The sequence below is a fragment of the Phytopseudomonas daroniae genome, from assembly GCF_004327275.1.
Classification (GTDB): Bacteria; Pseudomonadota; Gammaproteobacteria; order Pseudomonadales; family Pseudomonadaceae; genus Aquipseudomonas; species Aquipseudomonas daroniae.
Genome location: NZ_QJUJ01000001.1, coordinates 1 through 109,612, shown reverse-complemented (window position 1 = coordinate 109,612; position 109,612 = coordinate 1). Strand labels below are relative to the sequence as shown.

The 109,612-nt window shown below is 61.8% G+C and carries 122 protein-coding genes, 1 tRNA gene and 1 pseudogene (1 of these 124 cut by a window edge); 64 read left to right on the top strand and 60 right to left on the bottom strand.

Annotated features, from left to right (window positions below):
• The 4 genes from DNK10_RS00620 to DNK10_RS00605 form a co-directional block, all read right to left on the bottom strand.
• On the bottom strand, positions 1–1,386 hold the 5' portion of the coding sequence (locus DNK10_RS00620; protein WP_425273842.1) for a penicillin acylase family protein. It extends 1,086 nt beyond the left edge of the window; 1,386 of the gene's 2,472 nt are visible here — the first part of the coding sequence; the start codon lies at positions 1,384–1,386; its stop codon lies beyond the left edge, outside the window.
• Positions 1,387–1,565: 179 nt separating this feature from the next.
• Positions 1,566–2,018 (bottom strand): DUF2489 domain-containing protein, encoded by a 453-nt coding sequence (locus DNK10_RS00615; RefSeq protein ID WP_131180782.1) that lies wholly within the window; start codon positions 2,016–2,018, stop codon positions 1,566–1,568.
• On the bottom strand, positions 2,008–2,214 hold the full coding sequence (locus DNK10_RS00610; RefSeq protein ID WP_131180781.1) for an SEC-C metal-binding domain-containing protein: 207 nt from the start codon (positions 2,212–2,214) through the stop codon (positions 2,008–2,010). The genes DNK10_RS00615 and DNK10_RS00610 overlap by 11 nt, the downstream gene beginning before the upstream one ends.
• A 6-nt stretch (positions 2,215–2,220) precedes the next feature.
• Positions 2,221–2,718 (bottom strand): LEA/WHy family protein, encoded by a 498-nt coding sequence (locus DNK10_RS00605; RefSeq protein WP_131180780.1) that lies wholly within the window; start codon positions 2,716–2,718, stop codon positions 2,221–2,223.
• 211 nt (positions 2,719–2,929) lie between these two features.
• On the opposite strand from DNK10_RS00605, the gene DNK10_RS00600 reads away from it, so the two are divergent.
• The gene (locus tag DNK10_RS00600; RefSeq protein ID WP_131190250.1) at positions 2,930–3,469 is read left to right on the top strand and encodes a hypothetical protein; all 540 of its coding nucleotides are present in this window, start codon (positions 2,930–2,932) and stop codon (positions 3,467–3,469) included.
• 14 nt (positions 3,470–3,483) lie between these two features.
• Here the strand turns inward: DNK10_RS00600 and DNK10_RS00595 are convergent, their stop codons facing one another.
• On the bottom strand, positions 3,484–3,966 hold the full coding sequence (locus DNK10_RS00595; protein ID WP_131180778.1) for a YchJ family protein: 483 nt from the start codon (positions 3,964–3,966) through the stop codon (positions 3,484–3,486).
• A gap of 2 nt (positions 3,967–3,968) precedes the next feature.
• Positions 3,969–4,466, bottom strand: a complete 498-nt coding sequence (locus DNK10_RS00590; RefSeq protein WP_131180777.1) for a DUF6231 family protein — start codon at positions 4,464–4,466, stop codon at positions 3,969–3,971.
• Positions 4,467–4,629: 163 nt separating this feature from the next.
• Here DNK10_RS00590 and DNK10_RS26365 point away from each other — a divergent pair, with 163 nt between their 5' ends.
• From DNK10_RS26365 to DNK10_RS00575, 3 genes are all read left to right on the top strand, one after another.
• A complete protein-coding gene (locus tag DNK10_RS26365; protein ID WP_131190249.1) occupies positions 4,630–5,265 on the top strand; it encodes an OmpA family protein in 636 nt (211 codons plus the stop codon).
• Positions 5,266–5,330: 65 nt separating this feature from the next.
• On the top strand, positions 5,331–5,717 hold the full coding sequence (locus DNK10_RS00580) for a DUF1145 domain-containing protein (protein WP_317621889.1): 387 nt from the start codon (positions 5,331–5,333) through the stop codon (positions 5,715–5,717).
• A complete protein-coding gene (locus DNK10_RS00575) occupies positions 5,710–6,474 on the top strand; it encodes a collagen-like protein (protein ID WP_131190248.1) in 765 nt (254 codons plus the stop codon). The genes DNK10_RS00580 and DNK10_RS00575 overlap by 8 nt, the downstream gene beginning before the upstream one ends.
• 2 nt (positions 6,475–6,476) lie before the next feature.
• Here the strand turns inward: DNK10_RS00575 and DNK10_RS00570 are convergent, their stop codons facing one another.
• Positions 6,477–6,941: a CopD family protein gene (locus DNK10_RS00570; protein WP_131180774.1), complete on the bottom strand. Its 465-nt coding sequence runs from the start codon at positions 6,939–6,941 to the stop codon at positions 6,477–6,479.
• Between the two features lie 267 nt (positions 6,942–7,208).
• Here DNK10_RS00570 and dinG point away from each other — a divergent pair, with 267 nt between their 5' ends.
• The 16 genes from dinG (at position 7,209) to DNK10_RS00490 (ending at position 26,057) form a co-directional block, all read left to right on the top strand.
• Positions 7,209–9,353, top strand: a complete 2,145-nt coding sequence (gene dinG, locus DNK10_RS00565) for an ATP-dependent DNA helicase DinG (protein ID WP_131180773.1) — start codon at positions 7,209–7,211, stop codon at positions 9,351–9,353.
• Positions 9,354–9,686: 333 nt separating this feature from the next.
• Positions 9,687–11,924 (top strand): beta-agarase, encoded by a 2,238-nt coding sequence (locus DNK10_RS00560; protein ID WP_131190780.1) that lies wholly within the window; start codon positions 9,687–9,689, stop codon positions 11,922–11,924.
• A gap of 47 nt (positions 11,925–11,971) precedes the next feature.
• The gene (locus DNK10_RS00555) at positions 11,972–13,117 is read left to right on the top strand and encodes a serine hydrolase domain-containing protein (RefSeq protein ID WP_131180772.1); all 1,146 of its coding nucleotides are present in this window, start codon (positions 11,972–11,974) and stop codon (positions 13,115–13,117) included.
• Positions 13,118–13,246: 129 nt separating this feature from the next.
• Entirely contained in the window at positions 13,247–13,948 is a 702-nt protein-coding gene (locus DNK10_RS00550; RefSeq protein ID WP_131180771.1) for an OmpA family protein, read from the top strand.
• A 48-nt stretch (positions 13,949–13,996) separates the two neighbouring features.
• Positions 13,997–14,644 carry a pyridoxamine 5'-phosphate oxidase gene (gene pdxH, locus DNK10_RS00545; RefSeq protein ID WP_131180770.1) on the top strand — a complete coding sequence of 216 codons (648 nt, stop codon included), beginning with the start codon at positions 13,997–13,999 and terminating at the stop codon, positions 14,642–14,644.
• A 95-nt stretch (positions 14,645–14,739) separates the two neighbouring features.
• Positions 14,740–15,849 (top strand): sugar diacid recognition domain-containing protein, encoded by a 1,110-nt coding sequence (locus DNK10_RS00540; RefSeq protein ID WP_131190247.1) that lies wholly within the window; start codon positions 14,740–14,742, stop codon positions 15,847–15,849.
• 140 nt (positions 15,850–15,989) lie between these two features.
• A complete protein-coding gene (locus DNK10_RS00535) occupies positions 15,990–17,348 on the top strand; it encodes a GntP family permease (RefSeq protein ID WP_131180768.1) in 1,359 nt (452 codons plus the stop codon).
• Positions 17,349–17,402: 54 nt separating this feature from the next.
• The gene (locus DNK10_RS00530) at positions 17,403–18,545 is read left to right on the top strand and encodes a glycerate kinase (protein ID WP_131190246.1); all 1,143 of its coding nucleotides are present in this window, start codon (positions 17,403–17,405) and stop codon (positions 18,543–18,545) included.
• A 241-nt stretch (positions 18,546–18,786) separates the two neighbouring features.
• Positions 18,787–19,251, top strand: coding sequence for an outer membrane lipoprotein (locus tag DNK10_RS00525; RefSeq protein WP_131180766.1), 465 nt, complete (start codon positions 18,787–18,789; stop codon positions 19,249–19,251).
• Between the two features lie 484 nt (positions 19,252–19,735).
• Complete coding sequence (locus tag DNK10_RS00520) at positions 19,736–22,528, top strand: monovalent cation/H+ antiporter subunit A (RefSeq protein ID WP_131190245.1); 2,793 nt, start codon at positions 19,736–19,738, stop codon at positions 22,526–22,528.
• On the top strand, positions 22,528–22,854 hold the full coding sequence (locus tag DNK10_RS00515) for a Na+/H+ antiporter subunit C (RefSeq protein WP_131180764.1): 327 nt from the start codon (positions 22,528–22,530) through the stop codon (positions 22,852–22,854). The genes DNK10_RS00520 and DNK10_RS00515 overlap by 1 nt, the downstream gene beginning before the upstream one ends.
• The gene (locus tag DNK10_RS00510; protein WP_131190244.1) at positions 22,854–24,356 is read left to right on the top strand and encodes a monovalent cation/H+ antiporter subunit D; all 1,503 of its coding nucleotides are present in this window, start codon (positions 22,854–22,856) and stop codon (positions 24,354–24,356) included. The genes DNK10_RS00515 and DNK10_RS00510 overlap by 1 nt, the downstream gene beginning before the upstream one ends.
• Positions 24,353–24,856, top strand: a complete 504-nt coding sequence (locus tag DNK10_RS00505) for a Na+/H+ antiporter subunit E (protein WP_131180762.1) — start codon at positions 24,353–24,355, stop codon at positions 24,854–24,856. The genes DNK10_RS00510 and DNK10_RS00505 overlap by 4 nt, the downstream gene beginning before the upstream one ends.
• The gene (locus DNK10_RS00500; RefSeq protein ID WP_131180761.1) at positions 24,841–25,110 is read left to right on the top strand and encodes a K+/H+ antiporter subunit F; all 270 of its coding nucleotides are present in this window, start codon (positions 24,841–24,843) and stop codon (positions 25,108–25,110) included. The genes DNK10_RS00505 and DNK10_RS00500 overlap by 16 nt, the downstream gene beginning before the upstream one ends.
• Before the next feature lie 13 nt (positions 25,111–25,123).
• Positions 25,124–25,456 (top strand): Na+/H+ antiporter subunit G, encoded by a 333-nt coding sequence (locus tag DNK10_RS00495; RefSeq protein ID WP_131190243.1) that lies wholly within the window; start codon positions 25,124–25,126, stop codon positions 25,454–25,456.
• A gap of 94 nt (positions 25,457–25,550) precedes the next feature.
• The gene (locus DNK10_RS00490) at positions 25,551–26,057 is read left to right on the top strand and encodes a GNAT family N-acetyltransferase (RefSeq protein WP_131180759.1); all 507 of its coding nucleotides are present in this window, start codon (positions 25,551–25,553) and stop codon (positions 26,055–26,057) included.
• Here DNK10_RS00490 and DNK10_RS00485 read toward each other — a convergent pair.
• On the bottom strand, positions 26,054–27,664 hold the full coding sequence (locus DNK10_RS00485) for an NAD(P)/FAD-dependent oxidoreductase (RefSeq protein ID WP_131190242.1): 1,611 nt from the start codon (positions 27,662–27,664) through the stop codon (positions 26,054–26,056). The two genes, DNK10_RS00490 and DNK10_RS00485, sit on opposite strands and share 4 nt — an antisense overlap.
• A 186-nt stretch (positions 27,665–27,850) precedes the next feature.
• Here DNK10_RS00485 and DNK10_RS00480 point away from each other — a divergent pair, with 186 nt between their 5' ends.
• Together DNK10_RS00480 and DNK10_RS00475 are read left to right on the top strand one after the other, a co-directional pair.
• Positions 27,851–28,480, top strand: a complete 630-nt coding sequence (locus tag DNK10_RS00480) for a DUF998 domain-containing protein (protein WP_131190241.1) — start codon at positions 27,851–27,853, stop codon at positions 28,478–28,480.
• Positions 28,481–28,572: 92 nt separating this feature from the next.
• Positions 28,573–29,463 carry a universal stress protein gene (locus DNK10_RS00475; protein WP_131190240.1) on the top strand — a complete coding sequence of 297 codons (891 nt, stop codon included), beginning with the start codon at positions 28,573–28,575 and terminating at the stop codon, positions 29,461–29,463.
• 5 nt (positions 29,464–29,468) lie between these two features.
• Here DNK10_RS00475 and rlmF read toward each other — a convergent pair whose 3' ends face one another.
• Entirely contained in the window at positions 29,469–30,446 is a 978-nt protein-coding gene (gene rlmF, locus DNK10_RS00470; protein ID WP_131190239.1) for a 23S rRNA (adenine(1618)-N(6))-methyltransferase RlmF, read from the bottom strand.
• A gap of 199 nt (positions 30,447–30,645) precedes the next feature.
• Here rlmF and DNK10_RS00465 point away from each other — a divergent pair, with 199 nt between their 5' ends.
• Complete coding sequence (locus DNK10_RS00465) at positions 30,646–31,113, top strand: bacteriohemerythrin (protein ID WP_131180754.1); 468 nt, start codon at positions 30,646–30,648, stop codon at positions 31,111–31,113.
• Between the two features lie 167 nt (positions 31,114–31,280).
• Here DNK10_RS00465 and DNK10_RS00460 read toward each other — a convergent pair whose 3' ends face one another.
• The 6 genes from DNK10_RS00460 to DNK10_RS00435 all read right to left on the bottom strand — a co-directional run bounded on the left by DNK10_RS00460 (position 31,281) and on the right by DNK10_RS00435 (position 39,015).
• On the bottom strand, positions 31,281–33,110 hold the full coding sequence (locus DNK10_RS00460; RefSeq protein ID WP_131190238.1) for an SLC13 family permease: 1,830 nt from the start codon (positions 33,108–33,110) through the stop codon (positions 31,281–31,283).
• Between the two features lie 24 nt (positions 33,111–33,134).
• Positions 33,135–33,431, bottom strand: a complete 297-nt coding sequence (locus DNK10_RS00455; protein WP_131190237.1) for a winged helix-turn-helix domain-containing protein — start codon at positions 33,429–33,431, stop codon at positions 33,135–33,137.
• Positions 33,432–33,570: 139 nt separating this feature from the next.
• Positions 33,571–36,471, bottom strand: coding sequence for a valine--tRNA ligase (locus DNK10_RS00450; RefSeq protein WP_131190236.1), 2,901 nt, complete (start codon positions 36,469–36,471; stop codon positions 33,571–33,573).
• 140 nt (positions 36,472–36,611) lie between these two features.
• Complete coding sequence (locus DNK10_RS00445; RefSeq protein WP_131180884.1) at positions 36,612–37,022, bottom strand: DNA polymerase III subunit chi; 411 nt, start codon at positions 37,020–37,022, stop codon at positions 36,612–36,614.
• 9 nt (positions 37,023–37,031) lie between these two features.
• Positions 37,032–37,451 (bottom strand): DNA polymerase III subunit chi, encoded by a 420-nt coding sequence (locus tag DNK10_RS00440; RefSeq protein WP_131180745.1) that lies wholly within the window; start codon positions 37,449–37,451, stop codon positions 37,032–37,034.
• 64 nt (positions 37,452–37,515) lie between these two features.
• A complete protein-coding gene (locus DNK10_RS00435) occupies positions 37,516–39,015 on the bottom strand; it encodes a leucyl aminopeptidase (protein WP_131180744.1) in 1,500 nt (499 codons plus the stop codon).
• A 206-nt stretch (positions 39,016–39,221) separates the two neighbouring features.
• Here DNK10_RS00435 and lptF point away from each other — a divergent pair, with 206 nt between their 5' ends.
• Together lptF and lptG are read left to right on the top strand one after the other, a co-directional pair.
• Entirely contained in the window at positions 39,222–40,343 is a 1,122-nt protein-coding gene (gene lptF / locus DNK10_RS00430; RefSeq protein WP_131180743.1) for an LPS export ABC transporter permease LptF, read from the top strand.
• The gene (gene lptG, locus DNK10_RS00425; protein WP_131190235.1) at positions 40,336–41,397 is read left to right on the top strand and encodes an LPS export ABC transporter permease LptG; all 1,062 of its coding nucleotides are present in this window, start codon (positions 40,336–40,338) and stop codon (positions 41,395–41,397) included. The genes lptF and lptG overlap by 8 nt, the downstream gene beginning before the upstream one ends.
• Positions 41,398–41,517: 120 nt before the next feature.
• Here the strand turns inward: lptG and DNK10_RS00420 are convergent, their stop codons facing one another.
• From DNK10_RS00420 to DNK10_RS00410, 3 genes are all read right to left on the bottom strand, one after another.
• On the bottom strand, positions 41,518–42,012 hold the full coding sequence (locus tag DNK10_RS00420) for an RDD family protein (protein ID WP_131190234.1): 495 nt from the start codon (positions 42,010–42,012) through the stop codon (positions 41,518–41,520).
• A gap of 94 nt (positions 42,013–42,106) precedes the next feature.
• Positions 42,107–42,319 carry a cold-shock protein gene (locus DNK10_RS00415; protein ID WP_131180740.1) on the bottom strand — a complete coding sequence of 71 codons (213 nt, stop codon included), beginning with the start codon at positions 42,317–42,319 and terminating at the stop codon, positions 42,107–42,109.
• A 346-nt stretch (positions 42,320–42,665) separates the two neighbouring features.
• Positions 42,666–42,750, bottom strand: a tRNA-Leu gene (locus DNK10_RS00410).
• A 112-nt stretch (positions 42,751–42,862) separates the two neighbouring features.
• Between DNK10_RS00410 and queA the strand changes: the two genes are divergently transcribed.
• The 6 genes from queA (at position 42,863) to DNK10_RS00380 (ending at position 48,946) form a co-directional block, all read left to right on the top strand.
• Positions 42,863–43,912, top strand: a complete 1,050-nt coding sequence (gene queA, locus DNK10_RS00405; RefSeq protein WP_131190233.1) for a tRNA preQ1(34) S-adenosylmethionine ribosyltransferase-isomerase QueA — start codon at positions 42,863–42,865, stop codon at positions 43,910–43,912.
• Between the two features lie 14 nt (positions 43,913–43,926).
• Complete coding sequence (tgt, locus tag DNK10_RS00400) at positions 43,927–45,042, top strand: tRNA guanosine(34) transglycosylase Tgt (RefSeq protein ID WP_208738782.1); 1,116 nt, start codon at positions 43,927–43,929, stop codon at positions 45,040–45,042.
• A gap of 39 nt (positions 45,043–45,081) precedes the next feature.
• On the top strand, positions 45,082–45,411 hold the full coding sequence (gene yajC, locus DNK10_RS00395; protein WP_131180737.1) for a preprotein translocase subunit YajC: 330 nt from the start codon (positions 45,082–45,084) through the stop codon (positions 45,409–45,411).
• Between the two features lie 72 nt (positions 45,412–45,483).
• Positions 45,484–47,352 carry a protein translocase subunit SecD gene (gene secD, locus DNK10_RS00390; RefSeq protein WP_131190231.1) on the top strand — a complete coding sequence of 623 codons (1,869 nt, stop codon included), beginning with the start codon at positions 45,484–45,486 and terminating at the stop codon, positions 47,350–47,352.
• 9 nt (positions 47,353–47,361) lie between these two features.
• Positions 47,362–48,282 (top strand): protein translocase subunit SecF, encoded by a 921-nt coding sequence (gene secF, locus DNK10_RS00385; protein ID WP_131180735.1) that lies wholly within the window; start codon positions 47,362–47,364, stop codon positions 48,280–48,282.
• Positions 48,283–48,406: 124 nt separating this feature from the next.
• Positions 48,407–48,946: a glycine zipper 2TM domain-containing protein gene (locus DNK10_RS00380; protein WP_131180734.1), complete on the top strand. Its 540-nt coding sequence runs from the start codon at positions 48,407–48,409 to the stop codon at positions 48,944–48,946.
• A 141-nt stretch (positions 48,947–49,087) separates the two neighbouring features.
• On the opposite strand, the gene suhB is transcribed toward DNK10_RS00380, so the two are convergent.
• Positions 49,088–49,903, bottom strand: a complete 816-nt coding sequence (suhB, locus tag DNK10_RS00375) for a type III secretion system regulator SuhB (protein ID WP_131180733.1) — start codon at positions 49,901–49,903, stop codon at positions 49,088–49,090.
• Positions 49,904–50,046: 143 nt separating this feature from the next.
• On the opposite strand from suhB, the gene trmJ reads away from it, so the two are divergent.
• The 19 genes from trmJ to der all read left to right on the top strand — a co-directional run bounded on the left by trmJ (position 50,047) and on the right by der (position 66,641).
• Positions 50,047–50,826, top strand: coding sequence for a tRNA (cytosine(32)/uridine(32)-2'-O)-methyltransferase TrmJ (gene trmJ, locus DNK10_RS00370; RefSeq protein ID WP_208738771.1), 780 nt, complete (start codon positions 50,047–50,049; stop codon positions 50,824–50,826).
• On the top strand, positions 50,819–51,598 hold the full coding sequence (gene cysE / locus DNK10_RS00365; protein WP_131190230.1) for a serine O-acetyltransferase: 780 nt from the start codon (positions 50,819–50,821) through the stop codon (positions 51,596–51,598). Before trmJ ends, cysE begins: the two co-directional genes overlap by 8 nt.
• Positions 51,599–51,746: 148 nt before the next feature.
• Positions 51,747–52,244 carry a Fe-S cluster assembly transcriptional regulator IscR gene (gene iscR, locus DNK10_RS00360; protein ID WP_042555291.1) on the top strand — a complete coding sequence of 166 codons (498 nt, stop codon included), beginning with the start codon at positions 51,747–51,749 and terminating at the stop codon, positions 52,242–52,244.
• A gap of 43 nt (positions 52,245–52,287) precedes the next feature.
• Positions 52,288–53,502, top strand: coding sequence for an IscS subfamily cysteine desulfurase (locus tag DNK10_RS00355; RefSeq protein ID WP_131180729.1), 1,215 nt, complete (start codon positions 52,288–52,290; stop codon positions 53,500–53,502).
• Positions 53,503–53,544: 42 nt separating this feature from the next.
• A complete protein-coding gene (gene iscU / locus DNK10_RS00350; protein ID WP_002552476.1) occupies positions 53,545–53,931 on the top strand; it encodes a Fe-S cluster assembly scaffold IscU in 387 nt (128 codons plus the stop codon).
• A 12-nt stretch (positions 53,932–53,943) separates the two neighbouring features.
• Positions 53,944–54,267: an iron-sulfur cluster assembly protein IscA gene (gene iscA / locus DNK10_RS00345; RefSeq protein WP_131180728.1), complete on the top strand. Its 324-nt coding sequence runs from the start codon at positions 53,944–53,946 to the stop codon at positions 54,265–54,267.
• A complete protein-coding gene (gene hscB / locus DNK10_RS00340) occupies positions 54,267–54,794 on the top strand; it encodes a co-chaperone HscB (protein WP_131180727.1) in 528 nt (175 codons plus the stop codon). Before iscA ends, hscB begins: the two co-directional genes overlap by 1 nt.
• Before the next feature lie 54 nt (positions 54,795–54,848).
• Positions 54,849–56,714, top strand: coding sequence for a Fe-S protein assembly chaperone HscA (gene hscA / locus DNK10_RS00335; protein ID WP_131190229.1), 1,866 nt, complete (start codon positions 54,849–54,851; stop codon positions 56,712–56,714).
• Between the two features lie 3 nt (positions 56,715–56,717).
• Entirely contained in the window at positions 56,718–57,059 is a 342-nt protein-coding gene (fdx, locus tag DNK10_RS00330) for an ISC system 2Fe-2S type ferredoxin (protein WP_131180725.1), read from the top strand.
• A gap of 15 nt (positions 57,060–57,074) precedes the next feature.
• Positions 57,075–57,275, top strand: coding sequence for a Fe-S cluster assembly protein IscX (gene iscX / locus DNK10_RS00325; protein ID WP_131190228.1), 201 nt, complete (start codon positions 57,075–57,077; stop codon positions 57,273–57,275).
• Positions 57,276–57,413: 138 nt separating this feature from the next.
• Complete coding sequence (ndk, locus tag DNK10_RS00320) at positions 57,414–57,845, top strand: nucleoside-diphosphate kinase (protein WP_042555298.1); 432 nt, start codon at positions 57,414–57,416, stop codon at positions 57,843–57,845.
• A 27-nt stretch (positions 57,846–57,872) separates the two neighbouring features.
• A complete protein-coding gene (gene rlmN, locus DNK10_RS00315; RefSeq protein WP_131180723.1) occupies positions 57,873–59,021 on the top strand; it encodes a dual-specificity RNA methyltransferase RlmN in 1,149 nt (382 codons plus the stop codon).
• Positions 59,022–59,031: 10 nt separating this feature from the next.
• Complete coding sequence (gene pilW / locus DNK10_RS00310) at positions 59,032–59,796, top strand: type IV pilus biogenesis/stability protein PilW (RefSeq protein WP_131190227.1); 765 nt, start codon at positions 59,032–59,034, stop codon at positions 59,794–59,796.
• Positions 59,793–60,812, top strand: coding sequence for a RodZ domain-containing protein (locus tag DNK10_RS00305; RefSeq protein ID WP_131190226.1), 1,020 nt, complete (start codon positions 59,793–59,795; stop codon positions 60,810–60,812). Before pilW ends, DNK10_RS00305 begins: the two co-directional genes overlap by 4 nt.
• Before the next feature lies 1 nt (position 60,813).
• Entirely contained in the window at positions 60,814–61,926 is a 1,113-nt protein-coding gene (gene ispG / locus DNK10_RS00300) for a flavodoxin-dependent (E)-4-hydroxy-3-methylbut-2-enyl-diphosphate synthase (RefSeq protein WP_131180721.1), read from the top strand.
• Positions 61,927–61,946: 20 nt separating this feature from the next.
• The gene (hisS, locus tag DNK10_RS00295) at positions 61,947–63,236 is read left to right on the top strand and encodes a histidine--tRNA ligase (protein ID WP_131190225.1); all 1,290 of its coding nucleotides are present in this window, start codon (positions 61,947–61,949) and stop codon (positions 63,234–63,236) included.
• Positions 63,237–63,269: 33 nt separating this feature from the next.
• Complete coding sequence (locus tag DNK10_RS00290) at positions 63,270–63,908, top strand: tetratricopeptide repeat protein (RefSeq protein ID WP_131180882.1); 639 nt, start codon at positions 63,270–63,272, stop codon at positions 63,906–63,908.
• Positions 63,901–65,052: an outer membrane protein assembly factor BamB gene (gene bamB / locus DNK10_RS00285; protein WP_131190224.1), complete on the top strand. Its 1,152-nt coding sequence runs from the start codon at positions 63,901–63,903 to the stop codon at positions 65,050–65,052. Before DNK10_RS00290 ends, bamB begins: the two co-directional genes overlap by 8 nt.
• Before the next feature lie 116 nt (positions 65,053–65,168).
• Positions 65,169–66,641, top strand: coding sequence for a ribosome biogenesis GTPase Der (gene der, locus DNK10_RS00280; protein ID WP_131180718.1), 1,473 nt, complete (start codon positions 65,169–65,171; stop codon positions 66,639–66,641).
• 48 nt (positions 66,642–66,689) lie between these two features.
• On the opposite strand, the gene DNK10_RS00275 is transcribed toward der, so the two are convergent.
• Positions 66,690–68,015 carry an IS4 family transposase gene (locus DNK10_RS00275; protein WP_131190223.1) on the bottom strand — a complete coding sequence of 442 codons (1,326 nt, stop codon included), beginning with the start codon at positions 68,013–68,015 and terminating at the stop codon, positions 66,690–66,692.
• A 343-nt stretch (positions 68,016–68,358) separates the two neighbouring features.
• Between DNK10_RS00275 and DNK10_RS00270 the strand changes: the two genes are divergently transcribed.
• Positions 68,359–69,036: a type 1 glutamine amidotransferase domain-containing protein gene (locus tag DNK10_RS00270; protein WP_131190222.1), complete on the top strand. Its 678-nt coding sequence runs from the start codon at positions 68,359–68,361 to the stop codon at positions 69,034–69,036.
• Positions 69,037–69,145: 109 nt separating this feature from the next.
• Here the strand turns inward: DNK10_RS00270 and DNK10_RS00265 are convergent, their stop codons facing one another.
• The 7 genes from DNK10_RS00265 to DNK10_RS00235 all read right to left on the bottom strand — a co-directional run bounded on the left by DNK10_RS00265 (position 69,146) and on the right by DNK10_RS00235 (position 75,144).
• Positions 69,146–70,447, bottom strand: coding sequence for an MSMEG_0569 family flavin-dependent oxidoreductase (locus DNK10_RS00265; RefSeq protein ID WP_131190221.1), 1,302 nt, complete (start codon positions 70,445–70,447; stop codon positions 69,146–69,148).
• Positions 70,448–70,557: 110 nt separating this feature from the next.
• Entirely contained in the window at positions 70,558–70,878 is a 321-nt protein-coding gene (locus tag DNK10_RS00260) for an MSMEG_0570 family nitrogen starvation response protein (RefSeq protein ID WP_131190220.1), read from the bottom strand.
• A gap of 1 nt (position 70,879) precedes the next feature.
• The gene (locus tag DNK10_RS00255; protein ID WP_131190219.1) at positions 70,880–71,926 is read right to left on the bottom strand and encodes a sll0787 family AIR synthase-like protein; all 1,047 of its coding nucleotides are present in this window, start codon (positions 71,924–71,926) and stop codon (positions 70,880–70,882) included.
• Positions 71,919–72,479 (bottom strand): MSMEG_0567/Sll0786 family nitrogen starvation N-acetyltransferase, encoded by a 561-nt coding sequence (locus DNK10_RS00250; protein WP_131190218.1) that lies wholly within the window; start codon positions 72,477–72,479, stop codon positions 71,919–71,921. Before DNK10_RS00250 ends, DNK10_RS00255 begins: the two co-directional genes overlap by 8 nt.
• 13 nt (positions 72,480–72,492) lie before the next feature.
• Positions 72,493–73,608 carry an MSMEG_0568 family radical SAM protein gene (locus tag DNK10_RS00245; protein WP_244216186.1) on the bottom strand — a complete coding sequence of 372 codons (1,116 nt, stop codon included), beginning with the start codon at positions 73,606–73,608 and terminating at the stop codon, positions 72,493–72,495.
• A complete protein-coding gene (locus DNK10_RS00240) occupies positions 73,595–74,572 on the bottom strand; it encodes a Nit6803 family nitrilase (RefSeq protein ID WP_131190217.1) in 978 nt (325 codons plus the stop codon). Before DNK10_RS00240 ends, DNK10_RS00245 begins: the two co-directional genes overlap by 14 nt.
• Positions 74,573–74,661: 89 nt before the next feature.
• A complete protein-coding gene (locus tag DNK10_RS00235; protein WP_131190216.1) occupies positions 74,662–75,144 on the bottom strand; it encodes an MSMEG_0572/Sll0783 family nitrogen starvation response protein in 483 nt (160 codons plus the stop codon).
• A 226-nt stretch (positions 75,145–75,370) separates the two neighbouring features.
• Here DNK10_RS00235 and DNK10_RS00230 point away from each other — a divergent pair, with 226 nt between their 5' ends.
• Complete coding sequence (locus DNK10_RS00230; protein ID WP_131190215.1) at positions 75,371–77,290, top strand: sigma 54-interacting transcriptional regulator; 1,920 nt, start codon at positions 75,371–75,373, stop codon at positions 77,288–77,290.
• Between the two features lie 285 nt (positions 77,291–77,575).
• Here DNK10_RS00230 and DNK10_RS00225 read toward each other — a convergent pair whose 3' ends face one another.
• The gene (locus DNK10_RS00225; RefSeq protein ID WP_131190214.1) at positions 77,576–78,484 is read right to left on the bottom strand and encodes a LysR family transcriptional regulator; all 909 of its coding nucleotides are present in this window, start codon (positions 78,482–78,484) and stop codon (positions 77,576–77,578) included.
• Positions 78,485–78,580: 96 nt separating this feature from the next.
• Between DNK10_RS00225 and DNK10_RS00220 the strand changes: the two genes are divergently transcribed.
• Positions 78,581–79,405, top strand: coding sequence for an SDR family oxidoreductase (locus DNK10_RS00220; RefSeq protein ID WP_131190213.1), 825 nt, complete (start codon positions 78,581–78,583; stop codon positions 79,403–79,405).
• Positions 79,402–79,956, top strand: coding sequence for a lipocalin-like domain-containing protein (locus DNK10_RS00215; RefSeq protein WP_131190212.1), 555 nt, complete (start codon positions 79,402–79,404; stop codon positions 79,954–79,956). Before DNK10_RS00220 ends, DNK10_RS00215 begins: the two co-directional genes overlap by 4 nt.
• An 80-nt stretch (positions 79,957–80,036) precedes the next feature.
• Here the strand turns inward: DNK10_RS00215 and DNK10_RS00210 are convergent, their stop codons facing one another.
• Positions 80,037–80,426: a DUF4260 domain-containing protein gene (locus tag DNK10_RS00210; RefSeq protein WP_131190211.1), complete on the bottom strand. Its 390-nt coding sequence runs from the start codon at positions 80,424–80,426 to the stop codon at positions 80,037–80,039.
• A 95-nt stretch (positions 80,427–80,521) separates the two neighbouring features.
• Entirely contained in the window at positions 80,522–81,133 is a 612-nt protein-coding gene (locus tag DNK10_RS00205) for a TetR/AcrR family transcriptional regulator (protein ID WP_131182325.1), read from the bottom strand.
• A 106-nt stretch (positions 81,134–81,239) separates the two neighbouring features.
• On the opposite strand from DNK10_RS00205, the gene DNK10_RS00200 reads away from it, so the two are divergent.
• The 5 genes and pseudogenes from DNK10_RS00200 (at position 81,240) to DNK10_RS00180 (ending at position 85,627) form a co-directional block, all read left to right on the top strand.
• Positions 81,240–82,196: an SDR family oxidoreductase gene (locus tag DNK10_RS00200; protein WP_131190210.1), complete on the top strand. Its 957-nt coding sequence runs from the start codon at positions 81,240–81,242 to the stop codon at positions 82,194–82,196.
• Between the two features lie 33 nt (positions 82,197–82,229).
• Positions 82,230–83,333 (top strand): alpha/beta hydrolase family protein, encoded by a 1,104-nt coding sequence (locus DNK10_RS00195; protein ID WP_208738770.1) that lies wholly within the window; start codon positions 82,230–82,232, stop codon positions 83,331–83,333.
• A 128-nt stretch (positions 83,334–83,461) separates the two neighbouring features.
• Positions 83,462–83,821 carry a hypothetical protein gene (locus DNK10_RS00190; protein ID WP_131190209.1) on the top strand — a complete coding sequence of 120 codons (360 nt, stop codon included), beginning with the start codon at positions 83,462–83,464 and terminating at the stop codon, positions 83,819–83,821.
• A gap of 58 nt (positions 83,822–83,879) precedes the next feature.
• Positions 83,880–84,137 (top strand): annotated as a pseudogene (locus DNK10_RS26070) (helix-turn-helix domain-containing protein).
• Positions 84,138–84,424: 287 nt separating this feature from the next.
• Positions 84,425–85,627, top strand: a complete 1,203-nt coding sequence (locus DNK10_RS00180; RefSeq protein ID WP_131190208.1) for a tyrosine-type recombinase/integrase — start codon at positions 84,425–84,427, stop codon at positions 85,625–85,627.
• Between the two features lie 7 nt (positions 85,628–85,634).
• Here DNK10_RS00180 and DNK10_RS00175 read toward each other — a convergent pair whose 3' ends face one another.
• The 19 genes from DNK10_RS00175 to DNK10_RS00085 all read right to left on the bottom strand — a co-directional run bounded on the left by DNK10_RS00175 (position 85,635) and on the right by DNK10_RS00085 (position 97,293).
• Positions 85,635–85,841: a helix-turn-helix transcriptional regulator gene (locus tag DNK10_RS00175; protein WP_131190207.1), complete on the bottom strand. Its 207-nt coding sequence runs from the start codon at positions 85,839–85,841 to the stop codon at positions 85,635–85,637.
• Positions 85,834–86,076, bottom strand: coding sequence for a hypothetical protein (locus DNK10_RS00170; RefSeq protein WP_131190206.1), 243 nt, complete (start codon positions 86,074–86,076; stop codon positions 85,834–85,836). Before DNK10_RS00170 ends, DNK10_RS00175 begins: the two co-directional genes overlap by 8 nt.
• On the bottom strand, positions 86,073–86,921 hold the full coding sequence (locus DNK10_RS00165) for a DNA adenine methylase (protein WP_131190205.1): 849 nt from the start codon (positions 86,919–86,921) through the stop codon (positions 86,073–86,075). Before DNK10_RS00165 ends, DNK10_RS00170 begins: the two co-directional genes overlap by 4 nt.
• On the bottom strand, positions 86,918–87,541 hold the full coding sequence (locus tag DNK10_RS00160; RefSeq protein ID WP_131190204.1) for a hypothetical protein: 624 nt from the start codon (positions 87,539–87,541) through the stop codon (positions 86,918–86,920). Before DNK10_RS00160 ends, DNK10_RS00165 begins: the two co-directional genes overlap by 4 nt.
• On the bottom strand, positions 87,534–87,770 hold the full coding sequence (locus DNK10_RS00155) for a hypothetical protein (RefSeq protein WP_131190203.1): 237 nt from the start codon (positions 87,768–87,770) through the stop codon (positions 87,534–87,536). Before DNK10_RS00155 ends, DNK10_RS00160 begins: the two co-directional genes overlap by 8 nt.
• Positions 87,770–89,500: a DNA cytosine methyltransferase gene (locus tag DNK10_RS00150; protein ID WP_131190202.1), complete on the bottom strand. Its 1,731-nt coding sequence runs from the start codon at positions 89,498–89,500 to the stop codon at positions 87,770–87,772. The genes DNK10_RS00155 and DNK10_RS00150 overlap by 1 nt, the downstream gene beginning before the upstream one ends.
• The gene (locus DNK10_RS00145; RefSeq protein WP_131190201.1) at positions 89,490–89,696 is read right to left on the bottom strand and encodes a hypothetical protein; all 207 of its coding nucleotides are present in this window, start codon (positions 89,694–89,696) and stop codon (positions 89,490–89,492) included. Before DNK10_RS00145 ends, DNK10_RS00150 begins: the two co-directional genes overlap by 11 nt.
• Complete coding sequence (locus DNK10_RS00140; RefSeq protein ID WP_131190200.1) at positions 89,693–89,923, bottom strand: hypothetical protein; 231 nt, start codon at positions 89,921–89,923, stop codon at positions 89,693–89,695. The genes DNK10_RS00145 and DNK10_RS00140 overlap by 4 nt, the downstream gene beginning before the upstream one ends.
• Complete coding sequence (locus DNK10_RS25815) at positions 89,920–90,615, bottom strand: DUF551 domain-containing protein (RefSeq protein ID WP_165495931.1); 696 nt, start codon at positions 90,613–90,615, stop codon at positions 89,920–89,922. Before DNK10_RS25815 ends, DNK10_RS00140 begins: the two co-directional genes overlap by 4 nt.
• A 74-nt stretch (positions 90,616–90,689) precedes the next feature.
• Positions 90,690–91,049 (bottom strand): hypothetical protein, encoded by a 360-nt coding sequence (locus DNK10_RS00130; RefSeq protein WP_131190199.1) that lies wholly within the window; start codon positions 91,047–91,049, stop codon positions 90,690–90,692.
• Positions 91,046–91,636, bottom strand: a complete 591-nt coding sequence (locus tag DNK10_RS00125; protein WP_131190198.1) for a hypothetical protein — start codon at positions 91,634–91,636, stop codon at positions 91,046–91,048. Before DNK10_RS00125 ends, DNK10_RS00130 begins: the two co-directional genes overlap by 4 nt.
• Before the next feature lie 175 nt (positions 91,637–91,811).
• Positions 91,812–92,624, bottom strand: coding sequence for a hypothetical protein (locus DNK10_RS00120; protein ID WP_131190197.1), 813 nt, complete (start codon positions 92,622–92,624; stop codon positions 91,812–91,814).
• Positions 92,625–92,676: 52 nt separating this feature from the next.
• Positions 92,677–95,406, bottom strand: a complete 2,730-nt coding sequence (locus DNK10_RS00115) for a toprim domain-containing protein (RefSeq protein WP_131190196.1) — start codon at positions 95,404–95,406, stop codon at positions 92,677–92,679.
• Between the two features lie 5 nt (positions 95,407–95,411).
• Positions 95,412–95,663: a hypothetical protein gene (locus DNK10_RS00110; RefSeq protein ID WP_131190195.1), complete on the bottom strand. Its 252-nt coding sequence runs from the start codon at positions 95,661–95,663 to the stop codon at positions 95,412–95,414.
• A gap of 11 nt (positions 95,664–95,674) precedes the next feature.
• Positions 95,675–95,908: a hypothetical protein gene (locus DNK10_RS00105; protein ID WP_131190194.1), complete on the bottom strand. Its 234-nt coding sequence runs from the start codon at positions 95,906–95,908 to the stop codon at positions 95,675–95,677.
• Positions 95,909–95,965: 57 nt separating this feature from the next.
• Positions 95,966–96,181 (bottom strand): hypothetical protein, encoded by a 216-nt coding sequence (locus DNK10_RS00100; protein ID WP_131190193.1) that lies wholly within the window; start codon positions 96,179–96,181, stop codon positions 95,966–95,968.
• Positions 96,178–96,471, bottom strand: a complete 294-nt coding sequence (locus DNK10_RS00095) for an ogr/Delta-like zinc finger family protein (RefSeq protein ID WP_131190192.1) — start codon at positions 96,469–96,471, stop codon at positions 96,178–96,180. Before DNK10_RS00095 ends, DNK10_RS00100 begins: the two co-directional genes overlap by 4 nt.
• A gap of 109 nt (positions 96,472–96,580) precedes the next feature.
• Positions 96,581–97,081 (bottom strand): YmfL family putative regulatory protein, encoded by a 501-nt coding sequence (locus tag DNK10_RS00090; protein WP_208738769.1) that lies wholly within the window; start codon positions 97,079–97,081, stop codon positions 96,581–96,583.
• Positions 97,081–97,293: a DNA-binding protein gene (locus DNK10_RS00085; RefSeq protein ID WP_131190191.1), complete on the bottom strand. Its 213-nt coding sequence runs from the start codon at positions 97,291–97,293 to the stop codon at positions 97,081–97,083. Before DNK10_RS00085 ends, DNK10_RS00090 begins: the two co-directional genes overlap by 1 nt.
• 86 nt (positions 97,294–97,379) lie before the next feature.
• Between DNK10_RS00085 and DNK10_RS00080 the strand changes: the two genes are divergently transcribed.
• From DNK10_RS00080 to DNK10_RS00060, 5 genes are all read left to right on the top strand, one after another.
• Positions 97,380–97,721, top strand: coding sequence for a helix-turn-helix domain-containing protein (locus DNK10_RS00080; protein ID WP_131190190.1), 342 nt, complete (start codon positions 97,380–97,382; stop codon positions 97,719–97,721).
• A gap of 22 nt (positions 97,722–97,743) precedes the next feature.
• Positions 97,744–98,208 (top strand): BRCT domain-containing protein, encoded by a 465-nt coding sequence (locus DNK10_RS00075; protein WP_131190189.1) that lies wholly within the window; start codon positions 97,744–97,746, stop codon positions 98,206–98,208.
• A 143-nt stretch (positions 98,209–98,351) separates the two neighbouring features.
• Positions 98,352–99,575: a hypothetical protein gene (locus tag DNK10_RS00070; RefSeq protein WP_131190188.1), complete on the top strand. Its 1,224-nt coding sequence runs from the start codon at positions 98,352–98,354 to the stop codon at positions 99,573–99,575.
• Between the two features lie 79 nt (positions 99,576–99,654).
• Complete coding sequence (locus DNK10_RS00065; RefSeq protein ID WP_131190187.1) at positions 99,655–100,146, top strand: hypothetical protein; 492 nt, start codon at positions 99,655–99,657, stop codon at positions 100,144–100,146.
• A gap of 74 nt (positions 100,147–100,220) precedes the next feature.
• A complete protein-coding gene (locus tag DNK10_RS00060) occupies positions 100,221–100,403 on the top strand; it encodes a hypothetical protein (RefSeq protein ID WP_131190186.1) in 183 nt (60 codons plus the stop codon).
• Between the two features lie 30 nt (positions 100,404–100,433).
• Here DNK10_RS00060 and DNK10_RS00055 read toward each other — a convergent pair whose 3' ends face one another.
• The 11 genes from DNK10_RS00055 to DNK10_RS25965 form a co-directional block, all read right to left on the bottom strand.
• Positions 100,434–100,760 (bottom strand): helix-turn-helix domain-containing protein, encoded by a 327-nt coding sequence (locus DNK10_RS00055; RefSeq protein WP_131190185.1) that lies wholly within the window; start codon positions 100,758–100,760, stop codon positions 100,434–100,436.
• Complete coding sequence (locus DNK10_RS00050) at positions 100,744–100,998, bottom strand: type II toxin-antitoxin system RelE family toxin (RefSeq protein ID WP_131190184.1); 255 nt, start codon at positions 100,996–100,998, stop codon at positions 100,744–100,746. The genes DNK10_RS00055 and DNK10_RS00050 overlap by 17 nt, the downstream gene beginning before the upstream one ends.
• 58 nt (positions 100,999–101,056) lie before the next feature.
• Positions 101,057–102,319, bottom strand: a complete 1,263-nt coding sequence (locus tag DNK10_RS00045; protein ID WP_131190183.1) for a phage late control D family protein — start codon at positions 102,317–102,319, stop codon at positions 101,057–101,059.
• Positions 102,316–102,756 (bottom strand): phage tail protein, encoded by a 441-nt coding sequence (locus DNK10_RS00040; RefSeq protein ID WP_131190182.1) that lies wholly within the window; start codon positions 102,754–102,756, stop codon positions 102,316–102,318. The genes DNK10_RS00045 and DNK10_RS00040 overlap by 4 nt, the downstream gene beginning before the upstream one ends.
• Positions 102,757–102,762: 6 nt before the next feature.
• A complete protein-coding gene (locus DNK10_RS00035; RefSeq protein WP_131190181.1) occupies positions 102,763–105,423 on the bottom strand; it encodes a phage tail tape measure protein in 2,661 nt (886 codons plus the stop codon).
• Positions 105,410–105,532: a GpE family phage tail protein gene (locus DNK10_RS00030; RefSeq protein ID WP_131190180.1), complete on the bottom strand. Its 123-nt coding sequence runs from the start codon at positions 105,530–105,532 to the stop codon at positions 105,410–105,412. Before DNK10_RS00030 ends, DNK10_RS00035 begins: the two co-directional genes overlap by 14 nt.
• 8 nt (positions 105,533–105,540) lie before the next feature.
• A complete protein-coding gene (locus tag DNK10_RS00025) occupies positions 105,541–105,906 on the bottom strand; it encodes a phage tail assembly protein (RefSeq protein WP_131190179.1) in 366 nt (121 codons plus the stop codon).
• Between the two features lie 60 nt (positions 105,907–105,966).
• Positions 105,967–106,482: a phage major tail tube protein gene (locus tag DNK10_RS00020; protein WP_131190178.1), complete on the bottom strand. Its 516-nt coding sequence runs from the start codon at positions 106,480–106,482 to the stop codon at positions 105,967–105,969.
• A gap of 55 nt (positions 106,483–106,537) precedes the next feature.
• Complete coding sequence (locus tag DNK10_RS00015; RefSeq protein WP_131190177.1) at positions 106,538–107,728, bottom strand: phage tail sheath protein; 1,191 nt, start codon at positions 107,726–107,728, stop codon at positions 106,538–106,540.
• A 147-nt stretch (positions 107,729–107,875) separates the two neighbouring features.
• Entirely contained in the window at positions 107,876–108,478 is a 603-nt protein-coding gene (locus DNK10_RS00010) for a tail fiber assembly protein (RefSeq protein ID WP_131190176.1), read from the bottom strand.
• A 2-nt stretch (positions 108,479–108,480) separates the two neighbouring features.
• Positions 108,481–109,612 (bottom strand): gp53-like domain-containing protein (locus DNK10_RS25965; RefSeq protein WP_425273835.1); only part of this gene is annotated, 1,132 nt, incomplete at its 5' end.

Here is a 109,612-nt window from a genome sequence, read left to right as displayed (position 1 = left end):
CGGCACCAGGCCCTGGCCGCCGCGGCGATTGGGGAAGCGCCCGGTGACCTGCCAGCCGATATGTTCGGCGTCGGCGAACACCAGGTTCAGCGGCATGGCGCGGATTTCCCGGGCTGCCTCGAAGGCCTGCTCCACCGACTGTGCGCGGGACAGGTCGAAGAAGGCGTCCAGGCTGGCGTCGTCCTCGAACTGGGTGGTCTGCAGCGCCAGGCCGTAGCCGCTTTGCAGCTGGAGCGGTTGCAGCGGGTGCTTGCGCTCGCCCAGTACGCTGTTGAGCAGCGGGCCGTGACGGGTTTCGTAGACCGTCTCGCGAATCGGTTTCTGGCCCTTGATGAAGAAGGTTTCCTGTCGCTCCTGGGTCGGCTGCCATTTGCCGTCGGCGAGATACAGCAGGCGATTGCCTTCGCGTTTGACCTGCTCGAGGAACAGATCCTGGTTGTCGCCCATGACCATGGTCATGCCCCAGGCCAGTTTGCCGTTGAAGCCGGCAACCACCGCGGGCATGCCGGCGACCGTTACCCCTGAGGCCTGGAATTTCGGCGCGCGAATCTGCACGAAGCTCCATACCGAGGGCAGTGCGATCGGCAGATGGGTGTCGTTGGCCAGCAGGCTCTTACCGCTGCGGCTGCGCGAGGGAGCGATAGCCCAGTTGTTCGAGGCGGCGACGCCGAGCATGTGCCGCTCGGACACCTGCGCGGTGGCGGCATTGAGCGCCTGCAGGCCGGGAATGCGCCCGTCCAGCGCCAGGCCCTTGAGCTTTTCGGCTTCCTCGAACGGCAACGGCTCGTCCGGGTAGGTAGGTAGCAGCCAGGCCAGTTTGTCGGCACCGACTTTCTGGGTCAGGGTCAGTGCCGCGATCTCTTCCTGCAGGTTCACCGACAGGCCGAAGTTGAGCAGGCAGAAGATCAGTACCGAGTCTTCGGGCTTCCAGTAAGGCGGGCGGTAGCCGGCCTCGGCCAGATCCATCGGCAGCTTGTCGCGGTAGCGGAACAGGTAGGCGTTGACGCCACGGGCGTAGACCTCGAAGAACGCCTTCATCCGCGGCGAGGCATTCTTGTAGAGTACCTCGGCGCTTTTCTTGAGATTCACGGCACGCATGAACCTGTCCATTTCCAGCACGCCCGGGCCGGCCATTTCCGCCAGGCGTCCCTCTGCCATCAGGCGCAGGCTGACCATCTGGCTGAGGCGGTCGCTGGCGTGCACGTAGCCCAAGGTGAACAGGGCATCGTGAAAGGTATGGGTTTCGATCAGCGGCATACCCAGCGGGTTGCGGCGTACCGAGGCGGTCTGCGCCAGCCCCTGGACGCGGAAGGAGCCATGATCCGGATGCACGCTATCGCGGTAACGGCTGTCGAGCAGGGACTGGCAACCGCTCAGTGCAACCATGCCGGTCACGATGCCAGCGAGGCTCAGGGTAGCGAGAGAACGGAAAGCGCGCGGCAGCATGCGGCGGACTCCTAGCGGAAAATGGCGGTGGTGGGCGAGTGCCCGGGCGCGAATGGCGCTAAAGGTAGAGAGCGGCATGGCGCCTGGCAAGTGGCGCGGCAAATGGGACGACGCAGGGCCTATGGCCGGGTGGCCAGTCCTTCGTCGAGCAGCCAGCGAGCAGCCTCTCGGGCCTGCCGGTCGTGGGCCTGGGTCAGCTCGGTGAACCGCTCCTCGTGCTGGCGGCGTTCGGCCCGGCTCAGGGCTTTCCAGTCGGCATGGGTGGGCACGTGAGCGGTCGCTTGGTACAACTGCTGAAAAATCTGGGTCTGAGGAGTAAGGCTCAACCCACTGTCGTAGTTGTCGAGCAGTACCTTGATGCGGATCGCGCCTTCGATCAGTGGCACCTGACCGTCGAGCAGACAGCTGGCCAATACCCGTAAATCGTCGTGCAGACGCTGGCGCTGCGCATGGCGAGCCTCGGCCTGCCGACGCTGCCTGGCCCAGACCTGACGCCACAGATGGGCGGCGTACAGAGCCAGGGCGACGACAGTGAGGGTCGCGAGCAGGATCAGCAGGTGATCAGGCTCCATGGCACTTCTTGAATTTCTTCTCGCTACCGCACGGGCAAGGGTCGTTGCGACCAATGTCCTTCAGGGTGTTGCGTACCGGCTCCTGAGGTGCGTGGTTGCAATGCGGGCCGTGCACATGGCCGTGATGGTCGTGGCCATGATCATGTTCATGATCGTGGTTGCAGTCGGGGCCATGGACATGGGGTTGCTGGGTCATGCGAGGTTACTCCGGAAGATATTCACCGGGAATTATCTCGCCATTGCGTGCCATGTGCACGCGGCGACCGAAGAATAATCCGGTTTTCACTTCGCCCTGCAGGCGGTAGCTGATGGGCTGATCCGGCTGTTCCAGCAATTTGACCACCTGACGAACGTGGCGCCACAGGTTGGTACGCACGGGAACGTCGAATTCGATATGACCATTGGCGGGCACGGTGAACCAGACTTCCGACTCACCCTCGGCCAGCTTCACGTCATTGAGATGCACCACGTAGTTGAGACCACGCACGGGCAGGCTGACGTTGTTGGGATTGTCGATACGAAAGCGCAGGACGAAGCGCTGCTCCAGCAGTTTGGCCCGCACCACGTTGACATCCACGAGGCGGACATCGGGATCTTCGAAATTGTCCGAAAGCCAGGTCGAGCAACCGCTCAATGCCGAGTACAGGCCAAGAAATACCGTTAGGCTAAGAGTTCTTATCATTTGCGCCTGAGAAAACATTTCATACTCCGTTCGAGGCCTCAGTGTAACAAGAGACGGCTTTGCTGCCCTAGGGCCTAGTTGTCATTTCATCGCAAGCCCTTTTGCTGCGAGGAAATGCCGACGAACTCTCGTGTGCTCGCAAAAAGCTGCGTCATACTGGCCTGCATGCATTTAGGTTTTATTGCTGTGGCCAAAATGGCGATACGAGATGACGAAAAGGAGCGTGGTGATGGCTCGATATGAAATCGCATTTTCCGGTGAGCTGGTGCCCGGCGCTCAGTTGGAAACGGTGCAGGCCAATCTGGCCAAGCTGTTCCAGGCAGATGCCCAGCGGATCGCCCAGTTGTTTTCCGGGCGTCGTGTGGTGATCAAGAACAATCTGGACGAGGCCGCTGCCGAGAAGTACCGCAGCACCCTGGAGCGCGCCGGGGCACGTGTCGAGGTGGTCGACACGGAGCCGGAAATCATCGAAGAGATCGAACTGGCGCCACCACCTGCCGAACCCGTCAGCCAGGCTGCCAGTCAGCCCCAAGGTCGCCTGCAGGTGGCGCCGCGTGACGAGTACATGGCGGCCTTCGCCGATGTCGATGCACCGGATTTCGGTGTCGCTGCGCTGGGCGAAGATCTACAGGATACCGCGCCCCAAGCGCCCGAGCCTGCACTGGATCTGTCGCAGTTCAGCCTGGCCCCGGTGGGCAGCGACATGGGCCAGGTGAAGGCTCGGCCTGCCGCACCGGCTCCCGATACCTCGCATCTCAAGCTGGTGTAAGGTCAGCCGTCCGCTTATAGATAGCCGGCGCAGCACTTCTTGAACTTCTGGCCGCTGGCACAAGGGCAGGGATCGTTGCGCCCGGCCTGCAGGCCCACCGTAGGGTCGATGAAATACCAGCGACCCTGGTTCTGCACGAAAGCGGAGCACTCGCGGTGGCTGTGCTCGCCGGCTTCGTCATGCCAGCGGGCGATGAAGGTGACTCGCGCATGTTCGGGCTGGCCACCTAGCAATTCGGAGTGCTCGACCTCGAGGCCCAGCCAGGTGCTCTGCAGGCTCCAGGCGCGGATGCCTTCGACATCCAGCTTCGCCTGCTGCGCCGGCAGCGAGGTCGCCAGCAGATAATCGATGTTGCCGAGTACATAAGCGCTGTAACGCGAGCGCATCAGGCTCTGGGCGCAGGGGGCCGGCGTGCCGTCGTGATAACGGCCGCAGCAGTCCGGCAGGGAGTCGCCGCTGCCGCAAGGGCAGCCAGTCTGCGAGGCTTCGGTTGCCATCCTTACCACCAGTATTTGCCGAAGTTTTCCGGATTGGCCCAGAACTTGGCGTTCAGCCAGTCGGGGGCCTGTTTGTATTCCAGCAGATCGTAGGTGAACAGGCTGAGTACCTGCTCATCCCGTGCGAAGCGCTCGCTGACGTGCAGGGCGAGAGCGAAGAAGTCGGTGTCTTTCCAGCCACTGGCCTGCAGATCGACCAGCACGGCCATGCGGCTGGCATTCAAATTGCGTATGCCACCGAGCAATTGTAGGCCATCGCGTTTGGGCATGTGCTCCAGGCAATCGACCACGATGGCGAGATCGAAACGTTGCCCGGCCAGCTCTGGCGGCAGGTTGCCCGTGGCGGCATGGGCGATCAGGCTCTGTGGATGTGCCTGTCGAAAGGCATTTATCGCAGGCTGCTCGCTTTCGCCGATCAACAGCAGGCGTTTGGGTGCATAACGTTGAAGTAGAGCTGCCAACGATTGTTGTGGCGTACGGCTAGAAGTGATGTGGCTCATCGAAAACCTCGAAGGAATCACAAAAGACTACCGCGCACGGATGCAATCAACTAGAACTGTTCGTTCTGCTCGGCTGTCGTAAAGCTGTCTGGCAGATTTTAAAACGGGCGTCTTTAATCCAGAGTGTCGGTTTTTGCGCCGATTCCCATTAGGAGACTTGCATATGAGTATTACAAGGAAAGCGGTACCCCTGATCATTGCGTCCACCTTTCTGACGGGGTGTGCTGGTGTCCAGAAATCCGACTGGCCAACCTGTGCCGCGGTAGGTGGCGTCGGTGGTGCTGCGCTAGGTGCCATCGAAAGCTCGGCTTGGGCCGGTGGCGGTGCGGTAATCGGCGCGGGCTTTGCTGCCGCCTACTGCTGGGTACACGGCGCCGACGGTCAGGAAGAGCTGGTGTTGGTCGAAGAAACCATCGTTGAAGAGCCGGTCGCTCCTGAGCCGGTCGCCGAAGCGGTGCGTGTCGAACTCGATGTGAAATTCGACTTCGACAAGTCCCAGGTCAAGCAGGAAAGCTACGGTGATATCCAGAGCCTGGCCGATTTCATGAAACAGTACCCGCAGACCACTACCGTGGTTGAAGGCCATACCGACTCCGTTGGTACTGATGCCTACAACCAGGCCCTGTCCGAGCGCCGCGCGAATGCCGTGCGTGAAGTCCTGGTCAACCAGTACGGTGTCGGCGATACCCGCGTGAACGCAGTCGGCTATGGTGAGAGCCGTCCGGTTGCCGACAACGCCACTGAAGAAGGCCGTGCGATCAACCGTCGCGTGGAAGCGGAAGTCGAAGCTCGGCCATAAGCCAGCCTCGAAGTTCGTGAGAATCCTGGCCGGCCCAGCGCCGGTCAGGAGCACGGTGTCACGCAATGGGCATCGTTTTCGTTCCACCCTCTGGTTTCCCAACCCGCAAACGCAGTAATGTGCCGCAAAATCATAAGTGGTCGGGGCGGGGAATGAAGACTATCGCGGGACTGGGCAAACTGCTGGCGACACTGTTCTGGTGCGTCGTGCTTGCCAATCTGATCAACCCATACGCTCACCCTTTCGACCAGTTGCTGATGCTCGCTGGCGTTGCCGTGCTGGCGCTGCATCTCGTCGAACTGGCGCTGTTCAACGGTGTTCTTCGCGCGCAGCCTCGATCTGCTGTCGCACGGGCTCAGGTTCTGGCCTTTGGCATTTTCCATATCTGGACACTCCCAGACGCTGTCGCGGCGCCTCGGCAGGTGAACGTCGAGGAGGTCGCACATGCGTAAGCTGATACTGCTGGCTGCGTTGTGTTGCCCCTTGCTGGCGGTGGCCGAGGCAATCATTGAAGTCGACTCCCATCATTTCATGCGTCTGCCTGCGCAGGGTAGCGTGCTGCAACTGAATCGTCTGGCGGTTGCCGATAACGGCACCTTGCTGATTCCCGTGGGTGTGAGCGAGTTACGCATTGACGAGCTGTACCTGGGGCATAACGCGCAGATCGCCATCGCACCGTCCAACGAAAGCCTGCATCTGGACATTGGCTCCGGCGAGATCGCTTCCGGCGCGCAGATCAGTGCACCGGGCGCACCGGGTACTGCGCAGCGTGCGGCGATACCCGGGCGCACGCTGGTCATCCGCCTGCAGGCGGTGACGACCGATCAGTGGCTGCTCGATGCCCGCGGTGGTCGTGGCGCTCCTGGCTATGCCGGGCTGGACGGCGCCGACGGCAAAAGCGCTGGTTGCGCCTGGGGTCAGGCCAGCGCAGGCCATGATGGTCAGAACGGCACCGATGGTCATCCTGGTGCGCCGGGTGGCCAGGTGCGCCTGGAAGTCCCGGCGGATTTCCCCGTCGACCGTTTGCAGACCCGGCTCGAAGGCGGTGCGGGCGGCCCGGCCGGCGCCGCTGGTAGTGCGGGTTCTGGTGGCGCGAGCAAGGGCTGCTGGATCTACAGCACCAGCGGTGCTCGCGATGGCCAGCCCGGCCTGGCCGGGCAACCCGGTGTGGCCGGGCATGACGGGCGGCTGGACGTGGTGCGTTTCTGATTCTAGAGACTGGGGCGGGCTGCCGCGATCGCCACTACCGCCAGCCCCAGCAACAGGTTGATTGCGACCAGCCGGCGGATATGGCCCAGCACGGCGCCTCCGGCCGGCCAGTCCTGAGCGTCCACAGCGCGGCGCAAAGCCGGTAGCTGCAAGGCCTGGATGCGCAGGAACAGCGCCAGCATCGCCAGGTACAGAGCCATCATCACGTGCACGTAGCGCGGTGCGCCATCGAACCCGCTGAAGCCCATATGTAGCATGCCGACCCCGCTGATCGGCAGCAGCAGAACGGCGACCCACACCCAGACAAAGAAGCGGCGAAACACGTCCAGCCACAGCGTCAGCCGTTCAGGGGCCTGCAGCGTGCTCGTTGCCGCAGGCCGCAGCACCATCCAGGCGAAGAACATGCCGCCGACCCAGATCAGCGCGGCGAGCAGGTGCAGGGTGTAGACGAGGGAATAAGGTTGCATTCACACACTCCGGTTACAGACCTGATCATGCTGCGTTGGTTGGTGCACACCTGTGCCTCCCCGGCGGGACGAGCCGGTTCGTGAACTCCATTTCTTCGCCGTCCTCACGGCTGCGCAATGCGCTGATCAGGTTTCAGAAAGTCTGGCCAGGCGCTGCTCTTCATCCGGTTTCGGCAAGCGAGTCAGCGCGCAGGCGATTGGCGCGTTATGATAGCGGCCGTTTGCAAACACTGAAAATATATCCAGCCTTTTTAGCCTAAGTTCTTCATGCTCAGTACCGAACTCAAATCCCAGATCCAGGGCGCCTATTCCCGTTTTCTCGAGTCCAAGGGGCTCAAGCCGCGCTATGGGCAGCGCCTGATGATCGCTGAAATAGCCAAGGTGCTTGGTACCATCAAGACCGACGACGAGGAGCGCCGCCTGGGCGAACCTGCTGTGGTTGCGGTGGAGGCTGGCACCGGTACCGGCAAGACGGTGGCTTACAGCATGGCGGCCATCCCTATCGCCAAGGCGGCGGGTAAGCGCCTGGTGATCGCCACGGCCACCGTGGCCCTGCAAGAGCAGATCGTGCACAAGGATTTGCCGGATCTGATGCGCAATAGTGGCCTCAGTTTCAGCTTCGCGCTGGCCAAGGGCCGCGGGCGCTACATGTGTCTGTCCAAGCTTGACGTGCTGTTGCAGGAAGGTCAGGCGCAGAGTTCCACCGCTCAGTTGTTCGAGGAAGAAGGCTTTCGTATCGACGTGGACGAGGAGGGACAGAAGCTCTTCACCAGCATGATCGAGAAACTCGCCGGTAATAAATGGGACGGTGACCGTGACAGCTGGCCCCAGGAACTGGAAGACAGCCGCTGGGCGCAACTGACCACCGATCACAGCCAGTGCACCAGCCGGCACTGCCCGAACTTTGGACAGTGCGCCTTCTACAAGGCGCGTGAAGGCATGGGCAAGGTCGACGTGATCGTCACCAACCACGATATGGTGCTGGCGGATCTCGCCCTTGGCGGCGGCGCGGTGCTGCCCGATCCGCGCGACACACTTTATGTGTTCGACGAAGGCCACCATCTGCCGGACAAGGCCATCGGCCATTTCGCCCACTTCACCCGGCTGCGCTCCACCGCCGACTGGCTGGAGCAGATCGCCAAGAACCTTAGCAAGCTTCTGGCCCAGCATCCCCTGCCTGGCGATCTCGGTCGGCTGATCGAGCAGGTGCCGGAGCTGGCGCGCGAGCTCAAGACCCATCAGCAGTTCATGTTCAGCGCCTGTGAGCAGGTTGCCGACTTCAAACCGGGCGAGGACATGGAGGGCCGCGAGCGACCGCGCCATCGTTTTATCGGTGGCGTGGTACCCGAGCATCTGATCGAGCTGGGGCTGGAACTCAAGAAGGGCTTTTCCAAACTCACCGATCTGTTCACCGGTGTGACCGAAAAGCTCAAGGAAGCCATGGACGGTGAGACCAGTATCGGCATCGCCAGCCATCAGGCCGAAGAGTGGTACCCGCTGTTCGGCAGTCTGCTGGCGCGGGCTCAGGGCACCTGGGAACTGTGGCTGGCCTTTACCAGCGAAGACCCGGAAGACAGCCCGCCGATGGCGCGCTGGCTGACTCTTGCCGAGAGTGGCGCGTTGTTCGATATCGAGGTCAATGCCAGCCCGATTCTCGCCGCCGAGACCCTGCGGCGCAATTTGTGGAACGTGGCCTATGGTGCCCTGGTGACTTCGGCGACGCTGACCGCCCTGGGAACCTTCGACCGCTACCGTATGCGTGCCGGGCTGCCGAAGGTGGCCGTTACTGCGGTAGTGCCGAGCCCCTTCCATCATGCCGACGCCGGCGTGTTGCGGGTGCCGGATCTGAAGGCCGACCCACGCAACGCCGCTGAGCACACTGCGGCGATCATTCGCGAGTTGCCGGGGCTGGTGCAGGGGTCGCGGGGCACGCTGGTGCTGTTTTCTTCGCGCCGGCAGATGCAGGACGTGTTCGATGGCCTGGAGCGCGACTGGCGCAAGCGGGTGTTCATCCAGGGCAATCTGTCCAAGCAGGAAACCCTCAACAAGCACAAGGCACGGGTCGACAGTGGCGAGGAAAGCGTGTTGTTCGGCCTTGCCAGTTTCGCCGAGGGTGTCGACCTGCCTGGCGCCTACTGCGAGCACGTGGTGATCGCCAAGATTCCCTTCGCCGTACCGGATGACCCCGTAGAGGCCGCCCTGGCAGAGTGGATCGAAGCCCGTGGCGGCAATCCGTTCATGGAGATCTCCGTGCCTGACGCCTCGCTGCGCCTGGTTCAGGCGTGCGGGCGTCTGCTGCGCACCGAAGCGGATCGCGGCACCATCACCCTGCTGGATCGGCGGGTGGTTACCCAGCGTTACGGCAAGGCGATTCTCAATGCGCTGCCACCGTTTCGCCGGGAAATCTCCTGAGCGCCGTTCTGCGAGCCTTCAGACCCCGGTTCCGCTGCGTTGACAACAGGCGTCGAAGCGCTCCTTAAACGACATGCGGGCTTTGCGGTCGAGCCCCCATCTGGCGCACTATTGCGGCTTCGCGCGTGATGCGTGGCAAAGGGCGCGTGACGGGACTGTTGCGGGCCATTCATATTCGTCGAATTGCGGGGAGAAGGGGCCTTGAAGGTCAACACCTGGCTGCTGTCGGCCGACCGTTCGGGGCAATGCGACGCGCACGCATCCACCGAGGGGCTGGTTTCCAAAGCACTGTCATTGTGCATCGCTGCAGCCCGTCTTCGACACTCTCTGGCAATGGGGCGCCTGGCGCTGGTCGCGTTGCTCGGTCTGCCCGCCATGGGCAGTGCCGCGGATCGCCAGGAACTGTTCAACTTCGTGCGACCGCTGGATGCCGTGCAGATTACTGGCGATGGCGCCTACCTGCCTAGCGTCACGGCGGAAAGTGCCGCGCAGGGCGAAATCCTGCGCCGCGCCACCTTCAGTCCGGGCGAACGCCCGATCTTGCGCCTGAAGCCGCAGAGCGGTAGCTGGGACTGGTCGGCGTCGAGCGCCATGAGCCTGCGCGTGCAGAATGCCATGGACTGGGCGCTGACCGTCGATGTGACCATCGAAAGTGCTGACGGCAAACGCCTGACTACCCAGGTCGCACTGCCAGCCGGGCCCGCGCAGACGCTGCTGGTGCCGCTGGGCGCCACTTCGCCGCGTGCCCAGGGCATGCGTGCCGGGGCCGTGATGCCCTGGCGTTACGACGGCCGCCTGCTGCTGTTGGCGGAAACCGTGAACGGTGAGGTCGATCCGCTTGACGTCACTGCCGTGACGCTCTCGATTCCCAACCCTCAAGCCGCTCAGCATCTGCTGCTGGGGCGCTTCGGTGTGCGTGGCAGCGCCGATCTGGAAGAAGCCTACCGTGGCATCGTCGATACCTATGGCCAGTTCACCCGCCGCGATTGGCCGGGTAAGGTCAAGAACGATGAGCAGCTACGCCACGGCGTTGCCCAGGAAGACAAGCAACTGCACGCCTGGCAGGCCGAACGGCCCAAGCAGGACAATTACGGCGGCTGGATCGGTGGCTCGTCCTTCGAGGCCAGTGGCTTTTTCCGTACCGAAAAGCGGGCAGGGCGCTGGTTCCTGATCACCCCTGAGGGCAACCCCTTCTATTCTCTGGGTGTGAACACCGTGACCGGTGCGCAGAGCCAGACCTATATCGAAGGCCGTGAGAAGATGTTCAGTGCGCTGCCCGTCGAGGGTGAACCGCTGGCTGCTTTCTACGGCAGCAGCGACAACCAGGCCGACACCGGCGCCAACCGCGGCCGCGCCTTCGCCAGTGGCCGCTGGTATGACTTCTACAGTGCCAACCTGCAGCGCACCTACGGCTCCCAGGAGCCGCAAGTATGGCGCGATCGTGCGCAAGATCGCCTACAGGCCTGGGGTTTCAATACTCTGGGTAACTGGAGCGAAAGCGATTTCGCCGTCGACAAACGCATGCCTTACAGCATTCCGCTGTCCATTCATGGTGACTACGCCACCATCAGCACTGGCATCGACTGGTGGGGCGGTATGCCCGACCCCTTCGATCCGCGTTTCGCCATGGCCGCCGAGCGCGCCATTGCCATCGCGACCCGCGATCATCGTGACGATCCGTGGGTGATCGGCTACTACGCCGACAACGAACTGGCCTGGGCCGGCCCGGCTGAAGACCCGCTGTCGCGCTACACCCTGGCCTACGCGACCCTGCGACTGACCACCGACGTGCCGGCCAAACGCGCTTTCCTCAAGCAATTGCGCGACAAGTACCGCAACCAGGAAGGTCTGTCCAAGGCCTGGGGCATCGAGCTGGAAGCCTGGGAACTGATGGAGGATCCGGGCTTCCAGGCACCGCCGATCAACCCGGCTTACCCGGCCATCGAAAGCGATATGAAGCGTTTCCTGCGTCTGTTCGCCGATACCTATTTCAAGACCATCGCCGATTCTCTCGACTGGCACACGCCGAACCATCTGCTGCTCGGTGGTCGTTTCTCCGCCAGCATTCCCGAGGCGGTGGAAGCCTGCGCCGAGTATTGCGACGTGCTGAGCTTCAACTTCTACACCCGTGAACCGCAGCACGGTTACGATTTCGAAGCCCTGCGCAAGCTGGACAAGCCACTGTTGGTCACCGAGTTCCATTTCGGCTCCCGTGATCGCGGCCCGTTCTGGGGGGGCGTGGCCGAGGTGTACAAGGAAGAAGAGCGCGGCCCGGCCTATGCGCACTTCCTGGCAAAGGCTCTGGAAGAGCCGCAGATCGTCGGTGTGCACTGGTTCCAGTACCTCGATCAGCCGGTAACCGGGCGCCTGCTCGATGGCGAGAACGGTCACCTGGGGCTGGTGGCGATCACCGACAGACCGTGGGACGCTTTCGTCAAAGCGGTGCGTAAGGCCAACCTGAGCGTGCCGCCTCTGCTGCTCAAGGAGGCAGCCAAGGAACCGCAGCCCGAGGCAGTGCCGGGCAAAGACGCTGCAGCCGAGCTTGAACCAGCCGCAGCGGCAAAACCTTAACCATCGAGCGCCAGCAGCGTCTGGCGTCTCCCTCGCAGGAGCAGCTTGTGCAGATTCAGGGTTACTTCGACCTCAAGTTCGAAGCGGTGAAAGACGCCTTTGCCGCACTCTTCGACGATCCCCAGGAGCGCGGTGCTGCGCTCTGCGTGCAGGTCGGCGGCGAAACCGTGGTGGATATCTGGGCCGGTATCGCCGACAAGGACGGCCAGCAGGCCTGGCACAGCGATACCATCCTCAACCTGTTTTCCTGCACCAAGCCCTTCACCGCCGTCACGGCGTTGCAACTGGTAGCAGAGGGTAAGCTGGAGCTGGATGCGCCCGTGGCTCGCTACTGGCCGGAGTTCGCAGCAGCGGGCAAGGAGCGCATCACTTTGCGCCATCTGCTCAGCCACCAGGCTGGTCTGCCGGCGATACGTGAGAGCTTGCCGGCCGAAGCCCTCTATGACTGGCAGACCATGACCACCGCGCTGGCGGCAGAGGCACCCTGGTGGGCGCTCGGCGATGGGCATGGCTATGCGCCGATCACCTTCGGCTGGCTGGTTGGCGAGTTGCTACGGCGCATCGAGGGTCGTGGCCCGGGTGAATCGATAGTTGCACGCACCGCCAAACCACTGGGGTTGGATTTCCATGTCGGCCTTGACGATGCAGAATTCCACCGTGTGGCGACCATCAGTCGTGGCAAGGGCAATGTTGGCGATGCGGCGGCCCAGCGCCTGCTCAAGACCATGATGAGTGACGCCCAGGCCCTGACCACCCGAGCGTTCGCCAATCCGCCTTCGATCATGACCAGCACCAACAAGCCTGAGTGGCGACGCATGCAGCAGCCTGCCGCCAATGGCCATGGAAATGCCCGCAGCCTTGCCGGTTTCTACAGCGGCTTGCTCGATGGTAGCCTGCTCGACAGCGAGCTGCTGGCTGAACTCACCCGTGAGCACAGTGTCGGTGAGGACAGGACGCTATTGACCTCGACGCGTTTCGGCCTCGGCTGCATGCTCGATCAGCCTGCCGTGGCCAATGCCACTTACGGCATGGGGCCGGGGGCCTTTGGCCACCCCGGTGCGGGAGGTTCCACCGGTTTTGCCGACCCGCAGCGTGACGTGGCCGTGGGTTTCGTTACGAATAACCTGGGGCCGTTCGTCTTAATGGATCCGCGGGCACAGAAACTTGCAGGTATCTTATGCGAGTGTTTTTAAGAATCGCGGCTAAACTATTGCGCAGTATGGTTTTAGAGCCTGTTTTTCACGCAGCAGGTGGTGAGCGGATTCTTTGCTTCTGACTCCGGGTTACCCGGGTGACTTCGACCGATTAGATGTGGATGACCGATGCTTTCCTACAAGAAGACTTGCGCACTGGCGCTTTGCGTACTGTTGACAGGTTGCTCCCTGTTCGAGAAGAAGGAAGACCCCAATTCGGCGTTGATGCCGCCGCCGGAGGTTACCCAGGCCTGGTTGGATGAATACGAGCCGCTGCTGCGTGAGGCGATCAAGGACAGCAATTTCGAAATGGAGCGTCGCGAGAACCTGCTGATCGTCACTGCGCCGGTCAAGGGTTCGTTCAACCCGGATCGTCCGAGCATGTTGTTACCGGTCACCCTCGGTCCGATCACCCGCGTTGCCAAGGTGCTGGAAAAAGACAACAAGGTCGGTGTTCTGGTATTGGGTCATGCGGACAGCAGCGGCGCACTGGAAACCAATCGCGAGCTGAGCCACGAGCGAGCCCGCGCTTTTACCGCCATCTTCCGCCTCAGCGGCCTCAAGCAGGATCGCCTGCTGGTCAAGGGCATGGGCCCGGATATGCCGCGCGCCGCCAACGACAGTGCCAATGGCCGTGAGCTGAATCGCCGGGTGGAAATCATGCTGACCCGTCAGGACACCCTGAGGGCGCTGATCGCCCAATATAGCCAGCCAGCCCCGGCTGCCGCCGTAGAGGCCAGCGCTGTTGCCGTCGCCGACAAGCCTGTTGGCAAGGGTGCTACCAAACTGGCCGACGCCAAGAAAGTGGTTGCCGCAGATCAAGCCAAATAAGAGCTACGCCGTTAAGCTAGGGTCTTTGTCGCCTCCGAGAGCACTCTCATGACCCAGACCCTGGCCGATATGCGCCGTGACTACACCCGTGACGGGTTGAGCGAGGATCAGGCTCCGCTGGAGCCTTTCGCCCTGTTCAGACGCTGGTTCGCCGATGCGGTGAAAACCGAGCAACTTCCCGTAGAGCCCAACGCCATGAGCCTGGCGACCGTCGATGCCGATGGTCGTCCGCACTGCCGTGTGCTGCTGCTCAAGGGGCTGGATGAACAGGGTTTCACCTTCTTCAGCAATTATCAGAGCGCCAAAGGCGAGCAGCTGCAGGCCAATCCCTTCGCGGCGATGACTTTCTTCTGGCCGACCCTCGAGCGCCAGGTGCGCATCGAGGGGCGAGTGGAGCGGGTTTCAGTGGCCGAGTCCGATGCCTACTTCCAGGTACGCCCGCTGGGCAGTCGCCTGGGGGCCTGGGCCTCGCCACAGAGCCGGGTGATCCGTGATCGCGGCGAGCTGGAAGGACTGCTGGCACAGACCGAACGGCGTTTTGCCGACCACGCGCCCGAGTGTCCACCGCATTGGGGCGGTTATCGTCTGCTACCCGAGCGCATCGAGTTCTGGCAAGGCCGTTCCAGCCGCCTGCACGATCGCCTCGATTATCGCCGCGCTGACGAGGCCTGGTTGCGTCAGCGCCTGGCACCCTGAGTCGCCCGCATGCCTCGCCGCCGATGCGGCGCATGGCATGTCGCCGCCTCCTTCATTCTGCCTACAATGGCGGCTTCCTTTCCGGAGGCCGCGCAATGCTCGAACTCGACTCCACCCTGGCCCAGCACATCGTTGATCGAGCCATGGCCATTCTGCCGTATAACATCAACGTGATGGACGCCCAGGGCATGATCATCGGCAGCGGCGATCCGGCGCGCCTGCATACCCGTCATGAAGGCGCGCAACTGGTGCTGGCCAACCGCCGCGTGGTGGAAATCGACGAGCAGGCCGCGACCTGTCTGCGTGGCGTGCGCCCCGGGGTCAACCTGCCGTTGTTGCATGACGACGACCTGATCGGTGTGCTGGGTATTACCGGTGCGCCCGAGGTGGTGCGTCCCTATGCCGAGCTGGTGCGCATGGCAGCGGAAATGCTGGTCGAACAGCGCCAGTTGCAAGCCGAGCGGCATTGGCAGCGGCATCAGCTGGACGCCTGGCTGCGCCAGTTGTTCGACCCTGCGGTTGCACTTAGCACGCTGGCGGCGGATGCCGAGCGCCAAGGCCTGGCGCTCGCCTGGCCACGTCAGGTGTGTCTGCTGGAATTGCAGGAGCAGGGCGAGCCGCTGGCGCAGCAGGCGCGTCTGCTCGGCGTCTTGACTGGCAAGAGCGAGCACCTGTGTGCGCCACTGGGCATGCGCGAGCTGCTCTGGTGCAGGCCGCTGACTGCAGGCCGTGGTGATGCCCACTGGCTGGAAAGTGCGGATGAGCGCGGCTGGGGTGTGGCCCGCTTGCTGGTCAGCGATCCGGTACAGTCTCTCGGGCAATTGCGTCAGGCCTGCCTGGCGTTACGCGATCTGCAGGCCTTCGCACGGGCGAGCTACCCATCGCAGCGCCTGGTGTCGCTGGAGGAGCATCGCCTGCCGACCTTGCTCTACGCTCAGCGTAACAGCTGGTTGCTGCAAGGCTGGCTGGCACCGCTGAAGCAGGTGCTGGCCCAGGACGGCAACGGTGTGCTGCGGGAAACCCTGGAAGCCTGGTGTGCCCATGACGGTCAGGTGCAGAGCTGTGCCGCGGCCCTGGGCATTCACCGCAATACCTTGCGCTATCGTCTGGAACGCATCGCCGAACTCAGCGGTGTGGAGCTGACGCGTCTGGATCGCCGAGTGCAGCTTTCTCTGGGGTTGGGGCTGATAGAGCCAAACGGATAACTATCCCCATGTTGCGCTTGCACAGTAACTGCCGTGTGGTTTGCGCTGTTGGTTGTGCGAGTGAACAGGGTGTCATCGCATGCCGCTGAGTGACAATGCGCAGCAGTGGCACCCACCATAACAACAATGAGGACACCGGCATGGCTCTGGTTCTGATCCTGGTCGCATTGATCGCGTTCATCGTGCTCTCGACCACCCGTCTCAAGTTGCACCCCTTTCTCGCATTATTAGCTGCTGCCCTGATCGCTGGTTTTGCCTACCAACTGCCCCATCAGGACATTCTCAAGACCATCGCCACCGGCTTTGGCGGCATCCTGGGCAACATCGGTATCGTGATCGTGCTCGGTACCATCATCGGTGTGATTCTCGAGCGCAGTGGTGCCGCCATCACCATGGCGGAGACCGTGATCAAGCTGCTCGGTGAGCGCTTTCCTACGCTGACTATGTCGATCATTGGCTACCTGGTATCTATTCCGGTGTTCTGCGACTCCGGTTATGTCATCCTCAACTCGCTGAAAAATGCATTGGCCGCGCGCATGAAAGTGTCGGTGGTGGCCATGAGTGTGGCGCTGGCTACGGGTCTGTATGCCACCCACACCTTTGTCCCGCCAACCCCTGGGCCGATCGCCGCCGCTGGCAACCTCGGGTTGGGTTCGAGTCTGGGGCTGGTGATCGCAGTGGGCCTGGTTGTCGCGCTGGTCACGGCATTGGCTGGTATGTTCTGGGCCAACCGCTTCATCGGCAAGGACATCGTCCTTGAAGATAACGGTACGCCACTGCCGGCAGATGAAGATTTCGCAACCCTCAGGGCCAAATACGGCACGCTGCCGAGCGCCACACAGGCCTTTGCACCTATTTTCGTGCCGATTCTGCTGATCTGCCTGGGTTCCATCGCCGTATTCCCGAGTAAGCCCCTGGGTGACGGTGCACTGCTCAGCGTATTGGGCTTTCTGGGGCATCCAGTCATGGCGTTGCTGGTGGGCCTGGTGCTGGCCTGTACCCTGCTCAAGGGCAAAGGCAAGCGGCAGAATCTACATGACCGCGTTTCCGAGGGCATCGTCTCCGCCGCGCCTATCATTTTGATCACTGGTGCTGGTGGTGCATTCGGTGCAGTGCTCAGTGCGACCCCTCTGGGCAACTACCTGGGTACGACCCTGTCGGCACTGGGCGTTGGGTTGTTTATGCCGTTTCTGGTAGCTGCTGCTCTGAAAACGGCCCAAGGTTCCACCACTGTTGCGTTGGTCACCACCTCGGCGATGGTTGCGCCACTCCTGGGCCAATTAGGGTTGGATAGCGAGATGGGGCGCGTACTGACCGTGATGGCCATCGGTGCCGGTGGTATGACCGTATCCCACGCCAACGACAGTTTCTTCTGGGTGGTTACCCAGTTCAGCCGCATGCCGGTAGCCGTTGCTTACCGTGCGCAGACCATGGCCACCCTGATCCAGGGCTTGGTCGGTATCACCACCGTGTGGCTGCTGAGTCTGGTGCTGCTGTAATCCGCCGTATTACGGGACGCCTTCGTGGCGTCCCGCTGCTATCGAGGTCTTTCCATGAAAATCGTCATCGCTCCTGATTCGTTCAAGGAGAGCCTGAGTGCGCCCGACGTTGCCCAGGCGATTGCCCGCGGCTGGCTCGCCGTTTACCCGGATGCCGAGATCGCGTTGTGCCCCATGGCCGACGGCGGCGAGGGCACGGTGGATGCCGTGCTCGCGGCGACTGGCGGTGAGCGTCGTGAACTGAGTGTGCAAGGCCCCTTGGCTACGCCGGTACAGGCCCACTGGGGCTGGTTGGGCGATGGCACTGCAGTAATCGAGATGGCGGCAGCCAGCGGTCTGCACTGGGTGCCGAGCGCGCAGCGTGATGCCCGGGTGACCAGCAGTTACGGCACCGGAGAGTTGATTCGGGCGGCGCTGGATGCCGGTTCCACGCGGATCATTCTAGGGCTCGGTGGCAGTGCTACCAACGATGGTGGCTGCGGTCTGCTGCAGGCCCTGGGCGCGCGTTTTCTCGATGTTGATGGTAATGAATTGCGCCCCGGTGGCGCTGCCTTGGCCGCGCTGCACAAGGTCGACCTGGAGGGGCTCGATACGCGCCTGCAAGACGTGCAGGTCGAGGTAGCCGCGGATGTCGATAATCCCTTGTGTGGACCGCGTGGCGCCTCGGCGATCTTCGGCCCGCAGAAGGGCGCCAGCCCGGAGCAGGTCAAGGAACTGGACGCCGCGCTTGCGCGTCTGGCCGAAGTGGTCGGCGAAGCACTGGGCGAAGACTTCAGCACCTTTCCCGGGGTTGGTGCTGCTGGCGGGCTGGGCTTTGCGGCCAAGGCCTTTTTCGGCGCCCGCTTTCGTCCGGGTATCGAGCTGGTCGCCGAGTTGTCCGGGCTCGCGGAGGCGGTCACTGGCGCCGATCTGGTGATCACCGGGGAAGGGCGGCTGGATGCCCAGAGCCTGCATGGCAAAACCCCGGTCGGCGTAGCTCGGGTGGCACAGGTTCAAGGCGTTCCGGTGATTGCCCTGGCCGGTAGCCTCGGCGAGGGATATCAGCAGGTGCGCGAGGCCGGTATCGAAGCCTCTTTCAGCCTGGCTCCCGGGCCGATCAGCCTGGAGCATGCCTGCACGCATGCGGCGCAGGAGCTGGAAGCGCGTGCTGCCGACCTCGCCAGATTCTGGCGCCTGGCGCAGGCTGCACGCAACTGATCGCGGCGCCGCAAGGTGATCTTGCGCATGGCTCGATACTGTGCGCTTGGGCCTTGTATGCACTGTGTCAGGGCGGTGACAATGATGACTGGCCGCTGTCTATACTGCAGCGAATGAGGATGTTGGCTGTGTCGCCCCCCTGTACCGCTGCTGAACGAGTGCCGTAATTTATCGGCAATCACAGTGAGCTTCCTGGCGACCGTGCTGTCATAGCGTTATCAGTCCAGTCTGGAGAATCGTCATGCATAAACCTGGTATTTTCGTTGTCCTGTTTGCCGCAGCGACTCTCACCCTCGGCGGCTGTGCATCGAGCCTGACCGGCGACAGCTATTCGCGCGATGAAGCGCGTGCCGTGCAGACCGTGCGCATGGGCACCATCGAATCCCTGCGTCCGGTGAAGATCGAAGGTACCAAGACACCAATCGGTGGCGGTGCTGGTGCGGTGATCGGCGGTGTAGCGGGTAGTGGTGTCGGTGGCGGTCGTGGCTCGGCCGTGGCGGCGGTGATCGGTGCGGTAGCCGGTGGTTTGCTGGGCGCTGCAGCCGAGGAAGGCATCACGCGGACTCAAGGCGTTGAAATCACCGTGCGTGAAGATGACGGCAGCATGCGTGCCTATGTGCAGGCTGTAGAGGAAAATCAGGTCTTTCGCGTCGGTGAGCGGGTGCGCATCATGACCGTCAACGGTACCAGCCGTGTGACTCACTGATGCTCCGCTGACAGCGCCCGGAGCTCTGTTTGTGTTGCTGTACGAAGGCCGGATCAGCTTGCTGCCCCGGCCTTTTTCATGGCTGTGATTCGCTGTGAAGGCCAGCCTAGAGCGCTCGGTTTTGTTTGCAGGAGATGAGTTGGAGATAGTTTTAGTAATAATTCTATCCATGACGCGCAGTCGATAGTTAAGCATAATCGAGGGTGCTTCTCGCTCAGAACGCCCCAAGGTCTACGACCAGAAAAACAAGTCGAACGCCTGGGGTATTCGCCAGTCAGTTAGAGCGACCGCAAGATATGCGGATACTTGATCGAAACTGACTCGACATGCTCCGAGTCGGGCTGCTACAGGTGGTTTTTCCGCCTGCCGGGTTGGCATCACGCACACCATCGCAGGGATCGGCCGGGCGCTACGCACCCGGTATTCTGGCACACACTAACTGGCCGTCTGGCTGCATGACGGGCTTGTACAAGGGGTTTAGTGTATGGCGCTTGCGCTGATCATCGCCTTACCATTTCTAGGCATCTTTCTGCCGTTGCTGGCTGACCGCATGGGGCGCTCGCTCTGTGCGCTGGCGGCTGCGCTGGGGCCGGCGGCTGCGCTGATCCTGTTGTGGCTGCAGCAGCCAGCGGTGTTCGCTGGCGAGGTGCAGATCGTCCGCTATCCGTGGCTGTCGGATCTCGGCCTGGATCTGAGCCTGCGCCTGGACGGGCTCGGTTTCCTGTTCGCCTTGATGATCCTCGGCATTGGCTTGCTGGTGATCCTCTACGCCCGCTATTACCTGAGCAAGCAGGAGCCGATGGGGCGTTTCTTCGCCTACCTGCTGTTGTTCATGGGGGCCATGCTGGGCGTGGTGCTCTCGGAAAACATGCTGCTGATGCTGGTGTTCTGGGAGCTGACCAGCCTGTCGTCGTTCCTGCTGATCGGCTTCTGGAGCGGCAGCTCGGATGCGCGTCGCGGATCGCGCATGGCACTGACCGTCACCGGCGGTGGTGGCCTGGCGCTGCTGGCGGGAATTCTGCTGCTCGGCAACATCGTCGGCAGTTTCGAGCTGAGCCAGGTGCTGGTGGCTGGCGATGTGATCCGTAGTCACGCCCTGTACCCGATTACCCTGATCCTGATCCTGCTGGGTGTCTTCACCAAGTCTGCGCAATTCCCCTTTCATTTCTGGTTGCCCCAGGCCATGTCGGCGCCTACGCCGGTGTCGGCCTATCTGCATTCGGCGACCATGGTCAAAGCCGGCGTGTTCCTGCTGGCGCGCTTTTACCCGGCGTTGGCGGGTACCGAGTGGTGGTTCTATCTGGTCAGCATGACCGGTATGGCGACCCTGTTGTTCGGTGCCGGCATGGCGTTGTTCCAGCACGACCTCAAGGGGTTGCTGGCCTACTCGACCATCAGCCACCTCGGGCTGATTACCCTGCTGTTCGGCCTGAATACCGATCTGTCCTCGGTCGCAGCGGTGTTCCACATCATCAACCATGCGACGTTCAAGGCCTCGCTGTTCATGGCCGCCGGCATCATCGACCATGAAACCGGTAGCCGCGACATGCGGCGTATCGCCGGGCTCTGGAAGTACATGCCGCACACCGCCGTACTGGCCATGGTGGCGGCGTCGGCGATGGCCGGGGTGCCGCTGCTGAACGGCTTCCTGAGCAAGGAAATGTTCTTCACCGAGACGCTCAATCAGAATCTGCTCGGTATCTTCAGCTGGATGATTCCCGCGGCCGCCACACTGGCCGGGGTGTTCTCGGTCGCCTATTCGCTGCGTTTCATCCACGACGTGTTCTTCAACGGCGAGCCGAAGGATCTGCCCAAGTATCCGCCTCATGAGCCGCCGCGCTACATGAAGATTCCGGTGGAAGTTCTGGTCTTCCTCTGCCTGCTGGTGGGCATGTTGCCGGCCTACACCGTGGCGCCGCTGCTGGCCTCGGCGGCCTCGGCGACGCTGGGTGGTGAGGTGCCTTATTACAGCCTGTCGATCTGGCACGGTTTCAACCTGCCGTTGGGCATGAGCGTGATCGCCCTGGTCGGCGGGATCATCGTCTATGCCTGCCGCGAGCCGCTGTTCCGCTGGTATAACGGCATGCCGGAGGTGGATGCCAAGGAGATGTTCGAGCTGCTCAACAGCCGTTTGGTGAAGAGCGCTCGCTGGATCACCAGGCTGCTCGAAAGCGGCTCCCAGCAGCGTTACGTGGCACTGCTGCTGGTCAGCGCCCTGGTGCTGATCACCATTGCGCTGTCGTCGATGGATTCGCTGGGCGGCAACGTGCCGCTGTCGCCGCTCGATGGCATCACCGTGCTCGGTATGCTGGTGCTGTGCGTGATGGCCGTGCTCACGGTGGTGTTCCACCGCAACCGCCTCAAGGCGCTGATGACACTGAGCTGCGCCGGGCTGATGGTGGCGCTGGCGTTCGCTCGCTATTCCGCGCCGGATCTGGCCCTGACCCAGCTGTCGGTCGAGGTGGTGACCATCATCCTGCTGGTGCTGGCGCTGTTCTTCATGCCGGATCGCACGCCGATGGAGTCGAGCAGCCTGCGCGGCCTGCGTGATGTCCTGTTGGCTGGCGGTTGCGGTATCGCCGTCTCGCTGCTGGCCTACGCGGTCATGACCCGCCCCTACGACAGCATCGCCTCGTTCTTCCTCGAGAACAGCGTCAGTGGTGGCGGTGGTACCAATGTGGTCAACGTGATTCTGGTCGATTTTCGCGGCTTCGATACCCTGGGAGAAATCAGCGTGCTGGCGATCGCAGCGGTAGGTATCTACGGCTTGCTCGCCGGGCTGCATCTGCCGCACCCGCTCACCGACCCGAACGGCAAACCCTGGTCGCGCGACAGCCACCCGATGATCCTCGACAACATTGCACGGGTGCTGCTGCCGATGGCGCTGCTGGTGTCGGCTTTCATCTTCCTGCGCGGGCACAACCTGCCAGGCGGCGGCTTCATTGCCGGCCTGATCACCGCCATTGCCCTGATCCTGCAATACGTGGCTCATGGGGTCGAATGGACGCAGCGGCGTATGCCCTGGAGTTTCCACAGCATCGCCGGACTCGGCGTGATGATCGCCGGGCTCACTGGCCTCGGCAGCATGACCTTTGGTGCGCCGTTCCTGACGTCGGCCTTCGACCATTTCCACCTGCCGCTGATCGGTGAGTTCGAGCTGGCTACCGCGCTGTTCTTCGACCTGGGTGTGTACCTGGCAGTAGTCGGTTCCACGCTGTTGATCCTGTCCAACATCGGCCACGTCAGTCAGGACGAATCGAGCAAGGAGGTACTCTGATGGAAGCACTATTCGCGATTACGCTGGGTGTGCTGACTGCCAGCGGTGTGTACCTGCTGATGCGAGCTCGCATTTATCCCGTGGTGATGGGGCTTACCCTGATTTCCTACGGGGTCAACCTGTTCCTGTTCGCCATGGGCCGTCTGGGCACCGGCGTACCGGCGGTGATCGGCAAGAGCGCCGAGTACGGTGATCCGATTCCCCAGGCACTGGTGCTCACCGCCATCGTCATCGGCTTCGCCATGACGGCCTTCGTCGTGGTGCTGTCGCTGCGGGCGCTGGGTGACTTGCGAACCGACCATGTCGATGGCGAGGAGCCGCGCTGATGAATCACGCGTTGATCCTGCCGATCCTGATACCCCTGTTTACCGGCAGCCTGCTGCTGATTCGCTCGCAGTTATCGCTGAGCGCCAAGCGCTGGATTTCCCTGCTGGCTACCTGGGCACTGCTGCCGTTGAGCGCCTGGCTGGTGCTGCAGGCGGATTCCGGTGTGTTGCAGGTGTATGCCCTGGGCAACTGGCAGGCACCATTCGGTATCGTGCTGCTGCTCGATCGCCTGGCTGCGCTGATGTTGCTGGTGACTGCCGTGCTGGCAAGCTTCGCCATGCTCTATGCGGTGCGCGGCGACGACGAGCGCGGGCCGAACTTCCACGCCCTGATGCAATTCCAGCTGCTCGGCATCAACGGTGCGTTTCTTACCGGCGATCTGTTCAACCTGTTCGTGTTCTTCGAGATCCTGCTGATCGCCTCGTACTCGCTGCTGGTCTATGGCGGTGGCCCGAAGCGGATCAAGGCGGGCATGCACTACGTGGTGCTCAACCTGGTGGCCTCGTCGTTCTTCCTGATCGGTGTGGGCATTCTTTACGGCCTTCTTGGCACCCTGAACATCGCCGACCTGGCGTTGAAAGTTTCCGAGGCTGATGCCGATCGCCTGCCGCTGATCGCCGCTGCTGGATACCTGCTGCTGATCGTGTTCGGCCTTAAAGGCGCGATCCTGCCGCTGTACTTCTGGTTACCCAACGCCTACGCGGCAGCCACGGCACCGGTGGCCGCACTATTCGCCATCATGACCAAGGTCGGGCTGTATGCGGTGATCCGCGTTTTCACCCTGGTCTTCGGCAGCGAGGCAGGCGAGCTGGCCCATCTGATCGACTACCTGTTGTGGCCGCTGGCGGCACTGACCCTGGCAGTCGGTGTGATTGGCGCCCTGGCTGCACGTAGCCTGGGCCGGCTGATCGGTTATCTGGTGATCGTCTCGGTTGGTACGTTGCTGGCGGGCGTAGCCCTCGGTACCGCGCAGAGTCTGAGTGCCGCGCTTTACTACCTGGTGCACAGCACCTGGGTGTGTGGCGGGCTGTTCCTGCTCGCCGACCTGCTGGCGCGTCAGCGCGGCGATATTGGCTTGCGGCTGCGCAAGGGGCCGCAATTGCTACAGCCGAAATTGCTCGGCGGGTTGTTCTTCATCGGTGCCATTTCCGTTGCCGGCTTACCGCCGTTCTCGGGGTTTCTGGGCAAGTTGATGCTGCTGCGTTCGGTGGAAACCGGCACGCAGGCGCTGGTGCTATGGCCGGTGGTGCTGTGCGGCGGTCTGGGGGTGGTGATCGCCCTGGTACGTGCTGGCAGCACCCTGTTCTGGCGCTGCACCGGTGAGCCGGCGCCGGCCGCCGAGTTCGACCGGATTCGCGCTCTGGCTGCCATCTGCCTGCTGGCTGGCGGGCCGCTGCTGGTGATCGCTGCTCAGCCGATCCATGAGTACGTCCAGGCCGTCGCCCAGCAATTGCTGGATGTCGATAGCTATCTGCAGATCGTGCGTGGAGGTGATGCATGAGCCTATCCCGATGGTTGCCCCATCCCATGCTCACCGTGCTGCTCACGGTGATCTGGCTTTTGCTGGTCAACGCACCGAGCGTTGGTCATCTGTTGCTGGGCGCTTTTCTCGGCTGGGGCATCGCCCTGCTGTGCCGTGGTTTCATGCTTGACGTGCCACGCCTGCGTCGGCCTTTGCTGCTGTGCCGCTACATGCTGATGGTGCTCTGGGACATCGTTATCGCCAACCTGCATGTGGCGCGATTGGTGCTGGGTCCGACCAGCAGGTTGCGGCCGGCATTCGTCGAGGTACCCATGGCCATCGAGAACGAATTCATGCTTTCGGTACTCGCCTGCATCGTGTCGCTGACCCCGGGAACCGTGTCATCCGGTCTCAGTAGCGATCATAAAACCCTGCTGCTACACGGCCTGGACGTGGCTGATGGCGAGGCACTGATCGCCGAGGTCAAGTCACGCTACGAAGCCCCGCTGATGGAGATTTTCGAATGCTCGTCTACGTAATTCCCCTGTGCATGGCGCTGATGGGCGTCGCCGTAGCGCTCAACGTGATCCGCCTGGTGCGCGGCCCGGATATGCCGGATCGGGTACTGGCCCTGGATACGCTGTACATCAACGCCCTGGCGTTGATTGTGGTGTTCGGTATCTGGCTCGAGTCGGATCTGTTTTTCGAGGCGGCGCTGCTGATCGCCGTCATGGGGTTCGTCGGTACCGTGGCGGTGGGCAAGCACCTGCTGCACGGCGAAATCATCGACTGAGGAGGGTATTGCCATGCCATTTTGGATCGAAGTACTGGTGGCGTTTTTTCTGATCACCGGCTGCTCTTTCGCCCTGATCGGCGCCATCGGTCTGTACCGCCTGCCGGACTTCTTCACCCGTTTGCACGGCCCGACCAAGGCCACCACCCTGGGCGTAGGCAGCATGGTCATGGCGTCGATGATCTTCTTCGGCAGTCACGAAGAAGGGCTGAGCCTCCACGAACTGCTGATCACCCTGTTCCTGTTCATCACCGCCCCGGTCAGTGCCCACATGCTCGCCAAGGCGGCGATGCAGCAGAAGGTCAAGTTGGTGAGCCGTACCCGCGGTCGGCCCTGGGAATCCTGAACTGGGCTGGTCGTTTGGCGCCTGGCTGTTCCTGTCGGCGGTGCTGCGCAGCCCATAGACTGCATCCGCAACCTTCCTGAGCGAGGCCCGGCAGATGCAGTGGCAACAACGTGCGGCGACCGCCGCGGACATCGAAGCGCTCTGTGCGCTGATCTTCGAGCACGGCCCCAACCCCTGGAATCATCTGCCGCGCGCAGAGGTGACTGCCCATCTGCAGGGCATCGCCGATGGCAGTACACGCGCTTTGCTGGCTGAGGGAGAGGCTGGATTGCTGGGGTTCGTCAGCCATGTGCGCACCACCTGGTTTCACGAGCACCAGCCCCTGAGCAGATGCGATGACGAACATGCCTATATCTGCGAGGCCGTGACCCACCGCGACATGGCGGGACGGGGGCTGGGTTCCGCGCTACTGCGCCAGGTGGTGGCGGATATCCGCAGCGAAGGCATCATGGACATTTATATCGATCGTCACGAAGAGAACGCGGCCTCGGCCGGCATGATGCGCAAGGCCGGGTTCGTCGAGATCAGCACCGTTGATGACGGCGAGCGCCGGCCCAATGGGTCACGGCGCACCACTCTATGTCGTTGGCAGTCGGCTTAGTCGGCCAATAGCGCCCGCGCCAGGCCTTCGGCGACGCGGATGCCATCGACACCGGCGGAGAGGATGCCACCGGCGTAACCAGCGCCTTCGCCGGCGGGGAACAGGCCACGCACGTTGAGGCTCTGCAGGTCTTCACCGCGGGTGATCCGCAACGGCGAGGACGTGCGGGTTTCGATGCCGGTCAGTACCGCATCGTGCAGGTCGAAGCTCTTGATCTGCTTGCCGAATGCCGGCAGTGCCTCACGGATCGCCTCGATGGCGAAGTCCGGCAGGGCCGGTGCCAGATCCCCCAGTTTGATTCCCGGTTTGTAGGACGGCTCGACACTGCCCAGTGCCGTGCTCGGCTTGCCGGCGATGAAGTCGCCCACCAGTTGGCCCGGCGCTTCGTAGCTGCTGCCACCGAGTACATAGGCGTGGGACTCCAGGCGTTCCTGTAGCTCGACACCAGCCAGCGGGCCACCGGGATAGTCCTGCTCCGGGGTAATGCCGACGACGATGCCGGCATTGGCATTGCGCTCGTTGCGCGAGTACTGGCTCATGCCGTTGGTCACCACTCGATGCGGCTCGCTGGTGGCGGCGACCACGGTGCCGCCCGGGCACATGCAGAAGCTGTACACCGAGCGGCCGTTCTTGGCGTGGTGCACCAGTTTGTAGTCGGCGGCGCCAAGCTTCGGATGGCCGGCGTATTTGCCGAGACGGGCACGATCGATCAGCGATTGAGGGTGTTCGATACGGAAGCCCACCGAGAAGGGTTTGGCTTCCATGAATACGCCGCGCTTGTGCAGCGCACGGAAGGTGTCGCGGGAGCTGTGACCGAGAGCCAGGATGACGTGGCGGCTGTGGATCTGCTCGCCGTTCTCCAGTTCTACGCCGAGCAGTTGGCCGTCCTCGATCAGTACGTCGCTGACGCGCTGCTGGAAGCGTACTTCACCGCCCAGGGCCTTGATCTCCTCACGCATGGTGGCGACCACGCCCGTCAGGCGGAAAGTGCCAATGTGCGGTTTGCTGACGTAGAGGATTTCCTCTGGCGCGCCAGCTTTGACGAATTCTTCCAGCACCTTGCGGCCGTAATGGTTGGGATCCTTGATCTGGCTGTACAGTTTGCCGTCGGAAAAGGTGCCCGCGCCGCCCTCGCCGAACTGCACGTTGGACTCGGGGTCGAGCACCTTCTTGCGCCACAGGCCCCAGGTGTCCTTGGTGCGTTGGCGCACTTCCTTGCCACGCTCGAGCACGATCGGCTTGAGGCCCATCTGCGCCAGCAGCAACGCGGCGAAGATGCCACAAGGGCCGAAGCCGATCACCAGCGGACGCTGTTCCGGTTGCTGTTCTGCGGGAATGTTCAGCGGCTTGTAGCGCAGGTCTGGCGCGATGCCAAGATTACGGTCGTTGCTCAGGCGTGCCAGCAGCGCCGCTTCGTCGCGCACACTGAAGTCGAGGGTGTAGATGAACGGCATGTCCCCGAACTTCTTGCGTGCATCGTAGCTGCGCTTGAACACGTTGAACTCGAGCAGTTCGCTGTCTTCGATACCCAGGCGCTCGAGCAGAGCAGGGCGGAGTGCGTCGTCCGCATGGTCGAGGGGCAGTTTCAGTTCGGTGATGCGCAGCATGTGGAGTCTACCTTTCAGGGCCGGAGGTCACCCGGCAGCTTTTCGAGGGCGGCGATTATGGACGAAAAAGAACCATCAGGCTGCAGTTCTCGCGTCGCAGTCGACAGGCGTGACAGGGCCGGTGTGCCCAGCCCAGGATCAGGCGCGTCAATGTCAGGTATCTCACTGGCGTAAAAGGACATTCGCATGCAATCGAGCAAGACGCTCACCCTCGGTTATCTGGCTGGTCTTGTCACGCCGCTGTGGTTGGCGCTTGGCGTGACCCTCGTCGGCGCGCTTTATCCTGGTTACAGCCATTTCGATCACGCCATGAGCCTGCTCGGTGCCGAAGGGGCCCCGACCCGGTACATCTCGCCGTTGATCAATAACTACCCGCTGGGCGCGTTGTTCATGCTGTTCGGCGTTACCGTGCTGCTGAGCTTCGACAACCTCTGGGCGCGGCTCAGTGGTGTGCTGATCATCCTCCATGGCCTGGGTAGTTACGGCACCGGCTACTTTACCTGCGACCCTGGTTGCGCTTCAGATAGCCCGTCGACCAGCCAGAATCTGCACAACCTGGCGGGGTTGCTCATGGCATTCAGTTTGCTGATCGCCAGCGCGCTATGGGCCTATCTGGGCCGACGTCTGCTCGGTTCGTGGACGTTCTCCTGGTTCTCTCTGTTATGCACCCTGGTGGCGGTTGGCGCCCTGCCATTGATGGCCGGCGCCCTGGAGAGCGGTCATGGTTTTGGTCTCTATCAGCGCCTCAACTATGGGGTGTCGCTGCTATGGTTGGCCACGCTGGCGTCGATGTTGCTGCGCCGTTCCCGAGCCTGACTCGCGTTTGCTTACGATTTGCCGGTGTCGCACGTCGAGGGGAATTGTTAGGGTCTTAGGCTCACGTTTAATAGGGATATCAAGGGGGCAAAATGAGCGAGCAACCCTGGGCTGGTGGAACACCCGTCAGCATACTGCTGGCTACGGATCTGAGCGTGCGTTGCGACCGTGCCCTGGATCGCGCTGCGCAATTGGCCAGTGAATGGCAGGCCATGCTGGTGGGCGTCAACGTGCTGGAAACGGCCCAGGCGCCGGATCTGGTGCTCGGCTGGGTCGGTGCGCAGGACGATACCGACCTGTCACGCTTCGCCGAGCAGCAACTGCAGGATGATCTGTCCGGTCTCGACGTACGTGTGCGGCTGCGTATCGAGCGCGGCGAGCCCGTACAGGCCATCGTCAAGGCCGCGCGGGAAACCGGTAGCGCGCTGGTGGTGACCGGCGTTGCCAGCAACGAACTATGGGGCCGCCTGCTGCTCGGTTCCACGGTCGAGTCGCTGACCCGGCAACTGCCGCAGCCTTTGCTGGTGGTGCGTCAGCGGCCGCGTGGACGCTATGAGCGTATCCTCATCGCCACCGACTTTTCCGACTCGTCACGGCATGCGCTGCATGCTGCCGCCCGCTATTTTCCGGATCGCGAACTGGTGCTCTATCACGTCACCGAGGCGCCCATGTCCGACCGCCTGGAGCGAGTGATCGACGGTGAAACACGCCGGCACATCGAGGAGGGTGACTATGCTGCCTTTCTCGCCGCCAGCGATCTGCCGGAAGACTTGCGCAAGCGAACCCGCATCATCATCGAGCAGGGCTCGCTGGGCGTTTCATTGAGCCGCTACGTGCGTGAACATGGTGTGGATCTGGTGGTGATGGGCACCCATGGTCGCAGCGGGCTGATGAATGTGCTGCTTGGCAGCGCGGCCAGCGAATTGCTGCAGTGGGTACCATGCGATACCTTGATCGTGCGAGAGCCGCGGGCCGCCAGATAGTCTCTTCAGCGCCCGTGCAGCCAGCGCTGGCGCTGATCGGCATCGAGAAATGTCCAGGCCACGAAGCGGCTCTGCTTCTGGCCCTGACTCATTTCCACGGTACGTGTCTCCACGGCGCCGACTTTCTTCAGCGTGGCGTACACGCCAGGCAGGTTGCCGGATTTGGAGATCAGCGTGCTGAACCACAGCACCTGCTCGCCGTGCTCGGCGCTTTCGCGAATCAACCGCGCGACGAACGCCGCCTCGCCACCGGGGCACCACAGTTCTGCCGCCTGGCCGCCGAAATTCAGCACCGGCAGTTTGCGCTTGGGGTCGAGCTTGCCAAGGTTACGCCATTTGCGTTTGCTGCCACTGGCGGCTTCGTCTGCCGAGGCGTGGAAGGGCGGGTTGCACAGGGTCAGCTCGAAGCGTTCTTCAGGTTGTAGCAAGCCATTGAAAATATGCCCGGCATCCTGCTGCAGGCGCAGTTCGATCTGTTCGTTCAGGCCAGGATTCGACTGCACGATGGTCTTCGCCGACGCGATGGCCTGAGGCGCGATATCCGCCCCCACGAAACGCCAGCCGTATTCGCGGTTGCCAAGCAGCGGGTAGATGCAGTTGGCGCCCACGCCGATATCCAGCGCCCGTACCGCCGCACCTCTGGGAATCTCACCGGCGTTGTCGGTAGCCAGCAGATCGGCCAGGTAATGCAGATAGTCGGCGCGCCCGGGGATAGGCGGGCACAGGTAATCCGCCGGAATGTCCCAGTGCGCGATGCCGTAGAACTGCTTGAGCAGGGCGCGGTTGAACACCTTGACCGCCGCCGGGTTGGCGAAGTCGATGCTCTCCTTGCCGTATGGATTGATGATGACGAACGCCGCCAGTTCCGGGCTGGTCTTGATCAACACCGGAAAATCGTAGCGCCCCTGATGACGATTGCGAGGATGCAACTGACCCTTGTCAGGCGACGAGGCGGGCGGTTTCGGCGGACGTTTGGCGGGCATGCTGACGGATCACACAGAGGGGCGGCCGCGCATTTTCCCACAGCTCATAGCGCTGTGCTTGCCGGCTTTTCGGAGATGCATCGGAAAACAGCTGCCGCCCACCTGCTGGCGTTCGGATGCGCACTGACCCAGGTCAACGGTCTGCCGCCTGACCAGCCCTAGACTGGCTCCATCTAGGGGAATGACAGGGAGGCCGGACATGGCCTATCTCAGTTGGAGTGATGATCTGAACACCGGAATCGCGGTGATCGACGGCCAGCACCGGCGCATCGTCGACATGATCAATGAGCTGTATGTCGCTCAGCAGAATGGCGCGCGCGAGGGTGTGGCGCTGGTGATCGAGGAGCTGGTCGATTACACCACCTCGCACTTCGCCTTCGAGGAGGCGATGCTCGAGGAAGCCGGTTATGTCTTCACCAAGGCCCACAAGCGGGTGCACGAGATTTTCATCAGGCGGGTCGACGACTACCGCACGCGATTCAAACAGGGCGAAGACGTCTCCGACGAACTGCGCAGCCTGCTCGGGCGCTGGCTGTTCGGCCATATTCGCAACGACGACCAGAACTACGTGGCGGCCGTCACCGAAAACCTGCGCCGCCTGGCCGCCGACAAGACCGAAGAGGGTTGGCTGAGCCGAGCCAAACGGCGTTTCTTCCGCGCGGCGTAGCGGGCGGTTTCAAGGGAATAGCGGTCATTGAGCTGCAAGCCGCAAGCTTCAAGCTGCAAGACAGAAGCAAGAGCAATAGAGCGCTCCGAGCTGCTTTTAACTTGTTGCTTGAAGCTTGCAGCTTATGGCTTCTTTCGACTTTATCCCGCCGCTGTCCTTGCCGTGAGCTAAAGCGGGAAGATCCAGGGCACCATCACCACGCTGACGATCATCACCAGAATGGTGAACGGTACACCGATACGCACGAAGTCACCGAAACGGTATTGGCCCGGCCCCAGCACCAGGGTATTCACCGGCGATGAAATCGGCGTCATGAACGCAGCCGAGGCCGCCAGGGCGACGGTCATCGCGAAAGGCACGGGTGATGCGCCCAGCGCCTGAGCGGTGGCGATGGCCACGGGAGCCATCAGCACCGCCGTCGCGGTATTGGAGATGAACAGGCCGATCAGCGCGGTGACGGCGAACAGGCTGGCCAGGATCACCCGTGGCCCTGCCTCGCCGAGTGCTCCGACCAGGCCGTTGACCGCCAGGTCGATCCCGCCGGTTTTCTGCAGGGCCAGGGCGAAGGGCAGCATGCCGACGATGAGGATCAGGCTCGGCCAGTGGATCGATCGGTAGGCGCTGGCCATGTCGATGCAGCGGAAGGCGCCCATCAGCAGGCAGCCGATCAACGCAGCCATGACGTTGGGCACCAGGCCGCTGATCATCAGACCAACCATCACCACCAGGCTCAACAAGGCATAGGGCGCCTTGCGTGCGGCGGGTGCCACTTCATCGACTTCAGCGGGCAGGCTGAGCACCAGAAAGTCACGATTGAGGCTTTGCAGGTGATGGATCTGCTTCCAGCTACCGGCCACCAGCAAGGTGTCGGCGTGGGTCAGTTTTTCGTCCACCAGCAGGCCTTCCAGCGCCTGGCCATGGCGGCGCAGGCCGACCAGGTTGAGTTTGTAGCGGCTGCGCAGGCCCAGTTCCTGGACGGTCTTGCCCGGCAACTGGGATTCCGGCGGCAACGCCACCTCAGCCAACCCCAGTTCGTGGGAATGCACGCTGTAGTAGGAGTTGCGCAGTGGCAGTGCCTCCAGGCCCAGCTCCTGATAGGCGCCGAGCAGGGCGATGGCCGGGCTGGCCAGGTCGACCAGCAGCACATCGCCGGCTTGCAACTGGGTGTTGCCGGTGGCCATCAGCAGCAGGGTGCGAAACTGTCGCTGGCGCTCCACGGCAATCACGTTGATACCGTACTGCGAGCGCAGCTGCAGTTCGTCCAGTGCCTGATTGGCCAGGGGCGAGTCGGCCCGCACCCGCAGGCGACGTTCGCGTTCGCTCAGGCGATAGGTGCGCGCCAGATCGGTCAGGGTCAGCCGCGGCGGCGCAGACCCATCGCCATCGACGTCACGCTGCAACCAGCGACGTGTGGCGAGCATGTAGAGTACGCCAAGCACCAGCACGGTCAGGCCGATGGGGGTGAAGCTGAAGAAGTCGAAGCCCGGCAGACCAGCGCGCAGCAGTTCGCTATGCACCACCATGTTCGGCGGCGTGGCCACCAGGGTCAGCATGCCGCTGATCAGGCCGGCGAACGCCAGCGGCATCATCAGTCGGCCCGGTGCAATCTTCAGGCGCGCCGCCACACCGAGCACCACGGGGATGAAGATCGCCACCACGCCGGTCGAACTCATCACCGAGCCGAGACCGGCCACCGCCACCATCAGCAGGATCAGCAGACGTGTTTCGCTGCTGCCGGCCTTGGCCACCAGCCAGTCACCCAGGCGGTAGGCGATGCCGGTGCGCACCAGGCCCTCACCGATCACGAATAACGCGGCGATAAGGATCACGCTGGGGTCGCTGAAACCGGCCAGGGTTTCCTGGATGCTGAGTACGCCCATCAACGGCAGGGCGACGATGATCATCAGCGCGACCACGTCCATGCGCGGTTTGTCGAGGACGAACAGCACTACCGCCGCAAACAGCAGGCCGAGCACCATAAGCAGGTCGAGGGTCATTCTGGCTCCTTGCCGGGCCGTGTTTCAGGGATAGCCGAGCACGCTCTTGATCTGCTGCAGGTTGGCGGCGATCCAGCGTTTGTCGATGGCGCCCCAGTCGCGGATCACATAATGGCCGGCGTTGTTGCGTTCGCCTTCCTGCTGCTGGAATTCGCAGCGGATATCCAGTTCTTCCAGCGCTGTCAGGGTGTCCTGGGCAGTGCGTCGGGGCATGCCGGTGGCGGTCATCAACGCCGGCACGCTGTCGGCGCTGCCGCTGTCGATCAGCCAGGCGACGTAGAGGCGGCGGTAGAAGCTGGTCTTGGTCTTGCTCACATCCATTTGAAAAAGCCCGCTCGAGTGAGGAGGCCCGAGGATACTGCCTGAGCGACGGTGACACCAACTGCCAGGAGAGCCTCGGCGCAAACGAAAACGGCCTGTCGGGCGTTCACCACGACAGGCCGTTTATCGAGTGCAGCGATCAGAGGCTGGCGATCTTGCCGCGCTGCTCGACCAGATTGGCCAACGCCTGTTCGGCCTCGGCCAGCTTGACGCGTTCCTTCTCCAGTACTTCAGCTGGAGCCTTGGCAACGAAACCCTCGTTGGCCAGCTTGCCGCCGACTCGTTTGGCTTCACCTTCCAGGCGCTGGATTTCCTTGTCCAGGCGCGCCAGTTCGGCTTCCTTGTCGATCAGCCCGGCCATCGGCACCAGTACCTGCATGTCGCCGACCAGGGCGGTGGCGGACATCGGTGCTTCTTCACCAGATGCCAGTACCTTCACCGATTCGAACTTGGCCAGTTTGTTGAGCAGCGGGGCGTTGTCGTTCAGGCGGCGCAGGTCTTCGGCATTGGCGTTGGCGAGGATGACGTCGATGCGCTTGGCCATGGAGATCTTCATCTCGCCACGGATCTGGCGTACGCCGAGCATCAACTGCTTGACCCACTCGATGTCGCCTTCGGCAGCCGCGTCGATGCGGCTTTCATTGGCCACCGGCCACGGCTGCAGCATCAATGTTTCGCCGCTGACGCCGGCCTGGCTCTTGATGCGCTGCCAGATCTCTTCGGTTATGAACGGCATGAACGGGTGAGCCAGGCGCAGGATCACTTCCAGCACGCGCACCAGGGTGCGGCGGGTGCCGCGCTGGCGTGCCAGTTTATGTGCGTTCTCGGCCGCTTCCGGCGTCCTGCCTTCAGCGGCACTCGTACCTCCCTGTACAGCGTCCCACAGTACCGGCTTGACCAGCTCCAGGTACCAGGCGCAGTACTCGTCCCAGACGAATTCGTAGAGGGCCTGGGTGGCCAGGTCGAAGCGGAAGGCGTCGAGATGACGGGTGACGTCCTGCTCGCAACGCTGCAGCGCGGAGATGATCCAGCGATCGACCGGTGACAGATCGACCGGAGCGCCGGCTGCAGCCTCGCCATTGATGCCGGTGTCCTGGCCATCGGTGTTCTCGATGACGAAGTTGGCGGCGTTCCACAGCTTGTTGCAGAAGTTGCGGTAGCCCTCGACGCGGCCCATGTCGAACTTCACGTCACGGCCGGTGGTGGCCAGCGAACAGAAGGTGAAACGCAGGGCGTCGGTGCCGTAGCTGGCGATGCCTTCCGGGAATTCGGCCTTGGTCTGCTTGGCGATCTTCTCGGCGAGCTTGGGCTGCATCATGCCGCTGGTGCGTTTGGCCAGCAGGGTCTCGAGGTCGATGCCATCGACGATATCCAGCGGGTCGAGCACGTTGCCCTTGGACTTGGACATCTTCTGGCCCTGGCCGTCGCGCACCAGACCGTGCACGTAGACGGTCTTGAACGGGATCTGCCCGGTCAGGTGGGTGGACAGCATGATCATCCGGGCAACCCAGAAGAAGATGATGTCGAAACCGGTAACCAGCACGTCGGTGGGGTGGAAGGTCTTCAGTGCCTCGGTCTGCTCGGGCCAGCCGAGGGTGGAGAAGGTCCACAGGCCAGAGCTGAACCAGGTATCCAGTACGTCGTCGTCCTGGCGCAGCGGGATGTCGCCCAGGTTGTGCTTGGCGCGTACTTCCGCTTCGTCACGGCCCACAAAGACGTTGCCCGCCTGGTCGTACCAGGCCGGAATGCGGTGGCCCCACCACAGCTGACGGCTGATGCACCAGTCCTGGATATCGCGCATCCAGCTGAAGTACATGTTCTCGTACTGCTTGGGCACGAACTGGATTTCGCCGCTTTCGACCACCGCGATGGCTTTTTCCGCCAGCGGCTTGGTGGATACGTACCACTGATCGGTCAGCCACGGCTCGATGATGGTGCCGGAACGGTCGCCCTTCGGCACTTTCAATGCGTGGTCGTCGATCTTTTCCAGCAGGCCGAGGGCATCGAAGGCGGCGACGATCTGCTTGCGTGCTTCGAAGCGATCCAGGCCGGCGTATTCGGCGGGCAGGCTGGCATCGAGCAGGGCGTTGACGCTGCCGTCGATATTGAAGATCTGCGCACCGGGCAGCACGGCGGCGTCCTGGTCGAAGATGTTGATCAGTGGCAGGTTGTGGCGTTTGCCGACTTCGTAGTCGTTGAAGTCGTGGGCCGGGGTGATCTTCACGCAGCCGGTGCCGAATTCCGGGTCGCAGTAGTCGTCGGCGATGATCGGGATGCGGCGACCAACCAGCGGCAGTTCGACGTAGTGGCCGATCAGAGCCTTGTAGCGTTCGTCTTCCGGGTTCACGGCGACGGCGGCGTCACCCAGCATGGTTTCCGGGCGCGTGGTGGCGACGATCAGGTAATCGGCTCCTTCGGCGGTCTTTTGGCCGTCGGCCAATGGATAGCGCAGGTTCCACAGGTGGCCTTTCTCGTCGTGGCTTTCCACTTCCAGGTCGGAGATGGCGGTGTGGAACTTGGTGTCCCAGTTGACCAGCCGTTTGCCGCGGTAGATCAGGCCGTCCTCATGCAGGCGCACGAAGGCTTCCTTGACCGCTTCGGACAGGCCGTCGTCCATGGTGAAGCGCTCGCGCGACCAGTCCACCGAGGAGCCCAGGCGGCGGATCTGTCGGGTGATGTTGCCACCGGACTCGGCTTTCCAGTCCCAGACCTTGTCGAGGAATTTCTCCCGGCCGAGGTCATGACGATCGATACCCTGAGCGCCCAGTTGGCGTTCCACCACCATCTGCGTCGCGATGCCGGCGTGATCGGTGCCCGGCTGCCACAGGGTGTTGCGACCCTGCATGCGGCGGAAACGGATCAGGGCATCCATGATCGCGTTGTTGAAGCCATGGCCCATGTGCAGGCTGCCGGTCACGTTCGGCGGCGGGATCATGATGGTGTAAGGCTCACCGGAACCCTGGGGCGCGAAGTAGCCCTTCGCCTCCCAGTTCTCGTACAGCGCGGTTTCGATGGCGTGGGGCTGGTAGGTCTTGTCCATGCGCGGCGGGACCCTTCTGGCGTCTGATCGGAAAAGCCGAGCAGTATAACGAACCGCCGTGCAGTTTTCCTCCGCTCTCTGGAAGCTACCGGTCGGGTAGAGGAGGGTATGGTTCTCCAGGCCGGGGCGGCTTGGTTGTATCAGCGGCGCGGTGGCAGCAAGCGGTTCAGGCGCGCCTGCAGGCGGCGCTTGAGTTCGGCTTCGATCTGCGGTGCGAAATCGTCGATCACATCTTGCAGCAGTAACTGAGCGGCGGCGCGCAGTTCGCTGTCGAGGCGGTTGATCTCGTTATCCCGGCCAATGGCGCGCTGCACCGTCTGGCGCAACTCGTCTTCGGATGCCATGCCGGTGCCGGGGTTGCTCGTGGGGGATGGCTGCGGGCTGAATACGGGGTCAGGAGCAGGTACCACGTCCGAGAGCAGCGGGATGTCGTTCGGATCGAGTTTCTCGGTCAGCAGCGGCGGATCGAGATCGTCATCCAGCAGCTCGCGGATCGACTCGAGATCGTTCAGCAGGGCGCCGGGTTTTTGCGGTGGGTTCAGGTTGTCCATGGGGAGCATTTACAGTTCGACACGTTTGGGATCATAGCCCCGTTGACGGTAGCTGCGGAAATTCTCCCGGCAGGCGGTCAGCAGGTCGGGTTCCTGGTTGACGATCTCGATCACCCGGCTGAAGTGCTCGATATGCGGGCTGAGTGTGCTACCAAGGTTGATCAGCACGCCCTGGGTCGCCTCGGGCACTTCGTCCAGGCCGATCACGATTGGCGATTGCGGGTCATCCTGATGCAGGTCATGGGGGATGAAGCTTTCCTGGCGAGCCCGCCACAGCAACTCGTCGAGTTCACTGCATTGCGCTGCGTCGCTGCCGCGCAGAAACACCGGCAGACCATGACGCCAGGCTTTGCCGGCGAGCTGACAGGCTGCGCGCAGGCGCTCGGCCGTGGTGCTCGACGACAGTACGTAGAATTCTATTCGGGGCATGAAGGTATCCGCAGACAGCCATCTGGCAGCGCGCCACTAGGCGGCGCGCTGCCTCGGGCTGATATCAGCGCTGCTCCTGCGGCACACGGTCGAGCAGGTACTGGGTCAGCAGGGGCACCGGACGGCCAGTGGCGCCCTTGTCCTTGCCGCCGCTGATCCAGGCCGTGCCGGCGATGTCCAGGTGGGCCCAGCGATAGCTCTTGGCGAAGCGCGACAGGAAGCAGCCCGCGGTGATGGTGCCGGCCTTGGGGCCGCCGATGTTGGCGATGTCGGCGAATGGGCTATCAAGCTGCTCCTGGTATTCGTCGTACAGAGGCAGTTGCCAGGCGCGGTCGTCGGCATGGCGGCCAGCGGCGAGAATCTCGCCGACCAGGTCGTCATCGTTGCCCATCAGTCCGGACACATTGCTGCCCAGAGCGACGATGCAGGCACCGGTGAGGGTAGCGATATCGATCACCGCCTGCGGCTTGAAGCGCTCGGCGTAGGTCAGGGTGTCGCACAGCACCAGGCGGCCTTCGGCGTCGGTGTTGAGGATTTCCACGGTCTGCCCGCTCATGGTGGTGACGATGTCGCCAGGGCGGGTCGCGCCGCCGCTGGGCATGTTCTCGGCACAGGCGAACAGGCACACCAGGTTGATCGGCAACTGCATTTCCAGCACGGCGCGCAGGGTGCCGAACACGCTGGCAGCGCCGCACATGTCGTACTTCATCTCATCCATGCTGGCGGCCGGTTTGATGCTGATGCCGCCGGTATCGAAGGTGATGCCCTTACCGACGAGTACAAAAGGCTTGTCGGTCTTCTTCGCGCCCTGATAATTGAGCACGATCATCCGTGGCGGCTGATCGCTGCCCTGGGCCACGGCAAGGAAGGCGCCGGCGCCAAGCGCTTGCAGCTTCTTCTCGTCGAGGATCTCGACCTTGAGGTTCTTGTGCGCCTTGGCCAGTTCCTTGGCCTGCTCGGCCAGGTAGCTGGGGTGGCAGATGTTTGGCGGCAGGTTGCCCAGATCCTTGGTCAGCGCCATACCGATACTGATGGCGCGAGCCTGCGTGGTGGCGCGTTCGACGTCGGCGACGCTGGCCTTGTCGGTGCTCAGGATGATTTTCTTCAGGGCACCAGGCGTGGCCTTCTGGCTCTTGAAGCGGTCGAACTGGTAGCCGGCATCGGCCAGGCTTTCCACCAGCAGGCGGGCCTTGCCGTAGGCGTCGCGGTTCTTCACCTGGACATCCTGCAGGGCGAGCAGGGCATCACTGCCGCCGAGGTTCTTCAGCACGCCATAAACCGCTGCGATCAATTTGCGCAGTTGGCGGTCAGAGAGTTCGGCGTCTTTGCCGGTGCCGACCAACAGCACACGCTCGGCCTTGAGATTGGGCAGGCTGTGGGCCAGCAGGGTCTGGCCGGGCTTGCCGGCCAGGTCGCCACGCTTGAGCAGAGCACTGATGGCCCCGCCGCTGGCAACGTCCACCGCTTTGGCAGTGGTGCCGAGGATTCCACCTTCGCCGACGGGAATGACCAGGGTGGCGGTTTTCAGTGTTTCCGGGCGAGCGCTTTTGACAATAAATTCCATGCGTGGTGTCCCCAAGACAACGAGTCGCGAATGCAGGATAATAACGACAATTTTTTCGGCTGGTTCGCTAAGAACCTATTTAAAGTCTGCTGCGCAGCATGGCTCTAGCTCGCGAGACTTTGAACAGGCTCCAAGTAGGCGTACCGCCATGCAGTGCGGTTAGTTTGAGCACAGCCGCCTGAGCCTGACAACCCTGGAGTGTCTGTTTGATCGTCTTCCGATATTTGTCCCGAGAGGTTCTGGTTACCTTGAGTGCGGTCAGTGCCGTGCTGCTGGTGATCATCATGAGCGGCCGCTTCATCAAGTACCTGGCCCAGGCGGCCCAAGGGGTACTCGATCCGGGCGTGCTGTTTCTGATCATGGGCTTTCGTCTGCCCGGCTTCCTGCAACTGATCCTGCCGCTGGGGCTGTTTCTGGGTTTCCTGCTGGCCTATGGGCGTCTGTACCTGGACAGTGAGATGACTGTGCTGTCTGCGACCGGCATGAGTCAGCAGCGACTGTTCCTTTACAGCCTGGCTCCGGCGACCGTGGTGGCGCTGCTGGTCGCCTGGTTGAGCATGGGCCTGGCGCCTCAGGGCGTTTCTCAGGTCGCGAAAATTTTCAACGAGCAGGATGCGCTGACCGAGTTCGACACCCTGGTGCCCGGCCGCTTCCAGTCCATGCGTAACGGTTCCCGGGTCACTTACACGCAGGAGTTGTCGGAGGATCGCACCGAGCTGGGTGGCATCTTCATCTCCGACAAGCGCTTGTCCCGTGCGGGCGACAAGGAGCGCGGCATTACCGTACTGGTGGCCGAGAGCGGCCGCCAGGAAGTACAGGCCGACGGCAGTCGCTATCTGATTCTGGAAAACGGCTATCGCTATGACGGCAGCCCCGGCCAGGCGGATTACCGCGTAGTGCAGTACGACACCTATGGCGTGCTGCTGCCCAAGCCATCGGTGGCCGCTGACATCAGTGAGCGAGAAGCCATTCCGACGTCGCAATTGTTCGGCAGTGATGAGCCGCGCCTGCAGTCGGAGCTGCAATGGCGTCTGTCCATTCCGCTACTGGTGTTCATTGTCACCTTGATGGCGGTACCGCTTTCACGAGTCAATCCGCGTCAGGGACGTTTCCTCAAGCTGTTGCCGGCGATTCTGTTGTACATGACCTACCTGGGGCTGTTGGTCGCGGCGCGCAGCGCGCTGGACAAGGGCCGTATCCCGCCGGCAGTGGGCTTGTGGGGCGTGCACCTGCTGTTCCTGCTGATCGGTCTGGCGCTGCTGTATTGGGAGCCGCTACGTCTGAAGCTGGCAAGCCGTCGTATGGTGCGGGAGATCGCTCGTGGTTAAGCTGGATCGTTACATTGGCACTCAGGTGCTGTTCGCCATCCTGGCTGTTCTCGGCATCATCGTCGGGTTGGCCCTGCTGTTCGCCTTCATCGACGAGCTGGGTGATATAGAAGGCAGCTACGGCCTGGGCGATGCCCTGTGGTACGTGTTCCTCACCGCGCCACGGCGCATCTACGACATGCTGCCCATGGCGGCGCTGGTGGGTTGTTTGATCGGCCTGGGTACCTTGGCCAGCAATAGCGAGCTGACCATCATGCGTGCTGCCGGTGTGTCCATCGGGCGCATCGTCTGGGGCGTGATGAAGCCGATGCTGGTGCTGATGCTCGTCGGCATTCTGATCGGTGAATACCTTGCACCCTGGAGTGAGAACCAGGCCCAGGCGGGCCGTGCCATGGCGCAGGGCGGTGGCGAGGCGCAGACCGCCAAGCGTGGCATGTGGCACCGTCAGGGGCATGAATTCGTGCACATCAACGCTGTGCAGCCCGGTGGAGTGCTGTTTGGAGTGACGCGTTATCGCTTCGATGATCAACGCCGTATGGAGTCGTCCAGCTTCGCCCGTCGCGCCACTTACGAGGGCACCTATTGGCAACTGGAAGATGTGGTTACCACCAGATTCCATGAGCGCAACACCGAGGTGGTCACGGTGCCGAGTGAGCGCTGGGATATCGAGCTCAATCCGCAATTGCTCGGTACCGTGGTGCTGGAGCCCGAGGCGCTGTCGGTCAGTGGTCTGTGGCGCTACATCCATTATCTGAAAGAGCAGGGATTGAACAACGGTCAGTACTGGCTGGCGTTCTGGACGAAGGTGTTGCAGCCGCTGGTCACTGCGGCGCTGGTGCTGATGGCCATTTCCTTCATCTTCGGGCCGCTGCGCTCGGTCACCCTAGGGCAGCGCGTGTTCACCGGTGTGCTGGTGGGCTTCGTGTTCCGTATCGCCCAGGATCTGCTCGGCCCTTCGAGCCTGGTGTTCGGTTTCTCGCCGTTGTTCGCGGTGCTGATCCCGGCGGGTATCTGTGCGATAGCGGGCTTCTGGCTATTGCGCCGAGCAGGCTGATCGATCGCGTCTTCTCTCGCCTGGCGGGAGAGGACGCTGCGCCACTCTCTGATCATTCCCTTCAGGCTGGGGCTGTTGACGTTTCAGCGCAAGCCGCGTTGCCGCTTGGCAATGTGCGGGCTACTTGCGATATGCGTTCTTCGGAAGTCGTACGACAAGGCTGTCTGAATAGAGGTCGTGCCAGCTGCGTTTCTGTTTGTCGAACACTATCCACAGGTAGCCCAGCCCCAGGGTTAGCCACGAAAGGATCGCGACCAGAAAGCGCAGCAATGCCTGCCAGACACTGATCGCTGTGCCGTCCGCATTCTGTACGCGTATGCCCCAGACCTGCATGCCGAGTGTCTGGCCGTTGTGTGTCCAGAACTTGGCGAAGAAGCCGAACAGGCTGAGCAGCAATAGGGTAGAAAGCAGTGGGTCGCCATCCAGGGCTCCAGCTTCCGACCATTGGCGCAGTTGGGCTTCGCCGTAGATCCCCATCTGAATCAGCTTGTAGAGAAAGGTGACGACGATCAGCAGGGCGACACACAGGAAGCTGTCATACAGCACGGCAGCCAAGCGACGGCCCAGGCCGGCTGTGGGGAAGGTGCCTTGCGGGCGCAGCGCATGTTTCGGCATGAAGGGCTCGTGGTGAGGGCCGGATGATCGACGATACTAATTTGCAGGCATAAAAAAACCCCTGATATGCATCAGGGGTTTTTCAAGCAGCGGCTTATTCCTGGACTTGAACCTGGTCAGCCTGCAGGCCTTTTTGACCTTGTACAGCAACGAAGCTAACTTTCTGGCCTTCTTTCAGGCTCTTGAAGCCGTTACCTTCGATGGCGCGGAAGTGTACGAACAGATCCGGACCGCTTTCTGGAGTGATAAAACCAAAACCTTTCTCGTCGTTAAACCACTTGACGGTACCGTTCTGACGATTCGACATGTCTCTTTTCCTTGGAACTAGAGTTGATGACAGCCTCCATATATAGAGGACTGAAGACTGGTTGCAAGGAGTGATGGAAGTCGAACGGGATGTAGCGGATCTAGGGCGATCTACTGCATCAGGTCACGATTCTCGGCGACCCATGCAAACACAGTGAATGAACTCTACGCTAACTCTGGAGCAAATGCCAACCCCTTGGGCACGCATAATCCCACGTAGGATTCGTGAGGCTTTCAAGCGGCTTCCAAGTTGGTTTTTTATAATGGCTAATTGATTGCGCGAACAGGAGTCGTGCAGCACAGCTTTGGTGCGAACTGTCACAAGTAGGTAACAGTTGAAGGATATATGGTGCCCCGGGGGAGACTCGAACTCCCACTTCTTTCGAAAACGGATTTTGAATCCGCCGCGTCTACCGGTTCCGCCACCGGGGCACAATGGCGGCGCAGTATAGGGAGCAAGATGCCATTGGTCAATGCACTTGCGTGGTCACCGTGAGGGAATTCCGGTAAGCTGCTCCGCCCTGCAAGACGACACCTTTCCACCATGCGCGTTGCCGACTTTCATTTCGATTTGCCTGATGAGCAGATCGCCCGCCACCCCCTTGCCGAACGCCGTGCCAGCCGCCTGTTGATTCTCGATGGCATCAGTGGTGCGCTCGCTCATCGGCAATTTGCCGATCTGCTCGAGTACCTGCGTCCGGGCGATCTGATGGTGTTCAACAACACCCGGGTTATTCCGGCGCGGCTGTTTGGTCAGAAGGCCTCGGGCGGCAAGCTCGAGGTGCTGGTCGAGCGTGTGCTCGACCAGCACCGGGTGCTGGCTCATGTGCGTGCCAGCAAATCGCCCAAGCCGGGTTCGATGATCCTTATCGATGGTGGTGCCCAGGCACAGATGGTGGCGCGCCACGATGCACTGTTCGAGCTGCGTTTCGATGAGGCGGTGCTGCCGCTGCTCGAGCGCGTTGGGCACATGCCGTTGCCTCCTTATATAGACCGAGCCGATGAAGCCTCGGATCGCGAGCGCTACCAGACCGTGTATGCCCAGCACGCCGGTGCGGTAGCCGCGCCCACGGCCGGTTTGCATTTCGATCGCGAGCTCCTGGCCGCCATCGCCGAGAAAGGCGTCGAGTCGGCCTTCGTCACCTTGCACGTCGGTGCTGGCACCTTCCAGCCTGTGCGCGTCGAGCGTATCGAAGACCACGTGATGCACAGCGAGTGGCTGCAGGTGGACGCCGCCGTAGTCGACGCCGTGGCTGCCTGCCGGGCGCGCGGCGGGCGAGTGGTCGCGGTTGGTACCACCAGCGTGCGCGCGCTGGAAAGTGCGGCGCAGGGCGGTGAGTTGCGTCCGTTCAGTGGCGACACCGATATCTTCATTTATCCCGGCCGGCCGCTGCATGTGGTCGATGCCCTGGTGACCAACTTCCATTTGCCCGAGTCGACCCTGCTGATGCTGGTGTCGGCCTTCGCCGGCTATGCGGAAACCATGGCTGCCTACGCTCAGGCGGTGGCCGAGGGATATCGCTTCTTCAGTTACGGTGATGCCATGTTCATCACCCGCAATCCCGCACCGCGCGGGCCCGAGGAACACCTATGACACGCAGCTGCCGCATGTCCTTCGAATTGCTGGCCGCCGATGGCAAGGCCCGCCGTGGGCGCCTGACTTTCCCCCGTGGCGTGGTCGAGACGCCGGCCTTCATGCCAGTGGGCACCTACGGCACGGTAAAAGGCATGTTGCCGCGCGATATCGAAGCCATCGGCGCACAGATCATTCTCGGCAACACCTTTCATCTGTGGCTGCGCCCTGGTACCGAAGTCATCAAGCGCCATGGCGACCTGCATGACTTCATGCAGTGGCAGGGGCCGATCCTCACCGACTCTGGCGGCTTTCAGGTGTTCAGTCTGGGTGCGATGCGCAAGATCAAGGAGGAGGGCGTGACCTTCGCCTCGCCGGTCGATGGTTCCAAGGTGTTCATGGGGCCGGAAGAATCGATGCAGGTGCAGCGCGATCTGGGTTCGGACATCGTGATGATCTTCGACGAATGCACGCCGTATCCCGCCGAGTTCGACGTGGCCAAGACCTCCATGGAACTGTCGCTGCGCTGGGCCAAGCGCTCCAAGGTCGCCCACGGTGATAGCACGGCGGCGCTGTTCGGTATCGTCCAGGGTGGTATGCACGAATCCTTGCGCATGCGCTCGCTGGAAGGTCTGAGCGAACTGGATTTCGACGGCCTGGCCATCGGTGGCCTGTCGGTCGGCGAGCCGAAGGAAGAGATGATCAAGGTGCTGGATTATCTGCCGGGGCAAATGCCGAGCGACAAGCCGCGTTACCTGATGGGCGTCGGCAAGCCGGAAGACCTGGTCGAAGGCGTGCGCCGTGGCGTGGATATGTTCGACTGCGTGATGCCGACCCGCAATGCGCGCAACGGCCACCTGTTCATCGACACCGGCGTGCTGAAGATCCGCAATGCGTTTCACCGTCACGATGACTCGCCGCTGGATCCGACCTGCGACTGTTACACCTGCAAACACTTCTCGCGCGCCTATCTGCACCATTTGGATAAGTGCGGCGAAATGCTCGGCAGCATGTTGAATACAATCCACAACTTGCGTCATTACCAGCGCCTTATGGCTGGTTTGCGCGAGGCAATTCAACAAGGTACATTGGCCGCCTTTGTCGATGCCTTCTACACCCGGCGCGGTCTGCCAACGCCGCCGCTGGATTGATGATTCGATGGCTAAAAGATCTTTCAACAGGAGTGTCAAATGAGCTTTTTTATTCCCGCTGCCTACGCTGATGCTGGTGCTGCCGGCCCGGCTGGTTCCGGTTTCGAGTGGATCTTCCTGGTCGGCTTCCTGGTCATCTTCTACCTGATGATCTGGCGCCCCCAGGCCAAACGCGCCAAAGAGCACAAGAACCTGCTCGGCAACCTGCAAAAGGGTGACGAAGTCGTGACCTCCGGTGGTATCGCCGGCAAGGTTTCCAAGGTCAGCGACGATTTCGTGGTGATCGAAGTGTCCGACACCGTCGAGCTGAAGATCCAGAAAGCAGCCGTTGCGGCAACCCTGCCCAAGGGCACGCTGAAAGCCATCTAAGTCTTCTGTTTCAGTTTTTCCATCCCGCGGGGCGCAGATTGCGCCCCGCGTCATAAGCGGGCGGCGTCATTCATGCTCAACAAATACCCTCTGTGGAAATACCTGCTGATCATGGCCGTACTGGCTGTCAGCCTGGTTTATTCCGCACCCAATCTCTACCCCGATGACCCGGCTATCCAGGTCAGTGGGGCCAGCTCGGCGCAGACCATAGCGCAAGCCGATCTCGACCGTGTCAGCAAGGCGCTGAACGATGCGGGTATCGAGGTCAAGGCATCGAGCGTTGGCGAGCAGGGCCGTAACGGCCTGCTGCGTCTGACCAAGCAGAGCGACCAGCTGCCGGCCAAGGACATCGTGCGCAAGGCACTCGGCGACAACTATGTCGTCGCCCTGAACCTGGCGCAGACTACCCCCGACTGGCTGCGCAGTCTCGGTGCGAGCCCGATGAAGCTCGGCCTCGACCTGTCGGGTGGTGTGCACTTCCTGCTCGAAGTCGATATGGATAAAGCCCTGGACGTGCGTCGCCAGGTCTATGAAGGTGAGCTCAAGAGCTTGCTGCGCAAGGAGCGTGTGCGTTATCGCAGTATGCCGCAGCAGGGCGGTGCCATCCAGTTGGGCTTCGCTGACAGCGCGACCCTGGAAAAAGCCCAGCAACTGATCCGCAAGGATTTCAACGATTTCGAATTGAATGCCCAGGAGCGCGGCGGCCAACAAGTGCTGCGCGTGACCATGACGGCAGCCAAGATTGCCGAGATTCGCGAGTACTCGATCCGCCAGAACCTGACCACCGTGCGTAACCGGGTCAACGAACTGGGTGTCGCTGAGCCGCTGGTACAGCGCCAGGGCGCCAACCGTATCGTGGTCGAGCTGCCGGGCGTGCAGGACACCGCCGAAGCCAAGCGTATTCTCGGCAAGACCGCCAACCTGGAATTCCGCCTGGCGGCCGACCCCAATGCGCCGCGTGGCACCACCGAGCAGTTCGGCTTCCGCGAGGAAGGTCGTCCGCCCGTTCAGCTCGAGCGTGAGCTGATCATCACCGGTGACCAGGTGACCGACGCCCAGGCCAGTTTCGACGAGAATGGCCGGCCGCAGGTGAACATCCGTCTGGATGGCCACGGCGGTGATCTGATGAACCGCGCGACCCGCAGCAATGTCGGGCGCAGCATGGCGGTGATCTTCATCGAGCAGCGCCCGCAGACCCGTTACGTGAAACAGATGGTCGACGGCGTCGAGCAGGAAGTGCAGGTCGACTCTTTCAAGGAAGAGAAGCAGATCATCAGTCTGGCGACCATCCAGTCGCCGCTGGGCAGCCAGTTCCGTATCACCGGCCTGAACGGCCAGGGCGAATCTTCCGAGCTGGCCCTGCTGCTGCGTGCCGGTGGTTTGGCGGCGCCGATGTACTTCGCCGAAGAGCGCACCATCGGCCCGAGCCTGGGTGCCGAGAACATCACCAAAGGGATCGAGTCCACCGAGTGGGCAATGATCTTCGTGTCGCTGTTCATGATTGCCATCTACCGTTTCTTCGGGGTGTTGGCGACCGTGGCGCTGGCCTTCAACCTGGTGCTGCTGGTCGGCCTGATGTCGGTCATCGGCGCAACGCTTACCCTGCCGGGTATCGCCGGTATCGTGCTGACCCTGGGCATGGCGGTGGACGCCAACGTACTCATCTACTCGCGGATACGCGAGGAACTGAACAACGGCCTGTCGGTGCAGCGGGCGATCCACGAAGGTTTCGACCGCGCCTATACGGCGATCATCGACAGTAACCTGACTACGCTGCTGGTGGGGGCGATCCTGTTCGGGCTGGGTACCGGGCCGATCAAGGGCTTCGCCGTGACACTCTCGATCGGGATCATCACCTCGATGTTCACCGCGATCATGTTCACCCGAGGGATGGTCAACCTGATCTTCGGTGGCCGTAACTTCAAGAAACTGTGGATTTGAGGTGAGGCTATGAGATTTCCATCGCGCATTCCGTTCATGGCGATACGCAATATTGCGTTCGCCATCACTGTGGTTATCAGCCTTATCGGCCTCGGTAGCCTGTTCAAGCATGGCCTCAACTTCGGCCTGGATTTCACTGGTGGTACGCTGATCGAGCTGACTTACGAGCAGCCGGCCGACCTGGAGCTGATCAAGCGCGAGCTGGGCCAGGCCGGCTACCAGGACGCTGTCGTGCAGAGCTTCGGCTCCACCACCGATGTGCTGGTGCGTCTGGCTGGTGATTCGGCGGATCTCGGTAACGAGGTGGCTGCTGCGTTGCGCAAGATCGACGTCGATACTGCCTTCGAGGTCAAGCGCGTCGAGTTCGTCGGCCCGCAGGTGGGTGAAGAGCTGCGCGATCAGGGCGGCCTGGCCATGCTTCTGGCGCTTGGCGGCATCCTGCTGTACCTGGCTTTCCGCTTCCAGTGGAAGTTCGGTGTCGGTGCCGTGGCCTCGCTGGCTCACGACGTGATCGTTACCCTTGGCATCCTGGCGTTCTTCCAGGTGCCGTTCGATCTGACGGTGCTGGCTGCCGTACTGGCTATGATCGGCTATTCGCTCAACGACACCATCATCATCTACGACCGTGTCCGCGAGAACTTCCGGGTGCTGCGCAAGGCCGAGATCATCGAGAACATCGACGTGTCGGTAACTCAGACCCTGCTGCGTACCGTCGCGACGTCGACATCGACTGCCATGGCGCTGGTCGCGCTGCTGGTATTCGGTGGTGACAGCCTCGGTGGCTTCGCCCTGACGCTGCTGATCGGTGTGGTGGTCGGTACTTATTCCTCGGTCTATATCAGTGCCCCGGTGCTGATCTGGCTGAAGCTGACTTCCGAGGATCTGATCCCTCCGGTAGTCAATGCCGATGGCGTCGACGAGCGCCCCTGAGGTGTGACGCGCAACTCGATTACGGCGGACAAAAGCGGGCAGCAAGGGAACTTGTCGCCCGTTTTTCGTTTCCAAGGCAGGGAGTAAAGCAGCAAGAGCGCTGCGGTTGTGATCAGGAGTTCACATGAACAAGTCGTTGTTGGTTGGAGCTGTGTTGGGTGCTGTTGGTGTCACTGCAGGTGGTGCTGTCGCGACCTACAGTTTGGTCGGCGGCGGGCCTCAATATGCCGAGGTTCTGGCGGTCAAACCGGTGACTGAAACCATCAAGACGCCGCGTGAAGAATGCAAGGATGTGGCCGTGACGCGTCAGCGTGCGGTCAAGGATCAGCATCAGCTGGCGGGTACCGCTATCGGTGCCGTAGTCGGTGGCCTGCTGGGTAACCAGGTGGGTGGTGGCAACGGTAAGAAGATCGCTACCGTGGCAGGTGCGGTCGGCGGTGGTTATGCCGGTAACAAGGTGCAGGAAGGCATGCAGAACCGCGACACTTATACCACCACCGAGACCCGCTGCAACACCGTCACCGACACCAGCGAGAAGATCGTCGGCTACGACGTGAAATACGATCTGGACGGCAAGGTCGGTCAGGTGCGTATGGATCGTGAGCCGGGTCACCAGATCCCGGTGCGTGAAGGCAAGCTGGTGCTGGCCGATTCCGCTGAGTAAACAAACAGCCATCGCTGGCTGGGTGGAAAAAAGGCGCTCTTCGGAGCGCCTTTTTAATGGATTACGCTATTGGCTACATGCTTCAGGCGGGTCGGGGCAGTGCCTTGCTTGAAGCTTGTGGCTTGTAGCTTAAAACTGCTCCTAGCGTTTGAGCGACGCCGAGAGGTGCGGCTGGATCGCGGTCAGCACAGCCTTGAAGCATTTGGTGTTGCCAGCGACGATCTGACCTTTCTCAAGGAATTCATGGCCGCCGCTGAAGTCGCTGACCAGACCGCCCGCTTCCTGGATCAGCAGGGCGCCTGCCGCCATGTCCCACTCGGAGAGGCCGAATTCCCAGAACGCATCGAAGCGACCTGCGGCTACATAGGCCAGATCCAGGCTGGCGGCGCCGGCGCGGCGCACGCCTGCAGTCTGGCCGACCAGGCTGCGGAACATGCCCAGGTAGTTTTCCAGGTTGTCCAGTTGGCTGTCGCGGAACGGGAAGCCGGTACCCAGCAGGGCGCCTTCCAGGCTCTTGCGGTTGCTCACGCGCAGGCGGCGGCCGTTCAGAGCGGCGCCACGGCCACGGCTGGCGGTGAATTCTTCCTGGCGAACCGGGTCGATGATCACTGCGTGTTCCAGGCGGCCGCGGTATTTGCAGGCCACGCTTACGGCGAAGTGCGGGACGCCGCGGATGAAGTTGGTGGTGCCATCCAGTGGGTCGATGATCCACTGATAGTCGGCGCCTTCACCGCTGCCTTCGAGCAGGCCGCCCTCTTCGCCGAGGAAGCTGTGGGTCGGGTAGGCCTTGCGCAAAGCCTGGACGATCATCAGCTCGGCAGAGCGGTCGATCTCGGTGACGTAGTCCTTGGCGTCCTTTTCATCTACGGAGATGACGTCCAGGCGTTCGATTGAGCGGAAGATCATTTCACCGGCGCTACGGGCTGCGCGCAGCGCGATATTCAGCATGGGCTGCATGGAAGTTCACCTGGGGTCGTAATAAAGCCGGCCATTCTAGCAGAAAAGTACATCGCTTGAAGTGCCGTCCGTGTCCTGCGTGGCATAAAGCGGGGGGCTTCTGTAAGATTTGTCACCTTATTTATCCGACGCGGGCGTCTCTCTTGCTGCAGAACATTCGAGTGGTACTGGTCAACACCAGTCATCCCGGCAATATCGGCGGGGCGGCTCGCGCCATGAAAAACATGGGATTGTCGCGGCTGGTGCTGGTGGCGCCGCGCCAGTTTCCGAGTGAGGAAGCTGTGGCGCGAGCCTCGGGTGCGGCCGACATTCTCGATGCTGCTGAGGTGGTTTCGTGTCTCGAGGATGCGCTGGTCGGTTGCAGTCTGGTGTTCGGCACCAGTGCCCGTGAGCGACGTATTCCCTGGCCGCTGATCGATCCGCGCGAGTGTGGCGTAGCGGTTGTGGACAAAGCTGCTGCCGGTGGAGAGGTGGCGCTGGTGTTCGGGCGTGAGCACGCCGGCCTGACCAATGAAGAGCTGCAGCGCTGTCATTTCCATGTGCACATTCCGTCCGACCCGGCATTCAGTTCGCTGAACCTGGCGGCTGCCGTGCAGGTGCTGACGTACGAGGCGCGCATGGCGGCCCTGGCGCTGGAAAATGCTCCGCTCGTGGCGCCTCGACAGGACGTTGTCGCTGACGAGGGCGAGCAGCCGGTGACCGCTGACGAGATGGAATCCTTCTACGGGCATCTCGAAAAGTCGCTGGTGGAGATCGGGTTTCTCGACCCGGTCAATCCGCGTCACTTGATGAGTCGCCTGCGTCGTCTGTATGGACGCAGTGCGGTGACCAAGCTGGAAATGAATATCTTGCGCGGCGTGTTGACCGAAACGCTCAAGGCGGCGCGCGGCGAGCACCATAAGCGGGGAAAGAGTGATGTTTGAGCGCATGCGGGAAGATATCCAGGGTGTTTTTCATCGTGATCCGGCGGCGCGCAACGCGTTCGAAGTGGTTACCTGTTACCCGGGGTTGCATGCGGTGTGGCTGCATCGGGCGGCGCACGGGTTGTGGGTGTCCGGCTGGAAGTGGCTGGCGCGTAGCGTGTCGAACTTCAGTCGCTGGTTGACGGGTATCGAAATTCATCCGGGGGCGGTGATCGGCCGACGCTTTTTCATCGATCACGGCATGGGCATCGTCATCGGTGAGACCGCTGAGATCGGTGACGACGTCACGCTCTATCAGGGGGTGACCCTGGGTGGCACCAGTTGGAACAAGGGCAAGCGCCATCCGACGCTCGAGGATGGTGTGGTGGTGGGCGCTGGCGCCAAGGTGCTCGGTCCGTTCACTGTGGGTGCGGGCGCCAAGATCGGCTCCAATGCGGTGGTCACCAGGGCGGTGCCGGCTGGGGCTACGGCGGTCGGTATTCCAGCGAAGGTCATCGTCAAGGATGAAGATGGGCTCGAGGCGCAGCGTCGGGCCATGGCCGACAAGCTGGGGTTCGATGCCTATGGCGTCAGCCAGGACATGCCGGATCCGGTGGCGCGGGCTATCGCGCAGCTGCTCGATCACCTGCATGCGGTCGACAATCGCCTGGAGGGTATGTGTGACGCGCTCGGTGCATTGGGCAGCGATTACCGTGCCAAGGAGTTGCCCGAGCTGCGTGACGAAGACTTCGATGGTGTCTGCAAGGAGCAGGGCGACAAGCCGGCCGCTTGATGCGTGGCGGGCGTGGCTTTGCTATGATCCGCCGCCGCTTGAAGCGGGCAAGGCGTCTAATCCCGAGTGTTCTAGTGGGTCTTATAGTTGACTTAAATACTCGGGAATAGGATAATTGCGGCACATTGTGATTCCTTGGTAACCCTTCATGCGACTGACTACCAAAGGCCGATACGCCGTTACTGCCATGCTCGATCTGGCGCTGCATGCGCAGAACGGGCCGGTATCCCTCGCCGATATCTCCGAGCGCCAGGGTATTTCTCTCTCCTACCTCGAGCAGCTGTTCGCCAAGCTCCGTCGTGGGAGTCTGGTTTCCAGCGTGCGTGGCCCGGGTGGTGGTTATCAACTGTCGCGCAACATGCAGGGTATCCAGGTCGCCGAAGTGATCGACGCGGTCAACGAATCCGTCGATGCCACCCGTTGCCAGGGGCAGGGCGGTTGTCACTCCGGCGATATCTGCCTGACCCACCATTTGTGGTGCGATCTGAGCCAGCAGATCCACGAGTTCCTCAGCGGCATCAGTCTGGCCGATCTGGTCACGCGCCGTGAGGTGCAGGAAGTTGCCCAGCGCCAGGATCAGCGTCGCTGCAATAATAATGGCAGGGCACACCTTCTGGATAAGATTGAAGCGTCCACCGTCGATTGAGCACGCAAGGCGCCGGCCTGATACCTGATTAGGAGATACCTGAATGAAATTGCCGATCTACATGGACTACTCCGCGACAACGCCGGTCGATCCACGCGTTGCGCAAAAAATGATCGAATGCCTGACCAACGAAGGCAACTTCGGCAACCCGGCTTCGCGCTCCCACGTGTTTGGCTGGAAGGCCGAAGAAGCCGTGGAGAACGCCCGCCGCCAGGTCGCCGAGCTGGTCAATGCCGACCCGCGCGAGATTGTCTGGACGTCCGGTGCCACCGAATCCGACAACCTCGCCATCAAGGGCATCGCCAGCTTCTACGCAAGCAAGGGCAAGCATCTGATCACCTCGAAGATCGAGCACAAAGCGGTGCTCGACACCATGCGTCAGCTTGAGCGTGAAGGCTTCGAAGTCACCTATATCGAGCCCGGTGAAGACGGCCTGATCACCCCGGCCATGGTCGAGGCGGCACTGCGTGAAGACACCATTCTGGTGTCGATCATGCACGTCAACAACGAAATCGGCACCGTCAACGATATCGCCGCGATCGGCGAATTGCTGCGTGCTCGTGGCGTGTTCTTCCATGTCGATGCCGCTCAGTCGACCGGCAAGGTGGAGATCGACCTGCAAAATCTCAAGGTCGACCTGATGTCCTTCTCGGCGCACAAGACCTATGGCCCGAAAGGCGTCGGCGCCCTGTACGTACGCCGCAAGCCGCGTGTACGCCTGGAAGCCCAGACCCACGGTGGCGGCCACGAGCGCGGCATGCGTTCCGGTACCCTGGCGACCCATCAGTGTGTCGGCATGGGTGAAGCCTTCCGCATCGCCAAGGAAGAAATGGCCGCAGAGAACGCCAAGGTACTGGCCCTGCGTGACCGCTTCTTCAAACACGTCGACGGTCTGGAGGAGCTGTACATCAATGGCAGCATGACTGCCCGTGTGCCGCACAACCTGAATCTCAGCTTCAACTACGTCGAAGGCGAGTCGCTGATCATGGCCCTCAAGGATCTGGCGGTCTCGTCCGGTTCGGCCTGTACCTCGGCCTCTCTGGAGCCTTCCTACGTGCTGCGCGCCCTGGGCCGCAACGACGAACTGGCACACAGCTCGATTCGCTTCACCTTCGGCCGCTTCACCACCGAAGAAGAAGTCGACTACGCCGCGGAGAAAGTACGCGAGGCAGTCACCAAGCTGCGCGAACTGTCGCCGCTCTGGGATATGTTCAAAGAAGGTGTCGACATTTCCAAGGTGGAATGGGCAGCACACTAAAAGCTGCCAGTGAGCGGCGCCTGATGAAAGAGGATTGATAACATGGCTTACAGCGAAAAGGTCATCGACCACTACGAGAACCCGCGCAACGTCGGCAAGATGAACGCGGAAGATCCTGACGTCGGCACCGGCATGGTCGGCGCGCCGGCCTGCGGCGACGTGATGCGTCTGCAGATCAAGGTCAACGAGCAGGGCGTGATCGAAGACGCCAAGTTCAAGACCTACGGCTGTGGCTCCGCCATCGCCTCCAGTTCCCTGGCCACAGAGTGGATGAAGGGCAAGACACTGGATGAGGCAGAGACCATCAAGAACACCCAGCTCGCCGAAGAGCTGGCGCTGCCGCCCGTGAAGATTCACTGTTCGGTACTCGCCGAGGACGCCATCAAGGCTGCCGTGCGCGATTACAAGCAGAAGAAAGGTTTGCTCTAAGGAGGTTTGTCGATGGCCATCAGCATGACTCAAGCCGCTGCCCAGCATATTCGTCGTTCGCTCGACGGCCGTGGAAGGGGTGAGGGTATCCGCCTGGGTGTGCGCACCACAGGCTGTTCCGGCCTGGCTTACGTGCTGGAGTTCGTCGACGAAACCGCCGGCGAGGATCAGGTGTTCGAGAGCCATGGCGTCAAGGTGATCATCGATCCCAAGAGCCTGGTCTATCTCGACGGCACCGAGCTGGACTTCGTCAAGGAAGGGTTGAACGAAGGCTTCAAGTTCAACAACCCGAATGTCCGTGGCGAGTGTGGCTGCGGCGAAAGCTTCAACATCTGATGAGCAGCTCCGGCCCTTGTCACTTCGCCCTGTTCGAGCTGCAGCCGAGCTTCCGTCTGGATCTCGATCAGCTCGCGACCCGTTATCGCGAGTTGGCTCGTGGCGTGCACCCTGACCGTTTCGCTGATGCTTCCGAGCGTGAACAGCGTCTGGCGCTGGAGCGTTCGGCGAGCCTCAACGAGGCCTATAGCACGCTCAAAAGCGATTCGCAGCGTGCCCGCTATCTGCTGGCGATGCGCGGGCCCGAGTTGCCGCTGGAAGTCACCGTGCAGGATCCTGACTTCCTGATGCAGCAGATGCAGTGGCGTGAAGAGCTCGAAGAGCTGCAGGACGATGCTGACCTGGCGGGTGTTGCGGCGTTCAAGGGGCGTTTGAAGACAGCCAAGCAAGACCTGAACGATAGCTTCGCCGATGCCTGGGAGGACGATGCGCGCCGAGAAGAGGCCGAACGCCTGATGCGCCGCATGCAGTTCCTCGACAAGCTTTCCCACGAGGTGCGCCAGTTGGAAGAGCGCCTCGACGATTAATGCACGTACGGCTGCCGTGGCCGTGCCTGATACCCAGATAAGCACCGATTACCTATGGCTTTATTGCAGATTGCTGAGCCCGGACAGAGCCCACAACCACACCAGCGTCGTCTGGCTGTCGGGATCGACCTGGGCACCACCAATTCCTTGGTCGCTGCCGTGCGCAGCGGCGTCAGCGAACCGCTGCCGGACAGTGAAGGGCGCCTGATTCTGCCCTCGGCCGTGCGTTATCACGCCGATCGCGTCGAGGTCGGAGAAGCGGCCCGTCGCGACGCCGCGAGCGACCCCTTCAACAGCATCCTGTCGGTCAAGCGCTTGATGGGGCGCGGCCTTGCCGATGTGAAGCAATTGGGTGAGCAACTGCCTTACCGCTTCGTCGCCGGCGAGTCGCACATGCCGTTCATCGACACCGTGCAGGGTCTGAAAAGCCCTGTGGAAGTGTCCGCTGAAATCCTCAGGGTGTTGCGCCAGCGCGCCGAGTCGACCCTGGGTGGCGAGCTGGTAGGGGCGGTGATTACCGTGCCGGCCTATTTCGACGACTCCCAGCGCCAGGCCACCAAGGACGCAGCGCGTCTGGCCGGCCTGGGCGTGCTGCGTCTACTCAACGAACCCACCGCTGCCGCGGTCGCCTATGGCCTCGACCAGAACGCCGAAGGCGTGGTGGCGATCTACGACCTGGGCGGCGGTACCTTCGATATTTCCATCCTGCGTCTGACCGGTGGTGTATTCGAGGTGCTGGCTACCGGTGGCGACAGTGCCCTGGGCGGTGATGATTTCGACCACGCCATCGCTGGCTGGATCGTCGAGCAGGCTGGCCTGTCCGCCGATATCGAGCCGGGTGCCCAGCGCAGCCTGCTGCAGACCGCCTGCTCCGCCAAGGAGGCACTGACCGATGCCGAGAGCGTCGAGGTCGTGCACGGCCAGTGGCGCGATGTATTGTCCCGCGCCGATTTCCAGGCGCTGATCGAGCCGATGGTGGCGCGCAGCCTGAAAGCCTGCCGCCGCGCCGTACGCGATTCGGGTATCGAAGTCGAAGACGTCGGAGCCGTGGTCATGGTCGGTGGTTCGACCCGTGTACCGCGTGTGCGTGAGGCGGTCGGCGAGCTGTTCGGCCGCCAGCCGCTGACCGATATCGACCCGGATCAGGTGGTCGCCATCGGCGCGGCGATCCAGGCCGATGCCCTGGCCGGCAACCGCCGTGCAGATGGTGAGGAATTGCTGCTGCTGGACGTCATCCCGCTGTCCCTGGGGCTGGAAACCATGGGCGGGCTGATGGAAAAGGTGATTCCGCGCAACACCACGATTCCCGTGGCTCGTGCACAGGAATTCACGACTTACAAAGATGGCCAGAGCGCCATGATGATCCATGTGCTGCAGGGCGAGCGCGAGCTGATCAGCGATTGCCGTTCCCTGGCGCGTTTCGAGCTACGCGGTATTCCGCCGATGGTGGCCGGCGCGGCGAAGATCCGGGTGACCTTCCAGGTGGACGCCGATGGTCTGCTCAGCGTAAGTGCCCGCGAGCTGGCTTCGGGCGTCGAAGCCAGTATTCAGGTCAAACCGTCCTATGGCCTTACCGATGGTGAGGTGGCGCGCATGCTGAAGGATTCCTTCCAGCACGCCGGTGGTGACAAGGCCGCCCGCGCCTTGCGCGAGCAGCAGGTCGATGCGCAGCGTCTGCTCGAGGCGGTCGAGGCTGCCTTGCAGGTCGATGGCGAACGTCTGCTGGATGCCGAAGAGCGCATGGTGATCGACCTGCAGATGCAGGAACTACGTGATTTGTTGACTGGCACCGATGGCGTGGCCATCGAGCAGCAGACCAAGCGTCTGTCGCAAGTGACCGATGCTTTTGCAGCCCGCCGCATGGATTCGACGGTAAAAGCCGCGCTGGCCGGGCGCAACCTGAATGAGATCGAGGAATAACTGATGCCTCAGGTAATTTTTCTGCCCCACGAGAAATTCTGCCCGGAAGGGCTGGTGGTGGAGGCTCAGCCTGGTACTTCCATCCTGGAGCTGGCCCACGAGCACCATATCGAGATGGAGAGCGCCTGTGGCGGCGTGTGTGCCTGTACTACCTGCCATTGCATCGTGCGCGAGGGGTTCGATTCGCTGAACGAAGCCGACGAGCTCGAAGAGGACTACCTCGACAAGGCCTGGGGGCTGGAAGCTCAGTCGCGTCTCGCCTGTCAGGCTATCGTTGGTGAAGAAGACATAACCGTCGAAATCCCCAAGTATTCGCTCAACCACGCCGCCGAAGCGCCGCACTGATCAGGGAGCCTCAGCATGAGCCTGAAATGGGTCGATGTTCTTGAAATCGCCATCCAGCTTGCCGACAGCAAAGCGGATGTCGACCCTCGTTACGTGAATTTCGTCCAGCTGCATCGCTGGGTGGTAGAGCTGCCGGACTTTTCCGACGACCCGCAACGCGGCGGCGAAAAGGTGCTCGAAGCCATTCAGGCTGCCTGGATCGAAGAGACGCAGTGAGGCGCTGGGGCGGTCTTGCCGCCTCGGCTGCAGCGAGCCGATTGCCGCCAAGGGCCGCTGTTATGTTTTTGAATGGAACCCGCGTATAATTCGCGGGTTTAATTTTTGGCTTTAAATCTATTGTTTCTGGAGTGTCACATGGCTGTTCAACGTACTTTCTCCATCATCAAGCCTGATGCCGTTGCTAAAAACGTTATCGGCGAGATCACCACTCGTTTCGAAAAAGCGGGCCTGCGCATCGTCGCTTCCAAGCAGTTGCAACTGTCCGAGCGCGAGGCCGCTGGCTTCTACGCCGAGCACAGCGAGCGTGGCTTCTTCAAGGATCTGGTCGCATTCATGACCTCCGGTCCGGTCATCGTCCAGGTTCTGGAAGGCGAAAACGCCATCGCCAAGAACCGTGAGCTGATGGGCGCTACCAACCCGAAAGAAGCCGCTGCCGGCACCATCCGTGCCGACTTCGCCGTTTCCATCGACGAGAACGCCGTTCACGGTTCGGACTCCGAAGCTTCCGCTGCGCGCGAAATCGCTTACTTCTTCTCCGCTACCGAGGTAAACGCCCGCATTCGCTAAGGCGAAGCGTGCGAGGGTGAATACGCCATGACCGACACAAACGGCAAAATCAACCTGCTGGGCCTGACCCAGCCGGAAATGGAGCAATTCTTCGACAATATCGGGGAAAAACGCTTCCGTGCCGGTCAGGTCATGAAGTGGATTCACCACTTTGGCGTCGATGATTTCGACGCCATGACCAACGTTGGCAAGGTCTTGCGCGAAAAGCTCAAGGCTGCTGCCTATATTCGCGGGCCAGAAGTGGTCAGCGAAGATATTTCCTCCGATGGCACGCGCAAGTGGGTAGTGCGTGTGGCGTCGGGCAGTTGCGTGGAAACCGTGTACATCCCCCAGGGCGGGCGTGGCACCCTGTGTGTTTCCTCGCAAGCCGGCTGTGCCCTGGACTGCAGCTTCTGCTCCACGGGCAAGCAAGGTTTCAACAGTGACCTGACCAGTGCCGAAATCATCGGCCAGGTATGGGTCGCCAACAAGTCGTTCGGCAGTGTGCCAGCGAAGATCGACCGCGCGATCACCAACGTGGTGATGATGGGCATGGGCGAGCCGCTGCTGAATTTCGACAACGTGGTCGCCGCCATGAAGATCATGATGGATGACCTCGGTTACGGCATCTCCAAGCGCAAGGTGACGTTGTCCACTTCCGGTGTGGTGCCGATGATCGACAAGCTGGCCGAGGTCATCGACGTGTCCCTGGCGTTGTCGCTGCACGCGCCGAACGACGAGCTGCGCAGCCAGTTGGTGCCGATCAACAAGAAATACCCGCTGGACATGCTGCTGGCTGCCTGCAAACGTTACATTTCCCGCCTGGGCGAGAAACGTGTGCTGACAATCGAGTACACCCTGCTCAAGGATGTGAACGATAAACTCGAGCACGCCGAACAGATGGTCGCGCTGTTGGCGGATGTACCCTGCAAGATCAACCTGATTCCGTTCAACCCGTTCCCCCATTCGGGTTACGAGCGTCCAAGCAACAACGCCATTCGTCGTTTCCAGGAACTGTTGCAAAAAGCCGGACATAACGTCACGGTGCGCACGACCCGTGGCGAAGATATCGACGCGGCGTGTGGGCAACTGGTTGGCCAAGTCATGGATCGTACCCGCCGCAGTGAACGCTACATCGCCGTGCGTCAGTTGAGCGGCGAGGCGGACTCTCCGCGTCCCACTGCCAGTCGTACCTGAGAGGATGTCCATGACCGTGCTGCGTTCCTTGTTGTTTCTGCTCAGTGCAAGTCTGCTCAGCGCTTGCGTTTCCACCGGTGATGTCGACCCGATGAAAACCGCCGAGGGCCGCAAGAAGGCTTACGATTCATTCGTCCAGCTCGGTATCGGCTATTTGCAGCAGGGTGAAACGGGGCCGGCCAAGGTGCCGTTGAAGAACGCGCTGAACATCAATCCGTCGGGCGCCGATGCCCACGCGGTACTGGCGTTGGTATTCCAGCGCGAGATGGAGCCGGAATTGGCCGACGAGCACTTTCGCAAGTCGCTGTCGGGTAATTCCAGGGATGCACGCCTGCTGAACAATTACGCGGGTTTTCTGTTCGAACAGAAGCGTTACAAGGAAGCCCTGCAGCGCTACAGCCTCGCCGCCGAGGACAGCCTCTATCCAGAGCGTGCCCGGGTGTTCGAGAATCTTGGCATGACCGCGATGATGCTCAAGCAGCGCGACGAGGCCAAAGCCTATTTCGAACGTTCGCTGCGCCTCAACAGCCGTCAGCCGCGGGCGCTGCTGGAAATGGCGAACCTTTCTTACGAAGACAAAGAGTACGTCCCGGCGCGTAGCTACTACGAAAGCTACAGCGCCATTGCCGAGCAGAATTCCCGCAGCCTGTTGTTGGGGGCCCGACTGGCCACGATCTTTGAGGATCGTGACCGCGCCGCCAGCATCGGCTTGCAGTTGAAACGTCTTTATCCCGGTACGCCGGAATATCAGCAATATCTGTCGGAGCAAAGATGAAAGCGGCCCAACCTGAAGTTGCAGCAGCTCATCACGTCAATCCTGGTGAAGCGCTGCGTGCGGCGCGTGAGAGCAGGGGCTGGTCGGTCGCGGAAGTCGCGGCTCAGCTCAACCTCACGCCTATGCGCCTGGCCCAGCTGGAGGCCGGTGAATTCGATAAGCTGCCGGGCAATACCTTCGCCCGCGGCTATATCCGCGCCTATGCAAAACTGCTCGGCCTGGATCAGGCACCGCTGGTCGCCGATTTCGATCAGTTCACCGGCAGCAATGCCACTGGCAGCAGCGTGCATGCCCTGGGTCGTATCGAAGAGCCGACGCGTTACTCGCAGAGCATCCTGCGCCTGGTCAGCTTCCTGTTGCTGCTCGGTGTGGGCGGCGCCTGTTTCTACTGGTGGCAGGATCAGGGTTGGCAACTCGATGATCTGAAGAATGTTGGCCTGGGCCATGTCGAAGTCGATGGCGCCGACGGCAATACGCAGATCCACCCACTCGACGAGCCGGAAGATCAGGCCGTTGCCGAAGCGCAGAATCAAGGTACCGAATTGCCGCTGCCAAGTGTTCCTGTCGAGCCGCTGGGCGATGCCGCGGACACTACCCCTGAGGCCACTGCCAGTGAGCTGCTGGAGCAGAACCCTCCTGCTCAGGCCGCGCCGGCCGACCCCACTCAGGCCCCAGCCGCACCGGGTACACCAGCGACGACTCCTGCCGCGCCGGCTGCTGAAGCGCCTGCACCGGCTGCTGCCCCTCAGCCTCAAGCGCCGGTCGCTGCTGGTGAAGGCCTGTTGAGTCTGACGTTCGTCGCCGACTGCTGGATTCAGGTGACCGATGCCAATGGCAAGATCGTCGCCAGTGGCCTGAAACGTTCCGGTGAGAGTCTCGATGTGCGCGCCCAGGCGCCGCTGGAACTGCGTCTGGGGTTTGCCCGTGGCGCTCAGGTGGCCTATAACGGCGCAGCCGTGGACGTGACGCCGCACATCTCTGGTGAGACCGCACGCTTCAAGTTGGGTGGGCAGTAATATGCACGGTGAATCGCCGATCAAGCGCCGGCTGTCCCGCAAGATCTGGGTCGGCTCGGTACCGGTAGGGGGCGATGCGCCCATCGCCGTGCAGAGCATGACCAACACCGATACCAACGATGTCGCCGCGACCGTCGAGCAGATTCGTCGTCTTGAAGCGGCGGGTGCCGACATCGTGCGGGTTTCCGTGCCGGACATGGACGCTGCCGAAGCCTTTGGCCGAATCAAGCAGCAGGTCAATCTGCCGCTGGTGGCGGACATTCACTTCGATTACCAGATCGCCCTGCGCGTGGCCGAACTGGGCGTCGATTGCCTGCGTATCAACCCCGGTAACATCGGTCGTGAAGACCGGGTCAAGGCGGTGGTCGAGGCCGCTCGCGACAAGGGCATCCCGATCCGCATCGGCGTGAATGCCGGTTCGCTGGAAAAGGATCTGCAGAAGAAATACGGTGAACCGACCCCGGCCGCCCTGGTTGAGTCCGCGCTGCGTCACGTGGAGCACCTGGATCGCCTGAATTTCCCGGACTTCAAAGTCAGCGTAAAGGCCTCCGACGTGTTCATGGCCGTCGAGGCCTATCGCCTGCTGGCCAAGCAGATCGAGCAACCGCTGCACCTGGGCATCACCGAAGCCGGTGGCCTGCGTTCGGGCACCGTGAAGTCCTCCGTCGGCCTGGGCATGCTGCTGGCCGATGGCATCGGCGACACCATTCGCATCTCTCTGGCTGCCGATCCGGTGGAAGAGATCAAGGTCGGCTTCGATATTCTCAAGTCGCTGCGTTTGCGTTCGCGGGGCATCAACTTCATCGCCTGCCCAAGCTGCTCGCGCCAGAACTTCGACGTGGTCAAGACCATGAACGAGCTGGAAACCCGCGTCGAAGACCTGCTGGTGCCGCTGGACGTCGCGGTGATCGGCTGCGTGGTCAACGGCCCGGGCGAAGCCAAGGAGGCGCATATCGGTCTCACTGGCGGCAGCCCGAACAATCTGGTCTACATCGACGGCAAGCCCGTCTCGAAACTGACCAACACCAACCTGGTGGATGAGCTGGAACGGCTGATCCGCACAAAGGCGGCCGAGAAGGTCGCAGCCGACGCGGCCGTGATCGTGCGCGGCTGATCCGTGCCTAAGGAAAACAATTGAGCAAGTCCCTGCAAGCCATTCGTGGCATGAACGATATCCTGCCGCAGCAGACCCCGGCCTGGCGTTACCTGGAAACCACCCTGGCAGCGCTGCTCGACAGCTACGGCTACCAGGAAATGCGTCTGCCGATCCTCGAGTTCACCGAGCTGTTCGCCCGTGGTATCGGCGAAGGCACCGACGTGGTCGACAAGGAGATGTACACCTTCCTTGACCGCAACGACGAATCCCTGACTTTGCGCCCCGAAGGCACTGCCGGTTGCGTGCGTGCCGTACTCGAGCATGGCATGACCGGCGGCGGCCAGGTGCAGAAGCTGTGGTACGCGGGCCCGATGTTCCGCTACGAGAAGCCGCAGAAGGGCCGCTATCGGCAGTTCCACCAGATCGGTGTCGAAGTCTTCAACCTGCCTGGGCCGGACATCGATGCCGAGCTGATCACCCTGACCTGGCGCCTGTGGAAGCAATTGGGTCTGAGCGATGCGGTGACCCTGCAGCTCAACAGCCTGGGTTCCAGCGAAGCCCGCGCGGTGTATCGCGATGCGTTGGTGGCCTACCTGCAGGAGCGCTTCGATCAGCTCGACGAAGACAGCCAGCGTCGCCTGACCACCAATCCGCTGCGCATTCTCGACAGCAAGGTGGCCAGTACTCAGGCACTGCTCGCCGATGCGCCGACCCTGCACGACTATCTGGACGAAGAGTCTCGCGCGCATTTCGAGGGCCTCAAGGCGCGTCTCGATGCGGTCGGCATCGCCTACGAGATCAACCCCAAGCTGGTACGTGGCCTGGATTACTACGGCCGTACCGTGTTCGAGTGGGTCACCGACAAGCTCGGTTCCCAGGGCACCGTGTGTGCCGGTGGCCGTTACGATGGCCTGATCACCCAGTTCGGCGGCAAACCGACGCCGGGTGTTGGCTTCGCCATGGGTGTCGAGCGTCTGGTGTTGCTGCTGGAAACCCTGCAGCGTGTGCCGGCTGAGCTGAACCGCCCGGCCGATGCCTTTATCTGCGCCTTTGGCGAGCCGGCCGAGCTGGCGGCGTTGGCCCTGGCGGAGAATCTGCGTAACGAAGTTCCGGGGCTGCGCCTGCTGGTCAATGCCGGCAGCGGTAGCTTCAAGAGCCAGTTCAAGAAGGCCGACAAGAGCGGCGCCACCTATGCATTGATTCTGGGTGAGGACGAACTGGCTGCTCGCGTGGTAGGTTGCAAACCTTTGCGCGACGACAGCGAACAGCAAAACATTGCCTGGTCGGCCCTGGCCGAGCATCTGGCGTCCTGCACCAAGCAGGCTTGAGCGATTTAGCGATTAAGGAGTATTGGGGTGGCGTTGAATAGCGATGATGATGAACTGGCCGGCCTGAAGGACTGGTGGCAGCGTAATGGTAAGCCGCTGGTAGCTGGCGGTGCTTTGGCGCTGATCGTGGTATTCGGCTGGCAGGCCTGGCAGAAGTACCAGAGCAATCAGGCTCAGGGCGCTTCGGTGGTCTACCAGCAACTGCTGGAGTCGGCTCTGACCCCGAGCGGTCAGCCTGATGCCGCCAAGGTAGCGGCTCTGGCTGGTCAGCTGAAGAGTGATTTCGGCGGTACTCAGTACGCTCAGTACGGCAGCCTGTTCGTGGCCAAGGTCGCGGTCGAGGCCGGCAAGCTGGACGACGCAGCCAGCGAACTGCGCAGCGTGGTCGACAAGCCCGCCAATGAGACGCTCGGTGAGCTCGCTCGTCAGCGTCTGGCCCGCGTGCTGGCCGCTCAGGACAAAGCCGACGAAGCCCTGAAACTGCTCGATGGCGACGCCGACCAGGCTTACCTGGCCAGTCGCGAAGAGCTCAAGGGCGATCTGTTGGTGAAGCTGGGCCGTACCGACGATGCCCACGCTGCCTATGTGAAGGCCAAGGGTGCGCTGTCTGAAGAGGCTGCCGTTGGTGGTCTGCAGATGAAGATCGACGACCTGGCCAAAGGGGATGCATGACGTGATGCGTTGGAAGAATGCCGCACTGCTGGCCCTGGCCGTTCTGGTCGTCGGTTGCAGCAGCAACAGCAAGAAAGAACTGCCACCTGCCGAGCTTCCCAAGTTCAAAGAGGAAGTGAAGCTGCAGAAAGAGTGGAGCCGTTCGATCGGCAACGGTCAGGGCGACATCTACAACATGCTCGAGCCTGTGGTCGATGGCGAGCAGATCTTCGCCGCCGACGTCGAAGGCCTGATCATGTCCATGGAGCGCACCACCGGCAAAGTGTCCTGGAAGAAGGAACTGGATGTGCCGATTTCCGGTGCCGTGGCAGCTGGCTACGGGATGGTCGTGGTCGGCACTCTCAAGGGTGAAGTGATCGCCCTGGATTCGTCCAGCGGTGAAGAAAAATGGCGCGCCAAGGTACCGAGCGAAGTGCTGTCGGCTCCGGCCATCAACAGCGACACCGTGTTGGTACAGACTCAGGATGACACCCTGGTCGCTCTGGACGCATACAGTGGCCAGCAGCGCTGGATTTTCGAGAACACCCCGGCAGTCCTGACCCTGCGTGGCACTGGCAGCCCGCTGCTGACCAACCAGTTGGCCATCGCCGGCCTGTCCAGCGGCAAGGTCATCGCCCTGGACGCCCAGCGTGGCATCCCGGTGTGGGAACAGCGCGTCGCCATCCCGCAAGGCCGTTCCGAGCTGGATCGCATCGTCGACATCGACGGTGGCCTGCTGCTTTCCGGTGGCCAGCTGTACGTGGTGACCTACCAGGGGCGCGTTGCTGCCCTCGATCTGGAAAGCGGCCGTGTGCTGTGGCAGCGCGAAGCATCCAGCTCCATGAGTGTGGCTCAAGGTTTCGGTAACGTTTACGTGACCCTGGCCAGCGGCACCGTGGAAAGCATCGACGAGCGCTCGGCTTCGGCCCTGTGGAGCAACGATGCCCTGGCCCGTCGCCAGCTGTCGGCGCCGCAGGTGTTCTCCAGCTATGTCGCGTTCGGCGATCTGGAAGGCTACCTGCACCTGATCAGCCAGGTCGATGGCCGTTTCGTCGGCCGCATCCGTATCGACAGCGACGGCCTGCGTGCCCGTCCGCTGGTCGTCGGCGACTGGCTGTACGCCTTCGGCAACGGCGGCAAACTGGTGGCCTTGACCATCAAGTGAGCCCGTGTCCCGCTCGCTTGGTTTAGCCGGGCGAGTGGGGCAGATAGCGCAAGATTTGTGGCCGCTGCCTGTGCAGCGGCTTTTGTATTTTCTGAAATAACGAAGTGGAGAGCCGAATGGTTCCCGTAATTGCCCTGGTGGGTCGGCCGAACGTCGGCAAATCCACCCTGTTCAACCGCCTGACCCGCACCCGCGACGCGATCGTCGGTGACCTTTCCGGTCTGACCCGCGACCGCCAGTACGGCGAGGCCAAATGGCAGGGGCGTACCTATATCGTGATCGACACCGGTGGTATCTCCGGTGACGAAGAAGGCATCGACGCGAAGATGGCCGAGCAGTCCCTGCAGGCCATCGAAGAAGCCGATGCCGTGTTGTTCCTGGTCGACGCCCGTGCCGGGCTGTCCGCCTCCGACCAGATGATTGGCGAGCACCTGCGCAAGCGCAACAAGCGCAGCTTCCTGGTGGTCAACAAGGTCGACAACCTCGACCCGGATCTGGCCCGCGCCGAATTCGCCCCGCTGGGCATGGGCGAAGCCCTGGCCATCGCCGGTGCCCATGGTCGTGGTATCACCCAGATGCTCGAAGCGGCCCTGGGCAGCTTTCCCAAGGATGCTGGCGAGCCTGAGGAGGGCGAAGAGCCGGAGGTCGTCGCCGAAGGCGAGGAAGCCAAGCGCATTCCTGGTCCGAGCGAGAAGGACGGCATCAAGCTGGCGATCATCGGCCGCCCCAACGTCGGCAAGTCGACCCTGGTCAACCGCATGCTCGGTGAAGACCGGGTCATCGTCTACGATCAGGCCGGCACCACCCGCGACAGCATCTACATCCCCTTCGAGCGGGATGAAGAGAAGTACACCCTGATCGACACCGCTGGCGTGCGCCGGCGCGGCAAGATCTTCGAGGCGGTGGAAAAGTTCTCGGTGGTCAAGACGTTGCAGGCCATTCAGGATTCCAACGTGGTGGTGTTTGTCATGGACGCCCGCGAAGGCGTGGTCGACCACGACCTCAACCTGCTCGGCTTCGTGCTGGAGAGTGGCCGTGCCCTGGTCATTGCCCTGAACAAGTGGGACGGCATGGAGCCCAGCGAGCGCGATTACGTGAAGACCGAGCTGCAACGCCGGTTGTTCTTCGTCGACTTCGCCGATATCCACTTCATCTCGGCGCTGCATGGCACCGGTGTCGGTCATCTGTACAAGTCGGTGCAGGCTTCGTTCCAGTCGGCCATCACCCGCTGGCCGACCAACCGCCTGACGCAGATCCTCGAAGACGCCGTGCGCGAGCACGCGCCACCCATGGTCAACAACCGCCGGATCAAGTTGCGCTACGCCCACCTGGGTGGTGCCAACCCGCCGCTGATCGTGATCCACGGCAACCAGGTCGATGCGGTGCCCAAGTCCTATATCCGCTACCTGGAAAATACCTACCGGCGTGTGCTCAAGCTGGTTGGTACGCCGATCCGCATCGAGTTCAAGGGCGGTGAGAACCCTTACGAGGGCAACAAGAACACCCTCACCGATCGCCAGGTGAACAAGAAGCGCCGTCTGATGAGCCACCACAAGAAAGCCGACAAGAAGCGCAAGGACAAGCGCTAAGGCGAGTGAAGGAGAGCAGCAAAAACACCGGCCAATGCCTAATGCCAGTCAGTTAAGCTGACTGGCATTTTTCTTTTTGGGGTACTTGATCGGTTTAGGTTTCACGACGCGGGGATAGTGCCGTTCTCGCCTGGGTGGCAGGACGAAGTGACGGGCCTGGATTCTCAGCTCTGCCAGCCGTTGGGGGATAGTCGCCGGTGTTTGCGTGGGGCAATAACGCAGAGCCCCCGCGATGGCCAGCCACTGGAAGCTCAGGCGTTGTGGGGGTATTTCCAGCTCCTCGGCCATCAGGTGCATTTCCTGGCGGATCAGGTTGTAGGCCAGCAAGGTTCCCCATAACTCCTGCCGAGCGAGTTCAGGGAGTTTGCTGCGCAGCAATCCGCCATCTTGCAGGCCTTGCTTGATCTCGCGGTAACCCAGTTCGATCTCCCAGCGCTCGCGATAGTGAGCCGCCACCTGGTCGGCCGGGTAGCGGTGCGGATCACAGAGCGAACTCAGGTAGCGCCTGGGCTTACCATCGACCCTGCGCTCAATCAAACGGGCCTGCCAGTACTCGGGGAGCTGGGGTTGCTGTCGACGGGCCTGAGGCGAGACCGGCAGACGTACCAGCCAGTCACCCGGCCCAAAGGTCTTTACGATGTCATGGCGCAGTGTTGATTTGGCACGCATCAACCAGTGACGTTCGATGCCTTGCCTTTGCCAATCAAGAAGGAAGGTGGCTGAGTAGTAGGCACGATCAAAAATGGTCAGCGAATGGTCACCCACCGCCTGCGCCAACTCCCGGGCGAAACTGAGTTCCCCCACCGCAAAGCTGCCGAAGCGTGCGGCGCGGATCAGGTGGCTATAGGTGTCCATGAGGCAGACCCCACGGGCCTGGGGCCAGTTACTGACACCGTGCTGGTTCTTTCCGCTGGAGAAGGCCTCGCGATTCTCCGGTGTATCCGGCATCGACCAGACCACGCCATCCACGGCAAAACTGCGTAGCCCATGAAAACGGGCGCAGGCGGGAGGCTCGGTCGCCAGCCAGGCTTGCGCCAATTGCTCGAACAAGGCCTCCAACGGGGCCTCGCCCAAGCGCTGCCGCGCCTGCACCACTGCACTGGGTGCAGGAGCCAACCCCTGTCCATCGGATAGGCCCAGTTGCTGCACGATCAGCCAGATGGGTTCGTTCTTGAACAAGGCCATCCCCACGACCAGCCACACAATGCGCTCAGCCGGCAGGCGACGACGGCGAAGCGAAATCGTTCCGGTCAGCCTCAAGGCCTCCTCGATCCATAACGGATCAATCAGTTGCGAAAACCGCTCGAAGGAGGCTGGATTGAGCTCGGCGGTCTGCCGGAGTGCTTGCTGGATGGACATAAAAAACAGGCTCATGGAAATCCAGGAGCCTGTTTCTATTACCGCAGCCTCGGAGTCAATGCCTTAACTGACTGGCATTAGGCCAATGCCGGTGTTTTTGTTTGTAGCCTGTTCGCTGACTGCGTGGATGGTGACGCGATTACGAATATCGTCATTATCTATTGTAAGAGCCCTGATTCCGGGGCGAATGGTGTAGGTAGCGCAGCCACTATTGTGCTGCAAGCAAGAAAGCACCTGCATTGAGCGGGTGCTTTACTTTACGTTTGAGACTCTCCGGCTGCGCCATAGAAAAACCGGGCACTCGATGTCTTTTTAGGCCACTAACCCAGAACCCTACTGCCACAAGAAGGAATTCACGATGAAAGTATTGATGGTTCTGACCTCCCACGATCAGTTGGGCAACACGGGCGCTAAAACCGGCTTCTGGCTCGAAGAGTTCGCAGCCCCTTATTACCTGTTCAAGGATGCCGGTGCCGAAGTGGTCTTGGCTTCGCCAGCCGGTGGTCAACCGCCATTGGATCCCAAAAGCGATCAGCCGGAATTCCAGACCGAGCTGACCCAGCGCTTCAAGGCTGACCCACAGGCGCAAAAACACTTGGCCAGCACCGTCAAGCTGGAGTCGGTCAACCAGCAGGACTTCGACACCGTGTTTTACCCTGGCGGTCACGGCCCGCTGTGGGATCTGGCCGAATCGAGCGTGTCGATCAGCCTGATCGAAGCCTTCGAGCGCGCCGGCAAACCCATCGGCTTCGTCTGTCATGCCCCTGGCGTGCTGCGTCACGTCAAGGCAGTTGACGGCTCTTCGCTGATCAAGGGCCGCCGCGTAACCGGTTTCAGCAACGGCGAAGAAGCTGCGGTAGAGCTGACCAACGTCGTACCGTTCCTGATCGAAGATGAATTCCAGAAGCTCGGCGGCACGTATGAAAAAGGCCCGGATTGGGCACCCTTCGTGATCGAGGACGGCAAGCTGATCACCGGCCAGAACCCTGCCAGTTCGGAAGGTGTCGCCAAAGCCTTGCTTGGCCAGCTCAAATAACGGCTGATTGGGGCTGAACCGCTAGCCGCGGTTGTGCGCGGCGTGGTGATTCAGCCCAGCCTCGCCGTGCTCTGCGGATAGCGACTATGCCCCTGCTCGCTCGGTGTGGTCACGCCTGATTATTGCAACGTTGATGTGCGTTACCACGCTTGTGTGTACAGGTGTCTAAACCTTCACCGAGTCGCTGTACTAAATACTCCGCGTCGCGCGCAACGCCTGAAAAACGCCCCGAGCCCCAGGTGTGCAGCCATGGAAGACCTAGAAAGTACAGGCCGGACAGGGCTGTGATGCCGCGTTTATGCACGGGGTGACCGCGGCCGTTGAATACACCCGCATCGACATAGGTGAAGTCCGGTGCGAAGCCGATACACCAGATGATGACGCTGATGCCGGCCGTTCGCAGATCGAGTCGCTCGCGCTCCTGCGTTGGCTGCCATACCGGTTGGTACATGCTGCCAGGTGGCGCGGAGACAGCGTTTTCCTCGATGTATTTGTCGATGCTGGCGTTGATCCGGTTGTACACCGCATCGGCGGCATCGAGCTTGGCGGCGAGGTCGGGTCGGAAGATCAGTACATCATCCTCCAGTGCGCTCAACAGACCGAACAGCTCCATGCCCTCGCGGGCGAACTGGCGCAGGTCGATATCGCGTCCGCCGTCGCGGCCGGTGACGTAGTGGTTGGTATTATCACGGACGCCTTCGCGCAGCGGGTGCTGGTCAACGCCAATGTCGTAGTAACCCATATCGGCCAGCCAGTCGACCACGTCGCGACCGCGATAGAAGCGTGCGCAGCGTGGCGCATCACCTACGGCGAGATAGACCTTTCTACCGGCCAGGTGTAGGTCTTCGGCGATCTGCGATCCAGATTGCCCCGAACCGACGACTAGCACGTTGCCGGCTGGAAGTTGCTGCGGGTTGCGGTACTGCTCCGAGTGGATCTGGCTGATGCCGCTCGGTAAGCGCTCGGCCAGCCGAGGAATGATCGGCGTGTGGTAACCGCCGGAAGCGATAATTACCTGATCGGCGCTGAACTCGCCCACCGATGTCTGCATTGTATAGCCGCCCTGAGCGCGAGGACTGACGCGCTGCACGCATACACCGGTACGTGCCGGAGCCTTTACCGCATCGATGAAGCCGTCGAGGTAGGCGATGATCTCGTCGCGTTTCATGAACCCGTGCGGATCGTTACCCGCGTAGGGATAGCCGGGCAGGGCGCACTGCCAGTTCGGTGTGACCAGGCTGAAGGCGTCCCAGCGCTGGGTACGCCATGCATGGGTGAGGTCGTGTTTTTCCAGCAGTAGATGATCGATGCCCTGTTGTTGCAGGTAATAGCTGGCCGATAGACCCGCCTGGCCGCCGCCAACGACGATGACGCTGTGGTGTTCAGGGTGGATGGATTTGAGCAGGGTCATGATGGGTGCCTCGTGTTGGCGGTTGCAGGGCAGTGCCTGTGTTCAGGTTGAGCGGCGCAGGTAGTCGAGCCCTTGACGCTGTTGTTTTGGAAGGGAAAGGCGGTTGACTCTCAGAGCGAACTCCAGTCGCTGGTTACTCGGCCCGCATGAGCGGTTTCCATCTCAAGGATTTGCACGTGAGTGCCGGCTTCATAGCGGCTGGCGTGGTTCTTGAGTGAGGTGAGGGTGTCCATGGCCGAGCTGCAGTAGAAGCCTTTCACCTCCCTGACCCGTTCGGAGGCGGAATTCAGGGCGTTTTCCAAGCGCTGAATGAAGTCCTCCAGGGCATAGGGGGTACCGCTGTGCAGGTGCTCGTAGATGACCGTAGAGGGCGAGTAACCGGGGCTTTCCTGGCCGTCGGGCCAGCGTACCTTGAAGTTTACGGCGGGCATTTCAGGGCTCCTTGGAGGACGAGAGAGGGGGGTAGGTGAAACCGGTGAAAGGCTGAGCACCGAGGTTCCAGAATTCGGCCTGTTCGTTGCCCAGGCTGACGTTCAGGCGGGCGTTGTCGGTGATGCGGCCGATTCGTTCGCAACGCAGGCCCTGGAAGGCGAAGGCGGTCTGCACATCTGCCCAGTCGAGCTCGTCCAGGGTCAGCAGGAAGCCGTAGCTGGGAAAGGCCAGCAGCCAGCGTGGCAGGTCGCCGTCGGCCGGGCGCGGCAGGGCGTCGAGGTCGAGCTCGGCGCCGCTGCCGGTGGGTTCCAGCAGCATCAGCAGGGTGCCGAGCAGGCCGGCGTTGCTGATGTCCTTGGCAGCCAGCAGCAGGCCGGCTTCGGCCAGGCGCGGGATGACTTCGAGCTTTTCCCGCAGGCGTTCGCCGGGTTCGTTCTCGAAGGCCTTCCAGTAGGGCGCACCGGCGTGCCAGCGGCCATCCAGATCGACCGCCATGGCCAGCACCTGGCCGGGCGTGACATGCAGGGTCGACAGCAGGCGCTTGGCGATACCGGTGATGGCTACCGCCAGGTTGGCGGTATGGCCGGGCGCCTGGCTGGTGTGACCGCCGGCGAGGATCAGGCCGTAGGCGTCGCAGGCGGCTCGGATGCCGGCCAGTACCTCGTCGGAGGCTTCGGCATCGTGGTGCCAGTAAGCGTTGACCACTGCACAGGCCCGTCCGCCCATGGCGGTGATGTCGCTGACGTTGGCCATCACTGCGGACCAGCCGGCGAACCACGGCGCGCTCTCGACGAAGGCCGGCAACATGCCTTCGATGGCCAGCAACTGGTAACGGTCGCCGACGCGAATGGCCGCGGTGTCGTCGCCGGGCAGGGCATACAGTGTGTCCCGTTCGGTCGGCAGGCGTCGGCTTGCCTGCGTCGGATCCACGGCCTGTCGGGCGGGGCGCTGAATGTCCTGCTTGGCGCGCATGGCCGGGGTGTCGCGCAGCATGTCGAGGAGTTCGTCCAGCGCAGATGGTGCGCTGATGCGCAGCGGGCTAGCCATGACGGCGCGCCTTGAGCGGCATGAGCGAGGCCTGGCGCGGCATGAACGGATAGCTGTTGAGTTGCGCTTGCATCAGCGCATGGGGCTGGCCGAGCAGGTCGATGTGTTCCAGGGTTTGCCAGTGCAGGCTGTGGAAGTAGCTTTCGTTGGCTCGCTGCACGGTGGCGAGAAAGCGCTGGCAGCCGAGCTCGATGGCCCGCGACACCGCCTCGTTGACCAGCGCCGTGCCGATCAGTCCATGGCGACGATAGGCGCGGGCCACGCACAGTCGCCCGCCGTACCACAGGCCTGGCTCCGGCTCGTAGATGCGTACCGCACCGATCACCTGATCGGCCATGCCGCAATTGTGGGCGACGGCGACGATGGGGATGGCCTGGAAGTCGTGGCTGTCCTTGTCCTGAGGCAGCAGGTTCTGCTCGTCGGAGAACACCGCGCGGCGCAGGGCGAAGTAATCGCGTTTTTCCCAGGACTCGCTGGCCGGTTTGACCAGCAGATCGCCGGTCAGGAAGTCGCGGAAGGTGTCATCACTCAGGGCGAAGGCGTGTTCGGCCATGGTCGTGCTCCTGTTACTCGTGATTCTTCAGGGCCGAGCAGGCACCACACTTGGCGCAGCCGGCGTTGATCTTTTCCGAATGCAGGCCGTGGCGGCGCAGGCTGGCGCCGATACGCGGATAGAGGCCCTGCATGAAGGCACTGTCGGGTTTCGGATGATGGGCCAGCGGGGTGCCATCAATGGGCACGAAGGGCACGACGAAGGGATACACGCCGAGCGCTGCGAGTCGTTCGCTCATGGCGGCGATGGCGTCTGCACTGTCGCCCAGGCCAGCGAGGATATAAGTGCTGACCTGGCCGTGACCGAAGACCTTCACTGAGGCTTCGAAGGCGGAAAAATAGCGCGACAGCGGCACCTCGGCCTTGCCCGGCATGATGCGAGCGCGCACCGCATCGGTAACCGCTTCCAGGTGCATGCCGAGGGAGACCACACCGCTGTCCCTGAGACGCTGGAACCAGGCGTCATCGTCCGGTGGCTCGCATTGCGCCTGGATTGGCAGGTCGACTGCGGCAGTCACCGCTGCAGCCGACTCACAGAGGATCGCCGCGCCTCGGTCGGGCGTCTGTGGTGTGCCGGTGGTCATCACCATGTGCTTGACGCCATCGAGCTCGACCGCCGCCTTGGCGACTTCGGCGAGCTGTGCTGGCCGTTTGCGTGCGATGGTCTTGCCACTCGCCAGGGACTGGCCGATGGCGCAGAACTGGCAGGCACTGGCGGCGTCGTTCATGCGGATGCAGTGCTGCAGGAGAGTGGTGGCGAGTACGTTCTTGCTGTGCAGGGTGGCGATCTTCCAGTAGGGCGTGCCGTCTGTGGTGCTGCGGGCGTAGAAGTTCGGCACGCCGGGCACCTCGACCTGCCCGACCTGTTGGCCGTCACGGTAGATCAATGCCAGTTCACCGTTGGCCGAGGGTTGCGCCAGGTAGGGCGAATTCAGCGAGGCCTGATTAAGCATGGGTACCATCGCAGTGTGCGCGCCGAGGGTCAGGGCCTTGTGATCCGATGGCCCGGCACCGCCCTTGCGCGCGAGCCCGGTGCTGGTTTCCTGCCAGCGCACGCCGTGGCATTGCAACTCGGCGAGCAGGTCGATGACGGGCAGTTGGACGGCGTGAATGCGTTCAGGCACTGGCATGATCGAGTTCCTCGACGGCCGGAGCAGGCTGAGTGGCCGCGCGCTCGTGGACGTGGGTGGTCGGCGTGCGGTCGATCAGCAGGCTGAGCAGTTCCGGGCGACTGTAGTGGCCGACCGAATCCATCATCCGTTTGCGCTTGTCGATCAGTGCCAGGTCGAGGTCGGCGATTACCGTGCCTTCACCGCTGCGCAGCGATTCGCCGAGCAGCTTGCCTTCCGGTGAGACAATAGCGCTGAAGCAGCCGCCGGAAATCGGCCCGAGGGCGCAGCCGGTATCGGCCATGATGCGTTGCTGTTGTTCGGGCTCCAGCCAGGCTGTGGCGTTGACCACGAAGCAGCCGGATTCCAGGGCATGGTGACGGATGGTGACTTCCATCTGGTCGGCGAAGATCTCGCCGACCAGCGAGCCGGGGAACATAGCCGCGTGGATCTGCTCGCCGTCTGCCATCAGCGCATAACGTGCTAGCGGGTTGTAGTGCTCCCAGCAGGCCAGCGAGCCGATACGTCCGACGGCGCTGTCCACGGCTCGTAACCCGGAGCCATCGCCCTGACCCCAGACCATGCGTTCGTGGTAGGTCGGGGTGATCTTGCGACGGTGTTGGATCAGGCTGCCGTCGGCATCGAACAGCAACTGTGCATTGTAGATGGTGCCACCGTCGCGCTCGTTGACGCCGAGGCTGACGACCATGCCGGTTTCGCGGCAGGCTTCTCCGATGACTGCGGTGGCGGCCGAGGGTACGGTCACCGATTCGTCGAGCAGCCTGAGGTGTTCCTTGCCCATCTGGAACGGCGGCTGGACGAAGGAGAAATAGGGGTAATAGGGCACCACGGTTTCCGGAAAGACGGCGAACTGCACGCCTTCGCGACCGAGCTGGCGGATCGTGCGCACGATCTTTTCGATGGTGCCATCACGGCTGTAGAGCACGGGCGACAGCTGCACGGCGGCGGCGCGGATGATGGGCATGCTGGGATCCTCGTCTATGCAATCGTCGAATGTTGTCTGCATGCCGTAGGAGTGGGCCAGGGCGACCCGTTCCTACAGATGCGGGTGCCTTACGCCGTCCAGGTATCGATGATCATCGCGCCCTCGCGGCGCATGAGCAGACGCAGATCCATGACGTCCAGCGGGTTGATGGCGCGGATTCCTTCAATCAGGGCTTTCTCGGTCTGCCCATACAAAGCCTGCAGGGCAAAGCGGCAGGCGTAGACTTCGCCGCCTTCCTCCATGAACGCCTTGATCTGGTTGTTGACGGCCAGGTGCCCGGGGAAGGCTTCGGCGCCGAGGGTGGGAAAGCCGCGTTGCACGCCCAACTGCACGCCCGGCCCGTAGAGCAGCACCTTGGTCTCGAAGCCTTTGCGCAGCAGGCGCTTGGCCTGGAGCATGTTGACCAGGCCGATGGAGCCTTCGAAGGCGATGGTGTGGAAGGTGATCAGAACCTTCTCGCCCGGTTCGGCTTTGACGTCCTCGAAGACTTTCTCTTCGTAGTTGACCAGGAAGTCGCCGTCCTTGTAGTGGGCGATATCGACGCTAGGCATGATGCTTCTCCTCTCATGGGCTTTGCAGGACAGCAGCGAAGGCTGCGGTTGCAAGTGCTAGAGCGAAGGCCGTGCCAGGTTTTTTAGGGTATTTATTTTTACTTTAATATCAGTTACTTGATTGTGTGATCCGGTTTTTTACAGCAAATCTGAGCCTTTGCGTCTATAACGCAATCTCGTATAACTACGAAAAATCGTAGGTGTTATCACGAGGTCTCGTAATGCCATGAGTAGCCTGGAACCCGATTACCTTGCTGGCTGGGCTGACATGGCCTATGCCTCGCGCCATATGGTGTTCGAGCACTGCGGCGAGGCGATCGTACAGTTCGATCCGATGGCCAACCGCGTTGTCGACCTCAATATCGCCGCCTGCAAACTGTTCGGCTATCCACGCCAGGAAATGCTCGAACTCACGGTGACGCGGCTATTCGGCCACCAATTGCCCGACCTGATCGTGTTTACCCAGGCTGTGCTGGAGGAAGGCAAAGGGTGGAGCGATGAGCTCAGCGGTGCGTGCAAGAGCGGCGAGCGCATCGAACTGGAAATCTCCGCCACCAGCCTCAAACTCAAGGGTGTGCAGTACCTGATCCTAGTGCTTCGCGAGCGCAGCACGCAGCGTTACCTGCTCGATCAGGCCAGCACCGAACGCACGATGCGTGGTGGTTTGATCGAGTGGAGCAATATCCTCAACCTGTTCCAGGAAACCGAACGCGATACCCAGTTGCTGCTCAGCGCGGTGGGCGACGGGATCTACAGTATCGATAGCGAAGGCCTGGCGACCTACGTCAACCCGGCGGCAGCGCGCATGCTCGGTTGGGATGCGGGTGAGATGCTCGGCAAGAACATCCACCGCATTCATCACCACAGCCACGCCGATGGTAGCCACTACCCGGTGGAGGACTGCCCGATCTACAAGGCGGTGCACGACGGCCTGATTCACGAGGGGCGTCAGGAGGTGTTCTGGCGGCGTGATGGCAGTATGTTTCCGGTGGAATTCACCAGCACGCCGGTCATCGCCGATGGGCGCATCGTTGGCTCCGTCGTGGTATTTCGCGATATCACCGAGCGACTCAGTACTCAGCAGCGTCTGCACAATGCTTTAGAGGAGCTGCAGGAACTCAAGCAGCGCCTGGAACAACAGAACGCCTACCTGCAGGAAGAAATCCAGATCCAGCACAGCTATCGCGAAATCGTCGGGCAGAGCGAGCCGATCCTGAAGATCGTCAAGCAGATCGATGTGGTCGCTCCAACCGACGCCAGCGTGTTGATCCACGGCGAATCCGGCACCGGCAAGGAGCTGATCGCCCGGGCCATTCACCAAGCCAGCAAGCGTAATACCCAGCCGCTGATCCGGGTGAACTGCGCGGCCATTCCGGCGGAACTGTTCGAGAGCGAATTCTTTGGCCATGTGCGCGGCGCCTTCACCGGCGCCCTGCGCGATCGGGTCGGCCGTTTCGAACTGGCCGATGGCGGCACGCTTTTTCTCGATGAGATCGGCGAGATTCCTCTGGAACTGCAGAGCAAACTGTTGCGTGTGTTGCAGGAAGGCCAGTTCGAGCGGGTAGGCGAAGAGCGCACGCGGCGCGTCGATGTACGCATCGTCGCCGCAACCAACCGCGACTTACGCGCGGAAGCGGAGGCCAAGCGCTTTCGCGAAGACCTGTATTTTCGGCTCAACGTTTTTCCCATCCACTCACCAGCGTTGCGTGAACGCCGCATGGACATTGCGCAGTTGGCGACGCACTTCCTGATGCAGGTTGGGCAGCGCCTGAACATGCCGGGCCGGCGCCTGCGTAAAAGTGACATTGAACGGCTGCAGCGTTATGACTGGCCGGGCAATATCCGCGAACTGCAGAACGTGATCGAGCGCGCGTTGATCACCAGCCAGGGCCCCGACCTGCATATCGATCTACCTGACGGCAGGCCTATGCCGACATCGGCAATTGAAGTGACACCTGGGCAGTGCGCTGCACGGGTCATGACCGAAGTACAGATGCGTCAACTGGAGATCGACAATTTGCGGGCTGCGCTCAAGGCTACCGGTGGTCGATTGTTTGGCGAGAAAGGCGCGGCGACATTACTGGGAATTAAGCCGACTACCCTGGCATCTCGGCTCAAGCGTTTGAACCTGCCTTCCACGGATTAAGAAAGATCACCACGCTGCGGGTGAAAGATATCCGCAAGGTCACTGGCCTGATTGAAGTCAAATTCGCGGCCATGATCGGCGTCCTGCGTAGCTGTATCCGGTGCTAACCGCGAAGTCCACGTAGGCCGTCATGGCGATTGCGGTTCGCGGGTTCGGCGGACAGAGCCAGAACAGGGGGCGACATCCTTGAACGTTTCGTCGACGACGGCGCCCGACACCCGCTCCGATTGACCGAGCCGCCAGTCTCAATTGCTCCAGTCAGGCCCGCTCGAATGCTTTCGGTGGTCAGGGAGAGTCCTGAGCCTGTGTCGACTCACGAACCACCGCGATGAATGCTTTCAGCGGCGCAGGCACATGGCGATAGCTGGCGTAGTAGAGGCACAGACCCGGTGACGCCGGAGTCCAGTCTTCAAGCAGCAGGCTCAGCGTACCGCTATCCAGGGCTGGGCGAGCGAAAGGTTCCGGTACGAAGGCAATGCCCAGGCCATCGGAAGCCGCCTCGACCATCAGATCGTTGTCGTCCAGGCTCAGCGTGCCGGGGACGTCCAGTGCCAGCTGCTGCGTGCCCTTCTCGAACTCCCATCGATAGCGCTTTCCGCTGGGCAGCCTTTGGCGAATGCAGCGATGGGACATCAGGTCGGCAGGTGTGGCCGGCACTCCGAACGCCTCGACGTAGCCTGGCGACGCCACCGCAACGAAGCGAATGTCGCTGCCGAAGGGGACGGCCACCATATCTTTTGGTACCGATTCGGCCAGACGCACACCGGCATCGAAACCTTCACCCACGATGTCCACCAGTTGCCCTTCGGTGACCAGCTCCAGAACCACGCGCGGGTGACGCTGCTGGAATGTCGGGATGGCGTGCTTGAGCAACCAGCGCGCGCCGCCCTTGTTGGCGTTGATGCGCAGTGTGCCGACCAGTTCGTCCTGGCCGTGGCTGACCGCATCCAGTACGTCATCCAGTTCTCGCAACAGGGGGGCCAGCCGCTGCAGCAACTGCTCGCCGGCCTCCGTCAGCGCAACACTGCGGGTGGTTCGGTGCAGGAGGCGGACACCGAGATGGCGTTCGAGCCCTTTCAAGGCATGGCTGAGGGATGACCGCGATACGCCAAGCACGTCGGCGGCCTTCTGGAAGCCGCGGTGCCGTGCCACATGGGCGAATGCTTTCAGGTCGGAGAGGCTGACGTTGGCCATTAGTGAATACTTTTCACCAGCTTGTTCGAATTGGTACGGCTTATCATACGCCGTTCGGGCTCCTACCATCTGTGCAAACCCCACAGGAGGTTCCCGATGAAAACATGGTTGATCACAGGCGCATCATCCGGCCTTGGGCTGGTCATGACCACGAAGTTGCTGGAGCGGGGCGATCGGGTGGTCGCGTGCGGGCGACGTATTGCGCCGTTCGAGGCGCTCCGGCGAACGGCGGGCGAGAGGCTGCACATCGCGCGCTTCGATCTCACCGACACGGCCGCACTGCGGCGGGAAGTGGATGCCGCCTTCGCAACCTTTGGCCGAATAGATACGGTGGTCAGCAATGCCGGTTACGGGCTGTTCGGCGCCGCAGAGGAGGTCACCGATGCGCAGATAGAGCGTCAGATCGCCACCAATCTGATCGCGTCGATCCAACTCGTACGTGCCGTGTTGCCCCACCTGCGCAAGCAGGGAGGCGGCCGAATCATGCAGGTCTCCTCCGAAGGCGGACAAGTGGCCTATCCCAATTTCAGTCTCTACCACGCGACCAAATGGGGCATCGAGGGCTTCCTCGATGCGGTTGCCCAGGAGGTGGCGCCGTTCGGCATCGACATCGTGATCGCCGAGCCGGGGCCGACCGTGACCGGGTTCGCTGGTGGCCTGGATCACGCCGCCCCGTTGGAGGCCTACGACGCGACGCCGGCCGGCGATGTGCGGCGCGCCATATCCAGCGGCGCATTCGATATCAAGGGCGATGCCGAGCGCACGGTCGATGCGATGATCCAGGTGGCGGATTCGGCGCAGCCGCGGCGCCGGATCGCGCTGGGCAGCACGGCGTTCGAGAACATCCATCGTGTATTGACCGCCCGTCTGGACGATCTGGTGGTGCAGAAGTCGCTGACGCTGACGGCGGACAGGCTATGAAGTGGTCGCTCGCGCTTCTCCTTGCGGCCTCCATCGCCATCGGGGCCAGCGAGCTTGTGCCGTCTCCTGCCGTACCCAACCAGGTTGCCGGCACGTGGCGCATGGTCTCTGCCACATTGGAGACCGATGGCAAGATCGAACGACCTTATGGAGAGAACCCCGAAGGCATGCTCGTCTTCACCACTGACATGCATTTCGTCGAAGTGCTGACCAATGGCGACACCCAACGTTTCGAGTCGAATGCGCGGGGTGGCGGCACCGACGACGAAAACAGGCGCGCCATGGCGTCGAGCATCGGGTTCTTCGGTACCTACACCGTGGACGAGCACGGCCGCTTCACCGGCAACCGCGTCGAGGGCGCCACGTTCCCCAACTGGGTGGGCGCAGTTCGAACCGGGCGGGAACTGCAACTGAGGGTCGAGGATGATCGTATGTACGAAACGTTCACTCGCCCGGATGGAGGACGAGTGAGTGCAGAGTTCGTGCGGGTTCGACATCCCGGCGTAACCAGCGGAAAAGGGGCCAGAGTCGACGTTCCCGAACCTCGATGACCTATCCGCCAACGTCCTACCGACTCTCGCATTGAACGACTGAATTAAGCCGCGCCGCGAAGCGGCGTCGGCTTGAATTGCTAGGCTCGATCAGACGAGCGACCAATGGCACCCAAGTGTGTGAAGCGAAACCCCGCTGAGTACTTGAGGCCGTACCCCAATGCACGATCAAAACCTATATGTGCCGCCCAGATGATGCCGAGGGCCAACATGGTAGGTGCGTCAAAGGCAATGCCAGCCCCAAGAAGCAGCAGCGAGCCAATGTACGAGTGAGCAGCGTTGTACAGCGCGGCGCCTGCTTTCGGCCCTGCCAAATAGCCAAGGAAGGAAAGATCGGGCGCCAGAAACAGCAAGGCGAACATTCCCCAGCCGATCCCGAACTGTGCATAGGCAAACAGGCTGAATGCCAGCACGCACAGGCCCTCGATACGCAAAATGAACTTCACTCCACCGCTAACCGAATTGTCCATGCTTTGTCCTAGTGCCTATGGTCGCTGCGACAAGCCGGACTATGCCGGGCGCAAGCAGTGGGAAGCAGACCGCCAGCTTCGGAGGCGGCGCACCGTCAAAGTTCGGATTTCAGGCTGTCGAAGGCGTCCCGCAGGAACTTGGCCGCAGGCTTTCGCTGGCCGGTTTGCTCCCTCCATGCCGAAAGCGCGACTCTCATCGCACCGATGGACACCATGGCCACCATCCTCAGCGCCGCACGGCGCTCGGGCTGCCGCCAGACCTCGCATAGTGCATTGAATAGCGACTGTTCCTGTTCCGCATAGTGCGCCTGCTTGCGCGCAAGCAGCGATTCGCTCGACAGCATGAGATTGTCGACGGCGATCATCTGCTCGGTCGTGTAGCGCGCAATGTGCTTCACCATCGCATCGCGAACCGCATCGAGTGGCGGCACATCGGGCGATGTCTTCAGCAGGCTGGCAAGCAGACTGGCCCTATCGGCCTCCAGCCAGAAAAAGATGATGTCGTCCTTCGACTTGAAGTACGAGAAAAAGGTGCGGCGCGAGATGCCGGCTTCTGCCGCGATCGCGTCCAGCGTCGTGCTGTCGTAACCCTGGCTGAGGAACAGGCGCTGGCCGACCTCGGCGATGCGCTGCTGGGTTTCGCGGCGCTTGCGTTCCCGCAAGCCTTCTGTGGGCGCAATGCCCGCGCGGGAAGGGATTTCCGACATTTCTGGATGGCCTATTGCGTATTTGCACTCGGTGCACTAATGTCTGCACTTAGTGCATTTATTTATGCACCTAGATTACCTTCCTTTCCCATGCAAGGCAAAGACCATGGCTAACTGGGCAGCTTCCGATATTCCCCCTCAACATGGCCGCACGGTGGTCGTCACTGGAACTGGCGGTCTTGGGTTTGAAGACGCGTTGGCGCTGGCCCGTGCCGGTGCCAACGTCATCATCGCAGGCCGGAGCCAGTCGAAAGGGATGGCCGCCGTCAACCAGATCCGCCAAAGCGTTCCGGGCGCCAATGTAAGGTTCGGAGCGCTGGATCTCGCCAGCCTCGATTCCGTGGAGGCATTCTGCGAGGGCCTGTACTCCTCGATCAATGGCCTCGATCTGCTGATCAACAACGCGGGAGTGATGATGCCCCCGCAACGGCAGGTGACCGCCGACGGATTCGAGCTGCAGTTCGGTACGAACTACCTGGGCCACTTCGCCTTGACCGCCCAATTGCTGCCGCTGTTGCGCAAAGGTGAAAACCCCCGCGTTGTCAGTCTCTCAAGCATCGCTGCCCCACAGGGTGCGATCCACTTCGACGATCTGCAGTTCGAGCGCGACTACAAGTCGATGGTCGCCTACAGCCAATCGAAACTGGCCTGCCTGATGTTCGCCCTCGAATTGCAACGCCGCAGCGATGCGGCGGGCTGGGGTATCCAGAGCATCGCTGCCCATCCGGGCGTGTCGCGTACCGACCTGTTGCCCAATGGTGCAGGCGCAGGGAGCGCCGCGGGCATCGCCCGTCGTTTCTTGTGGTTCCTGTTCCAGCCAGCCGCGCAGGGTGCGTTGCCGACGCTCTATGCCGCAACTTCGCCGCAGGCGCAAGGTGGTGCCTACTACGGGCCCGACAAGCTTGGCGAAACGCGAGGCTATCCCACGCTCGCGAAAGTGCCTGCGCAGGCACTGGACAGCGATGCCGCGGCAAAGCTTTGGGTCGAGTCGGAACGGCTGACCGGAGTGTTCTTCTTTTCGGGTGAAGAGCGGAATCCTGCGTCGCTGCCATCCGCAGAATAAATCCCCATTGATCCTCCGACCGGTTATTACTCGATGACTGCACTGAAAGCTGACCCCATCACTCCAGTTTCGCCGCCCTTGAACATGAGCCGCCGGCAAGTGAATACCATGCTGCTGTTGGCTGCGTTGGCCCCGTCCACGATTGCGAGAGCACAGTACGCAGAGCCGCCCTACCTGGTGACTGATTTCGACTGGGTCGATCACGCTCGTTCGCGCCCGGTGCCTGCGCGCTTGTACTGGCCAAAGGTCGCGACGCCCGAAATGTCGGTGCCATTGGTAGTGTTCTCGCATGGCATCGGTGGTTCGCGGCAAGGTTACAGCTACCTCGGAAAACACTGGTCAACCCAGGGCATCGCTAGTCTGCACGTCCAGCATGTCGGTAGCGATGCGGCACTTTGGCGGGGAAATCCGTTCGGCGTGGTTGGCCGTCTGCAGGCCGCGGCTCAAGAGAAGGAGGCCATCGCACGTGCCGCCGATGTGCGCTTCGCGCTCGACCGAATGCTCTCGGACGAAACTGGCAGCCGTGGTGCGGCGGTGAACCGCCAGCGCCTCGTCGCGGCGGGCCACTCGTATGGCGCGAACACCACGCTGCTCACGGTCGGCGCGCAAGTCGTGAGAGACGGCCAGATCATCGACTGCCTGGATTCTCGCTTCTCTGCGGCGGTTGTTATCTCCTCGCCGCCGTTCTATGGCGAACCCGATGTGGCGGCAGTGCTGAGCAAAGTATCGATTCCGACCATCCATGTGACCTCGACCGACGACGTGATCGAGATTCCGGGCTATCGCTCGGGCGTGGAGGATCGACTGGCCATCTTCGATGCGATTGCCAATCCGCACAAGCTGCTTGCCGTTTTCCATGGTGGCTCCCACAGCATGTTCACTGATCGTCCATTCACCGGCGGCCTGTCACTCAACGCCAAGGTGAAGGTGGCCACTGCAGATCTCGCCTTGGCGTTCTTCGACCTGATTTTCGAGGGTGACGGCGCAGCGCTCATGCAGTGGCAAACGATCTGGCAGCCCATTCTGGCGCGGGCACCAACCATCGATCTCGCACACCGAATGAGGATGGCACCCGCCAATGTGATTCCAAGCCTGTCCTCTTCGGAAGCTGTACCCGTTCAACCCAAGGCAATCTAGGAGAAGCGAGGCACCGTGGTGCATGGCCTGGTGGCCTGCACGACGCTGGTCGGTATCGACCCGGCGCTTTCGTCTGCGCAACGTGACCAGGCCCGCAGGCTATCTCCGATCTACAGGCGAACTTAACCATGCACCAATACATCGTTTATACGGCCTACGGCTGGCTCACCCTGACTGGATCACTTCACTTTATCGTTGACGTGGTGTCCCAGTACCTACGAGGCAAACGCGAACCCGGTCTGGAGACGACCCTGTACTACGGGCTGAACGCCGCCTTTTCATTGGGACAGGTTGCCTTCGGGTTGCTTGGGCTGTTCCTGGCGTGGCGAGCCATGCATCTCCTCAGCGAAACTCCCGTGCTGATCCTGTCTGTCGCAACAGCACTTGGATGGCTCGCAATCACCTTCCTGTTCATGGAGTACTGGGAGCCAAAGTTCAACGTCGGAATTTTCTGCCTGCTCATTGTTGCCGCCTTTGCTACGCGCTGATCGCGCAGCGGATGAGCGCAAGGTGCTCAAACAAATTATCGAGCGGTAGAGGTAATCCATGAGCAAGTTCGACGACCTACTGGAAAGCATTCAATAGATGGACGAGATTCACTACGCCAGCCTTCGTGGGAGTTTTCCGTGGATGCCCCTGAAGGTGAAAGATATCTGCAAGGCCACTCGCCTCGCTCAAGCCAAGTTCGCAGCCATGATCGGGGAACCCTGAGTAACTGTGAGCAGGGACGTCGGCCCGGCCAAGGCACTACTGCGGGCGATTCACAACGACCCCAAGCATGTCATCCAGGCGCTGTCCGCCTAGATTTCGACACTTCTTCGACACCTCTGAACGTCGCCCACAAAAAAGCCCTGTAAAACAGGGCTTTAGTTTTTCTGATCTGGAGCGGGCTAAGGGAATCGAACCCTCGTCATGAGCTTGGGAAGCTCAACAGCGTGGAATCCCATGATGTGCAAGGTGGTACACAGATGCCCCTTGAGGCCAGTAGAATCGCGGCTTTTCGCGGGGTGGGTGATCCGGGGTTGTCCCGGTGTGTCCCATCTTGATTTCGGCGAACGGCCCCCAGAAACGGCCCCCAGGATGGATTGCCAGTGCTCACCGAAAAACAGATCCGGGCGTTCAAGCCCGAAGAGAAGGAATTCACTGTCAGCGACGGCCGTACAGCGAGAGGGGAGGGTGTGTTGCTGCTGCGCGTGCGCCCCAATGGCACCAAAGAGTTCTATTTTCAGCGCCGACAGGGTAATCGCAAGGTGAAGGCCAAGCTGGGCAACTGGCCGGCGATGAGCCTGACCGAGGCGCGCGACCAGTGCCGTCAGCAGAAAGAAGTGGTCATCGAGGCCGGCACCTTCAAGGATGTGCTGGATACCTACGTGGCCAAGCTGAAAGCGGAAGGTGCCAGCACGGCCGGGCACGTCGAATGGTCGTTCAAGCATTACGTGCTCGAGCCGTGCCCACACCTGGCCAAGCGCCCGGCGGCTATGACCACCCCCGGCGATATCCGCGACATCATCACCATGATGATCAACGACGGCATTACGACGGCCTGTAACCGGGTGCGCTCGCGACTGCATGCGGCGTTCCAGCACGCCCTGCAGGAGGAATTCAACCCGCGCAATTTCCATGTGAACAAGGTGAAATTCGGCCTGCTGTCCAACCCAGTGGCGTCGATCCCGGTGCAATCGGATTGGGAGGCACCTGGCGAGCGGAATCTCTCTGTGGCCGAACTCTCGATCCTCTGGAACCTGTTGCCTGAGCACCTGACCCTTACTACCGCCGAGCTGCTCAAGTTCCTGATCGCCACGGGTGGCCAGCGGCCGGAACAGTTGCTGCGTTCTGATCGAACGCTCTACCAGCGCGACCATATGATCATCCGCAACCCCAAGGCCGGCGCTGGCGAGCGCAGCGTGCATGTGGTGCCGCTCAACAAGTTGGCCAAGCACTGTTTGAGTGAGATGGACGCAATCAGCAAAGACAGCGTCTACCCGTTCCAGGGCAAGAAGGCTGGCCAGTCACTGCAGGCCCAGTCCCTTTCGCGAGCCGTGACGGCGCTGTACGGCCGCCATGAAAAGTTGTTCAACGGGCCGTTTACCCTGCGCGATATCCGCCGAACCTGCACCACGCTGATGGGCGCCGCCGGGCTGGACAAGCCGCTACGGGATCGCATCCAGGGGCGTGCATTCAATGATGTAGGGTCGAAGCACTATGATCGCTACGACTACTTCAAAGAGAAGAAAGCGGGGCTTACCCGCTGGGCGACCTGGTTGGATAAGAACGTCATCACTCAGAAAGGCTGAGGGCCGCTTACGCGGCCCCCAGGGGTTTCCATTGAGTGGGATTCTGTTGCCAACTGGCGACCTCGGAGGCTCGCCAGCCGACACGCCCAGCTGTGATCGGTACTGGCCGGGGGAACCGCTCGGCCTTCACCTCTCGCCACAGTGTCGAGCGCGCCAGGCTGGTTGCTTCCAGCACTTCGGCTTCGCGCAGAAATCTGTCCAGCGCTTCAGCCATTGCCAGCCCCCGCAGCCCGATCAGCCCTGACCAGCATGGCCAGGGCATTGTGTACAGCGCGCCGATCGCTCGGCGTGCTGCTAGTGTGGATGATCGGCCTGCCTGGCTTGGTGATGCGCAGGTGGCCACCGTTGGTCTTTGCGACTGTCCAGCCGAATTCCTTGGCGTACAGGAACAGTGGCCAGAGGCGTTTGCCGCAGCGGCGTCCGCCGGTGATGAACAGGACACGGCTCATGGCATCGACCTCCTGAAAATGTCGTGCTGTGCGATGCCCTGATAGGCAGCCGGATTGAGCCACAAGCACTCGACCCGCTCGCGCGCACCGTCTGCATGTGCAATCCGGTCGATGCAGTGCCAGTCCTCGAACAGTTCCTCATATAGGGGGCATGGATAGCCTGAAACGATGACCATGCCAGCCAACCCGTGTAGGAAAGCGGAAAGCCTCCGGTGCTGATCGTCACTCAGCTCATGCCGGTAGCTTTTCCCGGTATCGTTGTGCCGAACCTTCGCGCTACGGGTCGAATGGACATAAGGCGGGTCGACGTAATGCAGGGTGGTTGGTCTGTCGTGGTGCGCCATTACTTCCAGGGCGTCCCGGTTTTCGATGATTACGCCTTGTAGCCGGTCGATGATGGCTTCTAGCGCCGCTGGATAGTTGCGCCAATCGACACCAGGTGATGTGCCTGACCTAGACGATGAAGCACGGAACCCAGTTCGCTCGCCGCTCGCGGCAGCGCTCCCGAAGCCTTGGAGCGAACGCACGATCATGCGTCGGGCGCGCTCCAGAGTATCCGGCACTTCCCCATAGCTGATTTCGAACTCGCTTCGTGCGAAGGGAGTGAGGTACAACATGCGCTGCAGTTCGCTGCCATGATCCCGTGCCACTCTGAACAGGTTGACAATATCGCCGTCGAGGTCGTTGTAGACCTCGGCGTAGGCGCGTGGCTTGCGGAGCAGGACGGAACCGCCGCCGCCGAATGGCTCAACATAGGTGCGGTGGTCAGCCATGTGGCTGATGATCCAAGGGGCAAGCTTCCATTTGCCGCCGTGGTAGCGAAGAAGCGGACGATAGGCGGTCATGGCGCGTTACTCGCGCCGCAGTTGTGGCAGTCCTGGAAGCGTTGGCGTTCGCTCAGGAAGCGGCCGCAGTCTTGACAATTGACGGTGTCACGGCGAAAGCGCTGGCGTTTGATCTTGGGCAGCTTGAGGCGAACTTCGCGCAGCGCCTTTTTGTGCTCGAGCATGTGGGCCTGCACTACCGGCCGGCTGTGCTGGTCGATGTAGCGCTTTGGCCAGACCTGGTACTGCTTAGCGCGTATTTCTTCCGCCTCAACCGCTGACCAGGTGCCTGCCATAGCCAGGTTAGAGCTGCTGGAACCGTGCTGGCAGATCCAGTACAGGTCGTTGCCGTCCCACAAGCATTCGAATGCCACGTAGATCTGGTCATCGGCCAGGTCAAACACCTGGGCCTGTGCATCGTCCAGGTACTGATGATCGACGCCAACCTCAGCCAGGGCGCGGACGTAGTCGACCGGCCAGGGCAGGTCGGTTTCGCGGTTCTCGTACTGCTTGACCGCCGCTTCACGGGTGAACTGCTCGGCTTTGTCGAGGTTCGAGGTGTAGCCGCCGCCTTCGCACCAGAACATGGCGCGGCTGCCGACGTTGCTGCGGCTGTCCTGCAGATAAAAGAGGTCACTCATGGTGGTCACCCTTGGAAAGCGCATGGGCCAAGTGGCGGGCGTAAGTCGAAACAGCGCGCCAGTAGGCGGCCATGGGGCCTTTACGGCGCCGCCAGGCGCTCTCAGCCTCTGTATTCGCCTGGTCGCGCAGCTCGCGGCATACCGCTTCAATCCGCGCCCTGTCCTCTGCTGGAAGGCTCATCAGGGCTTTGCCTGCTGGAAGTTTCAGAAGGGGGTTTAAGTAGCCCATTAGCGAGCCTCCTGATGCACACGGCTCATGCTGATGGCCATTGCCAGTGGGCGGCACCAGACCGGCATGCTGTTGAGGGTGAATGTTTCGCCCATTTCGGAAAGCATCAGGGTGCTGAGCATCACGTCGGCAATGGCTTTGCCGGCCTTTCGGGGCACGGCGTTGCCGATGCGTTCGCGCCATGCACCGTCGTTGTTGCCGTGCAGGATGAATTGCTTGCCGACTAGCTCCAGGGCACCGCTTTGGTCGTTCGGTTGCCAGATGTCCTCGGGATCGAACATGGATTGCAGGGCGGCCAGTTCCAAGGTGGTAAACGGCCGATTCCAAGTGTTGTGCGGGCTACGGATGACGCAGGCCAGGCGGTCATTAGCTGCCGGCATGCGGGTGTCGGCTACCGACCAGCGGCCATTGTCGTGACGTGCGCTAGCGGACACGGCGCCGGCCGATTTCTCCCAGTCGACTACGCCGTAGTGCCCGCCAGTAAGATAAGCGTCGCCCTTCTCGCGATTGAGCACCCGCGGGTCAGCCACTGACTGCCAGCCACCTTGCACGCCCTTGCCTCCGGCGATGATAGTGCCGGCGTGTCGGTTGTATGGCACGACCCGGAAATTGCCAGAATGGCGATTCCAGTCCGGGCGAGGGTCGGCCACGCTGAACGGGCCTTGCCCGGGGCTGCGCTGGCCTGTCACCACACCCGAATGGCGATCCCACGGAATGACGCCGAACTGGGAGTATTCCGCTTTGCTGACGGGGCGAGGGTCGGCGACAGAGAAAGCACCGTTGGTTGGCCCGTTGGCCCCGGCGATGGTGCCGGTGGCATCGTTCCAACCGTGTACGCCCAGGTATCCGTGGTGGTACTCCGGCACGATGATCAGGTCGCGCAAGTAGCCATCCTCAATGGTGAGGCGGTTGAGCGAGCGCCAATCCTTACCCGGTTCGACCAGGGCGAGGCGTACCCAGGTTTTCCAGTGCAGTGCAGGCACGCGGTGCATCGGGCCAGCAAGGTCAAGGTCGCCAGGCATTGGCATGCGGCCGAGGATTTCGCCGACGCCGCGCAGGTTGTGTGTTTGTGGCTGGTAAAGGAAGGCTGGCACGCGCTCGACGTGGCGAGCCACCAGCAGGAAGCGTGGGCGGCTCTGTGCCAGTTCGGCGATCTTGCCGCAGTCGTGGACGGTTTCTTCCACGGCGTAGCCGTAGTGGCGGAACAGTTTGACGATCTGGTCGAGCAGGTAACGGCCACGGGACGCCAATCGCGGGACGTTCTCGAAAACGATCAGCTTGACCGGGTTGTGCTGCCAGGCTTCCAGCATCAGCCAGACACACCTGAGGGTCAGCTCGTTGAGCGCCATGTATTTTGGGGTGACGCTCATGGACTCAGGCAGCAGGCCAGACGCGCCTTTGCATGGGCTACTGATGAAGACCGCGTCGGGATCTTCGTTGTTGGCGGCACGGCGGACATCGTCGAGGGTGGCCTCTTTCCAGCCGGCCGCAGGTTCCACACCATGAAAAGCGATGTACTGCTCGCGGGTGAACAGATCGAGCATGGTGCCCTTGGTGCCGGTGAACTCCTCGAAATCTGCCAGGCCTGCGCGATCGATATCGACGCCACCGATGCAACGCCAGTTGCCGAGCATGTTGGCGATTTGCAGGGCGCTGTCATTGAAGCCGGCGGCGCCGGAACCCAGGCCGCAGCAAAACCCGAAATGCTTGTAGGTACGTTTAACGAGCATAGCGGCGCCCCTTCTGTGCTTGTTTGGCGGCCTTTTCGGCCATGAAGGCTTCCCACTGCGCGGACTTGGTTTTCTGGCGGATACGGCTGCACTTGGCGTGTTTGCGGGTGGAGCGGGGCTGGCCGCAGATGTCGCAGATGCTGGGCATGTCCAGGCGGGCGCCGGCGAGTGGCGGACGGATGCGGGCTTGGGTCATTGCGCACCCCCAAGGCGCATCGGGTTGGTGGCGACATAGGTCATGGAGCGGCTGAGTACGTCGACGGCTACTGGGTTGCCGTTGTATTTCTCGATGGCACGGGCGGCCTTGCTGATCAGCAGTTCGCAGGCTTTGCGCAGATCTTCTGCGGTCTGGCATTCGGCGGTGATGACGTAGGTGGTGATGAAGGTTTCGGCCATCTGGCCGACTTCGGCTGGGGTTTTCATTGGGCACCGCCTTGCGCTTGCTTGCGGGGGCTCGAAGGCATGGGCATCCAGTGGGTGATGTTCTCCGGGTTCATGAAGTCGTGTTCGCCCTCGTAGACCGTCCATTCGCCGGTGTCTTTCAGGTGAGCCATGCCAAGGTTTTGCAGAGATGAATCGTCCGTGACCAGAACAGAGTCCGAGACCATCAAGTGGTCGGTCGTGCATTCATGGCGGCACTCTGGGAGCCTATGGGTAACCGGAATCCACTGTTGCGTAGGATCTGCCGGCGCATCCACCAGAAGCAGGGCGGTGAGGTATTCGATGGCCTGCATGGCGTCGTCGTTGGTTTCGCCGAACACTTTGCGGGCGGTGGCTTTGGCGCGGGCTACGGCGGATTTCCAGTCGAGCGGGGCGGCTTCGCTGGGTTCGTCGGCGTCCCAGCCCAGTGCTTCGCGGCGGTGCATCAGGTCAAGCGCGGAGCTGGCCTGGGCGGTCAGGGGCGAGGGAATGTTGCAGTTGCCGCTGGCCATGTCGTCGACGAATTCTTCCAGGGCGTCGAGTGCCGCCAGTTTGTGGCCGACGGCCCAGCTGACTACCTCACCGCCATCGACTTCACGGGGGACGTTCTTGCCGGTGGCGCCGCGAATGACGATGGTGTCATAGCGCGGTGTGGTAGGCTCTGCGGCGCCGCCTTGGGGTTGATTCACTTGCATGGTGCTTCTCCTTTGGGGTGGTTGGCGTCGGGGGTTGCAGCCCCCGGCGCCGTCTTTTTCCGGCTTGGCCGGTGTCAGCTGAGGCGGTATTGCTTGCCGTCGTCGACCACGTACAAATTCACGTCTTTCATGCGGTACACGCCGCCGATGCCGCCGTGCACGATGTAGTTGTCGTAGGGCGCTGTACCCACGCGCACCGGAAACAACTTGTCGCTCTGATGGGCGTATTCGCTGGACTTCTTGATTACCGCGTAGAGCTGTTGGCCGTAGGGTCGGCAGCCGGCCGGGCTGTGGGCGGCCTCGAAGCCGAGCCAGGCGGCGCGGGTTTCGAGGTTTTGGAATTCTTCGCCGGCGCGGGCCATGTCGTAGCCGCGTGGCTTGGCCCAGTCTTCGAAGGCCATCAGCATTTCGAGGTTTTTGATTTCCTGGTTCATTGGCGCGCCTCCAGCTTGGCCTGGCGGGCGGTTTGGTACTGGCTGGGCAGGATCTCGACAGCGCCTTCGATCCAGCCGCTTGTTGGCTTGTTGGCGGCGATATTGGCTTCGTGCTTGGCCTTGTCGATCTGGAAGCCCAGGTGGAAGTAGGCGATGCCCTGATGCTCGAACATGACGCCGCCACAGAGCAGCAGGTTGCCGGTGTTGATGGTCAGGCGATTCCAGTAGGCGTGGCTGTCCAGCCTCGGTGGGCAGTTGTCTCGCCATAGGGTCAGCAGGCGTTCGTGCTCGGCGCGGATGGAGGCGCGTTCATCCTTGGGGATGCCCTTGGGCGGTACTGCTTTGTTGCGGAGGGTACGAAAGCCCCATTCATCCGGCCGGCGCCAGTGCACGTCGAGGGCGCGGTCAGCGCTCAGTTTCACGCCGCCGGCAAAGTGCGAGGTGATGTCGTGCATGGGTGCGACTTTGCCGCCGAACAGATTGCCCAGGGCTTCGAGCTGCTCGTGCAGCTTGTTTTTGGCCTGGTAGAACTCTTGAACGATGGCCACGGTGGCCGGGGCGTCTGATTTGTAGTGGTAGTCGGGCATGGTGCTTCTCCTTTGGGGTTGCCCAGGCGTTGCAGCGCCTGGGCGTGGGGGTTAGTGGGTGATGGCCAGCAGCACGTCCGGGGCGAAGTTGCCGGCGGCGGCGAGCAGCAGCAGGGCGAGGCCGCTGCCGATCAGGGTGGCGATGACGCTGGTTGGGGATTCGTCGTTCATGGCCTTAATCCTCGATCGGGCCACGGGTACGGCCGACGGTGTGCCAGGCCATTTCACGCACCTTTCTCTCGGCGGCGGCGAGGGCTTCGGCGGGCACGTTGAACAGCACGTCGATGAAGTCGAGCATGCCGAGCAACTGGGCGTGGTTGCGGGCGTCACGGTCGGTCAAGGGCAGCCCGGACTGGGTTAGCGCGAGGACATCGGCGCGGCCCATGCAGAACCCAGCCATTTCGGCGTTGGCCTGCACCTTGTTGAGGAACTCGGCCAAGTCAGTGATGTGCAGGTCGTACAGGGCCTGTACAGCGGCGCTGCGCTCGGCGACCGGTGCTGCACGCTCGAGCTGCACTTCTACGCTGCGGGTTTTCAGGATGTTGGGGCCGGTGCCGACGATGACCAAGGCACCGCGGAATTTCACCCGTTCGCTCGGGCCACTGCGCAGCACGTTGTCTGAGCTGTAGAACTGCTTCAGGCAATCCCAGTCGAAGCGGACGGATTCATGGGGGTTGGCAACATCGTCGATTACCACGGGCTCGTTTACAGCCTTGGCGAGGCGCAGCAGCAATGCGCCAAACGTGTGGCTGCATGGGCTGATGAGTTCGCTTTCGGTGACGCCAGACAGCTTCCACAGGTTGCTGACCAACGTGGATTTGCCACTGCCGGCGTCGCCATTGATCTGCAGGATGGGATAGGTGCCCTGCAGGTTACGGATACGCTCGGCGTGGTAGGCGCCGGCCCACCAGGCCAGGGCGACAAGGCCCTGGGCGCCGAAGGCGGTGATGAACAGCTCGAGCCACTTGGGGGTTGGGTTGGTTTGCATGGTGCTTCTCCTTTGGGGTTGTTTGCCTTGGCGTTGCAGCGCCTGGGCGGGGTTATGCCTGCTGGAAAACCCAGCAGCGCACGGTTTTGGGTTTGTCGAAGGCATCCAGCGCGCGGGCCGAGTTGACGGCGCGGTTGGAGTCGATGAACTTGGGGGACTTGCTGGTTTTCAGCAGGCGCTTGAGTTCGCTCATTTGCGGGATCTGCTGGCGCTTGTTGGCGGCCACTTCCACGAACTCGTTGAGGTTCACGGCGATCAGGCCAGGGGTACGGGCGTGGTTGAGCATGCCGTCTGGGTCGAGCCCGCCGGCGGGCAGCATGCCGTTGAGGTAGGCGAACAGATCCCAGAACTCGCGCACGGTGGGGTGGTCGGCGTTGATGGCGTGCTGGCGCTGCTCGGCCATGCCGGCAATTTCGTCGCGCACAAGCGCGGCACGCTCGTCGTTCAGCGGCACCACCAACTGCAGGCCGTCGACCAGGGAAAGCAGCTGCGCGTGGTTCTTTGCGATTCGCACGGTGCGAATGTTCGGCATGGCCAGCAGCTGCTGCTCGTAGGGGCTGGTGTGCTCGTCCACCAGCTTGAGAATGTCCGCCTCGCGGGTTGTCGCCTTGAGGATGAAGCCGCTGATTTTCTCGACATCCATGCGCTCGAGCTGCTCGGCCATCAGCTTGGTCTTGGGGGTGTGGTGCTCGCGGGTCAGGTTGACGTGCCCCAGGCGCTGCAGGATGGGCTCTGACGCTTTGATGGCGTTGTTCTGTGCCACCAGCAGGCCGGCGCGGAACGGCGGCTCGCGGGTTTCGTTGCCGCTGTTCTTCACGCCGGTGCTGCGTACGCTGCGGCCGTTGTAGGCGGTTTTCAGTTCGTCCCAGTCGTAGTGCTTGGTTGGGGCGCCTTCCTGCTGCTCTCGCTCGGATTCGATCAGCACCACAGGCAGGTTGGCCACCTGGGCGAAGTTGCGCGCCCGGCTGGCCGGAGTGGCTTTGGTTGGGTCGAAGCCCTCGTATTCCTGGCGGCCGCAGAGCTTCCAGCAAAATTCGATCAGGGTCGACTTACCCGAGCCGGCTTCACCGATCAGTTCCAGGAACAGGTAGGACTTGTGCAGCGAGCGGATCTGCTCGGCGAACAGGCAGCCCAGCCACCAGGCCAGCACCACCACGCCGCGCACGCCAAAGCATTGCCAGAAGGTTTCGAACCAGGCTTCGTCATAGCCGTCCAGGTCTGCGTTGATCTGCAGCGTGGGCGAATGGGTCTGGCTCTTGATGCTCAGGTCGGCCAGGTCGAAGAAGTCTTCCTTGTTGAGCTTGTAGACCTTGCCGTCCTGCACAGCCAGGTCATTGAACACATAGGCCGAGTACTCGCGGGTGTAGCCGACCCAGTCGATGGTGCGCACGGTTTTCAGGCGTTCGAGCTGGGGCTCGAGGAAGCGCTGCAACTGCTGGCCGGTACCGGTGAACATGGCGCCGGCGTCGATGCCCATCAGGCGCTTGTTGAATTCCGGGGCTGACGCCAGTTGCGACGGTGTGAAGGTGTTCTTGACGCTGGGGCCTTCCGGGCGATCGATACGGAAGTAGTACCAGGATTCGTCCACCTGCTCGTTGCGCATCCAGTAGAGGGCCTGCATGTAGCAGTTGGCGATGCGCACCACGGCGCCGCATTGGCGCATGGCTTTGTCGCGGCGCTCGCGGTCGTTGAGCAGTTGGTCTTCCTCGCGCTCGGAGGTTCCCAGGTCAGTGAGGATGCGGTCGTATTTTTCGATGTCGAATTTGAACCAGTAGAGGCGGTTCTTGAACGAAAAGGAGAATTCGCGGCGCGGCTCCCAGTCGTACATGAGCAGGCCCTTTTCCTCGGGCGATTCGGCCAGCAGCAGGTCGCCTTCATGGCGGGCGTTCTTGATGTCCTGCTCGCGCTGCTTGGCGCGGTCGGCATCGCCTTCGATGAATTGCCAGCGCTGGTGCAGGTCGTTCCAGTCCAGCTTCTTGTCGCGCTGGGGGATCATCGCTGCGCTGCAGGTGAAGCCCAGTTCGCGGGCCTGTTTGACCCAGCGGCGGGTATTGGCCCGTGCCACCGGTTCGTTATCCAGGGCGAAGACCAGGCGCGGCAGGCGCTTGTCTGCGGCGCGGCGCCGTTCGGCCAGAGCCTTGATGGACTGATCCGGGAAGGGCGCGCTGGACATCATCGACACGGCGTCGATGTCGTGGTGCATCAGGGCGGTGGCGTCGAAGATGCCTTCGACGATCCACAGTTCGTTGACCTCTTGCAGATCCAGCGAAGGCGGGCACCACCACACGCCCTTGTAGCCGGGGTTGCCTTCGCTGGTGGGGCGGAAGCGCGCCTTCATCTTGCCGAAGCGGTCGGGGCGGTCGATCAGACGCTCCCAGTAGCCCCCTTTTTCCAGGGGAAAGCGCACGGTGGCGCTGCCGATCTTGAGCTTGCTGTCCCAGTAGTTTTCCTGGGTGTACCAGCCGGCCAGCAGCTCGGTGCGGAAGCCACGGGCGAATTCCAGGTAGGCGCGGGCGGTGGCGGTTGGATCCTCGGCGGTAGCCGGTGCCTGCTCGCTCCAGTCGTTGAACAGGTCGCTGTAGACATCCTTGATGTGGACGCGGTGGTTGCACGCCTCGGGGCGCCCGCAAATGAGCATCCAGGGCGAGTCATGGAAGGTGTAGAGGGTGGTCTTCTTGCACTTCGGGCACTTGCCCTTGCGCATGTAATTGGCGCCTGCGCGCTTTAGGCCGTAGTCCCGCGTGATGCGTTGCAGCACTTCTGCGCGGAGTTTTTCTTTCATGATGCTCACGCCTGCAGCTCCCGCACATAGGCCGACAGCTCGTCGATGATGGCCCTGGTCTGCGAATTGGGGAGCAGGAACATTTCGTTGTAAGCGTCTGCCATGCCTTGAAGGCGTGCGGCACTGGCGGTCACCAGTTCGAGGTGCTGGCCGTCTTCCTCGAGAAACCTGAGGTTGAGGGCGAACAGAGAGAAAGCGGGTTTGGCGGCCAGTGCCCGGCAGTTCGCCAGCGGGTCTACGGTCGTGGTGTCGGTCATCTGGGTGGCCCTTATACGTTGGCAGAGAGGGCGGCTTTCAGCGCGCCGATGGTGCGTTTGTGGCCGGCGAGGGCCGGGTGGTCGTCGAGGATGCGAGCGCTACGCAGGCCCTCGGGCACGGTGCGGTAGCGGTCGTCGTACCAATGCTGGGTAAAGCCCTGGCGCAGCTCACTGCGCAGGCGCTCTAGCCAGGCCTCGGCGATGGGCTTGGGCAGGCCGATCTGTATGGCGATTTCTGCTTGCATGGTGTGCTCCGGGCGCAACTTGCCCAAACCCACCGGGGTGGGCTGGGGTGATTTGGGTTATCGGGGGTGTTGACTCATGGCCAGCTGCGCCAAGAGCGGGGCCATGAACAAGGGCACGGCCAGGGCATGCACCAGGTGCAGGCAGGTGCGCTCTAACAGTTGCGGGTCGCCGCTCAGGTGCTCGGCCTGGTGCTGCTCGATGTAGGCCTGGGCGCAACGTTGCATGCGGGTGCGGTAGTCGGTGGCGTCGATTGCTTCGGGTTGATCGTTCATGCGGTGGCCTCCAGTGCTTCCAGCAGGTCGAGCTGATCCGTGGCCGTGCGGTTGTCGCGCAGGGCTTTCATGCGTTCCATCGCCGGGGCGACGGGCAGCACCATCAACGGCTGTTCAAGGCCGGACGGGCTGAGCTGGTAATCGATGGTTACCGAGCCGCTGAACGTGGCGCCGCAGGCCACGTTCTGGCACTGGTAATACGTGGAGCGGAAACACGGTGTTTGCCCCACGCTGGTACGGATGCGCATGCCGCCGCGGCATGCCGGGCATACCAGTTTGTACGTGCTCAAGCTGTCTCCCCGCCGCTAGTCGCGGCACCGGCTGGGCCGGTTAAGTGGCGACGCATCCCGCGCCTAAATCGGTTCCTGTGCCTGCCCTGGGTTCCCCAGGATCGGGCGGTTATTCGCTGGCTTTGCTGTGCAGCACGATGACTGCGGCCACCTCGCTATGGCGGGCGGCTATGTGTTTGCGGTGGGCGGCGAGGATGGCTTGCACCTCGGCTTCATCGATCACGCCATCGTCCAGGGACTGGGCGATCAACTGATCCACCAGGCCGCGTTTGTGGGTGGTGCTCAGGGAGCGGGCGTAGAGCTCGAGGTTGTCCAGCTCACCGCGCTCGGGCATGGCGACGAACACGCCGCCGTAGAGGTTGCAGATGTAGTCCGGAAGAAAGGCGGTGCCGGTTTGTTGCTCGAGCTGGTGCACCTGGGCGTCGGTCAGCGGTTGGCTGCCGGCGTTCTCGTAGAGGTGGTTATCCAACTTCTTGAGCGGCAGGCCGAGGCGGGCCGCTGCGGACTCGCGGCCGCCCGGGAAGGCGGTGATTACCGCGCTCATGACCTGGCGGCGGGTCTCTAGAACCGGGTTGGCGCGGTTCTGGTTTTTGCGTGGGGGCGTGGCCATTACTCTGCGACCACGCTGGCTTTGATACCCAGCAGCACAGCGGCTCGGTGAGCTTCACCCCGGAGGCATTTTTTCTGGCCGTTCAGAACCGCATAGACGGTAGAGACGTTGATGTCGTGTTGCTCGGCGAAGGACTTGACAGTAATGCCTTGCTGCTCAAGGCGAATGCGCGCGGCTTTGCAGGCTTGCTCAGGAGCGTAGGTGTCGGCCATAGTTCTATTTCGTGTGATTTCGAGTGATTACAGGCTCAGATTATTCAACGAATGTTGAAGTGTCAATGCCTTGAGGGGTCGTTTCGTTGAATATCGGTGAGAGGCTGAGAGAAGAGCGCGTCCGCTTGGGTTACAACCAGGCTGACTTCGCCGCCATCGCCGGCGTGGCCAAGACATCTCAGTTCAACTACGAGAAGGGCGAGCGCAGCCCCGATGCTTCATACCTGGCTGCTGTGGCCGAGAAGGGTGTCGATGTGCTGTATGTGGTGACAGGCAAGCGTACGCCGGAGGCTGCAGACGCCATCAGTGCGTCTGAGGCGGATCTGCTCGACCACTTCCGGCTGCTACCGGAAGGTGAGCAGGGTTACACCAGGACGATGGTTGCAGCACTGGCCGAGAGAGCCGGGCGTGACGTGGTGAAGAAGTAGTTATTACAGGGAGGGCGCTTGGATGCTGCCGATTGAGTTTCGCTACAAGGATGCAAAAGGAAATGAGGCTATCTGGACGCTGACTCGGTGGACGGAGAACAGCCGTTACATTCAGGGGCGTAGCGAGACCGATACCTTACCCCGCACGTTCCGAAAGGATCGAGTGCTCGAATACATTGAAGGTGCAGACCAGCTCCTTTTTGATTTAGCTCCACCGGCCCCTGAACCGGCCCCACGGGCTGAGCTCGATAAGCGACCCCAGATTCTGTTCACCGGGTTCAAGGCAGCACAGCGTGCTTTGCTTGAGCAAACAGCCGCAGAGCATGGCTTTCGAGTAATGAAGACCGCTGGTAAAGCGTTGGCGGTTTTGTGTATCGGTGATAACGCAGGCCCAACCAAGGTTGAGAGTGCTCGAGCATCTGGCTCTTTCATCATGTCTGAGGTTGAGCTACAGCAACTGATCAAGACAGGTGAGCTACCGGGCTGAGCACATAGGACGTTACGTGGTGAACGGCGACAAGTAGATCGCTGTACCGGATGTAGTTCGTTGGCCATGGGGCCTGGGCTTTAGGGAAGTAGGCAGGGCGATGAAATAGGAAGCAATAGCTAGTTCCCAGAATCAGATATTGGTTGAACTACAACAAGGAAGATTCAGTGATAAGTCGGGAATATGTTAAGTGCAATGCTTGTGACCAATTTATAATGTTGCGAGTGCAAGTTGGGTACGAGAAATCTCAGGCTCATACGTTTTCTTGCCCAAACTGTGAACAGCCACTTTCAGTCACCTTAGACCTCTCAAATCCTCCGTTTGTTAGTTTCGCTCATGATGAGTCATGCGAAATAATTCCCCGTACTGAAAAATGTGTTGTAGTTAATTTAGCGGTTGGCTTTTTGATTCCGAAAGACAAAGTAAGCGATGATAAATATTTCCCTGCAATGAATTTCTTTTCTCAGGCAAAATTTCGCCCGCTAATGCTTCCCCCCGAAGAGCGCGAGGAGGTAGGTGGATTGTTTGAAGGATTTCCAGGTGCAGCACGAGCCTGGATTCATTTATGCAGAGCCGCCAGGTTCAATCTGAAAGGTAATTCGGAGCGTACAGCGCACCATTTGTGTGAGTTTTCAAAGTCAACTGGTTTTCCCCTTACTAACTATGAAGGAGCACTACTTAATTTCGTTGGCGCATTTGTTGGTAAAGAACGGCGTAGCAAGTTTTTTACTTTGCTCGAATGGGCTATTAGCGTAGTTGAAAAGAATCAAGATGCCGCTAACGCTTGGCTTTCTGAATTTTCAAAGCTGAGTATCGATAGGGTGTCCGAGTACCTGTCTATTATGTCGGAGTATTTTGAGTCTTATAATGATTTTGATCAGACGCTTTTTTATGCGAGGTTTGGTTTGGAATGTGAGCCTGATGCGCATGCCTCGGCCAACGCATTTCAATCTACAAAAATGTTTTATGGGAATGCTTTCGAAATTATAGGCTCTCACTTAGACTTGTTTGTCGGTCTAAAAAATATTGAGGCTGGGCGTTCGTTCGATATGCTAGAAAATATATCATTGGAAAAGTATCGAAAGACGGATAAGGGTGCGAGATTTAATGCGGTAAAATTTGTGCCTGAATTAAGTTTTCTTGTCGATGAATATGATAATTCATTGCGCAATGCTTCGCATCATCGCTGGTTTAGGCTTGCTGGTAATATGCAGTCAATTAGATACAGGAAAAGTGGAGATGGTGCTGAGCAAGTGATCTCTTATTCTGATTACACTTTGCGCTGTAATAATCTTATTATGCAGGTAATGATTATGTATCTGTGTGAGTTGTCTGTGATCGGGTACATGAGCCTGAAAGTTAAATGATCTGATTTGAGAGCTAACGAGGGAAAGACAAAGGCTGGCAAATTTATTTATTGGCCTTCATTTTGGGAAGGGATTTCCTATGACTCTCACCACGCTTTTCGCCTGCCTGCTCACAGCAGGACTCACTGCCAGCCTGACCCTATGGCTGACCCACGGTGACACGCCCCCTGTACCCAATGTGCTGATACCCGAGCGTTTGGTCGATCGGTTGGATGATCAACTGGTGGTGATGGGCGGTTGGGTGACAGAGGATGGGTACCAGCCACCAGGGCGCTCCGCTGTCGAGATTCGCTGCTACCGCGAGCAGCAGCTATGTACCGAGGCGGTGGCGAGCATTTTCCACCATACCGATGGCTCCGACCTGGAGGCGCAGACGTACCTATACCAGGTGACGAGCTGGACTGACCTGCGCATAGACGCCGTGGCGCCCGGGAGCATGGCCGGGTGCCTGGACAGGCATTTGCGGCTGTACCCGCTGGACAAGGATGCGAGCCTGCGCTGGGCACCTGGCGAGGGCTGCGAGGGTGACACCGGCCTGGCGACGCTGGTGGGCGACGAGTGGCTCGATTAATTTTGCCGATTTGTGGAATACCGAAACTCGGCCGTTATGTTCCAGAGCTCCACTGCACAACATGGAGCATGCAGATGAGTGAAGGAATTGAGGCTGTGAGTAGTCAACCTGGGGCAGGGGTTGCGCAGCCTGATGTAGTACCACTGACGCCGACCGAGCGAATGCTGATCCGTTTCTACCGGCAACTGGACGAGGGCGAGCAGGTGTTTATGCGCCGTGCGATCGAGGCCATGGCCACGCGAACACCTCAAGCATAACGACGAACCCCGGCCTGGTGTCGGGGTTTTTCATAGGTCGAGCAGTTGCGGGGCAATGCCAAACGCACTGGCGATTTTCTCGCGGGTGGCCTTGCGAGGTTTTTCCGCCTGTTCCTGCTGGGCGTAGGCAGACTGGCTGATGCCGATGCGCTCTGCCACCTCTGCCTGGGACAGCCCAAGGTGCCGGCGCCAGGCGCCGACAGCAGTCAAGCCCTCCTTGACCATGTAGCCCACCACTTCATTGGGCACCAGGTCTTCCTTGGGGTGGTTGGCGACGTAATCGGCGTAGGGAATGACGACGAACGCTGGCGCGCCGTCTGCGCCGTTGATGATCTGTACGCTAGTAGGTGTGTTCATCGCGCTTTTTCACCTCTTCGATATTGACGATCCGCACCGCGCCGTCCCAGTCGAACATGACGCGGTAGTTACCGACCCGGAGCCGATAGCCGTACTGGTGGCGCACAAGAGCCTTCACATTCTGGACGTTGGGCATGCTGGCCAGCGCCTGGGCGGCGTCGTAGACCTTGACCTGATCGGCCTTGGCGATCTTGCCGAGCTGCTTAACCGCTTTGCGTGTCCAGTTGATGGTGTTCATTGGCGCCCCTCTGCTTATGGGGTGATTATAAGTATAAATATAAGCATTTAACAAGTCTTTATGTGCTTGCCTGCTGAACTCTTCCCCACTCTCGATCCACCGCCCGCTGTGCGCTGGATTTGCTCGAATAGAGGTGCGTGAGCCGCTTGGGCTTGGCCTGGTCGCCCTTGGTGAGCTTCTTCTGCTGCCCTGTTTTCTCGTCGCGGTACCAGGCCAGCACGCCGGTGTAGTCGGCGGCGGTATCGGCCAGGTCGGCGATGTCTTCATCCGGCAGTTTGGATTCCAGCTCGAGGCTGGTGGTGTAGGCCTCGGACGTGAAGCTGTGTTGCACGTTGGCGCCGAGCCAGATGATGGCGTCTATCTCGGCTTTGACGCCCACCAGGGAGTAGGTGAGTTCGGGAGTCAGATCCGGCCGGCCTTTGGCGAGCTGGTAGCTGAGGGTGGCGGTACCGCGCTGCAGGCGTGACCACTCGGCCCGGGCGGCGTTGATGGCAGTGGCCTGGTCGGTGTAGCTGTGGCGCAGATCCTTGAGGTTGTCGCCGGCGCCGGCGATGGCCTCTTTCTTGGCGGCGCTGTTGAGCTCGTAGTAATAGGCGCGCACGCCGGTGTAGGCGTTGCGGTCTGCCTGGAGGAAGCGGTGCTGGTCGCCGTCTTCCCTGGTCAGGGTGATATGCGGCAGAGCCAGGCCGCTGGCGGTTGTGCTCGCACCGGTGGGCATGAACAGCAGGCGCCCGGCCTTTACGGTGGCGATGGCGTCGTGCTGTTCGCCGAGGCGGGTGAGCAGGTTGGCGTCCGATTCATTCGCCTGATCCAGGTGCACCAGGGGAATGCTGGCCAGCACGCCGGCGACTATGGCTTGCAGGCCATTGCCGGTGGCGAGGGCGGTGATGATTGCGCCCAGTGTGGCGGCATCCCAGCTGCGTTCGCGCTTGGTTTTGAGGCCTGCGCGCAGATCCGCGCTACGGGCGCGGATATTGAGCACGTCCGGCGCGCCGCTGTGCTCGGTTTCGTCGACGGTGTAGGTGCCTTTGTCGGTGAGGCCGGTGTCGCTCCAGCCGAGCCAGAGGCGCACCACGGCGCCGCGCGGGGGGATGGCGAGCAGACCGTCGTGGTCGCTCAATTGAATGTCCAGCGTGTCGGCTTCCAGCCCCCGGTTGTCGGTGAGGTTGATGCTGATGAGGCGCTGGACGATGGCAGTGGTGATGTCGCGGCCGTCGACGACTACGCGGCAGATGGGCTGTGGGTAGCTGGCGGCCTCGCGGTATGAGTCCGCTGCGTTCTGCAGGATGCCGCCGGCATAGGTGAGAGCGTGGTCTATCACAGCACGCTCCTGAGAATGTTGCCGGCTATGCCGGTGAGGCTGCCGAGCAGGTCGATGCGGCCATCGTCCACGCGCTTGAGCACCAGGCTGAATTCGATGCGGCGGGCGGCGCCGTTGGAGAAGAAGTAGGACTTGGTTTCGCTGACGCTCTCGATGACCCAGAGGCCGTAGATGCGGCCTGTGCCTTCGACCAGGGGCCAGGCTTTGCCGGTGTCTGCCATCTGGCGAATCACGTCGAGGCTGATGGGCGTGCCGGCCAGCTCGGGCAGCAGGGTGCCGGGCAGGGTGATGGTGTCGTCACCCCGGCCCAAGTACTGCCGGGCCGGGTTGGTGCCGATGCGGCTGGTGCTGCCGTGGCGCCAATTGGTTTGGCGCTGGAACTCCTGATAGGCCAGGGTGTGCAGGCTGAACACGAACATGCCAAGGGACATCATCATTACTGCTTACTCCTGATCGCGCAGGCTGCTGCGCAGGCGCTGGGCCTTGTTGCGTTCGTGCTCGGCCAGCAGGCGCTTGAACATGCGTTCCAGCTCGGCGGTGTCGGTACCGGGTGTGGCTTCGATTTTGATGTGGTAGGTGTCGCCCTGGATGACGGTGCTGCCGCCTGTGCTGGCGGTGAGCGGTGGGCGGCGGTCGAACTGCAGGGGCTGCATATCGGCCATGGCGGGTGTGCCGAAGCCGATGCCCAGGGTGGCGGCGCCGGCGGCGGTGAGTTGCTTGGCGGTGCTGGCCACTTGCTTGAGCACGCTGCCTTCGCCCGCTGCCAGGCCTTGGCCGAGACCGGCCATGGTGAAGCCGCCCAACTGGGCGAATACCCGCGACGGCGAGTGGATGCCGAGTTTCTCTTTAAACCAGCCGATGGCTGCACCGCCGGCGCCGGTGATGGCGGCTTTGATCTTGCCCAGGCCGGCAGTTATGCCGCCCACAAGGCCGTCGATGAGCATGCCGCCGAACTCGGAGAATTTGCCGGGCAGCTCGATGCCGAAGTAGCTCAGTACGCTGGCAAAGGCTTTGTAGAACAGGCCAATGGGTGACCAGTTGAGCAACAGGGCGGCAACGCCGCCGATACCGCCGCTGAATGCAGTGGTGATTTCAGCCCAGAGGTTGCCGAAGTAGCCCTTCACGGCGTCCCAGTTTTTGTAGATGAGGTAGGCGCCACCGGCGAGCACGGTGATGAGCAGGCCGATGGGGTTGGCCATGGCCAGACGGCCGAGCCAAAGCAGGGCTTGGCCTACGATGGGTAACACGGCCTTGCCGAGCCAGAGCAGGCCGGAACCGAGGGCCTTGAACGCCGTGAGCATGCCCAGGCTTTTGATACCGAACAGGGTGAAGGCGTAGCGCACCATGGCGATGGGGCCGAGGATGCTGGCCATAGCGAGGGTGAGGCCGCCCATTACCGTAACCAGTGCGGCGATGCCGCCGAGGGTTTTGACGATCTGGCCGGCCAGCTTGGGGTTTTCGCGGATCCAGCCGCCGATGGAGCGGATGACGCCGGTGATGTTCTGGGCGAGTTCGCGCAGCATGCTGTTCTGGCCTTCGAACAGCTCGATGCCCAGATCCGCCCATGCGGATTTGAGCTGATCCCAGTCACCCGAGAAGTTGTCGGCCATGGTGCTGGCCACCTTGGCGGCTTCGCCCTGGCTGGCCTGGAGCGTGGCGATCAGTTCCTGCAGGTTACCGGTGCCGGCCTGGTCGACGAGGATACCCATGGCGTTGGAGCCGGTTTCACCGGCGATGGCTTTCCAGAGGCTGCCGCGCTCGATATCGCCCATATTGCGACTGCGGTCGTAGATCTCTTTAAGAATGGACGGCACGTCTCTCATGTTGCCGGCGGCATCCGTTACGTTGATGCCGAGTGACTTAACCGCCTTACTGGCGGCGCCGAGTTCGGCCAGCTCTTCATCATCGGCGCCCAGCTTTTTCAATGCTTCGCGGGCGGCCTTGTTGGGTGCTGCCAAACGTCCCAGGATGCGGCGGATGCTGGTACCGCCCATGGAGCCCTGAATACCGGCGTCGCCGAGTTTGGCGGCCATGGCTGCGGTGGTTTCGAGGGATATACCGAATTGAGCGGCCCCAGGGGCGGCATATTTCATGGTTTCGCCCAGCGTGCTGATGCTGGTGTTGGAGCGTGTGAACGCGGCTGTGATGACGTCGGCGACGCGGGCCATCTGATCGGCCTGCAAGTTCATGCCTGTAAGGATGTTGGAACCGATATCGGCGGTTTCGCCCAGATCCATATTGCCGGCCTTGGCCATGTCGAGAATGCCGGGCATGGCGGCCTTGATCTTCTGCGGGTCGAAGCCAGCCATGCCCAGGAAGGCTTGACCTTCGGCAACCTGGCTGCTGGTGAACAGGGTGGTGGCGCCGAGGTCGCGGGCCTGTTTGCGCAGCATGTCGAGCTCGGCTGAGCCCTTGTCGAGGCGCGTGAGGGCTTGCACGCGGGCCATGGTGGTGTCGAACTCGACGCCGTTGCCGAGGGTGGCCATCAGCGGGCGGCCAAGGCCATACCCCATGGCCAGGGAGCCGGCACCGCTGCCGGCCATGCTCGCGGATAACTGCTGTGTGCGCCCGTAGGCCTGTTTTGCGCCGGCCAGGCGTTGCTGCTGCGCGGTGATGCGCTTGAGGCGGGCCTCTTGCTGCTGCAGGGCGGCATTGGTGGCGGTGATTTTCGAGCGCAGGGCCTGTTCGCCGCTGCTGAGGTTACGGGTGCTGATGCCGGCGGCATTGAGCTGGCCGCGTAAGCCATGGAGCTGTTGCTGCTGTTCGCCGAGTTTGTTCTTGAGGAACGTGCCCTCGCGTGCGGCGCGCTGAAAATCGCGGGTTAGCGCACGGGTTGGGTTCGAGGTGGCAGCCAACTGGGCGGACAGCGATTTGAGGCGCTCGCGGTTGGCCTGCAGGGCATCTTCGGTTTGTTTGGCAGCGGCGCGCTGGGTGCGCCAGGCGCTGATGTCCTTCTGCTGGCTGTTGAGCTCTTTGAGGCGGTCGCGGGTTTCTTTCAGTGCGCGGGCGGCGCCGATGCTGCCGCCCTGGATCTTTTTCAGCGGGGCGGTGACGCGATCGAGCGCGGAGAGCAGGACGGTGAGCTGTAACTTATTTGCGGCCATCCGCCTGACTCCGTGCGCGGGCGCGTTCGCGCCATTCCATCAGTTCTGTAACGGTGAGGGCGTCCATGTCCTGGGGCGCCCAGTGGAAGACGCTGGCCAGGTCGGCCATGGCGTCTTCTACGCGGTGAGGGATGCGTTGATCTCCGCCCGCTGTGCTTTCTTCAACAAAAAATTGGCCACCTTGACGCCCAGATCGAGCAGGTCTGCCGGATCCAGCCGACCGATTTCGTGGTCGGTGAGCGCGGGGGTGGTGATGCGTGGCAGCACCTTGCGCAGGGCCAATACGTCGACCTGGGCCAAGTCGGCCAGGGCTACACCGCGCAGCTCGCCAGCCATGGGCTTGCGCAGGGTGACGGTGGTGATGGTGGTTTCGCCGCGGACGATGGGGGTATCGAGCTCGACGATTTCTTCGTTCGGATTTTTGGCTGGTGCGGCTTCGGCTTCGCTAATTTTCGGTGTCGGGGTTTTCTCGGGGGTAGCCATGGGGTTGCTCCTTTGCTGGGGAAGTGCCGCCGGCGAACCGGCGGGATGTGTGCGGATTGTTTACAGGCCGATGGCGCGGCGCATTTCTTCGTAGCGATCAATGCCGTCGACGCGGAAGATCATGTTGAGCAGGTCGATTTCCAGCTCCTCGCGGCCGTTGACCACCAGCTTGTAGTAGCTGCAGGTGGTGACGACCTTCTGCTCGGTGTCTTCACCTGGTGCGGCTTCGCCGAAGTCGATTTCTTCGTGACGGCCGCGCACAACGACTTCGATGGCCATGACTTCGCCGGTGTCGTCGCGCTGGGCGGCGCCGGCCCAGCGCAGCGGCACGCCACTGGCCGAGGTGATGCCGTATTGGCGAATGGCGATCAGGTCATAGCCACCGATGGTCCATTCGATCTGGATGCCGTCGTCGCCCATGCCGAGGTCGACCTTTACGGAGCCGTCCATGCCGCCACCGCGCCAGGCTTCAAGCTTGCGGGTGAGCTTGGGCAGGGTGACGGTGCCGCACTGCCCCTGGTAGCTGTTGCCGTCGTTGAAGAGGTTCATCTGTTTCAGTTTGCGAGGCATTGCCATGTCGGCGCGCTCCTATGTTCGGTGGGCTTGCCCCTCGGGTGAGGGGCGCCGGGTGTCAGGCGTTGATGCGGCTGGCGAAGTCGGCCAGGTAGCGGTCTGTGATGCGCTGACGCAGGGTCAGATCCTCGAGCGGCGGCACGGGGGTGTAGTCGTAGTCGATGAACAACTTGCCGGCCTTGAGGGTGTCTTTGTCGTTGGCTTCGGGGTCGTACCAGCACTGGCCGTCGATGATGTAGCCACCGGCTTTGAGCTCGCGGAACTTGGCGTTGATGCCTTCGATGATGTCGCGCACCAGGGACGGGTGCAGGGGCTTGTCTACCGCCCAGAAATGCCCCTCGGCCATGGTGTCGGCCAGCACCTGGGCGGTGCGGGTGTAGTTCTCGAAGGCGAACAGCGGATCTTCGCTGCAGGTGCGTGAGCCCCAGAAGCGGTAGCCGCTGTGGTTGATGAGGGTGGTGACCTCAGAGGCGTTGAGCAGGTTGGCGTCGGTGGCGGGGTTTTGCAGATCCCAGAACACGTCCGCCGAAATGCCGGTTACGCCGTCGACGGCGACGTTGGAGAGGGTTTTGTGCCAGCCCTGTTCCTGGTCGAGCTTGGCGCGCAGGCCGAGGGCGATGGCGACGGCCGGGGCAACCACGGTTTTGTTTTCGGTGGTGCTCCAGCGTTCGAACGACGGCCAGATGACCATGACTTCGCGGGCGCCGAACCCGTCGCGGTAGGCGATGGCTTCGGACACGGATTTGCAGCCCCAGGCGCTGACGTAGGCAAACGCTCGCAGATCCTTGGCGATGCTGACCAGGGCGGTGGCCACGGGCAGGCTGTCGAGGCCTGGCACGCCGAGAATACGCGGGGTGACGCCCAGTTTTGCCTTGGCAGCCAGCAGGGCTTTCATGCCGGTGTATTTGCCTTCGGCGTTGGTGGTGCCGATGAGGTTGGAGACGGTGGCCGCTTCCTTTTCTTCATCGGTTTCGCCGGTGCCCTCGGCTACACGCACCACGACGGTGACGGGTTTGGTCTGGTCGGCGATGGCCTGCAGGCTGGCTGCCAGGGTGCCGGTGGTACCGGCATTGCCAATGGCGGCTTGCACGTTAGTGAGCAGCACGGGCGTGTCGAGCGGGAATGCTTCGGGGTCGGCATCTTCTGCGGTGCAGACCAGGCCGACGACGGCGGTGGAGACGGTGCGAATCGGGCGAGTGCCTTCGTTGATTTCGAGGACTCGGACGCCGTGTAGGAATTCATCGGCCATGGTGGATGCCTGCGTTGGGAAATGACAGTGCTGAGACTGACGCGCGCGCGGCAACGGTGCGAGCGGCGGGGGTTGTAGGGCCGGTGGCTACAACGCGCAGGCATAAAAAAGCCCCGCCGAAGCAGGGCAATCCCTCCCCAGGGCAAGTCAGGTTGTGGTGTCGGTTGGGCTGGCGGGCCATTCGATGGTGTGCGGGTAGCCTGGCTGCTGCTCGATGCGGTTGAGGGCGACGCGGTAGCGTTTCCAGGCGGTGAGGGCGGCGTCTTCCTCGGCGGTGGATTCGCCCAGGTCTACGGCGTCTTGCAATGGGGCAATGGCCTGGGTGGCGCCCTGCAGCAGGTTGCTGCGTTTCGCGAGCACGCTGGCGGCGAGCTGTTCGGTGGACGGGGGTGGTGGATCTACCAGGGTGGGGCGGCCGTTGGCGTCTGCAACGATCAGCTGGCCTGTGGCATTACCGGCGAACTGCTCGGCGTAGAGCTCAGCGGATATCTCGACTGCGTCTGCAGGGAGCAGGCAGGCCTCGTTTGGCACCTCTAGCATTGCCGGCGTGGCGGTTGCGTCTGGCACGTCGACGCTGATGGGTTCACCCGTCTCATTGATGAATGAGCCATCGGGCAAGGATTCGCCGGGCTGCAGGAGGACGCTGATGAGCGGTGGTACCCAGTTGGGGTCGACGATGAGCAGGGTGCGTTCGCCGTGCACGCGGGTGTCGTAGAAACCAGTGGTGGATGCACTGAATAGGATTGTCATGGTCAGTAGCCTGTGGCCTCCCAGAAAATTTGGTTTCCGTTGTATATGCCGGAAAGGACGGTGAACTGCGAGTTGCTGACCAGCAGCGAGCACGTGCCCTCAGACGCAGTGTTCCAGCCGCTTGTGCGGGTGGCATTCAAGGACAGGCAGGCATTCGGAAATGCAATTGGAAACGAGCGGTAGTCCGTTGGGCCGGCGGCTTCTGTAACCAGGCCGAACTGGCGGATGACCCCCGTGTCTCCACATTTCCACCAGGCGCTTGTGCCGACAATGCCCCAGGTGTTTTTGGGGGACGCCGGCAGTTCGGCAATACGGGCTTTGACCCATGCAGTGTTGGCCGACTGGGTATTGTTGGCTGCAACTGCTGCAGTCGGAACTGTGGGGGTGCCGGTGAACGCCGGGCTGGCCAGGTTGGCTTTGGTGGCGACTTGTGCCTGCAACTTGCCGATAGCAACTAGCACCGTGTCAGCAGCGGCAACGGCTGTCGCAGTCGCTGTGCTGAGCCCGGTGAGCACGGCGGCACGAACGTCGGTGGCGAAATCGCGCCAGGTTTTGTCGCCACGGCGGTACTGGGCCGTGGTGCCCGCTGCATAGCTCGGTTCTTTGGTGCCATCCGCGATGGTGATATTCGCGCTGCCGTCGAAGGCGACGCCGTTGATGGTACGAGGTGTTACCAGCTTGGTGGCGGTAGCCGCATTACCGGTGGTGCTCTGATTACCCGCCGCGTTCACGCCGGGCAGGTTGATGTTGGCGGTGCCGTCGAAGGCGACGCCGCCGATAGTACGGGCCGTCTGTAGCTTGGTGGCGGATACGGCGTTGGCATTGGCGTTCAGCTTGCTGGTGGACAAGCCAGTGACCTGCGCCTGCAGCTTGCCGAGGGCTGCCAATACTGTGTCCGTGGCGGCAACGGCTGTCGCGGTTGCTGTGCTGAGCCCGGTGAGCACGGCGGCACGAACGTCGGTGGCGAAATCGCGCCAGGTTTTGTTGCCCCGCCAGTATTGGGCCGCGGTGCCCGCTGCATAGCTCGGTTCTTTGGTGCCATCCGCGATGGTGATATTCGCGCTGCCGTCGAAGGCGACGCCGTTGATGGTACGAGGTGTTACCAGCTTGGTGGCGGTAGCCGCATTACCGGTG

Bases quoted from the DNA above. Each gene is read 5' to 3' on its own strand.
- DNK10_RS00615 (WP_131180782.1), bottom strand. From the start codon at position 2,018: ATGGAGCCTGATCACCTGCTGATCCTGCTCGCGACCCTCACTGTCGTC.
- DNK10_RS00610 (WP_131180781.1), bottom strand. From the start codon at position 2,214: ATGACCCAGCAACCCCATGTCCATGGCCCCGACTGCAACCACGATCAT.
- DNK10_RS00605 (WP_131180780.1), bottom strand. From the start codon at position 2,718: ATGTTTTCTCAGGCGCAAATGATAAGAACTCTTAGCCTAACGGTATTT.
- DNK10_RS00600 (WP_131190250.1), top strand. From the start codon at position 2,930: ATGGCTCGATATGAAATCGCATTTTCCGGTGAGCTGGTGCCCGGCGCT.
- DNK10_RS00595 (WP_131180778.1), bottom strand. From the start codon at position 3,966: ATGGCAACCGAAGCCTCGCAGACTGGCTGCCCTTGCGGCAGCGGCGAC.
- DNK10_RS00590 (WP_131180777.1), bottom strand. From the start codon at position 4,466: ATGAGCCACATCACTTCTAGCCGTACGCCACAACAATCGTTGGCAGCT.
- DNK10_RS26365 (WP_131190249.1), top strand. From the start codon at position 4,630: ATGAGTATTACAAGGAAAGCGGTACCCCTGATCATTGCGTCCACCTTT.
- DNK10_RS00580 (WP_317621889.1), top strand. From the start codon at position 5,331: ATGGGCATCGTTTTCGTTCCACCCTCTGGTTTCCCAACCCGCAAACGC.
- DNK10_RS00575 (WP_131190248.1), top strand. From the start codon at position 5,710: ATGCGTAAGCTGATACTGCTGGCTGCGTTGTGTTGCCCCTTGCTGGCG.
- DNK10_RS00570 (WP_131180774.1), bottom strand. From the start codon at position 6,941: ATGCAACCTTATTCCCTCGTCTACACCCTGCACCTGCTCGCCGCGCTG.
- dinG (WP_131180773.1), top strand. From the start codon at position 7,209: ATGCTCAGTACCGAACTCAAATCCCAGATCCAGGGCGCCTATTCCCGT.
- DNK10_RS00560 (WP_131190780.1), top strand. From the start codon at position 9,687: ATGGGGCGCCTGGCGCTGGTCGCGTTGCTCGGTCTGCCCGCCATGGGC.
- DNK10_RS00550 (WP_131180771.1), top strand. From the start codon at position 13,247: ATGCTTTCCTACAAGAAGACTTGCGCACTGGCGCTTTGCGTACTGTTG.
- pdxH (WP_131180770.1), top strand. From the start codon at position 13,997: ATGACCCAGACCCTGGCCGATATGCGCCGTGACTACACCCGTGACGGG.
- DNK10_RS00540 (WP_131190247.1), top strand. From the start codon at position 14,740: ATGCTCGAACTCGACTCCACCCTGGCCCAGCACATCGTTGATCGAGCC.
- DNK10_RS00535 (WP_131180768.1), top strand. From the start codon at position 15,990: ATGGCTCTGGTTCTGATCCTGGTCGCATTGATCGCGTTCATCGTGCTC.
- DNK10_RS00530 (WP_131190246.1), top strand. From the start codon at position 17,403: ATGAAAATCGTCATCGCTCCTGATTCGTTCAAGGAGAGCCTGAGTGCG.
- DNK10_RS00525 (WP_131180766.1), top strand. From the start codon at position 18,787: ATGCATAAACCTGGTATTTTCGTTGTCCTGTTTGCCGCAGCGACTCTC.
- DNK10_RS00520 (WP_131190245.1), top strand. From the start codon at position 19,736: ATGGCGCTTGCGCTGATCATCGCCTTACCATTTCTAGGCATCTTTCTG.
- DNK10_RS00515 (WP_131180764.1), top strand. From the start codon at position 22,528: ATGGAAGCACTATTCGCGATTACGCTGGGTGTGCTGACTGCCAGCGGT.
- DNK10_RS00510 (WP_131190244.1), top strand. From the start codon at position 22,854: ATGAATCACGCGTTGATCCTGCCGATCCTGATACCCCTGTTTACCGGC.
- DNK10_RS00505 (WP_131180762.1), top strand. From the start codon at position 24,353: ATGAGCCTATCCCGATGGTTGCCCCATCCCATGCTCACCGTGCTGCTC.
- DNK10_RS00500 (WP_131180761.1), top strand. From the start codon at position 24,841: ATGCTCGTCTACGTAATTCCCCTGTGCATGGCGCTGATGGGCGTCGCC.
- DNK10_RS00495 (WP_131190243.1), top strand. From the start codon at position 25,124: ATGCCATTTTGGATCGAAGTACTGGTGGCGTTTTTTCTGATCACCGGC.
- DNK10_RS00490 (WP_131180759.1), top strand. From the start codon at position 25,551: ATGCAGTGGCAACAACGTGCGGCGACCGCCGCGGACATCGAAGCGCTC.
- DNK10_RS00485 (WP_131190242.1), bottom strand. From the start codon at position 27,664: ATGCTGCGCATCACCGAACTGAAACTGCCCCTCGACCATGCGGACGAC.
- DNK10_RS00480 (WP_131190241.1), top strand. From the start codon at position 27,851: ATGCAATCGAGCAAGACGCTCACCCTCGGTTATCTGGCTGGTCTTGTC.
- DNK10_RS00475 (WP_131190240.1), top strand. From the start codon at position 28,573: ATGAGCGAGCAACCCTGGGCTGGTGGAACACCCGTCAGCATACTGCTG.
- rlmF (WP_131190239.1), bottom strand. From the start codon at position 30,446: ATGCCCGCCAAACGTCCGCCGAAACCGCCCGCCTCGTCGCCTGACAAG.
- DNK10_RS00465 (WP_131180754.1), top strand. From the start codon at position 30,646: ATGGCCTATCTCAGTTGGAGTGATGATCTGAACACCGGAATCGCGGTG.
- DNK10_RS00460 (WP_131190238.1), bottom strand. From the start codon at position 33,110: ATGACCCTCGACCTGCTTATGGTGCTCGGCCTGCTGTTTGCGGCGGTA.
- DNK10_RS00455 (WP_131190237.1), bottom strand. From the start codon at position 33,431: ATGGATGTGAGCAAGACCAAGACCAGCTTCTACCGCCGCCTCTACGTC.
- DNK10_RS00450 (WP_131190236.1), bottom strand. From the start codon at position 36,471: ATGGACAAGACCTACCAGCCCCACGCCATCGAAACCGCGCTGTACGAG.
- DNK10_RS00445 (WP_131180884.1), bottom strand. From the start codon at position 37,022: ATGGACAACCTGAACCCACCGCAAAAACCCGGCGCCCTGCTGAACGAT.
- DNK10_RS00440 (WP_131180745.1), bottom strand. From the start codon at position 37,451: ATGCCCCGAATAGAATTCTACGTACTGTCGTCGAGCACCACGGCCGAG.
- DNK10_RS00435 (WP_131180744.1), bottom strand. From the start codon at position 39,015: ATGGAATTTATTGTCAAAAGCGCTCGCCCGGAAACACTGAAAACCGCC.
- DNK10_RS00420 (WP_131190234.1), bottom strand. From the start codon at position 42,012: ATGCCGAAACATGCGCTGCGCCCGCAAGGCACCTTCCCCACAGCCGGC.
- DNK10_RS00415 (WP_131180740.1), bottom strand. From the start codon at position 42,319: ATGTCGAATCGTCAGAACGGTACCGTCAAGTGGTTTAACGACGAGAAA.
- queA (WP_131190233.1), top strand. From the start codon at position 42,863: ATGCGCGTTGCCGACTTTCATTTCGATTTGCCTGATGAGCAGATCGCC.
- tgt (WP_208738782.1), top strand. From the start codon at position 43,927: ATGTCCTTCGAATTGCTGGCCGCCGATGGCAAGGCCCGCCGTGGGCGC.
- yajC (WP_131180737.1), top strand. From the start codon at position 45,082: ATGAGCTTTTTTATTCCCGCTGCCTACGCTGATGCTGGTGCTGCCGGC.
- secD (WP_131190231.1), top strand. From the start codon at position 45,484: ATGCTCAACAAATACCCTCTGTGGAAATACCTGCTGATCATGGCCGTA.
- secF (WP_131180735.1), top strand. From the start codon at position 47,362: ATGAGATTTCCATCGCGCATTCCGTTCATGGCGATACGCAATATTGCG.
- DNK10_RS00380 (WP_131180734.1), top strand. From the start codon at position 48,407: ATGAACAAGTCGTTGTTGGTTGGAGCTGTGTTGGGTGCTGTTGGTGTC.
- suhB (WP_131180733.1), bottom strand. From the start codon at position 49,903: ATGCAGCCCATGCTGAATATCGCGCTGCGCGCAGCCCGTAGCGCCGGT.
- cysE (WP_131190230.1), top strand. From the start codon at position 50,819: ATGTTTGAGCGCATGCGGGAAGATATCCAGGGTGTTTTTCATCGTGAT.
- iscR (WP_042555291.1), top strand. From the start codon at position 51,747: ATGCGACTGACTACCAAAGGCCGATACGCCGTTACTGCCATGCTCGAT.
- DNK10_RS00355 (WP_131180729.1), top strand. From the start codon at position 52,288: ATGAAATTGCCGATCTACATGGACTACTCCGCGACAACGCCGGTCGAT.
- iscU (WP_002552476.1), top strand. From the start codon at position 53,545: ATGGCTTACAGCGAAAAGGTCATCGACCACTACGAGAACCCGCGCAAC.
- iscA (WP_131180728.1), top strand. From the start codon at position 53,944: ATGGCCATCAGCATGACTCAAGCCGCTGCCCAGCATATTCGTCGTTCG.
- hscB (WP_131180727.1), top strand. From the start codon at position 54,267: ATGAGCAGCTCCGGCCCTTGTCACTTCGCCCTGTTCGAGCTGCAGCCG.
- hscA (WP_131190229.1), top strand. From the start codon at position 54,849: ATGGCTTTATTGCAGATTGCTGAGCCCGGACAGAGCCCACAACCACAC.
- fdx (WP_131180725.1), top strand. From the start codon at position 56,718: ATGCCTCAGGTAATTTTTCTGCCCCACGAGAAATTCTGCCCGGAAGGG.
- iscX (WP_131190228.1), top strand. From the start codon at position 57,075: ATGAGCCTGAAATGGGTCGATGTTCTTGAAATCGCCATCCAGCTTGCC.
- ndk (WP_042555298.1), top strand. From the start codon at position 57,414: ATGGCTGTTCAACGTACTTTCTCCATCATCAAGCCTGATGCCGTTGCT.
- rlmN (WP_131180723.1), top strand. From the start codon at position 57,873: ATGACCGACACAAACGGCAAAATCAACCTGCTGGGCCTGACCCAGCCG.
- pilW (WP_131190227.1), top strand. From the start codon at position 59,032: ATGACCGTGCTGCGTTCCTTGTTGTTTCTGCTCAGTGCAAGTCTGCTC.
- DNK10_RS00305 (WP_131190226.1), top strand. From the start codon at position 59,793: ATGAAAGCGGCCCAACCTGAAGTTGCAGCAGCTCATCACGTCAATCCT.
- ispG (WP_131180721.1), top strand. From the start codon at position 60,814: ATGCACGGTGAATCGCCGATCAAGCGCCGGCTGTCCCGCAAGATCTGG.
- bamB (WP_131190224.1), top strand. From the start codon at position 63,901: ATGCATGACGTGATGCGTTGGAAGAATGCCGCACTGCTGGCCCTGGCC.
- der (WP_131180718.1), top strand. From the start codon at position 65,169: ATGGTTCCCGTAATTGCCCTGGTGGGTCGGCCGAACGTCGGCAAATCC.
- DNK10_RS00275 (WP_131190223.1), bottom strand. From the start codon at position 68,015: ATGAGCCTGTTTTTTATGTCCATCCAGCAAGCACTCCGGCAGACCGCC.
- DNK10_RS00270 (WP_131190222.1), top strand. From the start codon at position 68,359: ATGAAAGTATTGATGGTTCTGACCTCCCACGATCAGTTGGGCAACACG.
- DNK10_RS00265 (WP_131190221.1), bottom strand. From the start codon at position 70,447: ATGACCCTGCTCAAATCCATCCACCCTGAACACCACAGCGTCATCGTC.
- DNK10_RS00260 (WP_131190220.1), bottom strand. From the start codon at position 70,878: ATGCCCGCCGTAAACTTCAAGGTACGCTGGCCCGACGGCCAGGAAAGC.
- DNK10_RS00255 (WP_131190219.1), bottom strand. From the start codon at position 71,926: ATGGCTAGCCCGCTGCGCATCAGCGCACCATCTGCGCTGGACGAACTC.
- DNK10_RS00250 (WP_131190218.1), bottom strand. From the start codon at position 72,479: ATGGCCGAACACGCCTTCGCCCTGAGTGATGACACCTTCCGCGACTTC.
- DNK10_RS00245 (WP_244216186.1), bottom strand. From the start codon at position 73,608: ATGCCAGTGCCTGAACGCATTCACGCCGTCCAACTGCCCGTCATCGAC.
- DNK10_RS00240 (WP_131190217.1), bottom strand. From the start codon at position 74,572: ATGCCCATCATCCGCGCCGCCGCCGTGCAGCTGTCGCCCGTGCTCTAC.
- DNK10_RS00235 (WP_131190216.1), bottom strand. From the start codon at position 75,144: ATGCCTAGCGTCGATATCGCCCACTACAAGGACGGCGACTTCCTGGTC.
- DNK10_RS00230 (WP_131190215.1), top strand. From the start codon at position 75,371: ATGAGTAGCCTGGAACCCGATTACCTTGCTGGCTGGGCTGACATGGCC.
- DNK10_RS00225 (WP_131190214.1), bottom strand. From the start codon at position 78,484: ATGGCCAACGTCAGCCTCTCCGACCTGAAAGCATTCGCCCATGTGGCA.
- DNK10_RS00220 (WP_131190213.1), top strand. From the start codon at position 78,581: ATGAAAACATGGTTGATCACAGGCGCATCATCCGGCCTTGGGCTGGTC.
- DNK10_RS00215 (WP_131190212.1), top strand. From the start codon at position 79,402: ATGAAGTGGTCGCTCGCGCTTCTCCTTGCGGCCTCCATCGCCATCGGG.
- DNK10_RS00210 (WP_131190211.1), bottom strand. From the start codon at position 80,426: ATGGACAATTCGGTTAGCGGTGGAGTGAAGTTCATTTTGCGTATCGAG.
- DNK10_RS00205 (WP_131182325.1), bottom strand. From the start codon at position 81,133: ATGTCGGAAATCCCTTCCCGCGCGGGCATTGCGCCCACAGAAGGCTTG.
- DNK10_RS00200 (WP_131190210.1), top strand. From the start codon at position 81,240: ATGGCTAACTGGGCAGCTTCCGATATTCCCCCTCAACATGGCCGCACG.
- DNK10_RS00195 (WP_208738770.1), top strand. From the start codon at position 82,230: ATGACTGCACTGAAAGCTGACCCCATCACTCCAGTTTCGCCGCCCTTG.
- DNK10_RS00190 (WP_131190209.1), top strand. From the start codon at position 83,462: ATGCACCAATACATCGTTTATACGGCCTACGGCTGGCTCACCCTGACT.
- DNK10_RS00175 (WP_131190207.1), bottom strand. From the start codon at position 85,841: ATGGCTGAAGCGCTGGACAGATTTCTGCGCGAAGCCGAAGTGCTGGAA.
- DNK10_RS00170 (WP_131190206.1), bottom strand. From the start codon at position 86,076: ATGAGCCGTGTCCTGTTCATCACCGGCGGACGCCGCTGCGGCAAACGC.
- DNK10_RS00165 (WP_131190205.1), bottom strand. From the start codon at position 86,921: ATGACCGCCTATCGTCCGCTTCTTCGCTACCACGGCGGCAAATGGAAG.
- DNK10_RS00160 (WP_131190204.1), bottom strand. From the start codon at position 87,541: ATGAGTGACCTCTTTTATCTGCAGGACAGCCGCAGCAACGTCGGCAGC.
- DNK10_RS00155 (WP_131190203.1), bottom strand. From the start codon at position 87,770: ATGGGCTACTTAAACCCCCTTCTGAAACTTCCAGCAGGCAAAGCCCTG.
- DNK10_RS00150 (WP_131190202.1), bottom strand. From the start codon at position 89,500: ATGCTCGTTAAACGTACCTACAAGCATTTCGGGTTTTGCTGCGGCCTG.
- DNK10_RS00145 (WP_131190201.1), bottom strand. From the start codon at position 89,696: ATGACCCAAGCCCGCATCCGTCCGCCACTCGCCGGCGCCCGCCTGGAC.
- DNK10_RS00140 (WP_131190200.1), bottom strand. From the start codon at position 89,923: ATGAAAACCCCAGCCGAAGTCGGCCAGATGGCCGAAACCTTCATCACC.
- DNK10_RS25815 (WP_165495931.1), bottom strand. From the start codon at position 90,615: ATGCAAGTGAATCAACCCCAAGGCGGCGCCGCAGAGCCTACCACACCG.
- DNK10_RS00130 (WP_131190199.1), bottom strand. From the start codon at position 91,049: ATGAACCAGGAAATCAAAAACCTCGAAATGCTGATGGCCTTCGAAGAC.
- DNK10_RS00125 (WP_131190198.1), bottom strand. From the start codon at position 91,636: ATGCCCGACTACCACTACAAATCAGACGCCCCGGCCACCGTGGCCATC.
- DNK10_RS00120 (WP_131190197.1), bottom strand. From the start codon at position 92,624: ATGCAAACCAACCCAACCCCCAAGTGGCTCGAGCTGTTCATCACCGCC.
- DNK10_RS00115 (WP_131190196.1), bottom strand. From the start codon at position 95,406: ATGAAAGAAAAACTCCGCGCAGAAGTGCTGCAACGCATCACGCGGGAC.
- DNK10_RS00110 (WP_131190195.1), bottom strand. From the start codon at position 95,663: ATGACCGACACCACGACCGTAGACCCGCTGGCGAACTGCCGGGCACTG.
- DNK10_RS00105 (WP_131190194.1), bottom strand. From the start codon at position 95,908: ATGCAAGCAGAAATCGCCATACAGATCGGCCTGCCCAAGCCCATCGCC.
- DNK10_RS00100 (WP_131190193.1), bottom strand. From the start codon at position 96,181: ATGAACGATCAACCCGAAGCAATCGACGCCACCGACTACCGCACCCGC.
- DNK10_RS00090 (WP_208738769.1), bottom strand. From the start codon at position 97,081: ATGGCCACGCCCCCACGCAAAAACCAGAACCGCGCCAACCCGGTTCTA.
- DNK10_RS00085 (WP_131190191.1), bottom strand. From the start codon at position 97,293: ATGGCCGACACCTACGCTCCTGAGCAAGCCTGCAAAGCCGCGCGCATT.
- DNK10_RS00075 (WP_131190189.1), top strand. From the start codon at position 97,744: ATGCTGCCGATTGAGTTTCGCTACAAGGATGCAAAAGGAAATGAGGCT.
- DNK10_RS00065 (WP_131190187.1), top strand. From the start codon at position 99,655: ATGACTCTCACCACGCTTTTCGCCTGCCTGCTCACAGCAGGACTCACT.
- DNK10_RS00060 (WP_131190186.1), top strand. From the start codon at position 100,221: ATGAGTGAAGGAATTGAGGCTGTGAGTAGTCAACCTGGGGCAGGGGTT.
- DNK10_RS00055 (WP_131190185.1), bottom strand. From the start codon at position 100,760: ATGAACACACCTACTAGCGTACAGATCATCAACGGCGCAGACGGCGCG.
- DNK10_RS00050 (WP_131190184.1), bottom strand. From the start codon at position 100,998: ATGAACACCATCAACTGGACACGCAAAGCGGTTAAGCAGCTCGGCAAG.
- DNK10_RS00040 (WP_131190182.1), bottom strand. From the start codon at position 102,756: ATGATGATGTCCCTTGGCATGTTCGTGTTCAGCCTGCACACCCTGGCC.
- DNK10_RS00035 (WP_131190181.1), bottom strand. From the start codon at position 105,423: ATGGCCGCAAATAAGTTACAGCTCACCGTCCTGCTCTCCGCGCTCGAT.
- DNK10_RS00030 (WP_131190180.1), bottom strand. From the start codon at position 105,532: ATGGCCGACCTGGCCAGCGTCTTCCACTGGGCGCCCCAGGACATGGAC.
- DNK10_RS00025 (WP_131190179.1), bottom strand. From the start codon at position 105,906: ATGGCTACCCCCGAGAAAACCCCGACACCGAAAATTAGCGAAGCCGAA.
- DNK10_RS00020 (WP_131190178.1), bottom strand. From the start codon at position 106,482: ATGGCAATGCCTCGCAAACTGAAACAGATGAACCTCTTCAACGACGGC.
- DNK10_RS00015 (WP_131190177.1), bottom strand. From the start codon at position 107,728: ATGGCCGATGAATTCCTACACGGCGTCCGAGTCCTCGAAATCAACGAA.
- DNK10_RS00010 (WP_131190176.1), bottom strand. From the start codon at position 108,478: ATGACAATCCTATTCAGTGCATCCACCACTGGTTTCTACGACACCCGC.